The organism is Loktanella sp. S4079 (assembly GCF_000967725.1).
Taxonomy (GTDB): Bacteria; Pseudomonadota; Alphaproteobacteria; order Rhodobacterales; family Rhodobacteraceae; genus Yoonia.
The window spans coordinates 1-112,595 of sequence record NZ_JXYE01000007.1 but is presented as its reverse complement, the minus strand read 5'-3'; the positions used below and the strand labels follow the sequence as shown (position 1 = coordinate 112,595).

Annotated in this window: 119 protein-coding genes (1 of these 119 running past the window's edge); 67 read left to right on the top strand and 52 right to left on the bottom strand. The window is 54.6% G+C overall.

Annotation, left to right across the window (positions count from 1 at the left end; genetic code table 11):
* Together TW80_RS15340 and TW80_RS15335 are read right to left on the bottom strand one after the other, a co-directional pair.
* On the bottom strand, nt 1–263 hold the 5' portion of the coding sequence (locus TW80_RS15340) for a hypothetical protein (RefSeq protein ID WP_045998330.1). The gene continues 250 nt to the left of window position 1, outside the view; only the first 263 of its 513 coding nucleotides appear in the window; it begins with the start codon at nt 261–263; its stop codon lies off the left edge, out of view.
* Between the two features lie 176 nt (nt 264–439).
* On the bottom strand, nt 440–940 hold the full coding sequence (locus TW80_RS15335) for an Lrp/AsnC family transcriptional regulator (protein WP_045998329.1): 501 nt from the start codon (nt 938–940) through the stop codon (nt 440–442).
* A gap of 165 nt (nt 941–1,105) precedes the next feature.
* Between TW80_RS15335 and trxB the strand changes: the two genes are divergently transcribed.
* From trxB to TW80_RS15320, 3 genes are all read left to right on the top strand, one after another.
* Nucleotides 1,106–2,047 carry a thioredoxin-disulfide reductase gene (trxB, locus tag TW80_RS15330; protein WP_045998328.1) on the top strand — a complete coding sequence of 314 codons (942 nt, stop codon included), beginning with the start codon at nt 1,106–1,108 and terminating at the stop codon, nt 2,045–2,047.
* A 256-nt stretch (nt 2,048–2,303) separates the two neighbouring features.
* A complete protein-coding gene (locus TW80_RS15325) occupies nt 2,304–4,013 on the top strand; it encodes a bifunctional sulfate adenylyltransferase/adenylylsulfate kinase (RefSeq protein WP_045998327.1) in 1,710 nt (569 codons plus the stop codon).
* Between the two features lie 205 nt (nt 4,014–4,218).
* The gene (locus TW80_RS15320) at nt 4,219–5,058 is read left to right on the top strand and encodes a glycosyltransferase family A protein (protein WP_045998326.1); all 840 of its coding nucleotides are present in this window, start codon (nt 4,219–4,221) and stop codon (nt 5,056–5,058) included.
* A gap of 2 nt (nt 5,059–5,060) precedes the next feature.
* Here the strand turns inward: TW80_RS15320 and TW80_RS15315 are convergent, their stop codons facing one another.
* Both TW80_RS15315 and TW80_RS15310 read right to left on the bottom strand, forming a co-directional pair.
* Nucleotides 5,061–5,285 carry a DUF1150 family protein gene (locus TW80_RS15315; RefSeq protein ID WP_045998325.1) on the bottom strand — a complete coding sequence of 75 codons (225 nt, stop codon included), beginning with the start codon at nt 5,283–5,285 and terminating at the stop codon, nt 5,061–5,063.
* A gap of 5 nt (nt 5,286–5,290) precedes the next feature.
* Nucleotides 5,291–5,704 (bottom strand): Hsp20 family protein, encoded by a 414-nt coding sequence (locus TW80_RS15310; protein ID WP_045998324.1) that lies wholly within the window; start codon nt 5,702–5,704, stop codon nt 5,291–5,293.
* A 169-nt stretch (nt 5,705–5,873) separates the two neighbouring features.
* Between TW80_RS15310 and TW80_RS15305 the strand changes: the two genes are divergently transcribed.
* The 3 genes from TW80_RS15305 to TW80_RS15295 all read left to right on the top strand — a co-directional run bounded on the left by TW80_RS15305 (nt 5,874) and on the right by TW80_RS15295 (nt 7,716).
* Entirely contained in the window at nt 5,874–6,092 is a 219-nt protein-coding gene (locus TW80_RS15305; RefSeq protein WP_045998323.1) for a YdcH family protein, read from the top strand.
* Between the two features lie 69 nt (nt 6,093–6,161).
* Nucleotides 6,162–6,650, top strand: a complete 489-nt coding sequence (gene purE, locus TW80_RS15300) for a 5-(carboxyamino)imidazole ribonucleotide mutase (RefSeq protein ID WP_045998322.1) — start codon at nt 6,162–6,164, stop codon at nt 6,648–6,650.
* The gene (locus TW80_RS15295; protein WP_045998321.1) at nt 6,643–7,716 is read left to right on the top strand and encodes a 5-(carboxyamino)imidazole ribonucleotide synthase; all 1,074 of its coding nucleotides are present in this window, start codon (nt 6,643–6,645) and stop codon (nt 7,714–7,716) included. Before purE ends, TW80_RS15295 begins: the two co-directional genes overlap by 8 nt.
* Here TW80_RS15295 and TW80_RS15290 read toward each other — a convergent pair.
* The 9 genes from TW80_RS15290 to ccoG form a co-directional block, all read right to left on the bottom strand.
* Nucleotides 7,713–8,444: an esterase/lipase family protein gene (locus TW80_RS15290; RefSeq protein WP_045998320.1), complete on the bottom strand. Its 732-nt coding sequence runs from the start codon at nt 8,442–8,444 to the stop codon at nt 7,713–7,715. The two genes, TW80_RS15295 and TW80_RS15290, sit on opposite strands and share 4 nt — an antisense overlap.
* 48 nt (nt 8,445–8,492) lie before the next feature.
* Complete coding sequence (locus TW80_RS15285; RefSeq protein ID WP_045998319.1) at nt 8,493–9,323, bottom strand: DMT family transporter; 831 nt, start codon at nt 9,321–9,323, stop codon at nt 8,493–8,495.
* Nucleotides 9,320–9,817, bottom strand: coding sequence for a GNAT family N-acetyltransferase (locus tag TW80_RS18220; RefSeq protein WP_045998318.1), 498 nt, complete (start codon nt 9,815–9,817; stop codon nt 9,320–9,322). The genes TW80_RS15285 and TW80_RS18220 overlap by 4 nt, the downstream gene beginning before the upstream one ends.
* 189 nt (nt 9,818–10,006) lie before the next feature.
* Entirely contained in the window at nt 10,007–11,647 is a 1,641-nt protein-coding gene (groL, locus tag TW80_RS15275) for a chaperonin GroEL (RefSeq protein ID WP_045998398.1), read from the bottom strand.
* A gap of 73 nt (nt 11,648–11,720) precedes the next feature.
* A complete protein-coding gene (locus TW80_RS15270; RefSeq protein WP_045998317.1) occupies nt 11,721–12,005 on the bottom strand; it encodes a co-chaperone GroES in 285 nt (94 codons plus the stop codon).
* Between the two features lie 136 nt (nt 12,006–12,141).
* Complete coding sequence (gene ccoS, locus TW80_RS17795; RefSeq protein ID WP_071210184.1) at nt 12,142–12,303, bottom strand: cbb3-type cytochrome oxidase assembly protein CcoS; 162 nt, start codon at nt 12,301–12,303, stop codon at nt 12,142–12,144.
* On the bottom strand, nt 12,300–14,447 hold the full coding sequence (locus TW80_RS15265; protein ID WP_045998316.1) for a heavy metal translocating P-type ATPase: 2,148 nt from the start codon (nt 14,445–14,447) through the stop codon (nt 12,300–12,302). The genes ccoS and TW80_RS15265 overlap by 4 nt, the downstream gene beginning before the upstream one ends.
* Complete coding sequence (locus tag TW80_RS15260) at nt 14,444–14,896, bottom strand: FixH family protein (protein WP_045998315.1); 453 nt, start codon at nt 14,894–14,896, stop codon at nt 14,444–14,446. The genes TW80_RS15265 and TW80_RS15260 overlap by 4 nt, the downstream gene beginning before the upstream one ends.
* Nucleotides 14,893–16,308 carry a cytochrome c oxidase accessory protein CcoG gene (gene ccoG / locus TW80_RS15255; RefSeq protein WP_045998314.1) on the bottom strand — a complete coding sequence of 472 codons (1,416 nt, stop codon included), beginning with the start codon at nt 16,306–16,308 and terminating at the stop codon, nt 14,893–14,895. The genes TW80_RS15260 and ccoG overlap by 4 nt, the downstream gene beginning before the upstream one ends.
* A gap of 144 nt (nt 16,309–16,452) precedes the next feature.
* Here ccoG and TW80_RS15250 point away from each other — a divergent pair, with 144 nt between their 5' ends.
* Nucleotides 16,453–17,685, top strand: coding sequence for an MFS transporter (locus TW80_RS15250; protein WP_045998397.1), 1,233 nt, complete (start codon nt 16,453–16,455; stop codon nt 17,683–17,685).
* Between the two features lie 15 nt (nt 17,686–17,700).
* Here TW80_RS15250 and TW80_RS15245 read toward each other — a convergent pair whose 3' ends face one another.
* Entirely contained in the window at nt 17,701–19,098 is a 1,398-nt protein-coding gene (locus TW80_RS15245; RefSeq protein WP_084625823.1) for a peroxidase family protein, read from the bottom strand.
* Nucleotides 19,099–19,270: 172 nt separating this feature from the next.
* On the opposite strand from TW80_RS15245, the gene msrA reads away from it, so the two are divergent.
* From msrA to TW80_RS15225, 3 genes are all read left to right on the top strand, one after another.
* On the top strand, nt 19,271–19,921 hold the full coding sequence (gene msrA, locus TW80_RS15235) for a peptide-methionine (S)-S-oxide reductase MsrA (RefSeq protein ID WP_045998311.1): 651 nt from the start codon (nt 19,271–19,273) through the stop codon (nt 19,919–19,921).
* 62 nt (nt 19,922–19,983) lie between these two features.
* On the top strand, nt 19,984–20,862 hold the full coding sequence (locus TW80_RS15230) for a 50S ribosomal protein L11 methyltransferase (RefSeq protein WP_045998396.1): 879 nt from the start codon (nt 19,984–19,986) through the stop codon (nt 20,860–20,862).
* A 101-nt stretch (nt 20,863–20,963) separates the two neighbouring features.
* Nucleotides 20,964–21,308, top strand: coding sequence for a hypothetical protein (locus TW80_RS15225; protein WP_045998310.1), 345 nt, complete (start codon nt 20,964–20,966; stop codon nt 21,306–21,308).
* Nucleotides 21,309–21,389: 81 nt separating this feature from the next.
* Here the strand turns inward: TW80_RS15225 and TW80_RS15220 are convergent, their stop codons facing one another.
* Entirely contained in the window at nt 21,390–21,599 is a 210-nt protein-coding gene (locus TW80_RS15220) for a DUF1127 domain-containing protein (RefSeq protein ID WP_045998309.1), read from the bottom strand.
* Between the two features lie 309 nt (nt 21,600–21,908).
* Between TW80_RS15220 and ruvC the strand changes: the two genes are divergently transcribed.
* From ruvC to folD, 15 genes are all read left to right on the top strand, one after another.
* Nucleotides 21,909–22,415: a crossover junction endodeoxyribonuclease RuvC gene (ruvC, locus tag TW80_RS15215; RefSeq protein ID WP_045998395.1), complete on the top strand. Its 507-nt coding sequence runs from the start codon at nt 21,909–21,911 to the stop codon at nt 22,413–22,415.
* Nucleotides 22,412–23,071 (top strand): Holliday junction branch migration protein RuvA, encoded by a 660-nt coding sequence (gene ruvA / locus TW80_RS15210; RefSeq protein ID WP_045998308.1) that lies wholly within the window; start codon nt 22,412–22,414, stop codon nt 23,069–23,071. The genes ruvC and ruvA overlap by 4 nt, the downstream gene beginning before the upstream one ends.
* A gap of 9 nt (nt 23,072–23,080) precedes the next feature.
* Nucleotides 23,081–24,100 carry a Holliday junction branch migration DNA helicase RuvB gene (gene ruvB, locus TW80_RS15205; RefSeq protein ID WP_045998394.1) on the top strand — a complete coding sequence of 340 codons (1,020 nt, stop codon included), beginning with the start codon at nt 23,081–23,083 and terminating at the stop codon, nt 24,098–24,100.
* A gap of 42 nt (nt 24,101–24,142) precedes the next feature.
* Nucleotides 24,143–24,751, top strand: a complete 609-nt coding sequence (locus TW80_RS15200; protein WP_045998393.1) for a hypothetical protein — start codon at nt 24,143–24,145, stop codon at nt 24,749–24,751.
* On the top strand, nt 24,748–25,134 hold the full coding sequence (gene ybgC, locus TW80_RS15195) for a tol-pal system-associated acyl-CoA thioesterase (protein WP_045998307.1): 387 nt from the start codon (nt 24,748–24,750) through the stop codon (nt 25,132–25,134). The genes TW80_RS15200 and ybgC overlap by 4 nt, the downstream gene beginning before the upstream one ends.
* 111 nt (nt 25,135–25,245) lie before the next feature.
* Nucleotides 25,246–25,920: a protein TolQ gene (gene tolQ / locus TW80_RS15190; protein WP_045998306.1), complete on the top strand. Its 675-nt coding sequence runs from the start codon at nt 25,246–25,248 to the stop codon at nt 25,918–25,920.
* A gap of 2 nt (nt 25,921–25,922) precedes the next feature.
* A complete protein-coding gene (locus tag TW80_RS15185; RefSeq protein ID WP_045998305.1) occupies nt 25,923–26,399 on the top strand; it encodes an ExbD/TolR family protein in 477 nt (158 codons plus the stop codon).
* 3 nt (nt 26,400–26,402) lie between these two features.
* Nucleotides 26,403–27,539, top strand: coding sequence for a hypothetical protein (locus TW80_RS15180; protein ID WP_045998304.1), 1,137 nt, complete (start codon nt 26,403–26,405; stop codon nt 27,537–27,539).
* A gap of 102 nt (nt 27,540–27,641) precedes the next feature.
* Nucleotides 27,642–28,955 (top strand): Tol-Pal system beta propeller repeat protein TolB, encoded by a 1,314-nt coding sequence (tolB, locus tag TW80_RS15175; RefSeq protein WP_045998392.1) that lies wholly within the window; start codon nt 27,642–27,644, stop codon nt 28,953–28,955.
* A gap of 77 nt (nt 28,956–29,032) precedes the next feature.
* Nucleotides 29,033–29,551 (top strand): peptidoglycan-associated lipoprotein Pal, encoded by a 519-nt coding sequence (gene pal, locus TW80_RS15170; RefSeq protein ID WP_045998303.1) that lies wholly within the window; start codon nt 29,033–29,035, stop codon nt 29,549–29,551.
* Nucleotides 29,552–29,571: 20 nt separating this feature from the next.
* Complete coding sequence (gene ybgF / locus TW80_RS15165) at nt 29,572–30,390, top strand: tol-pal system protein YbgF (RefSeq protein WP_045998302.1); 819 nt, start codon at nt 29,572–29,574, stop codon at nt 30,388–30,390.
* Nucleotides 30,381–31,643: a tRNA lysidine(34) synthetase TilS gene (gene tilS / locus TW80_RS15160; RefSeq protein ID WP_052701022.1), complete on the top strand. Its 1,263-nt coding sequence runs from the start codon at nt 30,381–30,383 to the stop codon at nt 31,641–31,643. Before ybgF ends, tilS begins: the two co-directional genes overlap by 10 nt.
* 76 nt (nt 31,644–31,719) lie before the next feature.
* Entirely contained in the window at nt 31,720–33,636 is a 1,917-nt protein-coding gene (gene ftsH, locus TW80_RS15155) for an ATP-dependent zinc metalloprotease FtsH (protein ID WP_045998301.1), read from the top strand.
* A 120-nt stretch (nt 33,637–33,756) separates the two neighbouring features.
* Entirely contained in the window at nt 33,757–34,335 is a 579-nt protein-coding gene (locus TW80_RS15150) for an MOSC domain-containing protein (RefSeq protein ID WP_045998300.1), read from the top strand.
* A gap of 177 nt (nt 34,336–34,512) precedes the next feature.
* Nucleotides 34,513–35,406, top strand: a complete 894-nt coding sequence (gene folD / locus TW80_RS15145) for a bifunctional methylenetetrahydrofolate dehydrogenase/methenyltetrahydrofolate cyclohydrolase FolD (RefSeq protein WP_045998299.1) — start codon at nt 34,513–34,515, stop codon at nt 35,404–35,406.
* 21 nt (nt 35,407–35,427) lie between these two features.
* Here folD and TW80_RS15140 read toward each other — a convergent pair whose 3' ends face one another.
* The 14 genes from TW80_RS15140 to TW80_RS15075 all read right to left on the bottom strand — a co-directional run bounded on the left by TW80_RS15140 (nt 35,428) and on the right by TW80_RS15075 (nt 48,473).
* Nucleotides 35,428–36,213, bottom strand: coding sequence for an NAD(P)-dependent oxidoreductase (locus TW80_RS15140; RefSeq protein ID WP_045998298.1), 786 nt, complete (start codon nt 36,211–36,213; stop codon nt 35,428–35,430).
* A 74-nt stretch (nt 36,214–36,287) separates the two neighbouring features.
* The gene (locus TW80_RS15135; RefSeq protein ID WP_045998297.1) at nt 36,288–37,598 is read right to left on the bottom strand and encodes an ATPase; all 1,311 of its coding nucleotides are present in this window, start codon (nt 37,596–37,598) and stop codon (nt 36,288–36,290) included.
* Between the two features lie 135 nt (nt 37,599–37,733).
* Nucleotides 37,734–38,249, bottom strand: coding sequence for an A24 family peptidase (locus tag TW80_RS15130; RefSeq protein WP_045998296.1), 516 nt, complete (start codon nt 38,247–38,249; stop codon nt 37,734–37,736).
* 2 nt (nt 38,250–38,251) lie between these two features.
* Entirely contained in the window at nt 38,252–39,106 is an 855-nt protein-coding gene (locus TW80_RS15125; protein WP_045998295.1) for a tetratricopeptide repeat protein, read from the bottom strand.
* A gap of 27 nt (nt 39,107–39,133) precedes the next feature.
* A complete protein-coding gene (locus tag TW80_RS15120) occupies nt 39,134–39,649 on the bottom strand; it encodes a tetratricopeptide repeat protein (protein WP_239450567.1) in 516 nt (171 codons plus the stop codon).
* 46 nt (nt 39,650–39,695) lie between these two features.
* Nucleotides 39,696–40,658, bottom strand: a complete 963-nt coding sequence (locus tag TW80_RS15115) for a type II secretion system F family protein (RefSeq protein ID WP_045998293.1) — start codon at nt 40,656–40,658, stop codon at nt 39,696–39,698.
* Nucleotides 40,659–40,668: 10 nt separating this feature from the next.
* Entirely contained in the window at nt 40,669–41,634 is a 966-nt protein-coding gene (locus tag TW80_RS15110; RefSeq protein ID WP_045998292.1) for a type II secretion system F family protein, read from the bottom strand.
* 6 nt (nt 41,635–41,640) lie between these two features.
* Entirely contained in the window at nt 41,641–43,098 is a 1,458-nt protein-coding gene (locus tag TW80_RS15105; RefSeq protein WP_045998291.1) for a CpaF family protein, read from the bottom strand.
* 11 nt (nt 43,099–43,109) lie between these two features.
* Nucleotides 43,110–44,351 (bottom strand): AAA family ATPase, encoded by a 1,242-nt coding sequence (locus TW80_RS15100; RefSeq protein ID WP_045998290.1) that lies wholly within the window; start codon nt 44,349–44,351, stop codon nt 43,110–43,112.
* A gap of 243 nt (nt 44,352–44,594) precedes the next feature.
* Nucleotides 44,595–45,242 (bottom strand): OmpA family protein, encoded by a 648-nt coding sequence (locus TW80_RS15095; protein ID WP_045998289.1) that lies wholly within the window; start codon nt 45,240–45,242, stop codon nt 44,595–44,597.
* 16 nt (nt 45,243–45,258) lie between these two features.
* A complete protein-coding gene (locus TW80_RS15090; RefSeq protein WP_045998288.1) occupies nt 45,259–46,635 on the bottom strand; it encodes a type II and III secretion system protein family protein in 1,377 nt (458 codons plus the stop codon).
* Nucleotides 46,636–46,855: 220 nt separating this feature from the next.
* Entirely contained in the window at nt 46,856–47,686 is an 831-nt protein-coding gene (gene cpaB, locus TW80_RS15085; RefSeq protein WP_045998287.1) for a Flp pilus assembly protein CpaB, read from the bottom strand.
* 200 nt (nt 47,687–47,886) lie between these two features.
* A complete protein-coding gene (locus TW80_RS15080) occupies nt 47,887–48,078 on the bottom strand; it encodes a hypothetical protein (RefSeq protein ID WP_045998286.1) in 192 nt (63 codons plus the stop codon).
* Between the two features lie 203 nt (nt 48,079–48,281).
* Nucleotides 48,282–48,473 (bottom strand): Flp family type IVb pilin, encoded by a 192-nt coding sequence (locus TW80_RS15075; protein WP_045998285.1) that lies wholly within the window; start codon nt 48,471–48,473, stop codon nt 48,282–48,284.
* A gap of 347 nt (nt 48,474–48,820) precedes the next feature.
* On the opposite strand from TW80_RS15075, the gene TW80_RS15070 reads away from it, so the two are divergent.
* A complete protein-coding gene (locus TW80_RS15070; protein ID WP_045998284.1) occupies nt 48,821–49,654 on the top strand; it encodes a lytic transglycosylase domain-containing protein in 834 nt (277 codons plus the stop codon).
* A 33-nt stretch (nt 49,655–49,687) separates the two neighbouring features.
* Here TW80_RS15070 and TW80_RS15065 read toward each other — a convergent pair whose 3' ends face one another.
* From TW80_RS15065 to tldD, 5 genes are all read right to left on the bottom strand, one after another.
* Nucleotides 49,688–50,311, bottom strand: coding sequence for a CoA transferase subunit B (locus tag TW80_RS15065; protein WP_045998283.1), 624 nt, complete (start codon nt 50,309–50,311; stop codon nt 49,688–49,690).
* A complete protein-coding gene (locus TW80_RS15060) occupies nt 50,311–51,015 on the bottom strand; it encodes a CoA transferase subunit A (protein WP_045998282.1) in 705 nt (234 codons plus the stop codon). Before TW80_RS15060 ends, TW80_RS15065 begins: the two co-directional genes overlap by 1 nt.
* Before the next feature lie 86 nt (nt 51,016–51,101).
* Complete coding sequence (topA, locus tag TW80_RS15055; RefSeq protein ID WP_045998281.1) at nt 51,102–53,726, bottom strand: type I DNA topoisomerase; 2,625 nt, start codon at nt 53,724–53,726, stop codon at nt 51,102–51,104.
* 122 nt (nt 53,727–53,848) lie between these two features.
* On the bottom strand, nt 53,849–54,991 hold the full coding sequence (gene dprA, locus TW80_RS15050) for a DNA-processing protein DprA (protein WP_204218518.1): 1,143 nt from the start codon (nt 54,989–54,991) through the stop codon (nt 53,849–53,851).
* Between the two features lie 242 nt (nt 54,992–55,233).
* The gene (gene tldD, locus TW80_RS15045) at nt 55,234–56,655 is read right to left on the bottom strand and encodes a metalloprotease TldD (protein ID WP_045998280.1); all 1,422 of its coding nucleotides are present in this window, start codon (nt 56,653–56,655) and stop codon (nt 55,234–55,236) included.
* A 169-nt stretch (nt 56,656–56,824) separates the two neighbouring features.
* Here tldD and coxB point away from each other — a divergent pair, with 169 nt between their 5' ends.
* From coxB to TW80_RS18555, 11 genes are all read left to right on the top strand, one after another.
* Complete coding sequence (coxB, locus tag TW80_RS15040; RefSeq protein ID WP_045998279.1) at nt 56,825–57,643, top strand: cytochrome c oxidase subunit II; 819 nt, start codon at nt 56,825–56,827, stop codon at nt 57,641–57,643.
* Nucleotides 57,644–57,724: 81 nt separating this feature from the next.
* A complete protein-coding gene (cyoE, locus tag TW80_RS15035) occupies nt 57,725–58,657 on the top strand; it encodes a heme o synthase (RefSeq protein ID WP_045998278.1) in 933 nt (310 codons plus the stop codon).
* Nucleotides 58,658–58,858: a hypothetical protein gene (locus tag TW80_RS15030; protein WP_045998277.1), complete on the top strand. Its 201-nt coding sequence runs from the start codon at nt 58,658–58,660 to the stop codon at nt 58,856–58,858. It begins immediately after the preceding gene.
* The gene (locus TW80_RS15025) at nt 58,855–59,469 is read left to right on the top strand and encodes a cytochrome c oxidase assembly protein (protein ID WP_045998276.1); all 615 of its coding nucleotides are present in this window, start codon (nt 58,855–58,857) and stop codon (nt 59,467–59,469) included. Before TW80_RS15030 ends, TW80_RS15025 begins: the two co-directional genes overlap by 4 nt.
* 25 nt (nt 59,470–59,494) lie before the next feature.
* Nucleotides 59,495–60,328 carry a cytochrome c oxidase subunit 3 gene (locus TW80_RS15020; RefSeq protein WP_045998275.1) on the top strand — a complete coding sequence of 278 codons (834 nt, stop codon included), beginning with the start codon at nt 59,495–59,497 and terminating at the stop codon, nt 60,326–60,328.
* A 93-nt stretch (nt 60,329–60,421) separates the two neighbouring features.
* Nucleotides 60,422–61,102 carry an SURF1 family protein gene (locus tag TW80_RS15015; RefSeq protein WP_045998274.1) on the top strand — a complete coding sequence of 227 codons (681 nt, stop codon included), beginning with the start codon at nt 60,422–60,424 and terminating at the stop codon, nt 61,100–61,102.
* Between the two features lie 3 nt (nt 61,103–61,105).
* A complete protein-coding gene (gene thrC, locus TW80_RS15010) occupies nt 61,106–62,485 on the top strand; it encodes a threonine synthase (protein ID WP_045998273.1) in 1,380 nt (459 codons plus the stop codon).
* Between the two features lie 2 nt (nt 62,486–62,487).
* On the top strand, nt 62,488–63,756 hold the full coding sequence (locus TW80_RS15005; RefSeq protein ID WP_045998272.1) for a M16 family metallopeptidase: 1,269 nt from the start codon (nt 62,488–62,490) through the stop codon (nt 63,754–63,756).
* Nucleotides 63,756–64,340 (top strand): GNAT family N-acetyltransferase, encoded by a 585-nt coding sequence (locus tag TW80_RS15000; RefSeq protein ID WP_045998271.1) that lies wholly within the window; start codon nt 63,756–63,758, stop codon nt 64,338–64,340. Before TW80_RS15005 ends, TW80_RS15000 begins: the two co-directional genes overlap by 1 nt.
* Nucleotides 64,341–64,358: 18 nt before the next feature.
* Nucleotides 64,359–65,792 (top strand): FAD-binding oxidoreductase, encoded by a 1,434-nt coding sequence (locus tag TW80_RS14995; protein WP_045998270.1) that lies wholly within the window; start codon nt 64,359–64,361, stop codon nt 65,790–65,792.
* Between the two features lie 455 nt (nt 65,793–66,247).
* Entirely contained in the window at nt 66,248–66,541 is a 294-nt protein-coding gene (locus tag TW80_RS18555; protein WP_446720140.1) for an imm11 family protein, read from the top strand.
* Nucleotides 66,542–67,126: 585 nt separating this feature from the next.
* Here the strand turns inward: TW80_RS18555 and TW80_RS14985 are convergent.
* The 4 genes from TW80_RS14985 to TW80_RS14970 form a co-directional block, all read right to left on the bottom strand.
* Entirely contained in the window at nt 67,127–68,098 is a 972-nt protein-coding gene (locus TW80_RS14985) for a D-ribose ABC transporter substrate-binding protein (protein WP_045998268.1), read from the bottom strand.
* Between the two features lie 100 nt (nt 68,099–68,198).
* Entirely contained in the window at nt 68,199–69,236 is a 1,038-nt protein-coding gene (locus TW80_RS14980) for an ABC transporter permease (RefSeq protein ID WP_045998267.1), read from the bottom strand.
* 16 nt (nt 69,237–69,252) lie between these two features.
* Nucleotides 69,253–70,806 carry a sugar ABC transporter ATP-binding protein gene (locus TW80_RS14975; protein WP_045998266.1) on the bottom strand — a complete coding sequence of 518 codons (1,554 nt, stop codon included), beginning with the start codon at nt 70,804–70,806 and terminating at the stop codon, nt 69,253–69,255.
* Nucleotides 70,803–71,459, bottom strand: coding sequence for a DUF2291 family protein (locus TW80_RS14970; RefSeq protein WP_045998265.1), 657 nt, complete (start codon nt 71,457–71,459; stop codon nt 70,803–70,805). Before TW80_RS14970 ends, TW80_RS14975 begins: the two co-directional genes overlap by 4 nt.
* Nucleotides 71,460–71,924: 465 nt before the next feature.
* On the opposite strand from TW80_RS14970, the gene TW80_RS14965 reads away from it, so the two are divergent.
* From TW80_RS14965 to TW80_RS14950, 4 genes are all read left to right on the top strand, one after another.
* Nucleotides 71,925–73,535 (top strand): FGGY-family carbohydrate kinase, encoded by a 1,611-nt coding sequence (locus tag TW80_RS14965; RefSeq protein ID WP_045998264.1) that lies wholly within the window; start codon nt 71,925–71,927, stop codon nt 73,533–73,535.
* Nucleotides 73,532–75,043: a glycerol-3-phosphate dehydrogenase gene (locus tag TW80_RS14960; protein WP_045998263.1), complete on the top strand. Its 1,512-nt coding sequence runs from the start codon at nt 73,532–73,534 to the stop codon at nt 75,041–75,043. Before TW80_RS14965 ends, TW80_RS14960 begins: the two co-directional genes overlap by 4 nt.
* A 1-nt stretch (nt 75,044) precedes the next feature.
* Complete coding sequence (locus TW80_RS14955) at nt 75,045–75,977, top strand: TIM barrel protein (protein WP_045998262.1); 933 nt, start codon at nt 75,045–75,047, stop codon at nt 75,975–75,977.
* 378 nt (nt 75,978–76,355) lie between these two features.
* Entirely contained in the window at nt 76,356–77,312 is a 957-nt protein-coding gene (locus TW80_RS14950) for a sugar-binding transcriptional regulator (protein WP_045998261.1), read from the top strand.
* A gap of 6 nt (nt 77,313–77,318) precedes the next feature.
* Here the strand turns inward: TW80_RS14950 and fba are convergent, their stop codons facing one another.
* From fba to tkt, 3 genes are read right to left on the bottom strand one after another with little or no spacing between them, the layout of a single operon-like run.
* A complete protein-coding gene (gene fba / locus TW80_RS14945; RefSeq protein WP_045998260.1) occupies nt 77,319–78,353 on the bottom strand; it encodes a class II fructose-bisphosphate aldolase in 1,035 nt (344 codons plus the stop codon).
* A 9-nt stretch (nt 78,354–78,362) separates the two neighbouring features.
* The gene (locus tag TW80_RS14940; protein WP_045998259.1) at nt 78,363–79,370 is read right to left on the bottom strand and encodes a class 1 fructose-bisphosphatase; all 1,008 of its coding nucleotides are present in this window, start codon (nt 79,368–79,370) and stop codon (nt 78,363–78,365) included.
* A 3-nt stretch (nt 79,371–79,373) separates the two neighbouring features.
* A complete protein-coding gene (gene tkt, locus TW80_RS14935; protein ID WP_084625821.1) occupies nt 79,374–81,401 on the bottom strand; it encodes a transketolase in 2,028 nt (675 codons plus the stop codon).
* Between the two features lie 124 nt (nt 81,402–81,525).
* On the opposite strand from tkt, the gene TW80_RS14930 reads away from it, so the two are divergent.
* From TW80_RS14930 to TW80_RS14920, 3 genes are read left to right on the top strand one after another with little or no spacing between them, the layout of a single operon-like run.
* Nucleotides 81,526–82,305: a DeoR/GlpR family DNA-binding transcription regulator gene (locus tag TW80_RS14930; RefSeq protein ID WP_045998388.1), complete on the top strand. Its 780-nt coding sequence runs from the start codon at nt 81,526–81,528 to the stop codon at nt 82,303–82,305.
* Entirely contained in the window at nt 82,302–83,066 is a 765-nt protein-coding gene (locus tag TW80_RS14925) for a triose-phosphate isomerase (protein ID WP_045998258.1), read from the top strand. Before TW80_RS14930 ends, TW80_RS14925 begins: the two co-directional genes overlap by 4 nt.
* 18 nt (nt 83,067–83,084) lie before the next feature.
* Nucleotides 83,085–83,540 (top strand): RpiB/LacA/LacB family sugar-phosphate isomerase, encoded by a 456-nt coding sequence (locus TW80_RS14920; protein ID WP_045998257.1) that lies wholly within the window; start codon nt 83,085–83,087, stop codon nt 83,538–83,540.
* A 349-nt stretch (nt 83,541–83,889) separates the two neighbouring features.
* Here TW80_RS14920 and TW80_RS14915 read toward each other — a convergent pair whose 3' ends face one another.
* Genes TW80_RS14915 through TW80_RS14880 form a run of 8 tightly spaced genes read right to left on the bottom strand, consistent with a single transcriptional unit; the run spans nt 83,890 to nt 90,370 of the window.
* Nucleotides 83,890–84,684 carry an ABC transporter permease gene (locus TW80_RS14915; RefSeq protein WP_045998256.1) on the bottom strand — a complete coding sequence of 265 codons (795 nt, stop codon included), beginning with the start codon at nt 84,682–84,684 and terminating at the stop codon, nt 83,890–83,892.
* Nucleotides 84,681–85,409 carry an ABC transporter ATP-binding protein gene (locus TW80_RS14910; RefSeq protein ID WP_045998255.1) on the bottom strand — a complete coding sequence of 243 codons (729 nt, stop codon included), beginning with the start codon at nt 85,407–85,409 and terminating at the stop codon, nt 84,681–84,683. Before TW80_RS14910 ends, TW80_RS14915 begins: the two co-directional genes overlap by 4 nt.
* 3 nt (nt 85,410–85,412) lie before the next feature.
* Nucleotides 85,413–85,838 (bottom strand): hypothetical protein, encoded by a 426-nt coding sequence (locus TW80_RS14905; RefSeq protein ID WP_045998254.1) that lies wholly within the window; start codon nt 85,836–85,838, stop codon nt 85,413–85,415.
* Nucleotides 85,835–86,443, bottom strand: coding sequence for an ABC transporter ATP-binding protein (locus TW80_RS14900; RefSeq protein WP_045998253.1), 609 nt, complete (start codon nt 86,441–86,443; stop codon nt 85,835–85,837). The genes TW80_RS14905 and TW80_RS14900 overlap by 4 nt, the downstream gene beginning before the upstream one ends.
* The gene (locus TW80_RS14895; protein WP_045998387.1) at nt 86,440–87,177 is read right to left on the bottom strand and encodes an ABC transporter permease; all 738 of its coding nucleotides are present in this window, start codon (nt 87,175–87,177) and stop codon (nt 86,440–86,442) included. Before TW80_RS14895 ends, TW80_RS14900 begins: the two co-directional genes overlap by 4 nt.
* Complete coding sequence (locus TW80_RS14890; protein WP_052701020.1) at nt 87,177–88,166, bottom strand: ABC transporter substrate-binding protein; 990 nt, start codon at nt 88,164–88,166, stop codon at nt 87,177–87,179. The genes TW80_RS14895 and TW80_RS14890 overlap by 1 nt, the downstream gene beginning before the upstream one ends.
* Before the next feature lie 23 nt (nt 88,167–88,189).
* Nucleotides 88,190–89,173, bottom strand: a complete 984-nt coding sequence (locus TW80_RS14885) for a YVTN family beta-propeller repeat protein (protein ID WP_045998251.1) — start codon at nt 89,171–89,173, stop codon at nt 88,190–88,192.
* 9 nt (nt 89,174–89,182) lie between these two features.
* Nucleotides 89,183–90,370 carry an ABC transporter substrate-binding protein gene (locus TW80_RS14880; protein WP_045998250.1) on the bottom strand — a complete coding sequence of 396 codons (1,188 nt, stop codon included), beginning with the start codon at nt 90,368–90,370 and terminating at the stop codon, nt 89,183–89,185.
* Between the two features lie 203 nt (nt 90,371–90,573).
* Here TW80_RS14880 and TW80_RS14875 point away from each other — a divergent pair, with 203 nt between their 5' ends.
* From TW80_RS14875 to TW80_RS14770, 22 genes are all read left to right on the top strand, one after another.
* Nucleotides 90,574–91,107: an SRPBCC family protein gene (locus TW80_RS14875; protein ID WP_045998249.1), complete on the top strand. Its 534-nt coding sequence runs from the start codon at nt 90,574–90,576 to the stop codon at nt 91,105–91,107.
* 70 nt (nt 91,108–91,177) lie between these two features.
* Nucleotides 91,178–92,050 (top strand): YVTN family beta-propeller repeat protein, encoded by an 873-nt coding sequence (locus TW80_RS14870; RefSeq protein ID WP_239450566.1) that lies wholly within the window; start codon nt 91,178–91,180, stop codon nt 92,048–92,050.
* Nucleotides 92,051–93,631, top strand: a complete 1,581-nt coding sequence (locus TW80_RS14865) for a sensor histidine kinase (protein WP_045998247.1) — start codon at nt 92,051–92,053, stop codon at nt 93,629–93,631.
* 9 nt (nt 93,632–93,640) lie between these two features.
* Nucleotides 93,641–94,303, top strand: coding sequence for a response regulator transcription factor (locus TW80_RS14860; protein ID WP_045998246.1), 663 nt, complete (start codon nt 93,641–93,643; stop codon nt 94,301–94,303).
* A gap of 89 nt (nt 94,304–94,392) precedes the next feature.
* Nucleotides 94,393–94,494, top strand: a complete 102-nt coding sequence (pqqA, locus tag TW80_RS14855) for a pyrroloquinoline quinone precursor peptide PqqA (RefSeq protein WP_045998245.1) — start codon at nt 94,393–94,395, stop codon at nt 94,492–94,494.
* Between the two features lie 23 nt (nt 94,495–94,517).
* Nucleotides 94,518–95,414 carry a pyrroloquinoline quinone biosynthesis protein PqqB gene (gene pqqB / locus TW80_RS14850; RefSeq protein WP_045998244.1) on the top strand — a complete coding sequence of 299 codons (897 nt, stop codon included), beginning with the start codon at nt 94,518–94,520 and terminating at the stop codon, nt 95,412–95,414.
* Nucleotides 95,411–96,166 (top strand): pyrroloquinoline-quinone synthase PqqC, encoded by a 756-nt coding sequence (pqqC, locus tag TW80_RS14845; RefSeq protein WP_045998243.1) that lies wholly within the window; start codon nt 95,411–95,413, stop codon nt 96,164–96,166. Before pqqB ends, pqqC begins: the two co-directional genes overlap by 4 nt.
* Nucleotides 96,163–96,447, top strand: coding sequence for a pyrroloquinoline quinone biosynthesis peptide chaperone PqqD (gene pqqD, locus TW80_RS14840; protein ID WP_045998242.1), 285 nt, complete (start codon nt 96,163–96,165; stop codon nt 96,445–96,447). Before pqqC ends, pqqD begins: the two co-directional genes overlap by 4 nt.
* Nucleotides 96,447–97,580, top strand: a complete 1,134-nt coding sequence (gene pqqE, locus TW80_RS14835) for a pyrroloquinoline quinone biosynthesis protein PqqE (RefSeq protein WP_045998241.1) — start codon at nt 96,447–96,449, stop codon at nt 97,578–97,580. Before pqqD ends, pqqE begins: the two co-directional genes overlap by 1 nt.
* A 52-nt stretch (nt 97,581–97,632) precedes the next feature.
* Complete coding sequence (locus TW80_RS14830; protein WP_162197189.1) at nt 97,633–98,586, top strand: hypothetical protein; 954 nt, start codon at nt 97,633–97,635, stop codon at nt 98,584–98,586.
* A gap of 73 nt (nt 98,587–98,659) precedes the next feature.
* A complete protein-coding gene (locus TW80_RS14825) occupies nt 98,660–99,616 on the top strand; it encodes an AAA family ATPase (protein ID WP_045998386.1) in 957 nt (318 codons plus the stop codon).
* Nucleotides 99,613–100,482 (top strand): DUF58 domain-containing protein, encoded by an 870-nt coding sequence (locus TW80_RS14820; RefSeq protein ID WP_045998239.1) that lies wholly within the window; start codon nt 99,613–99,615, stop codon nt 100,480–100,482. Before TW80_RS14825 ends, TW80_RS14820 begins: the two co-directional genes overlap by 4 nt.
* A complete protein-coding gene (locus tag TW80_RS14815) occupies nt 100,483–100,830 on the top strand; it encodes a hypothetical protein (RefSeq protein WP_045998238.1) in 348 nt (115 codons plus the stop codon).
* Nucleotides 100,823–101,776 (top strand): VWA domain-containing protein, encoded by a 954-nt coding sequence (locus TW80_RS14810; RefSeq protein ID WP_045998237.1) that lies wholly within the window; start codon nt 100,823–100,825, stop codon nt 101,774–101,776. The genes TW80_RS14815 and TW80_RS14810 overlap by 8 nt, the downstream gene beginning before the upstream one ends.
* Nucleotides 101,773–102,690 (top strand): vWA domain-containing protein, encoded by a 918-nt coding sequence (locus TW80_RS14805; RefSeq protein WP_045998236.1) that lies wholly within the window; start codon nt 101,773–101,775, stop codon nt 102,688–102,690. Before TW80_RS14810 ends, TW80_RS14805 begins: the two co-directional genes overlap by 4 nt.
* Nucleotides 102,687–103,373, top strand: a complete 687-nt coding sequence (locus TW80_RS14800; protein ID WP_052701018.1) for a tetratricopeptide repeat protein — start codon at nt 102,687–102,689, stop codon at nt 103,371–103,373. Before TW80_RS14805 ends, TW80_RS14800 begins: the two co-directional genes overlap by 4 nt.
* Before the next feature lie 17 nt (nt 103,374–103,390).
* A complete protein-coding gene (locus TW80_RS14795; RefSeq protein WP_052701017.1) occupies nt 103,391–104,578 on the top strand; it encodes a BatD family protein in 1,188 nt (395 codons plus the stop codon).
* Nucleotides 104,579–104,662: 84 nt separating this feature from the next.
* Nucleotides 104,663–105,388, top strand: a complete 726-nt coding sequence (locus TW80_RS14790; RefSeq protein WP_045998234.1) for a response regulator — start codon at nt 104,663–104,665, stop codon at nt 105,386–105,388.
* Between the two features lie 64 nt (nt 105,389–105,452).
* Complete coding sequence (locus TW80_RS14785; protein ID WP_239450565.1) at nt 105,453–106,562, top strand: FIST N-terminal domain-containing protein; 1,110 nt, start codon at nt 105,453–105,455, stop codon at nt 106,560–106,562.
* Complete coding sequence (locus tag TW80_RS14780; RefSeq protein ID WP_045998232.1) at nt 106,559–108,817, top strand: hybrid sensor histidine kinase/response regulator; 2,259 nt, start codon at nt 106,559–106,561, stop codon at nt 108,815–108,817. The genes TW80_RS14785 and TW80_RS14780 overlap by 4 nt, the downstream gene beginning before the upstream one ends.
* A gap of 46 nt (nt 108,818–108,863) precedes the next feature.
* Nucleotides 108,864–109,499: a hypothetical protein gene (locus tag TW80_RS14775; protein WP_045998231.1), complete on the top strand. Its 636-nt coding sequence runs from the start codon at nt 108,864–108,866 to the stop codon at nt 109,497–109,499.
* On the top strand, nt 109,496–109,843 hold the full coding sequence (locus tag TW80_RS14770; protein ID WP_045998230.1) for a hypothetical protein: 348 nt from the start codon (nt 109,496–109,498) through the stop codon (nt 109,841–109,843). The genes TW80_RS14775 and TW80_RS14770 overlap by 4 nt, the downstream gene beginning before the upstream one ends.
* Here TW80_RS14770 and TW80_RS14765 read toward each other — a convergent pair.
* Entirely contained in the window at nt 109,840–110,637 is a 798-nt protein-coding gene (locus tag TW80_RS14765; RefSeq protein ID WP_045998229.1) for a quinoprotein dehydrogenase-associated SoxYZ-like carrier, read from the bottom strand. The two genes, TW80_RS14770 and TW80_RS14765, sit on opposite strands and share 4 nt — an antisense overlap.
* 120 nt (nt 110,638–110,757) lie before the next feature.
* Between TW80_RS14765 and TW80_RS14760 the strand changes: the two genes are divergently transcribed.
* A complete protein-coding gene (locus tag TW80_RS14760) occupies nt 110,758–111,801 on the top strand; it encodes a quinoprotein relay system zinc metallohydrolase 2 (RefSeq protein WP_045998228.1) in 1,044 nt (347 codons plus the stop codon).
* On the opposite strand, the gene TW80_RS14755 is transcribed toward TW80_RS14760, so the two are convergent.
* Both TW80_RS14755 and TW80_RS18320 read right to left on the bottom strand, forming a co-directional pair.
* Entirely contained in the window at nt 111,802–112,419 is a 618-nt protein-coding gene (locus tag TW80_RS14755; protein ID WP_052701016.1) for a hypothetical protein, read from the bottom strand.
* Nucleotides 112,416–112,595: hypothetical protein (locus TW80_RS18320; protein ID WP_204218517.1), on the bottom strand; the 180-nt coding region annotated here is incomplete at its 5' end. The genes TW80_RS18320 and TW80_RS14755, both read right to left, overlap by 4 nt.

Genomic DNA, 112,595 nt, shown 5'->3' with positions numbered 1-112,595 from the left:
TAGGCCCCGCATATGTAAACTTCATTGTTTTGTTCGATCACTGCATACCGATACAGGATGTTGCCAAAGCCTTCCCAGTTTCCACCGCCTCGACCGAAGTTTGCAGTTACGACAGGGGTGTCGACGACGGTCGCCTCGGCTGCCGTAGCTGTACTTTCAGGAGCCTCAACCGCAGTGCTTTGCGACGTCGTTGTTTCGACGCAGCCTGTCAGCGACAGGGCGGCAATGGCGGCGGAAATTTTTAGGGGAGTGGTCGAAAACACTATGTTTCTCCAAAATGCAAATTACAATCTAAGGTAACTTATTGCAATTAAGGGGTTTCTCCGCAACCCTTTGGCTTTATGGTAAAACGACGTCATTATCTTCATCTAAACTGGTGCTCCAAACCCTAAGACCATTGGAAGTTTTTGATACGTTCGAAGGAAGGAGTTTTGCGCAACTAAGCCTGCTGCGCCAAACGTGCCTCAAGTACATCAAATGGCACGCCGGGTTCATCCTTTGCGCCACGAATGACAAGTGATGTTTTGACTGATGCCACGTTTTCGGCGCTCGTCAGTTCCTCGGTCAGGAAGCGTTGGAATGTGCGCAAATCTGGCGCCACACATTTCAGGATAAAGTCAACTTCGCCGTTCAGCATGTGGCATTCCCGTACGAGAGGCCATCCCGCGCAGAGTTTTTCAAAAGCACTCAGATCAACCTCGGCTTGGCTCACCAAACCGACCATGGCAAAGACTTGGACTTCAAAGCTGAGCTCGCGGGCATTTACATCGGCGTGATAGCCCAAGATGTAGCCCTGCTCTTCCAATGTGCGAACCCGACGCAGACATGGCGGCGCGGATATTCCTACGCGCTTTGCGAGTTCAACGTTTGTCATGCGACCGTCGGCTTGCAGCTCTGCCAGAATCATCCGGTCGATTTCGTCAAGTTTAGTGCCCGGCATCGGGGTTCCTCTGTATTTTTCCAAATACTACGCAGTTGTGTAGCTGGGCGCAATATTATTTCAATGTTCGGCAATTAACGAACCGTGCATGCCTGCTATGCGCGGTCTTTTAACCCGGGACGTGCACCGCTATATCAAAGCGGATTCATTGAAAAGAGGCCAAACATGTCCGACACGCGTCACACTAAAGTTCTGATCATCGGCTCTGGTCCGTCCGGCTATACTGCGGGGGTTTATGCCTCTCGTGCGATGCTGGAGCCAATCCTCGTGCAAGGGATCGAACCAGGCGGTCAATTGACGACCACCACTGAGGTTGAAAACTGGCCCGGCGACACCGAGGTGCAAGGCCCTGACCTCATGGTTCGGATGGAGGCACACGCCCGCGCGATGGGATGTGAGATCGTTGGCGACATCATTACAGAGCTTGATCTGCAAAATCGTCCCTTCACCGCGAAATCAGATAGCGGCACTGTCTATACGGCCGATTCTGTCATTCTGTGCACCGGCGCGCGGGCCAAATGGCTTGGTTTGCCGACCGAAGAGAAATTTAAAGGTTTCGGTGTAAGCGCCTGTGCAACCTGTGATGGCTTCTTTTATCGCGGCCAAGAGATCGTCGTCGTGGGCGGCGGAAACACAGCGGTCGAAGAGGCATTGTTCCTAACCAACTTTGCGTCCAAAGTAACGCTGATCCACCGTCGTGACGAATTGCGTGCCGAAAAGATCCTTCAGGATCGTTTGGCTAAGAACCCCAAAATCGAAACTCTTTGGTTCCACGAAGTCGACGAAGTTTATGGTACCGACAGCCCGCTGGGTGTTGAAGGCATCAAAGTTAAACATACCAAAACGGGCGAGATTACGGATATCCCAGCCAAAGGTGTGTTTATCGCAATCGGTCACGCGCCCGCATCTGAATTGGTTAAGGACCAGTTGGAATTGCACAGCGGTGGCTATGTCAAAGTAGAGCCAGGCAGCACGCGCACGGCAATTCCCGGCGTCTTTGCCGCGGGTGATTTGACAGACCATGTTTACCGTCAGGCTGTGACTTCTGCCGGCATGGGATGTATGGCCGCGCTGGACGCAGAGCGTTTCTTGGCCGAGCAAGAGTAAATTTATCCAATAGTTTGCGGATTCGTGCCGGGTTCATCGTCCGGCACTTTCTTTTTGTTGGTAAGGGGTAGGCGCGTTTTCTGATCACAGCACAAGCACAAGACAGCCAGTCTAATCCATCCCGCGCACGGCTATCATGGTCCTTGATCAGAGGGTGATATGCGAACGGCTGTCTTTTTTGAGTTCTTGTGCTAGACATTACGCATTACGCGGGTCTATGCCGCCATTTAGATACATTCATTGTCAGAGAGTACCCATGCCACAGAACTTGGCCCCAATCCCAGAATTATATGTGTCCTACGACAGCGCGCAAAAGCTCAAAGCCGAAGCGGCCGGGCTTGTTAGCCATGATTTGACACCACGTCAGATTTGCGACCTCGAGCTGTTGATGAACGGTGGTTTTAACCCGCTTAAGGGGTTCTTGACCGAAGAAGACTACGACAGCGTCGTGGAAAACATGCGCTTGGCAGATGGTTCTTTGTGGCCGATGCCCATCACCTTGGATGTATCTGAAAAATTCGCTGAAGGGGTCGAACTGGGGCAGGATATCGCACTGCGTGACCAAGAAGGTGTCATTCTTGGGACAATGACTGTCACCGACAAATGGGTGCCAAGCAAATCCCGCGAAGCCGAAAAGGTCTTTGGCGCGGATGACGTTGCTCACCCTGCGGTGAATTATCTGCATAACCACGCGGGCGCTGTTTATCTGGGTGGACCTGTAACGGGTATCCAGCAGCCTGTGCACTACGATTTCCGTGGTCGGCGCGACACGCCAAACGAGCTGCGCGCCTATTTCCGCAAAATGGGCTGGCGCAAAGTTGTTGCGTTCCAAACACGTAACCCGCTGCACCGCGCCCACCAAGAGCTGACTTTCCGTGCCGCAAAAGAGGCGCAAGCCAACCTCTTGATTCACCCCGTTGTTGGTCTGACCAAGCCGGGCGACATTGATCACTTTACCCGCGTGCGCTGCTACGAGGCCGTATTGGACCAATACCCAGCATCCACAACGGCAATGTCTTTGCTGAACCTTGCAATGCGTATGGCTGGCCCACGCGAGGCAGTTTGGCACGGGCTGATCCGCAAGAACCACGGCTGTACCCACTTTATTGTTGGTCGTGACCACGCAGGCCCTGGCAAGAACTCTGCTGGCGAAGATTTCTATGGCCCGTATGATGCGCAGGAATTGTTCCGCGAGCACCAAGAAGAAATCGGCATCGAAATGGTTGATTTTAAGCACATGGTTTATGTGCAGGACCGTGCTCAATACGAGCCAGCGGACGAAATCAAAGACAAGGATGACGTCACCATCCTGAACATCTCGGGCACAGAATTGCGCCGTCGTCTAGCCGAGGGGCTGGAAATTCCAGAGTGGTTCAGCTTCCCGACAGTGGTCGAAGAACTGCGTAAAACACGTCCTCCACGGGCCAAGCAGGGCTTTACCGTGTTCTTCACTGGGTTCTCTGGTTCTGGCAAATCCACAATTGCAAACGCGTTGATGGTAAAGCTGATGGAAATGGGCGGTCGCCCGGTCACATTGCTGGATGGCGATATCGTTCGCAAGAACCTGTCTTCTGAGCTTGGGTTTAGCAAAGAGCACCGTGACCTGAACATTCGCCGCATTGGCTATGTCGCGTCTGAGATCACCAAAAACGGTGGTATCGCGATCTGTGCACCGATTGCACCATATGCATCAACACGCCGCGCAGTCCGCGAAGATATCGAACAGTTCGGTGCCTTTATCGAAGTACACGTTGCAACTTCGATCGAGGAATGTGAACGCCGTGACCGTAAAGGCCTGTACAAGCTAGCACGCGAAGGTAAGATCAAGGAATTCACAGGTATTTCCGATCCATACGACGTGCCAGAAAACCCAGAGCTTCGCCTAGAAACCGAAAGCGTCGAAGTTGATAACTGCGCGCATCAGGTCATTCTGAAGCTTGAGAGCATGGGGCTGATCAAGGCCTAATCGCAAAGAAACCCATGAGGGACCGGAGCGCTGAAAAGCCTCCGGTCTTTTTGCGTTCTGGGAATTGTACGCCAGTTCTTGCTGTTGGATATTGCTTCGTAAAATGATCGCTTGCGGGAGGGCGCGCATCGGCATAAGTCAGGTGAATTGTATTTGTTTATTCGTCATTTGGTTTACGCAAATTCATACGATCCAGAGAAAATAAATGAGCCTTGTCGTTTCGCTTTCTACTATTCCGCCGCGGTTTGATACGATTGATTCCATCCTGTCGTGCCTGCAAAAACAAACTGTCAAAGTTGACGAAATCCGCGTTTACATACCCAAGAAATATCGCCGCTTTCCTGATTATGATGGCTCTCTTCCTGATGTGCCGGCGGGGGTGCGTATTGTCCAACCCGAAGACGATCTAGGGCCTGCGAGCAAAGTTCTATTTGCCGCCGAAGAACTGCGCGGGACGGACACCGATATTATCTTTTGTGATGATGATCGGGTCTATACACCTGATTGGTTTGAACGCATTTTGGCTGCGCGCGTCGGCAACGAAGGTAAATGTATCGCGACAGCGACATTGGACGAGGCACTACATTTGCGCGGGCTTAGTGACATTGGAGAAACCACTCCAAACCCTCGGCCAAAGCTATTCAAGAAGGGTTTGAGCTATCGGGCCAAACGTATCGGGCAGATATCACGAGAGCTCAGGACCGGGGTTAAGGAACGAAAGCCCTTTCGACCCAAATACGTAAAGCCTGGCAACGCGTGCATCGCCGAAGGCTTTGGTGCGGTATTAGTAAAGCCGGACTTTTTTGACGATCTCGCCTACGATATCCCTGACGTATTATGGAGCGTGGACGATGTATGGCTAAGTGGCCATATGGCGCGCAAAGGTATCCCAATCTGGCAGGCCGCTGGATTTATGCATCCTGAAATCAATAAGAATAGTGAAAAGATGCCGCTCTATCAGGCTGTCCTTGATGGTGCGAACCGTGATGAGGCAAATGTATCTTGCATTAAGTACATGCAAGATACCTATGGTGTTTGGCTCTGAACTTAGTGGACCGTGACAGGCGTCATGTCGTTTTCACGGGCCAGATGGAACGCGAGTTTCCGGTTCGCAACCAAGGCGAGCTGTTCACCTTCGGCGTTGTGAACGGCGAATAGCGTTTCCAGATCACCGACCTGTTCGCGCATATCGTCGGGCAGGTCGGCGGCAAGCACGGGCTTTACGTATACGATGTCAGTCGCAAGTGCGTTCATATCGTGTTTGGTATCCATGTCCGTTATCCTTTCCGAATGTTTATTGTTTGCACGACACGATCAGGGATCGACCGCGTCAGATCGACATGCAGCAACCCGTTTTCCATGACCGCCTCGCCGACGTCGACGCCATCAGCCAAGACAAAAGAGCGTTGGAACTGCCGGGCAGCAATACCGCGATGAAGGTATACGCGCCCTTCGGCATCATCATCTTGGCGGCCACGAATAACCAGCGAGTTGTCCTCGACGGTGATCGCTAGATCGCTCTCGGCAAAGCCAGCTACAGCTAAGGTGATCCGATATGAGTTTTCCGAGGTCTGCTCGATATTGTAAGGGGGGTAACCGTCGTTTCCAGTTTTTGCTGTGCGCTCAACCAGTCTTTCTAGTTGCTCAAACCCCAAAAGGAACGGATGTGTTCCCAAAGCCAATTTCGTCATAAGACATGCCCTTCTTTAAGCGACTGTCGCGTTTGTCGGTCCCGATTTCGGCAACCTTTCTGAAAATATGGGGGGCAATCGCAATTTGATCAAGGGCAAGTATTAGGATGATTTCTGCGTTGGCTTTATCTATAGAGCATCCATGTAGAGATAACTGGGTAGTTGATCGATGAATAACTCCGCAAAAATGGAACAGGTTGATGTCTTGCGCGTCAAACTCGAAGTTTTGCGACAAGAGCATCGCGATTTAGACACGGCGATTGCGGCTTTGCATGAAAGTGGGACGACCGATATGTTGACGCTCAAGCGGCTTAAGCGGCAAAAACTGGCGCTCAAGGATCGCATTGTCGCGCTCGAAGATCGCATATTGCCAGATATTATTGCCTGATAGGGCGTTGCAGCTTTGGATGCCATGGCTATATTGCCGCTTCCTTTCCAATACGAGGATCAGAAAAGTATGACGCAACCTTTGGTCGGGATCATAATGGGCAGCCAATCGGATTGGCCCACTATGCGCGAGGCAGCTGATGTTCTAACAGAGCTGGGCGTGCCATTCGAAACCAAGATCGTTTCAGCGCATCGCACACCAGATCGGTTGTGGGATTACGGTAAGACAGCGGTCGACCGCGGTTTGCAGGTTATCATCGCAGGTGCAGGGGGTGCGGCGCATTTGCCCGGAATGATGGCATCAAAAACGCGGGTGCCCGTCATTGGCATCCCGGTTCAAACCAAGGCCCTTTCTGGTGTTGATAGTCTTTATTCAATTCTGCAAATGCCGCGCGGATTTCCTGTTGCGACGATGGCGATTGGTGCAGCTGGCGCCAAAAATGGTGGCTTGATGGCGGCTGGTATCCTTGCCCTACAAGACCCCGCGTTGGCCGCCCGTTTGGATGCGTGGCGTGTCGCACTTTCTGATTCTATTCCGGATGAACCAACTGATGACTAATCCTCTGCCCGTTGGGGCCACAATCGGTATTTTGGGCGGTGGACAGCTTGGCCGTATGCTTTCAGTTGCGGCATCGCGGTTGGGACTAAAGACCCACATATTTGAGCCGGGGGCAAACCCACCAGCGGCGGATGTGGCGCACCGTGTCACCACCGCCAGCTACGAGGACGCAGATGCGCTGACGGCCTTTGGCCAGTCCGTTGATGTGATCACCTACGAATTTGAAAATATCCCGACCAGCGCACTTGATCTGCTGGAAACGCTGGCACCCATTCATCCGGGTCGTCAGGCGCTTGCCACGAGTCAAGATCGCCTGACCGAAAAGACATTCCTGCGTGGCTTGGGGCTTCAGACGGCACCATTCGCGGATGTGGCGAATGCAGATGATCTCGCTAAGGCAATTGCGGAAATCGGTACGCCAGCGATCTTGAAAACCCGGCGTATGGGGTACGACGGCAAAGGGCAGGCACGGATCATGTCACCCGCAGATGCCGATCAGGCGCTTGCCGATATGTCCGGCGCGCCCGCAATCCTCGAAGGGTTCATCGACTTTAGTCACGAGGTGTCTGTGATTGGCGCGCGCAGTCCAGATGGTGCGGTTGCTTGCTATGATCCCGGTGAAAACGTGCATGAGGCAGGCATCTTGCGGACCACCACGGTGCCCGCAAACCTAACCCCGAGCCAGCGCACAGACGCGGTCTTGCTGACCGCGAACATTCTGAACGCACTTGATTACGTTGGCGTGATGGGAGTTGAGCTATTCGTCACGGCCAATGGTTTGATCGTGAATGAAATCGCCCCTCGCGTGCATAACTCTGGTCACTGGACACAGAATGGCTGCACGATTTGCCAATTTGAACAGCACATTCGTGCGGTTGCAGGCTGGCCCTTGGGGAGCGGAGAGCGGCATTCTGATGTGGTGATGGAAAACCTGATCGGTGACGACATGGACCGCGTGCCAGAGCTGGCTTTGACCGATGCTGCGATCCATCTTTATGGTAAGGCAGAGGTAAAGGCGGGCCGTAAAATGGGCCACATCAACCGGATCGCGAAATCCAAAGCCTAGTCGGAATGCTCCGTACCAAAGATAACATTGGTCAGGCTAAGTTGGTGATCAAAACGGCCATTTTTCAGAAATAGAACGACCTCCTCCATGACGAGGGGGTTGTTCATCATAAAGGTATGCGTGACAGGCAGCACAATCTGGTCGGTCATCCCATCCAGACGCGTTGAGGCGACCGAAACTTTGCCATCATCCGGACCTTCGATCAGCGCCGAATAAACGGGGTTTAAGGTGCGATCACCGGCGATCACCCCCACCTCGTAGGGAACATAGGCGATACTATTCGGCACGCTATCAGGTTCCGTTCCAAGCTGCAGGCCCGCAGGACCGTTGACCCACTGAAATGGTTCGAATTCGCCGAAAATATCAACCAGTTCTGACCCTGCATTCGGTGGCCCAAGCATCACCACGCGCCCCATCTGCTGCGGGCGATTATCGGTCAGCCAAAGCCGCACAAGGATGCCACCCATCGAATGGGTGACAAAGTTGATCTTTTTGTCGCCACATGCGGCCACATCTTCGGTCAGGTGCTCTTTGACCAATGTCTCGATGGGCGCTGTGGTTGAGGGGTAACCGCGGTTAACGACTTGGTAACCTTGTTCTTCAAGCACCAATTGGAGTGGGGTTAGCGACATTTCTGTCCGCGCCAACCCATGCAAAAGCACCACACATTCTTGTGCGACAACGGGGGTGCCCAATAGGCCCAGAACGGCGGCGATCAGTGTTTTCATGGCAGTATACCTATCACTGACCTGCTGCACTAAAAGGGGAAGGGTGGTTCATTTTTGCCCGTATAGCGAAATCGTGATTCCGCCTAGCACCAAGATGCCAGAGATGATCATCAAGATACTAAGTGTTTCACCCAATAGCGCGACGCCAAAAAGCACAGCAATAACTGGCACGCTAAGTTGGGCAATCCCTGCCATTGTCGTCTGAAGGCTTGGCAAAACGCGATACCATAGCGCATAGCCCATTCCAGACGTCACAGCGCCGGCGGTCACCGCACAAATGATCCCAGCGGTTGATACTGGCGTGTTGCTCCAGAACCCGAAGCTGACCAGCGGCACGCAGAGCAAAAAGTTGCTCGCGGTCGCACCGAGCGGGTCGTTCTCTGCGCGACCGAGCAATGTGTAGCCTCCCCACCCAATAGCCGCAGCGATCATTGCTACCGCGCTGAAGCTCGCGATTGGAGTGGCGTCAGAAGGCCACAGTAGAACGCATAGCCCGACAAATGCAGTCCCCATACCCAGCCAACGCAATAGCGCGATGCGCTGCCCTTCGACCAATGCCCAACCAAATATAACAACCTGCAAAGCACCAAAGAGAATGAGTGCGCCAACGCCTGCGTCCAGCCCTTGGTACGCCCAGGAAAAACCGATCATATAAATCGCGAGGGTGACAGCTCCGCCAAGACGTTTGCGTGACAATATCGTTGGCCGCTCTGACCGTCGCGAGGCAACGAGCAGCCACAGTGCACATGCACCTGCTGCAACACGGATCGCGGCAAATTGCATTGGGTCCAGCCCGTAGCGCGCCACCCCAAGCCGGTTCAGCACGGAATTCGCAGCGAACGCAATCATCGTAATCACGACGGCAAGGGCAAGTTTCATTTGTGCAGATCCGCGAATGCTTTGGGGTAGGTTAGGGCCAGTTCCTTGGGTGTTTGGGCGAGCCCGGCAAAACGGGTGTTTTCGGCCGGGTAGGGGCTGGTGAACTGCGTATCTGGAAATGTCACGAACCCTGATTGTTCGTAGATATCTGGCTCACCCAGAGCGACAACAGGGGTACCAGTAATGCGCGCCCATTCGGACAATACGCCAAGCATACGTTTCGCGTATCCACGCGGTAAGTCGGGGTGAATGGCGAGCGGGGCAAGGCAAAGCCACCCCTTTGGGCTGCGCATATACGATAGCGCGTAATAACCAACGATCTGCCCATCCATCGGCAGAACCGTTTCTCCGGCGATTGTTTTCGATTTGCGCAGGGCCGCAACCTGTTTGACCTCTTTGGTATGCCCAAAGACGTGCTGCAGTAATGCGTCGACATGTAGTTCTTCGCCACGTTTCATATCGCGGGCGAATTCAGGTGCTTGGAATAGTGTCATGCGCCAGACGGTAGCGACGCCCGTGACAGAGGTCCAGCGAGATACGAGAGTGCGACGCGCGGCCTGGCAAATAGAAAAGGCGGCCCGAAACCGGACCGCCTCTTTGTGGCTGATGCGGGGTAAGCTGTGACCGTTTCTGATGAAACGATCGCAGCTATGTGCCCGCGCCGAAACGCTAAGCGTTTCGATTTACATCATGCCGCCCATGCCGCCCATGTCGGGCATGCCGCCTGGCGCTGCGCCTTCTTTTGCTGGGATGTCAGCAACCATAGCTTCGGTTGTGATCAGTAGGCCAGCAACAGATGCTGCGTCTTGCAGGGCAGTGCGGACAACTTTTGCAGGGTCGATGACGCCGAATTTGAACATGTCACCATATTCTTCTTTCTGTGCGTTAAAGCCGAAGTTTTTGTCGTCGCTTTCGCGGATTTTGCCAGCAACAACAGAGCCGTCAACACCAGCGTTTTCAGCGATTTGACGCAGAGGTGCTTCGATCGCCTTGCGGATGATCGAGATACCAACGTCTTGGTCAGAGTTTTCGCCAGTCAGACCTTCCAGCGCTTTGCCGCCTTGGATCAGTGCAACACCACCGCCAACAACAACGCCTTCTTGAACAGCAGCGCGTGTCGCGTTCAGTGCGTCATCAACGCGGTCTTTACGCTCTTTCACTTCTACTTCGGACATGCCGCCGACACGGATCACAGCAACACCGCCAGCCAGTTTGGCAACGCGCTCTTGCAGTTTTTCACGGTCGTAATCAGAAGAAGTTTCTTCGATCTGGCCACGGATTTGGTTTACGCGTGCTTCGATTTCAGCCTTGTCGCCAGCACCGTCAACGATAGTTGTTTCGTCTTTGGTGATTGCAACGCGCTTAGCTGTGCCCAGCATGTCGATTGTCACGTTCTCAAGCTTCATGCCGAGGTCTTCGGAAATCACTTGGCCGCCAGTCAGGATAGCGATGTCTTGCAGCATAGCTTTGCGGCGATCGCCGAAGCCAGGTGCCTTAACAGCAGCAATTTTCAGGCCGCCGCGCAGTTTGTTAACTACGAGGGTTGCCAGCGCTTCGCCTTCAACGTCTTCAGCGATGATCAGCAAAGGTTTGCCAGACTGGATGACAGACTCGAGCAGTGGAACCATTGGCTGCAAAGAAGACAGTTTCTTTTCGTGCAGCAGGATGATTGCGTCTTCCAGCTCTGTTGTCATTTTCTCTGTGTTGGTCACAAAGTAAGGTGACAGGTAACCGCGGTCGAATTGCATACCTTCAACAACATCGGTTTCTGTTTCCAGACCTTTGTTTTCTTCGACGGTGATAACGCCTTCGTTGCCAACGCGCTGCATTGCGTCTGCGATCTGACGACCGATTTCAGCTTCGCCGTTTGCAGAGATTGTACCAACTTGTGCAACTTCGTCGCTGTCGTTGACAGGGCGTGCAGCTGCTTTGATCGCTTCAACGACTTTGGCTGTTGCCATGTCGATGCCGCGCTTGAGGTCCATTGGGTTCATGCCAGCAGCAACAGATTTCATGCCTTCGCGAACGATCGCTTGGGCCAGAACGGTTGCAGTAGTTGTGCCGTCACCCGCTTCGTCGTTGGTGCGCGATGCAACTTCTTTAACCATCTGCGCGCCCATGTTTTCGAACTTATCTTCCAGTTCGATCTCTTTCGCGACAGAGACACCGTCTTTGGTGATGCGTGGTGCGCCGAATGATTTATCCAGCACTACGTTGCGGCCTTTGGGGCCGAGTGTAACTTTTACAGCGTTTGCCAGAATGTTGACGCCTTTCAGCATCTTGTTCCGGGCTTCGGTATCGAACTTGACGTCCTTAGCAGCCATTTTCATGTGCTCCTTGAATAAGATATTTGCGTGACATCCGTAGGGTGGATTTCAATCCACCACACAGTTTGGGTTAAAGAATACCCAGGATGTCGCTTTCTTTCATGATCAACAGGTCTTCGCCGTCAATTTTGACTTCGGTGCCGGACCATTTGCCAAACAGCACTTTGTCGCCGGCTTTTACAGCCATTGCGATCAGTTCACCGTTGTCTTTGCGGGCGCCTTCGCCAGTGCTGACGACTTCACCTTCAGCAGGTTTTTCTTTGGCGCTGTCAGGAATGATCAGGCCGCCAACAGTCTTTTCGTCGCTTTCAATACGACGAACGAGTACGCGGTCGTGAAGTGGTGTAAATGCCATTTCAGAACTTCTCCAGTTCGTGTTTCTCCCATGTTAGCACTCACAATGTTCGAGTGATAACGCAGCGTAGTTAGGCACCGTATTCGCCCGAGTCAACAGCGCCGCCAATTAATCGCTAGGATTTATACCAATGGGTCTAATTTTTCGAAGGGTGATTGTGTTCGTCGTCACTCAGGATGCGCCAGGCGTCTCCGTCTAGATCGTCATATTGGTCGCTGCGCAGGCTCCATAGAAAGGCGATCAATCCAAGCCCCCCAAGGAGCAGAGACACGGGAATAAGGATGACGAGAACGTTCATTTTCCACCTCTTAGGCGCATCGCATTTGCGAGCACAGTTAGCGATGATACCGACATTGCAATCGCAGCCAAAAGCGGTGTCGCGTAGCCAAGCACAGCGATTGGGATGGCGATGCAATTATATGCCGCAGAGATCGCAAAATTCTCGATGATCCGGCGTTTGGCAGCACGTGCAATAAATGGCAGCGCGATGAGCGGGATCAGGCTGTCATTGAGCAATACAACGTCAGAGGCTGCGCGGGATGCATCCACCGCGCTGGCTGGCGAAACAGAGGCATGCGCAGCAGCCAGCGCTCCGGTGTCGTTCAGTCCATCACCAACCATCAAAACCTTGGCGCTGGTGTTCGCATAGCTTTGGACATAGGCGATTTTGTCGGCTGGCGATGCATTTGCTTTCCATTGCGTGATCTTCAGGATCTCGGCGATCCGGCTTGTTTCGCGGCTTTCGTCGCCGGAAACCAGATGCACTGAATAACCAGCCTTTTGCCATGCTGCGACCAGCTCTTTTGCCCCAAGACGGAGCTGCGAATTGAGCGCGATTTTCTGCGGTGGTTGATTGTCTATCTGTACATATGTGCCCGTTCCAGCACCCATCCAATTTCCAGCGCCCAGGCGGACTGGTGTATCGTTCCATTTCGCGCTGATGCCTTTGCCGGGGTGCTCACAAATTTCGTTTAACGGTGCGGGCGTGATCTGCCCAAGTGAGCGCGTGATGGCCTGCGCGATGGGGTGGCTGCTGGCTTGGGCGAGACCAAGCGCGATTGCTCTGGTTGTCAGGTCCAATTGCGCACCGTCTGCTGCCGGCATGGTGAGCGTGCCAGTTTTGTCAAAAATGACGGTATCGGTTTCCGCGATGCGTTCAAGCGCGGTGCCGTCTTTGACCAATAGGCCAGTGCGAAACAGTCGCCCGGCGGCAGTTGTTGATACCGCTGGCACCGCAAGGCCCAGCGCGCAGGGACATGTGATGATTAAAACGGCAACCGCGATATTGAGTGATAGCCGCAGGTCCCCAGCGTAAATTATCCACCCCGCAAAGGTCACGAGCGCAAGCAGATGTACCATCGGGGCGTAAATCGCGGCAGCCCGATCTGCGATGGCTGTGTAGCGGTTCTTGGTTGCTTCTGCCTTGTCGATCATCGTTGCCATACGACGCAATGTCGTATCCCCACCTACCGTGTTGGCGCGGATTACGAGCGGACCAGAAATGTTGATTTCTCCGGCGGTAACCTTTGCATTCGGGGACACCTCGGATGTGCGGCTTTCGCCCGTTAGGATCGAGCGGTCAATTTCGCTTTGTCCCGTGATCACCACACCGTCCACCGGGATACGGCCACCCGGCAGGACCTGAATATTGTCGCCGACGCGCAATTGGTCAAAGTCGATCATTTCGCGCGTTTCGCCATCAATCCGAAGCACGCGCGGAACCTCAAGTGCTGAAAGCTGGGCAGCGGCCGAGGCCGCCGCTTTGCGGCTGCGGTGATCGAGATAGCGACCAATCAATAGAAAGAACGTCAGCGAAAGTGCAGCATCAAAATAAGCCTGCGCGCCGCCGACAAAGGTTTCGAACAACGACATCCCAGCGGCCAACAAGATGGCCAGCGAAATCGGCACATCCATATTCAGTCGCCGTCTTGATAGCGCGACCCAAGCGTTGTGAAAAAACGGCTGCGCGGCATAGACGACAGCAGGCAGGGCGATCATCGCGCTGATCATATGAAATAGATGCTGTGTCGCGCCAACTGCACCGGACCAGACAGCGACCGATAGCAACATCACATTCATCATCGCAAAACCTGATACGGCAATGCGGGTCATGAGCGCGCGTCCGTAATTATCGGTTTGCGCGCCGAGCAATGTGGCGTCCAGAATACGTGCCTCGAACCCCGCCAGTTCAAGCGCTTCGATCAGGGTTTCTGGCGGTACGGGCTGGTTCAGCCCAACGGTGACCCGCTTTAGCGACAGATTTACGCGTGCAGAATCTACACCGGGAATAACGCCTAGCGCGGCCTCTACCCCGTTCATACAGGCGATACAGTGAATGCCGGGAAGCGAAAGAATGATCTGTTGGTTGCCCTGCGAAGTGGCGGTCGTTTGTGTGAACTCTGGCGTACCAACGCACGCCGGGCAAAAGGTTGCGGTGCTCATTGTGCAGTCAACTGTATGCGACGCCGAAACGCGGTACCGTCTTGTGCCTCAAGCACGATGCGTAGATTCCAGTAGCCTGCACCGGCATCGACCTTCGCAACCATTACCCCATCACGGACCTCAAATTCCGGAGTGACATCTTGGGACACATGTGTGGCCCGGCCCAATGTCGCGCTCGTGATTTTGGGGATGACGGCGGCACCATCTGCGTCCGTAATCTTAAGCGAAAGCTCTGAGTGCGTCAGATGGGTCTCGAGCGTCCAATTCAACGCGTCTTGGGCGGCGCGATCTGCTTCGAATGATTGGCTCACGACATAGGAGTTACGTGTTTCCAGCCCTGGGAAGCTGTGCACAGCGTTGTAAGCAAGGATCAGGTTCACGGTGATGATTGTGCCAAAGCCAAGAACCATGATCCCTAACATGTGCCAGCCAGTGAATTCGCGGGTCATTCGATGCTCCTTCCGTTAAAAATGGTGTCTTTGTGGGCTCTTTCATTCGTGATCTGATCAGTGACCCAGAACCGTATTGGGCTGTGTTCTGTGGTCGCGGCCTGATCTGAAGGGGGGGCAGATACATAGACGCGCTGGATCAGCGTTTCGTTGGCGGGCACGGTGACCGTGTTGCCATTTTGCCCCTCTAGGGTGATCGTCAACGCAGAGTTGGCGCTGACAGACACTTCAAATGCGCGATCCTCGCCATTCTTATTGAGCAGGCGAATGTCATAGATATTGCGCACCGTTCCGTCCGAGAGCATCACGAATGTTGGGTTGCGAACGGGCGAGACCGTCATTTCGATATCGGCACGAATGAACAGCGCAAAAACAAGCCCGATACCGATAAGCGCCCAAAGCGTGGTATAAAGAATGGTGCGTAGCCGGAACACATGTTGCCAGATGGGTTTGGCGGGCTGCCCCATTGCTTCGGCGTCTTGGTCGGAGAGCGCCAGATAATCGATCAGCCCGCGAGGTTTGCCGATCTTCGTCATCACATCATCGCAGGCATCAATACACAGCGCGCAGGTAATGCACTCCATCTGCTGCCCGTCGCGAATATCAATGCCAGCGGGACAGACGTTGACGCAGGCCATGCAATCGATGCAATCGCCCGTGGTGTTCTGATGTTTCTTGCCGCGCGGTTCTCCGCGCCAATCGCGATAGGCAACGGTCAGCGTGTCGGCGTCCATCATTGCGGCTTGGATGCGGGGCCATGGACACATGTAGTTGCAGACCTGTTCACGCATAAATCCACCAAAGACAAAGGTGGTTGCGGTTAGGATTCCGATGGTCGCCCATGCAATTGATGGTGCATTGCCGGTGATCAAATCACCTGCGAGCGTGGGCGCATCAGCAAAATAGAAAACCCATGCTCCGCCTGTAGCAAGGGCGATGAAAAACCATACAGTCCATTTGGTAAGCCGTAGCCGCCATTTGCGTGCGTCCCATTTGGATTTCCACAAACGGACGCGGGCGTTGCGGTCGCCTTCGATCCAGCGTTCGACGAGTATAAAGAGATCCGTCCAAACGGTTTGGGGGCAGGTGTATCCGCACCACACCCGACCCAAGGCAGAAGTGAACAAAAACAGACCCAAGCCCGCCATGATCAGCAATCCGGCGATGAAATAGAATTCATGCGGCCAAATTTCGATCCAAAAGAAGTAAAAGCGCCGATGCGCGAGATCAATCAGCACCGCTTGATCCGGAAGGTTAGGCCCACGATCCCAGCGCAGCCAAGGCGTCAAATAGTAAATGCCAAGCGTCACTGCCATGACCCACCATTTCAGCCTGCGGTAATAGCCCTTAACGCGACGCGGAAAGATCGGCTCGCGGGCGGCATAAAGTGATTGAGGTTCGGTAACTGACATCTTGTGACCTGCTCTGTTCGCATGGTCGTTTTTAATGCGCTGGGCGTGCCAGTCTTTGATGTGGATCAATTGTTTGATCTTGCACAGTTCGACCTGTGCATTTCGCTATCGCCAAGTCAGATAAACAGGCGTAAGGCTGAGGGCATGAAAATTATTCGCCTCGAAGATGCCCATCAGCTGCCCATTTGGCGGCGTCCCGCTGCCCTTTTGTTGCTGATGGCGATAGCCATGCCTGTGGCGTTTTCGACGTGGTCGGCGTTGCTAAACAACTTTGTGATCGATGTCGCAGATTTTGACGGCAGCGATATTGGTTGGCTGCATACGGTGCGTGAAATCCCCGGTTTCTTGGCGATCGGCGTGATCGTGATCATCATGTTCATGCGCGAACAAGTGCTTGGCATGGTTGCTTTGATCATGTTGGGCGTTGCTACCGCAATCACGGCCAAGTTCCCGACGATGGGCGGGATTTTGACGCTGACAATGTTGTCGTCGATTGGATTTCACTACTACGAAACGGTGAACCAATCACTGCAATTACAATGGATCGACAAAAAGAAAGCACCGCAAACCATTGGCTGGTTGATGGCTGCGGGGTCGGGGGCCACTTTGGTGGCTTATCTGCTAATCGTGATGACATGGCGGACTTATGATCTGAGCTATAATTTCGTCTATATGTTGTCGGGCGGGTTTACGGCGATTGTCGCTGTGTTTTGTCTGCTGGCCTATCCGCAATTTGAAGCACCGCATCCGCAGCTCAAGTCCTTTGTCTTGCGCAAGCGTTATTGGCTTTACTATGCGCTGCAATTCATGGCTGGCGCGAGGCGGCAAATCTTTGTGGTGTTTGCCGGCTTCATGATGGTCGAAAAATTCGGCTTCAAAGTGCACGAGGTCACGGCGCTTTATATGATCAACCTCGTGATCAATATCGCGGTGGCCCCGTTGATGGGTAAAATCGTATGGCGGTTCGGAGAGCGGCGGGCGCTATTGTTTGAATATTTCGGGTTGATCTGCGTCTTTTTGGCTTATGGCGGGCTTTATTTCTTTGCTTGGGGGGTGATGATTGCATCGGCGCTGTATGTGATTGACCACATGCTGTTCGCGCTGGCCCTCGCACTGAAAACCTACTTTCAAAAAATCGCCGACCCCAAGGATATTGCGCCGACTGCCGCGGTCGCCTTTACGATCAACCATATCGCGGCGGTGTTTCTACCTGCGGGGTTGGGGTATTTGTGGCTGGTGTCACCGCCTGCGGTTTTCGCCTTGGCGGCAGGGATGGCGGCCACATCATTTGTGCTTGCTCTTTTGATCCCGCGTCACCCTGCACCGGGGCACGAGACGATCTTTCAACAGCGCCTGATGGCCGCCCCGGCAGAGTAGCCGAGGCGGTATTGTTTAAGCGACAAGCGCGTCTTCGTGGTTTTCCTCGACAGTGCTCTTGCGGAGCAGGTTCACAAGCGTTCCTGCGACAATCCCGCCACCGACCGGACCAAGTTTGCCACCCAGTTTTTCTGCCTCGGCGAGGATATAGAACCACAAAGGCGTCATGCCCTTGAGGTCATTGTCTTTGATCAAATCATGGGTGTCGATCACCTGAGTCCCCATCAGATTGGCCATGTCTTCGCCGTAGGGCAGATGGAAGGTCAGCTGGCCACGTATGATATTTCTGAAAGCAAGGTTTGGTTCACCTGTCGCACCCACCACTTCTTTGGGAAGTTCATGAAGCGCCGCCGGAAGCTGCGTATCAATAGGTCGCGATTTTTGGCTATGAGGCCCAAAGAATAGCTCCATATCGAGGTTATGCTTGGCCGCCACTGGTGAGAAACCGCGTAGATCCCCGTTAAAGATGGGGAACGCGACGTTTGGATCGTTCAGTGCATAGTCTTGCCGGATCATAGAATGCCCAAAGCGGAATGCGGCTGCGGCAAATTCGATTGGCATGTCTGGGGCATGGGCCCAGTCGATATCACCTGTTTTGGGTGTTATGTCGTGATAATACCAATCCAGAAACGGTTTGAGAGTATCGCGATGCACGACCGCAGGCAGAAACTCTGTGACGATGCGGTGGTGGTATGATTTGGTCAGGGTCTCGCGCGCGGCCTCATACGACCCAAGCTGATCGACCAACAGATTATGCGCCTGAACGAATTGCCGACCGTGCACTTGGCTGACAAACACGTTCTCGTCATTGCGCGGATCACCGATCAATGCACGCCCATGACGATTGCGGGCAAGGTCGTGCTGGTTGATTTCGGTCATGCCCTCGCCAGACATGCGCCCAAACAGCAATTTGCCAGAGCTTGTCTGGTCATAGAGATGCGGGTGCACCTCTGGGCCATCACCGTAGACGCAATCAAGGTCCAGCTTTGGCGTGCGAAAGTTGCGCAGCTTTTCCACTGGCACCTTTGATGGTTTGCCAAGTTCGGTTGTCGCCTCGAGGGTGATATCGTGGTCAATAAACTGGCCGAGAAACGCAATGCCGGCGTCCGCAGGCCCATCACTGGGATTTTCGGACCTATCCATCATTCCGGCGGTAACCTTGCGGATGGCAGTTTCGTATTTCTCTGTGCTGTCAAAAGGGATTTTTTCCTGCGCGTCACAGAGCCTGCCAAACACGGATTGCAAAGACCCGTGTTCCAGATCATCACAGACATCCATGTATTTCTTGGGCTGCTCACATGCGCTCGCAAGTATGGCGAACATTTTGTTCGACCCATGCTTGATCGGGCGCTTTTCATGCGGCTTGGGTTCGGGAGACGTCAGAAAACTCTTAGCTGGTGCCGATATGTTCATCGGTTTTCTCCTGGCTGAAATAAGAAATCAAAAGTCAAAAGGCTGAAACAAAGTTGCCCCTACGTAAACATACACCATTTCTTGATTGCGCCGTTATGCGGGAAATCATGACTTTGGTTGAAGGATTGTTTGCTGCGCTATATTTAGTTTTCAACACGCAAAGGATCGCGCCATGTTTCGATTGAACGCTGACAAAACCCAAATGGTTGACGCACAAAATGCCTTGCCCGGTCGCCAGACGGCGATGCCTGTGCCGCAGGCGCACTCTGTGTTTGGCACGCCCTTGGCTGTAGATGTGCCTGCCGGAATGCAGGTCGCGATCTTTGGGATGGGCTGCTTTTGGGGGGTAGAGCGCATCTTTTGGCAAATCGACGGCGTTGTCTCGACGATGGTTGGCTATGCGGGCGGCTTCACCCCAAACCCCACCTACGAAGAAGTCTGCACTGGCAAAACCGGCCACAACGAAGTTGTCCGCGTCGTTTTTGACCCCACACGCGTAAGCTATACCCGACTGTTGCAGATGTTTTGGGAAAATCACGACCCTACCCAAGGGATGCGTCAGGGCAACGATATGGGTACGCAATATCGCTCGGGTATATATGTCGCGGATGCCGAACAAAAAACCGCAGCAGAGACATCTAAGCAAGAGTTTGCGCCGCGTTTGGCTAGCGCAGGATATGGGCAGATCACGACCGAAATCATTGATGCGCCTGCTTTCTATTATGCCGAAGAATATCACCAACAGTATTTAGCCAAGAACCCCGATGGCTATTGCGGTATCGGTGGGACTGGGGTGACTTGCCCGATTGGGCTTGCCACTTAGCGGTCGCTTGACGCCAACCAAGCGAGAGCCTAACTCGAGGCATCTTATATAGGGTGATGGCGATGACTTCTTTTACGGCTTTGACAACGATTGACGGCGAAGACGCTGCCTATGCGCTTTCTGAGGCACTTGAGGATCTGGTGCCCGAGCCCACAGGCGTCGGTGTGTTTGAGATCGAAGACGGTTCTGGCCTCTGGGAAGTCGCCGCGTATTTCGTAGACGAACCCGATGCAGCCGCGCTTGCAGTGTTTTCGGCGATCCATCATGCCAAGCCGTTCAACATCTCTAAAATTCCCGATCAGGATTGGGTGTCCAAGGTCCAACGTGAATTAGCACCAGTCGAGGCGGGCCGGTTCTATGTTTACGGCAGCCACGACGCTGACAAAGTACCAGCGGATAAGGTGCCATTGTTGATTGATGCGGCGATGGCGTTCGGTACAGGACATCACGGCACAACTTTGGGGTGTCTTGAGGCGTTTGACGCGCTGCTGGAAACTGGCTTTGACGGCGCGCGTATCGCTGATGTTGGCTGCGGTACCGCTGTTCTGGCAATGGCCGCCGCCAAAGTTCTGCCGAACGTTGTGCTCGCGGGCGATATCGATCCGGTTGCCGTTGAAGTGGCAGCAGCGAATGTTGTTGCCAACGGGCTTGAGGGCAAGGTGAATTGCGTCGTTGCAGCCGGATTTGATGCGCCAGAGATAGCAAATGCAGCGCCTTACGATTTGGTCTTTGCGAACATTCTAAAGGGTCCGTTGATTGGGCTAGCGCCCGCAATGGCCAGCAATGTTGCAACCGGAGGGTATGTGATTCTCTCGGGGATTCTGAATGAACAGGCCGATGAAGTCGTGGCTGTTTATATCGAAAATGGCTTCAATGTAGTAAAAAGAAGTAGCATTGTTGAATGGACCACGCTAACAATGAGCAAGAAAGCACCAGTTTGACGAATTAATCTTACGTTTCTTGCGAAATGTCTTGTTTATGCGTTCTCTGGTTGTGAACTTACTCGGGATTTTATTCGAGTGTTATTTTTCGGGAGTGTAATATGACTCAGGCGAACGTACCTTTTGATAAACGTCTTAAGCGCATCGTGCGTCGTCATGACCGTATGGCGAACGGCGTTGTCAAAACCATCACTGCTGATGGGCTGATCGTTGCACGCCCTCGCGTATACCGGCCAAAGTTCCCATTGAAGGGATTGATCGCTCTGGTCGTGACCGGATTTGTCTTTAAGGGATTTCTGTTCGCCGCCATCGGGCAAGAAGCCTATGCCGAGCGCGTTTCGAACCTGAATTCTGGCAGCGTGGTTGAACAAGCAGGTGCTTGGGTTATGCAGCCTGACGTTGCAACGATGTTCATTGCTGAAAAAGTTAAGGCAGTGATGCAATAACTCAAATTCTATTCCCTCGACGAAAAGGCCACGCCTGTAATACGGCGTGGCCTTTCGCATTGTGAGTGGTGGTGGGGCGTCTTAGTAGGCTTTGCGCGCGGCAACTTTTTCGATGTCGGCAAATGTCAGGCCGATATCGTCAAGTTCACGTGCGGATAGTTTCAGAAGCGCATTGCGTGTGATACGTGCGTCGTTCCATTGGGCAACAGCGTTCAGGGCGAGGTGACAGAAAGATGTTACGCGACCAGCCAAAATGCTAGAAGCGGCGAGGTTTGTATTTACGTTGGCCATTGGCTCATTCCTTAAAGCGGGTTCTGCGTTGCAGATTGAATTTGATGGGCGGCATCTAGGTTGTATTTTTAAACTGAGCTAGTGCTATTTTTGCATAGCCCGTATGAGTTTTCAGAATGCCTAATAATTAGTCAAATGTCTCAATTTGTCCTTGCAATTAAGGGGTTTGATAGACCTCTGATTCTAGGGTGTTTTTAAGCCCCGAGAACAATAGGTTTTGTTCAGTTTGCATCGGTCAGGGAAAGTCTCTTGGTCTTTGTTCGCGTTTTGTGCTACCGCAAAAAAGAAAAGAAAGTATTGAGGCAAGCAATGCGCGTATTGGGAATCGACCCGGGACTGCGGAATATGGGGTGGGGCGTGATCGAAGTTTCGGGTTCTCGTCTGTCACATATTGCAAATGGAATCTGCCATTCGGTGGGAACAGACCTTGGCGCGCGCTTGCTTTCGCTGCACGAACAGCTCACGGATGTGATCCATCGCTGGCAACCTGACGCCGCCGCCGTCGAGCAGACATTTGTAAACAAAGATGGCGTTGGCACGCTAAAGCTGGGTCAGGCACGCGGCATTGCGATGCTTGTTCCTGCGCAGGCTGGGCTGGCGATTGGTGAATATGCTCCAAACGCGGTGAAAAAGGCGGTTGTCGGCGTTGGCCATGCTGAAAAGCATCAAATCGAACATATGGTGAAGTTGCAGTTGCCCGGCGTAAAAATCGCGGGCGCGGATTCCGCAGACGCATTGGCGATTGCAATTTGCCATTCACATCATCTTCAGTCTGCTGGCACACTGGCCGCAGCACTCGAAAAGGCAGGCGCATGATTGGGAAAATCGCAGGGCGGCTTGAATACCGCAGCACAGATCACGTTTTGATAGATGTCCGTGGTGTTGGTTACATTGTTTATGTGTCTGATCGTGTCATGGCGAGTTTGCCAGCAAACGGAGAGGCCGTTGCGCTCTATACTGACCTGCTCGTGCGCGAAGATAACCTTCAGCTTTTTGGTTTTACAACGCTGGTTGAAAAAGAATGGCATCGTTTGTTGATGTCAGTGCAAGGCATTGGCGCCAAGGCATCGCTGTCAATTCTGGGTACTCTTGGAGAAGATGGCGTAAGCCGTGCAATCGCGCTAGGTGACTGGAGCGCCGTTTCCAAGGCCAAAGGCGTCGGGCCAAAGACCGCGCAAAAAGTCATTCTTGAGCTCAAGGATAAAGCGCCAAGTGTTATGGCGATGGGCGGAACAGTCGCCGAAGCCGCCGAGGTCGAGGTTGTCGAGACAGAATCTACGCCTGCGCCGCCCAAGCGCACAGTGAAACAAGTAAACCCTGCGCAGGCTGAAACCTTATCTGCCCTAGCTAATCTAGGGTATGCCCCGAGCGATGCTGCCAGCGCTGTCGCCGAGGCAATGGGGGCAGACCCCGATGCTGATACTTCGGCTTTGATCCGTGCGGCCTTGAAGCTGCTGGCCCCAAAGGGGTAGGTGATGCAGATGAACGAGCCTGACCCAACACTGCGCCCTGATCCTCAGCCAGAGGATGCCGACCGTGCGTTGCGCCCGCAAACTCTGGATGAATTTATCGGTCAGGCCGACGCTCGTGCGAACCTGAAGATTTTTATCGAGAGCGCCAGACGCCGGGGCGAGGCGATGGATCACACGTTGTTCCACGGCCCGCCGGGATTGGGGAAAACCACGCTTGCCCAGATTATGGCCCGCGAGCTGGGAGTGAATTTTCGGATGACCTCTGGGCCGGTTCTGGCCAAAGCCGGAGATCTGGCGGCGATCCTGACCAATCTAGAGGCGCGCGATGTTTTGTTCATCGACGAAATTCATCGGTTGAACCCAGCGGTCGAAGAGGTGCTGTACCCTGCGCTAGAAGATTTTGAATTGGACCTTGTGATTGGCGAAGGTCCCGCCGCACGTACAGTGCGCATTGAATTGCAGCCATTTACTTTGGTCGGTGCGACGACACGTATGGGATTGCTGACAACGCCGCTGCGTGATCGGTTTGGCATTCCGACCCGGCTGGAATTCTACACCGAAGATGAATTGGACCTGATCGTGACCCGTGGCGCGCGGATGTTGGGTGCGCCAGCCTCCGAAGGGGGTGCGCGCGAAATTGCGCGACGTGCGCGTGGGACGCCGCGTATCGCGGGAAGGTTGCTCCGAAGGGTGGTGGATTTTGCGATTGTCGAGGGTGACGGAACGGTTACCCAAGAGATCGCGGATCGCGCGCTGACCCGACTGGGGGTTGATCATCTAGGGCTGGACAATGCGGATCGCCGATACCTGCGTTTGATTGCAGAGAGCTATGGCGGCGGGCCTGTCGGTGTTGAAACGATGTCGGCCGCATTGTCCGAAAGCCGCGATAGTCTAGAGGATGTGATTGAACCCTATCTTTTGCAAAAGGGATTAATCCAGCGTACACCGCGTGGCCGGATGTTAGCGCAGGCCGCATGGACCCATCTGGGGCTGAATGCGCCTAAATCGCAAACGGATCTATTTGGTTGAGTGATGGGACGCCTCCGGCGGGGGAGTATTGAAAGCAAGATGATGGATGATGTAGCGCCTTTGTTTACCCGTTCCGATGGTGAATATGTCTTTGCCCGCTGGGGACGCCCAATTGTGCCTGTTGTCTTTGGTGTGGATGATGCGACCTTGGCTGTGTTTAAGGGGGCAATTGAAGCTGTGGTCAGTTTAGCTGGTCACAAAATGGACGAGACCGACGCCGAGCTTGGTGCCAATTTGATGATGTTCTTTTGTCAAAGTTGGGATGAGCTGTTGGAGGTGCCGCATCTGGACAAAATGTTGCCAGAGCTCGCGACGCTTGTTGGGCGTCTAAAGCAAGCTGATGCTAATCAGTATCGTATCTTTCGGTTTGATGATGCCGGTGCTGTTCAGGCGGCGTTCGTCTTTTTGCGGATGGATGACCAAATGGCGCAAGCACCAGCGGATGCCTTGGCATTGTCGCAGGCCGTGCAGGTGATTTTGTTGTGGTCTGACACAGCGTTTTCGGAAATGCCGCCACTGGCCATGATTAACGATCAGGTGACTTTGCGCCCTGAAATCGCCGATGTGATCCGCGCGGCCTATGATCCTGTCATGCCGGTGAGTGCGCATGATCCTAGTCACGCGCTGCGCATTGGGGCGCGTTTGTCATGATTCATCAGTTTCCTGTACGTGTGTATTACGAAGACACCGATCTTGCGGGCATCGTTTACTACGCGAATTATCTGAAATTCATCGAACGGGCCCGCAGCGAATGGGTCCGCGAGATGGGTATCGACCAAGTTGAGATGAAAGCAGAGGGCTTTGTCTTTGCCGTGCGGCGTGTTGAGGCCGATTACCTAGCGCCCGCGCGCTTTGACGATGAATTGCTGGTTGAAACCACCCTCTCTGAACGTACTGGTGTGCGTCTGACCCTAAAGCAAGACGTGAAACGCGGGGAAGTTTTGCTGTTTTCTGCCCTTGTGACCTTGATTTGCATGAATGAGGCTGGTGCCGTGGCCCGCCTTCCGGCGGCGATCCGCCAGTCGGTGCACTAATTCATCCAGTTTCTGCCTTGTAATACGGGTTTGATTGGATTTTGGATTCGGCTTGCGTTAAGGGTTGATTAATCAGAGCCCAAAAACGGGCCTACAGGCAGAGCAGGCACAATGGAAGCAGCAACCGACTTCACGATGTGGGCGCTATTTGCGCGCGCGACAATCACTGTAAAACTGGTCATGATCATGCTGATCGCCGCATCTGTATGGTGTTGGGCTGTGATCGTGGACAAGATCATTCAATATCGCAAAGCGCGTGCAGAGGCAGAGATTTTTGATCGGCAGTTCTGGTCGGGTGAGCCGCTTGACGGATTGTTTGACCAAATTGGGACCGACCCGGACGGCGCGAGTCAAAAGATTTTTGTTGCGGGCATGTTAGAGTGGCGCAGATCGCATCGTCAGGATGGTGGCTTGATCGCAGGTGCGACAGCCCGGATTGACCGCTCAATGGATGTTGCGATCGCCAAAGAGGCTGCCCGTCTTCAACGCGGATTGCCAGTACTCGCGACCGTGGGATCGACCGCCCCGTTTGTCGGTCTGTTTGGGACCGTTTGGGGTATTATGAACGCCTTTATCGAAATCGCGGAAGCACAAAACACAAACCTAGCCGTTGTTGCACCTGGTATCGCAGAGGCGTTGCTGGCGACGGGCTTGGGCCTGTTGGCCGCTATTCCTGCTGTGATATTCTATAACAAGCTCTCTGGGGATAGTGATCGTATCGTTGCTGGTTACGAGGCATTTGCCGATGAATTCGCGACGATCTTGAGTCGCCAGTTGGATAGCTGATCATGGGTGCGGGTGTAATGAAATCAGGTGACGGGGGCGGCAGGCGCCGTCGTCGTCGTGGCAGCCGGGTTCAGCCCATGGCTGAGATCAACATCACGCCATTTGTTGACGTGATGCTGGTTCTCTTGATCATCTTTATGGTTGCGGCCCCACTGATGACCGTTGGCGTTCCTGTGGAACTGCCAAAAACCGCAGCGGATGCCCTGCCGGGTGACGACGAAGAACCGTTGACAGTGACCATCACTGCCGAAGGCGTGGTCATGATTCAGGAAACTGAAACGGCCCCAGAGGATCTGGTCGCTAAACTTCAGGCGATTGCGGCTGAGCGGACCAGCGACCGGATATTCCTGCGCGCGGATGGTGCGAACCAGTGGCACCGCGTTGCTGAGATTATGGGTGCTTTGAACGCTGGGGGCTTTTCGAACATCGGGTTGGTTACTGATGTCGGTGGTCCCGCCTTTGCGGGGTCGGACGGTTAAGTCATGCAGACGCCGGGCACGTATATATCTGCCACAGGTCATATTCTTCTTATTGGCTGGCTGATCGTAGGGTGGGGGTTAGATTCCGAACCGCTTGAGTTTGACGCGATGGACGTGTCGGTGATTAGCGGCGAAGAATTCGCGCAATTGACGGCGGCACGCACGCCTGATCCGGGGAACGCTGAACCCACTGCGCCGGTGCAGCCTGCTATTGACGACGCGCCACCACCACCACCAGCCGAGGTCCAGCCGGCAGAGCCTGCGCCACCTCCTGACCCAGTTGATCCACCGGTCGAGGAGCTTCCGCCACCACCGCCACCTGCGCCACTGGTAACAGAGGCGACGGATGAGCCGCCCATTGCGCCAGAACTGCCTGCCGCTGCACCTGCGTCACCAAATGTGGACTTGAATGAACCGCCTGCGCCATCGCAGACGGATCGTATCGCTTCGACCCCAACTGCGCCCCCACCGCCGGATGCGCAAATTGATGAGGTCGTGCGCGAAGAGGTCGCCCCTGATGAAACGGCCCCGGCCGAGGTCGTGACTGAAGAGGTTACGCCGACAGCACCAGAAGAAACCGCCCTCGAAATCGCACTTGAGGATGAGAGACCATCGGGACTGGTTGAGAGTGCTTTGCGTCCTGTTGCGCGCCCTAGTCGCCCAACGGCCCCCGCTGTTGAACCAGAGGCACCGACCCAAACTACTGAAACTCCAGTTGAGGCACCGACACCACCTGCAAGCGATGCCAGCGATGATGCGGTTGCTGCTGCCCTCGCTGCGGCTTTGGCTGCTGAGGCGCCGTCGGCACCCGCAGTTGCAGCAGGTCCGCCATTGAGTGGTGCAGAGCGTGATAGCTTGCGCGTGGCGGTGAATCGTTGCTGGAACGTTGATCCGGGGTCTGTCGCCTCACGGGTGACTGTCGATGTCGGGTTCGAACTTGATCGGAATGGCAAAGTCGTCGGCCAGCCGCGGCTTGTCAGCGCGCAAGGAGATCAAAGCGCAACAAATACCGCATTTGAAGCGGCCCGGCGTGCAATATTGCGCTGCCAATCGGATGGTTACCAAATGCCAGCGAATAAATATGATCAATGGAAAGACGTCGTCATTACATTTGACCCGAGTGGAATGCGACTACGCTAGTAAACACGCTTAGGTGAGGTGAAATACGTTCACACACCTGCTATGACGAAACAATAAATGCAGATTAGGGTAAACCTGACCATGCGAAATGAGGCAAAGACGATGAAAAGAATTCTGACTCTCTTGGTGGCTTTGATCTTGTCAGGGCCCCTGACGGCGCAAACCGGTCCGTTGCGGCTGACCATCACCGAAGGGGTGATCGAGCCGATTACATTTGCAGCACCGGTATTTCAGGCCGAAAACGCGCAAGCAACGCAGTTTGCGAACGACTTGAACCGGCTGGTTGCGCAGGATCTGTCTGGCACAGGGCTGTTCCGCGAAATTCAGGCCAATGCGTTTATCTCGCAGGTTTCGTCTTTTGCGCAACCGATTGCCTATGCCGATTGGCGTGCCATTAATGCGCAGGCCCTGATTACGGGTGCAGTTGCCGTAAATGGCGATCAGCTTAGCGTTAAATTTCGGCTATACGACGTGTTTTCGGGCCAAGAGCTGGGTGGCGGATTGCAGTTCGCTGGAACGACAGCAGGTTGGCGGCGCATGGGCCACAAAGTCGCTGATGCGGTGTACAGCCGGATCACGGGCGAGGGGGGCTATTTCGACAGCCGCGTCGTTTACGTTGCCGAAGGTGGCCCCAAAGATAACCGCCAAATGCGCCTCGCGATCATGGATTACGATGGAGCAAATATTCAGTATTTGACCGACAGCAGTACGATTGTTTTGGCCCCCCGCTTTTCGCCGAATGGTGATCGCGTGCTTTATACGAGCTACGAAAGCGGTTTTCCCCGGATTAACGTTTTGAATGTTGCCAATGTAGGCCGTCAGCAATTGCAGACAGCGCCCGGCGAAATGGCCTTTAGCCCACGGTTTTCGCGCGATGGGGGTTCGGTGATTTACAGCCTGTCGAATGGCGGGAACACCGATATTTTTCGCTCTGACCTGTCCACCGGGCAGTACACTCGCTTGACGTCGGCCCCTTCGATTGAAACCGCGCCAAGCCTGTCACCAGACGGCAGTCAGATCGTGTTCGAGAGCGACCGTTCCGGAACCCAGCAGCTTTATATTATGTCGGCAAACGGTGGTGAAGCACGGCGGATTTCATTTGGAGAGGGGCGCTATGGCACCCCCGTTTGGTCGCCGCGCGGTGACTTGGTGGCGTTTACCAAACAGCATGGCGGGCGTTTCCATATCGGTGTAATGCGTACTGACGGCTCAGAAGAGCGTTTGCTTACCGCGTCTTTTCTTGACGAAGGTCCGACATGGTCCCCCAATGGTCGCGTGATCATGTTCAGCCGCGAAACCCAAGGCGAAACAGGTGCGAGCGCGCTATACTCCGTCGATATTTCGGGCCGGAACATAAAGGCAGTTCCGATCCAAACTGCGGGTTCTGACCCGTCTTGGGGTCCGTTGCAGCCTTAGTAGAACTTAGATTCCCAGAATGCGCCAGCCGTGCTATGCTGGTGGAAAATGAGCAGATTTAAACAGGATTTGAACCAATGAACATGATGGCAAAAGCGACAATGTTGCTGCTGGCAGTGGGCGTGTCGGCCTGCACCAACCCCGATCGTTTGGGTGGCGGAGCGGCCGGTGCAGGTGGCGTAGGTGCCGGGGCAGGCGCGCTAGCCGGATCAGCGAGCGACCCAACGAGCCCGGCCTACTTTAGTCAGGCGATCGGCGACCGCGTATTGTTTGCTGTTGATACCTCGACGTTAACGCCCGAAGGCCAGCGGATTTTGGACGGGCAAGTGCAGTGGCTGCTCACCAATGCTGACTATCGCGCTGTGATCGAAGGGCATGCCGACGAGCAAGGCACACGTGAATACAACCTTGCGCTTGGTGCGCGTCGTGCCAATGCGGTACGTGAATACCTTGTGTCACGTGGCGTGCCGTCGTCGCGGCTCGAGGTGATCAGCTATGGTAAATTACGCCCAATCGAGCTGTGTTCGAACGAAGCATGCTATGCAAAAAATCGCCGGGCGGTTACTGTTCTTTCATTCTCGGCTGCTACCAGCTAACCAAGACCTAAGGAACATCCATGTTGCACCGTATTGCTGTCGTTCTGTCACTGTTGTTGATGCCCGTATCCGCCGTCGCCCAAGAAGAGACGTTGGCAGATATCCGTCAGCAACTGACTGCGCTTTATGTTGATATTCAGCGTCTGCACCGCGAGCTAAGTACGACGGGCGGTGTCAGCAATGGGGTTAGCGGGAATACCTTGCTGGATCGGGTCAATGCGATCGAAGCAGAATTGCAGCGTTTGACCTCCAAGACAGAGCAGTTAGAGTTTCGCGTGAACCGCATCACGGTTGATGGAACAAATCGTATTGGCGATCTAGAGTTCCGCCTTTGCGAGCTGGAAGCGCAATGCGATATCGCACAATTGGGTGACACGCCATCCTTGGGTGGGGTCGACAATGGGGCTGATGTGCCGGCGCCCAATCTGCCCCCAGCCACTGGCGGGCCATCATTGGCGATTGGCGAAAAGACCGACTTTGAGCGAGCGCAGGAGGCGCTCGCTAATCGTGACTTTCGCGGCGCCGTGGACCAGCTTGAGACCTTTAACGCGTCCTACCCAGGTAGCCCGCTAGCCGCACAGGCCAGCTACATGCGTGGTGAGGCGTTAGAAGGGTTGGATCAACCAACAGCCGCGGCACGCGCATATCTCGAGTCATTTTCTGGCGACCCAGAGGGCGAGCAGGCACCTCGCGCCTTGTACAAACTCGGGGCGTCGCTGGGCACCATTGGTCAAACACAAGACGCATGTTTAACGCTCGCTGAGGTGAATGTGCGCTTTCCAACCAGCCCTGTTGTGAACGACGCTCAGCTGGCGATGCAGAATCTGGGATGCCAGTAAAGGCAGACCAGCCTGATCTGGTTCAACAATTTGCGCTGTCGCTGACGCAGACCGACATTTCTGAAAACAAAAAAATTGGGATTGCCGTATCCGGCGGCGGCGATTCCATAGCAATGATGCACCTTGCAGCAGCGGTTCTACCGCGTGAGCGATTACATGTCGTATCGGTGAACCACGGCTTGCGTCCTGAGGCCGCTGATGAATTGGCCTTGGTCAAGGAGCAAACTGAGGCGTTGGGGATTTCGCATCAGACCCTCTATTGGAAATGGACGGGCGAAGGGAATTTGCAGGCCGCTGCCCGCGATGGTCGTTGGAATGCGATCCGTGACTGGGCGGTGCAGCATTCAATTCGCTCTGTCTTGATTGGTCATACGGTGGATGATCAGGCCGAAACCGTGCTGTTGCGGCTTGCGCGCGGGTCTGGCGTGGATGGTCTGGCCGCAATGACTGCACAGGATCAGCGCGATGGTATACAGGTACTACGTCCGCTGTTGAATATGTCGCGGGCAGAGTTGCGGTTGTGGCTGACAGAAAATCAGATCGCTTGGTCCGATGACCCCAGCAATGATGACCGTAAATACGACCGGGTAAAGATCCGTAAGATGTTTGATCAGCTTGCTGAGGTTGGGCTGAGCCACAAGCGGCTCTTGCAAACAGCCGATCACATGAAGGCGGCCCATCGTTCGTTACAACGGGCAGCGCATCAATTCGCCGCGCAACATGTGGTGCAAGAAGGCGGGGATCTGATTTTATCACCTGACGCACTAGAGCTCGACAGTGAAGACACACCGCGCCGCGTGATGGCTGCGGCATTGGCATGGGTGGCGAGCCAGCCCTATAAACCACGATTTGAAAATTTGTGCGCCCGGGTCGCCCAGGCACGCGCCGGTCAAAAGGTAACTCTAGCGGGGTGTGTACTGATTCCAACGTCAGACGGCGGGCTGCGCATTGTACGCGAGCCATCAGCAACAAAACCTGTTACAATAAACGGACAACCCAACGTTAAATGGGATCACCGCTGGAAAATTTGCGGGCCAATGGTTCCGGGCACGCAGGTCAGGGCGCTGGGTGATCAATTGAGCGACTGCGAAGGTTGGCGCGCGTTGGGAATTCCGCGAGATTCGCTCCTTGGGTCGCCGTCAATTTGGCAAAACGATAGGTTGATTGCCGCGCCGATCGCTGGCGTCGCCGAGGGTTGGACGGCTCAGATTGTCGCGGATTTCCATTCTAGGGCGTTTGGCATTGAAGATTAGGGCTGAACCTCTATTTTAGATGAAACGCTTGGTGCGACTCTGTCGTGGCCATTCTCTGATTTCAAAGGAGCTCCCCTTGGGCAACGCGCGAAATATGGTCTTTTGGATCGTCTTGTTTTTGATGGTTCTTGGGCTTTTCAACATTTTCAGCGGGACACCATCCGCGACCCGTGGCAACAGCCAGAATTACACCCAATTCGTCGAAGCAGTTGAGGCAGGGCAAGTTTCTGCAGTCACCATCGACGGCGAAAATGTACGCTATGTTGCGGGTGGCACGACTTATACCACGATCAAGCCCGAGGATGCTGCGATCACCAGCCTGTTGGTGGATGCCGATATTCCGGTCACCGCAATCAGTCAGGAAACATCGCTGTTCCAGTCATTCTTGATTAGCCTGCTGCCATTCCTGTTGCTGATCGGTGTTTGGATTTATTTCATGAACCGGATGCAAGGTGGTGGCAAAGGCGGTGCGATGGGCTTTGGCAAATCGCGCGCAAAGTTGCTGACCGAAAAGCACGGTCGCGTGACCTTTGATGATGTTGCCGGGATCGATGAGGCCAAAGAAGAGCTAGAAGAGATCGTCGAATTCCTGCGCAATCCGCAAAAGTTCAGTCGCTTGGGCGGTAAAATCCCCAAAGGTGCATTGCTTGTTGGTCCTCCGGGAACTGGTAAAACGCTCTTGGCGCGTGCCATCGCGGGCGAGGCGGGTGTGCCATTCTTTACGATCTCAGGTTCTGATTTTGTTGAGATGTTCGTCGGTGTTGGTGCATCGCGGGTCCGCGATATGTTTGAACAGGCGAAAAAGAACGCGCCATGTATCGTCTTTATTGATGAAATCGATGCGGTTGGTCGTGCGCGTGGCGCTGGTCACGGTGGTGGCAACGACGAACGCGAACAGACATTGAACCAATTGCTGGTTGAGATGGACGGTTTTGAAGCAAATGAAGGCGTGATCATTGTTGCTGCGACGAACCGCCGTGACGTGCTTGACCCGGCGTTGCTGCGTCCGGGCCGATTTGACCGTCAAGTCACAGTGCCGAACCCAGATATCAAAGGTCGCGAGAAAATTCTGGGCGTGCATGCGCGTAAAATCCCTCTGGGTCCTGATGTTGATCTGCGCATTATTGCGCGCGGCTCTCCGGGCTTCTCGGGGGCGGATTTGGCAAACCTCGTGAACGAGGCCGCATTGATGGCTGCCCGAGTGGGTCGCCGTTTCGTGACAATGGTCGATTTTGAGGCGGCCAAAGATAAGGTCATGATGGGCGCAGAGCGGCGTTCGATGGTCATGACGGCTGAGCAAAAGGAAATGACCGCCTATCACGAAGCCGGTCACGCCATCGTCGGGATTTCCCTGCCGAAATGTGACCCGGTCTATAAGGCCACGATCATCCCGCGCGGTGGTGCTTTGGGCATGGTCATGAGCCTGCCAGAGATGGACCGCCTGAATATGTTCAAAGACGAATGCCACCAGCGCCTCGCGATGACGATGGCGGGCAAAGCGGCCGAGATTATCAAATACGGCGAAGATCAGGTGAGTAACGGCCCCGCCGGCGATATTCAGCAAGCAAGCCAGTTGGCTCGCGCCATGGTGTTGCGTTGGGGAATGTCGGACAAGGTCGGTAACATCGATTATGCCGAAGCCCATGAAGGCTACCAAGGTAACACAGCAGGCCTGTCTGTCTCCGCCCACACCAAAGAGTTGATCGAAGAAGAAGTTCGTCAGTTCATCCAAGATGGCTACAACCGTGCACGCGAAATTCTTCTTGATAAGAATGAAGAGTTTGAACGCCTTGCACAGGGTCTGTTGGAATACGAAACGCTGACAGGTGCGGAAATCAAACGTGTCATGGCGGGTGAACCTCCGCATGCAGATGATGAAGATGGCGATGAAAGCTCAAAGAATGAAAAGGCTTCGGTGACGGCGATCCCGAAAACCAAACCCAAAAAGCCGCAGCCCCCTGAAGGTGGGCTAGAGCCGGAACCAACCGCATAAACACAAAAAACGCCGCCCGAAGCTGGGCGGCGTTTTTGCTTGATACCAGTTAGCACAAGTGTTGAATTGAGCGGGCGATGATCGTCGCATTCTTGCGAATTTTTAGCGGAAAGATGAGCTATGCCTGCGCTTAAGCCAACGGAAATTACGGGTGAAGTTGTTTGGATCGGACATGTGCCGGATCGTGATGCTTCGCTTCGCGCCACTGCTCAGAGCGAGGCAGTGCTGACTTATGCTGGCATTCCCGGTGAAGCGCACGGTGGCCTGACCCGCCCTTCATGTTCACGCGTTGTCAGTCAATATCCACGCGGTACCGAGATTCGCAATGTGCGCCAACTGACGGTGCTATCTGCCGAGGAGTTAGATCAGATTGCAGCTGATTGTGGGCTCGACGCGCTGGACCCTGTGTATGTTGGGGCGTCAATGATCGTCAAAGGGATACCTGATTTCACACATTTGCCGCCTTCTTCGCGGTTACAATTCCCGGATGGGTCCGTTTTGGTCGTTGATATGGAAAACAGGCCCTGCAATTTGCCTGCAAAGGTGATTGAACAGGACTTTCCGGGCGCAGGGCGCAAGTTCAAAGCCGCGGCCGAAAACAAGCGCGGTGTGACCGCTTGGGTCGAACGCGAGGGGCGCGTCCAGTTAGGCGATAGCGTGCGATTGCACGTGCCGGACCAACGTGCATGGCAGCCATAGGTTTCTGATCCGAAACCTGCGTGGGTATCGCTGACGAATATAGCGAATTTTATGTCGGATATGGGCTTGGATCCGGCTGTGGGCCCAATAAATTCGGGCGCAACACGCATGGCATTTGCGCCCTGCCGCATTTGCGGATAGGGCTGCGCTAGCAACCACTGCCGGAAAGACAATAGAATGACAGCTACTGTAATTGATGGAAAAGCCTTTGCTGCCACCGTTCGTGGAAAGGTCGCAGAACATGTGACGCGGTTAAAAGAGGTCCATGGGATCACACCGGGACTGGCTGTTGTCTTGGTCGGAGAGGACCCCGCGAGCCAAGTTTACGTGCGCTCTAAGGGTAAGATGACTGTTGAGGTCGGGATGAACAGCTTTGAGCATAAGCTTGAGGCGAATACAAGCGAACAAGAGCTGCTTAACCTCATCGAAAAACTAAACAACGATCCAGCGGTCCATGGCATTTTGGTCCAACTGCCGCTGCCTGACCATCTGGACAGTGATCTTGTCATTAACAGCATTGATCCAGCTAAGGATGTGGATGGTTTCCATATTTCGAATGTCGGCCTGTTGGGAACCGGCCAAAAGAGCATGGTGCCATGCACCCCGCTGGGCTGTTTGATGATGTTGCGCGACCATCATGGATCACTGTCAGGTTTGAACGCAGTCGTTGTCGGGCGTTCGAACATCGTTGGTAAGCCGATGGCCCAATTACTCTTGGGGGATAGCTGTACGGTGACTATCGCGCATAGTCGCACCAAAGACCTGCCAGATGTTGTGCGCCAAGCGGATATTGTTGTAGCGGCCGTTGGACGCCCACAGATGATCCCCGGCGATTGGATTAAACCGGGCGCAACTGTCATTGACGTTGGTATCAACCGGATCGAAAAGCCTGAAGGCGGGAACCGCTTGGTTGGGGATGTCGAGTATGACAGCTGTGCCGCTGTTGCTGGAGCGATCACACCGGTACCGGGCGGCGTTGGTCCAATGACGATTGCTTGTCTTTTGGCGAACACGGTTACGGCCTGCTGTCGCGCCAATGGGTTAAGTGAACCCGAAGGATTGGCCGCCTAGGCGGGTGGATTGAAATCCACCCTACGGTTTTGCACGTGGTTTGAGCGCGCGAATAGCGCGTTGAACCGCCTGTGGTAGCTCTGTGTTGGTGTTCTCTGCAATATCCAGTGCCGCGCCGACATCTTTGGCGAGGATGCCTATGCTGTTGTCGTCACTGAACCCGTCACGCGCGAATTCGATTTCGTCAAAACCTGACGCCAGCCAGTTCTGGCCAGATGAGGCGTTAATCAGCGTGAGAAGCCGCTCTTCGTCGAGCCCTTGGGTATCTGCCCAATCCAATACGAGGCGCGTCATTGCCGTGTGTGAGGCGGCGAGCAAGTTATTCAAAACCTTTGCGGTCATGCCTGCGCCGAAATCCCCCATATGATGTGACCCCGCGCCCATGGCGTCAAGGAGTGGCGTGATCGACGCCATGTCGCCGCCGACCATGAAGGTCAAAGTGCCTGCTTCTGCGCGGACTTGTGCCCCCGACATCGGGGCGTCGATGAGTTGGATGTGATCTGGAATGCGTGCGCGCAGTGCCATGACGTATCGTGGGGACAGCGTTGAACTGACGACAATTGTGGACAGGTCACGGGCACGTTCAACGACGGCTTGATCGTCAAACAAGAGCGCGTCCGTCTCTGCGCTATCCCGAACAACCGTGATGAGGGTATGCAGCCCATCGCAAAAAGCTTCTATGTCAGTCATGACGCCCGCCGACGGTCGCGGATCAAATCCTCGCGCGTCAAACCCTGAGGCTTGCAGATTGCGTAACATCGGCCCACCCATCCGGCCACAGCCCGCCACACCAATGATTTCGTCCATGTGTTAACCCCCCAAAGAAAAAGACTTCCCTTTGTGGTAAAGGGAAGCCAGTTGCTTGGGAATTTAAAATGTCACTAGTGAACGATCTCTTCTTCCTTGACGAACATATTTGCCCAGGCCCGGTCAATCAGTTCTGGTGTCATCTGATTGGGGATTCCTTCGAATTCACAAATTGAGATCATCTGGTCGATCAAGAAGATGGGTTGATAGTTCGCATAGATATTGTCGATTTCAGGATAGCGCACATTCAGCAAATGGACGAGCGTATCCTCATCAAGCGGCATTTTCCGCTTGCGTGCGACCATGGCGAAAATCTTGAGGAAGTCCTCTTGGCTCGGGCCATCAATCTTGATTTTATAGAAGATACGACGCAGCGCCGCCTTATCGAAAATCGCATTGGGGTGGAAGTTGGTCGAGAAGATAACCAACGTGTCGAAGGGAACTTCGAATTTTTCACCTGATTGCAGCGCTAGAATATCTTTGTTTTCTTCGAGCGGAACAATCCAACGGTTCACGAGCGTCTGGGGTGGTTCGCTTTGGCGACCAAGGTCGTCCACGATAAAGATGCCGCCGGTCGATTTAAGCTGCAACGGAGCCTGATAGGTCCGTGCGGTCGGGTTATAGACCAGATCAAGCATATCAAGCGACAATTCACCGCCGGTAATCACGGTTGGCCGTTCGCAGCGCACGTAGCGCGTATCAAACCGGCCAGATGTCCGGCGCAAGCTATTCGGGTCGTCAACGTCATCTTCGGCTGCCGAGTGTACAATCGGGTCGTAAACCGTAATCACCTGGCCGGAGTATTCAATCGCGCGGGGAACGTAGATTTTATCGCCAAGCGCGTCGCGGATCCCATTCGAGATCGACGATTTACCGTTTCCGGGTGGTCCGTACATCAAAATAGAGCGGCCAGCGCTGACCGCCGGGCCAAGGTTCGATAGTAGATCAGGCGGCAGAACGAGGTGACCCATTGCCGTCGACAGTTGATCGCGCGTGATCTGAATATTGCGAATCGACTGGCGTTGGATTTGCTCGCGGTAGATATCGAGCGGAACGGGCATCGCGCCATAGTACTCGGACTGGGAAAGCGCATCGAGCGCGCGCGCGCGACCAGCATCAGTCAACTGGTAGCCCATCTCATTTCCGCTGTTTGCGTTCAGGGTACCCATCGCCTCGAGCAAAAGCTGCCCGCGGGCAATATCAACCAGTTCTTGCGTTACAGGCACAGGCAGACAGATCGCACGGCTGATTTGTGACACAACATCAAGGTTCATGCGGAACATAGTCTTGATCAGGATATCCCGCATCATCGACATCGGGAGTAGCATCGCATCGAGGCTACGCGGGGCCGGGGGGGCCATTACGCTAGAGGATTGCACGTTCATGTCTTTCAGGCCTATTGCAAACTATTCGTAAACCGCCAATTTCGCGATTTTATGTGATCCAAGATTACAGCTTATTGTGGCAAAATAGTGAACAAACGCGTGCCTGCAAAAGGCAATACCAGCACCACGACTGGGTTAGCGGTAGATGGCTACCAACAGAAGATAAAACGACAGCGCCCCGCCCAATGCCAATCCTTTTGGTAGGCGTGTTTTGTACCATCGTGGATCTTCCCCTGCTTCTAAGCTTTTCCAGTCAGGTGAGAGTTTTCGAAGGGGGCTAAGTTTTGCCAAGAATACGGTAAAGACCGAAGCTAGCAGGCACGATATATAGAGAACTAAGAAAAAGTACCAATCGTCTGCCGATATCATGGGCGAAGCAGCGGTCATGAATTTAACATCACCTGCACCAATACCTAGTTTAAGCCCCCAGATCAGTACGCCAACGACAAGTACAACGGGCGCGTGCAGCCACTGCCAAAGATACTGATCAAAGGGAAGTGCAAACAGACCGAGGATCGCATAGGAGCATAACAGCAGAGCGTTCACTGAATTCGGAATCTTCATGATCCGCATGTCATTCCAAGCGACATACAATGAGATTGGAATTGCCACAGGAAGAAACCAGTACGCGGCGTAGGCTGATAGTCCCATTCCTAGTTCACCGCGTTGTTTTCGATCGCTTGAAGCGCGCGAACTGCCTCTTCGAAGTGGCGGGGATGTGTTTCGATGGCGTCAGCCAAAAGCGTTTTCCCCGTTGAGACATCACGTTGCTTAATCGCGGCCAAAGCAAGCGTATACAGAAGCTGCGCACGTTCCACCTGGTTCATCTGTACCACGGGCAATGTATAGTTGCGCTGCGCCCCACGAGCGAGAACGAGGTTATTCTTGGCTGTAAAGAGGCTCGGGTCGTGACGGAGCGCGTCAGTAAATAGCCGTTCTGCCCCGCGATAGTCTCCGCGTGTCAGCTTTGAATAGCCCCAGTTATTGTAGACGTTTGCAGGACGCGTGGTCAGGCCAGCTGCCGTTTCATAAAAGCTGTCAGCCTTTTCCCATTGCTGCCGACTGTCGGCGACCATTGCCTCGAGACGGTAGCGTTTAAATGTCTCGTAGGTCGGTGGAATTGTATTTAGTTGCGCCGCCGCGTCATCCCAGCGGCTTGCCCGGATCAATGCGCCAGCCAATTCGACCGTATCTTCGTTCGAAGTCTCAGGATGTTTTTTCACGGTTTCCCAAGCGGTGATGGCGTCAGGCACGCGGTTGGCGCGGATCAGAGATTTCGCCAACCCACGTTGGAGGTCGATCCGTTCTGGGTTGTTTGTCACAGCGTTGGTGAAATAATTGACCGCCTCGTCGGGGTCACCAACGGTCAGCATCACATCGTTGAGGTTGGTTTCATCGACGACATTAATATCCTTCATCGCCTCTGCAACTTGGTCTTCGCCTGATTTTTCACAGGCGGTCAAAAGCAATGTAAACGCGCAAAGCGTCAATGTAATAGGGTGGCGCATGTTTCTGCGTCCTTTTGCTGCTCTATCTTATAGGTCCGACATCAAAACGTAATCGCCGGAACCGCGTCGGATCAGATTAAAGTTATGATCTTCTTGTAGCACATTATTGTCGGAGTTTTCCAACATTGCGAGCGCTAAGCGCAAGTTGTCGCGGATTTCATCCGAATTCCCGTTGTCGGCAGCGTAGGCGCGTCTGAAAATTTCGCTCGCTTCAGCGATATTTCCCTTTTCCATCAAGACAACCCCAAGGTTATTCCATGCCGGCGGAAAGTTGACATCTTCCTCTACAGCGAGGCGTAGCCAGTGCTCGGCCTGCCCCAAACGACCAAGGTTCAGGTTTGCTGAGCCAATCGCAGAGAGCGTATCTACGGTCAAACCATGCTGAAACGCGGCGCGGTTATAGGCCTTGAGGGCGAGTTCATATTCACCGGCGGCCATGAGACGGTGCCCAACGATAAGACCGTCAGTATTCGCCTCTCCCGCTACACCGGGGGCATAAAACCCATCTTGGACAAAGCCGCCACCAGACGGCGCACAGGCCATAAGAGCTCCTAGCGCCATGAACATAGGCACCATGCGAAGGCTCAAATTATGCCAAATTCTGTGCAATCGCATAGATTGATGGGCCGATTAGAATAGCCATCAGTGGGGGCACTGTCAGCATCATTGTCGCGAGGGTCATTTTGGTAGGAAGTTTGTTTGCCTTTTCTTCGGCACGCATGACACGCTTATCACGCATTTCAAGTGAATAGACTCTCAGGGCATCGGAAATCGATGTACCAAACTGCTGAGATTGAACGAGCACAGTTACAAAACTTGTGATGTCTTGAACGCCGCAGCGTTCGGCCATGTCTTTAAGTACGGTTGTTTTGTCTTTGCCCGCTTTGGTTTCTTGACCAACCATTTCGAACTCATCGGAGATGTCCGGAAATCCAGACCGCAGCTCTTTTGAAACACGCATGATCGCTTGGTCCATTGATTGCCCTGCTTCCACGCAGACGAGCATTAGATCAAGTGCATCAGGAAAGCCGTTTTCAATCGCTTCTTGCCGTACAGCTTGACGGCGGGTTACCCAATATTTGGGAAGCATATAGCCTGCGCCGCCCGGTCCCATAATCATCAGAACCAAATCCTGTGTGGTGACTTCCCCTTGTGACATCTTCAATACGGCGTACATACCACCAAGAGCCAGACCCAGAATGCCGAGGGCAAATTGCAAGAAGTTGTATGTGCGGACGGCGTTCTTGCCACGATAGCCGGCTTGTAGAAGCTTTAGCTTGACGGCAGAATATTCGTCTTCGTTTTGTGGCTCCAAGAAAGTCGAATATTTTTCGAGCTTGTCTTTGCTGGTAGCTGTCCGAAGTTTTTCACCCTTCGCTGTCTTCTTTTCGGCTGATCGGCTCGATGATTTCAGGCGGTCAAGGGGGTCTTCTTCTTTTTTGAGCAGCACAGGAAGTGCGACAAGCATTAGGAAGAATCCGACGAGGCCAACTAGGATCACAATTGCGTAGGGGCCCAAGTATTGCGACAGTGTATCTTGGATAGCGTCCATGGTGTTCTCCTCAGACCTTAATGTTCACAAGCGACCGCATGACGACGATGTTAAGCACCAAGAACCCCGCGATTACGAAACACGCCGGGATAAATACTGAGCTTTCCATCACCTCGTCAAAATAGTCGGGCTTAACGAGAGTAATTAGGATCAGTGCTAGAATTGGAAAGGCAGATAGTAGATTGCCTGACCATTTTGCCTCGGCTGTGATCGCGCTGACGCGCCGGAAGAGACGAAAGCGCGCACGAATAACTTTGGCAAGGCCGTCCAGAATTTCAGCGAGGTTACCTCCAGATGTTTGCTGAATGCTGACTGCGACAGCGAGAAATCGTAAATCTTGGTTGTCCAGCCGCTCTGCCATTGCCTTGAGCGTTTCTCCCATGTCGCGGCCATATGCTGCTTCATCCGAAATAAGCCCGAACTCAGTTCCGAGTGGGTCGGCGATTTCGTTTGAAACGATCTGCAATGAATTCGAAAAAGGGTGACCAACGCGGAGCGAGCGGACCATAAGTTCAACTGCCTCTGGCAGCTGCTCGCCAATCATTGTCATGCGCTTGTTCGCTTTGCGACTAATCCACACATAGACCCCACCAATACCCATCAGCACGGCTACTGCAATGCGAACGGGCCCACCAAGCTGCGTCAGAAGGGTCAGCATTAAGAACGCAAAAACACTAATTACGCCCATTAGAATCATGATTTGAGGTGGAGTGAATGCGATGTTCGCCAGTTGCGCCTTGTTCGCCAAGATCGAGTAAATTGGAATACTCTGCGAACGCATGTGCTGCGTCATTTCTTTTCGCAGCTGTTCCAGAACCTGCTCACGGCTTCCGCCTTTGTCGAGCATCTCAAGCCGGCGGTTTACCTTACCATCCATGCTGATCGACTTGCCAAAGATGACAAGATACACACCTTGTACCATCGCCACGACCGCGACGAAAATGAGGATGTAAATAATTGGTGCCGCAGAAATCATGTAGGTTTACTCCGCAACCATAGGTTCGAAAATTGCGGGCGGCAGATCATAGCCCCACAGTTTGAACCGTTCTGAGAAATGGCTCCGGACGCCCGTAGCGGTAAAGTGACCAATAATCTTGTTGTCCGGTGTCAGACCAACACGCTGATAGCGGAACACTTCTTGCATCGAGATGACCTCGCCCTCCATACCCGTGATTTCGGTGATGGACGTCATACGGCGGGAACCATCCTGCAAACGCGAAGCCTGCACGATGAGGTTAACCGCCGAAGAAATTTGGCTGCGCATCGCTTTGATCGGCATTTCGATCCCTGCCATGGCGATCATGTTTTCAAGTCGTGAGACCCCGTCGCGCGCAGAGTTCGCGTGGATCGTCGTCATTGATCCATCGTGACCAGTGTTCATGGCTTGCAGCATGTCGATAACTTCCTCACCACGCGTCTCGCCCACGATAATACGGTCAGGGCGCATCCGTAGGGCGTTTTTCAGACAATCACGCTGCGATACGCCACCTTTGCCTTCAACGTTTGGTGGACGGCTTTCCATACGGCCAACGTGCGTTTGCTGTAGTTGAAGTTCCGCCGTATCCTCAATCGTCAGAATACGCTCGGCGTCATCAATGAATGACGAAAGTGCATTGAGGGTTGTGGTTTTACCGGAGCCTGTACCGCCAGACACGATCACATTGAGGCGAGTTGCCACCGCAGCTTGGAGATAGGCGGCCATTTCTTCGGTGAAAGCGCCGAACTTCACCAAGTCTTCAATGCCAAGTTTATCTTTTTTAAACTTACGAATTGAAACGAGTGAACCGTCGACAGCGATTGGTGGGACCATCGCGTTAAAACGCGATCCGTCCGCCAAACGAGCATCAACGTAAGGGTTTGATTCGTCGACGCGCCGGCCCACGGCAGAGACGATCTTGTCGATGATACGCAGTAGGTGCTTTTCATCCTTAAAGGTGATGTCGGTAAGCTCGAGACGACCAGCACGTTCCACGAAGATTTGCTGGGGGCCGTTGACCAGAATATCGTTGACGGTGTCGTCTTTGAGCAGCGTTTCCAGTGGACCGAGACCCGTGACTTCAAAGAACAAGTCTTGGCTAAGCGTTTGGCGCTCATCGCGGTTTAGGACGATCCCCATATCCTCGAGCGTTTCGTTGGCAATCGCGTTAATCTCGTTACGCAATTCCTGCTCTGATGCCGATTCAAGTGCGGCGAGGTTCAAATTGTCGAGCAGGGCTTTGTGTAGCTCAAGCTTAATATCAGCAAGACGTTCTTTGCGCCGCTTTTCTTTGTCGGCAACACCTGGATCAGCTGCGCGTTTTTCAGGGCGCGGTTTCATAAGTGATTTGGATGGTTCTTCGACCTTCGGAGCCGCCGCAGGAGAAAGAGCAACCTTTGGTTTACTACCCGACGCTGCGGGAGGATTCTTAGGCGCGTTTGGCTTTTTGTACTTAGAAAACATTTGTTTGCCTCTTAAGCTCGGGCGTCTGCCTCAGCTTGGTTTACGTCATGCATAGACTTGGCCAGCTTAGCAATTTCTTTACGCAGGGGGTTTTTCGCAATTGTGACAGACAGCGGGGCTCCATGATCACAGGCCTGCATGATAGGTTTTCCACCATCCGGCATGAGCAAATCGATAGAAATTCCCAAACTATCCGCTAGTCGCTTCACTCGGCTCTTGCCGTTCAAGTCCGTGAACCCTGGAGCGCGATTGAGGATAAAGCGAAGTTTGTCAAAAGGGAGATCTTCGGATTGAAGGGCTCGCTTTAGACGCAGAGTATTTTGTGCAGACCTCATGTCGAGCTCGATCATGGCAAAATAGACGTGAGCCATTTCGAGGACAGTTTGTGACCACTCAACCATTGTAGAAGGCATGTCGATAACGACGTAGTCAAAGTTGACGCGCGCCATCTCGATGACCCGTCCGATATCTTCTGGAGTAATCATATCGAGTGGAATCATATCTGTCGGCGCAGTTAGAACGTGCAGCTTCTCGTCGTAGGTCAACAGCGACTGCATAAATGCCTCGGCGTCCATCGACTCAGTGTCAGTCAGCAACTCAAGAATCGCTTCACGGCGTGGTAGATCTAGGTACGTTGAAACCGATCCAAACTGAAAATCGAGGTCGATCAAACAAACCTTGGGATTTGTCTCTTTGTCGACATTCACAAATTCCCAAGCCAAGTTCACAGCCATCATAGTCGCGCCGGTTCCACCAGCGAGCCCATGGACGGGAATTACGACGCCAGAGCGATCACCGCTTGCCTTAAAGCTCTTTTCGCCATCGGTTGGCTCCGGCGTATCTTTGGCGGTGAGAACCCGTTCGATCGCGCGTGCGAGCTCGTTTTCCGGAAGCGGGTAGGGGACGAATTCGTCTCCACCTTCACGCAAAAGTTGGTGCAGCGCTGTTGGGCTAACATCTTCCGCGATAAGGATTACTTTGATACCAGCGCCCTTTGCGACACCAATGACCTCTGAGACGAGCGGCAGATTGTCTTCATCGTTTGCATCCATCGCGATAGTGACGAACTGCAGGTTACGCGCTTCTTTTTGACCCAAAAACGTGACAGCATCTTCAAAACTAAGGTCGCCCCATGCATCCCCAAGCGCTGCTTCCATATCTTCGATTAGCAGGTCGAAAATCTGTACATCTCGGCTGATGGTGCACGCAACAATTGGTGGGGCGTCGTGCTGTACGGCCGTCGTATCGGTCATTCTTAGTTGTCCTCGTCGCTCAGGTAACCCCATCCTAAACTGCCGACTGATGCCGATACCAGAACGAATGGGATGTTGGACCCGCAGATACATTGCGGATAACTCGTGTCAGCACATTATTGAGAGTAATCGTGTCGAGATTTGGACCAAAACCGCAAAACTTGACGGAATGTTGCGAGCATATGTGAAAAAATAAAAAATCACGCCGCAATTGTGGCGGCGTGATCAAAAAATTCTAGGCTATTATCCGCCTGCTGCTGTTGCTTCATCGATGACTACAGCCGCAGTCGCACGGGCAACGTATTCGCGGTATATTACCTGAGCGTATTTGCCTTCCAAGACGAGCGGATTGCTTTCGACGAATCCTGACACTTCGGTCACTGTGCGGCGATTGCGGCGTTCACGATCATTGGTCGCGATCAAAGGTTGAGTTTCGCCGAACGAAGCGACTGCCTCTAGGCGGCTGCGATCGATTCCTTGTGATGTTAGGAATGCAACGACCGCCTGTGCGCGGCGCAGGCCTAGTCGACGGTTGTAAGCTTGGCTACCGACCAGATCGGTGTGCCCGTAAACCCGGAAGTGTACCTCTGGGAATTGACGGATCCAATCTGCCTGACGTGCTAGAATTTGACGCGCATCTGCATCGAGTGCAGCCGAGTTAAATTCAAAGTTCACCGTCGAGTCGACCTCAGAGGCGAACCGGCGGGCAAGGTTCACGCGATATTCTTCTTGTGCGCTGTGCACCATGATGTTGTTCATGGTGGCGTTGCCGAACTCTCCACTGTCGATAACCGCACCAGCTTCATACTGAAGTTGAGGGAAATCATTGGTCGTTGTAGAACAACCCGCCAGAAGAGCAGCAGCCATTGCTGTTGTCATAAGAGTTTTCATTGACCTGTGCTCCAATTCATTCGTCCATTACGTAGCCGTAAGAACCTGTAAAGTCTTGACGAGCCACCTCTCCGGCGCCCCCAGGGATCTGGGTGCCAGCGGTTGTTTTGCCTAGTAGGAATAGATCAGCTTCGCTTGGAAGTCGTACGCGATCTGTTGGTAGCGACAGCGCTGCACCACGTGTAGGTGAAACCAAATGCGGAGTAACAATGATTACCAGCTCGGTTTGCTCACGCTCATATGCTGCACTCCGGAATAGTGCACCCAACACTGGGATATCGCCGACCCATGGCACTTGCTCACTTAGGTCATTGAAATCGTCTTGGATGAGGCCCGCAATAGCAAAGCTTTCTCCATCACGCATCTCTACCGTGGTTTTTGTCTCACGGCGAGTGAATGCGTTGATTGAAATTCCGTCGCCGCCTGTAAAGGCGTTCGTGGTATCAACTGCGGACACAGCCGCTGTTAGTTCCAGATTGATGACATCTCCATCCACAACTGTTGGAATGAAAATCAATTCCACACCGAATGGCTTAAACTGAACTGTGATGGTATTCTCATCTTGAGCAACTGGGATTGGATATTCACCACCGGCGAGGAAACGCGCCTCTTGGCCACTCAACGCCGTAAGGTTTGGTTCAGCCAACGTCCGGACTACACCGCGTGATTCCAGCGCCTCAATCATAAGATTGACGTTCATGCTCCCGGCACCAAAGCCAAAGGTCACTGCACCGTTGCTACCGCCGCTTGAGGTAGTCGTGCCCCCAACGATATTGGTTCCGCCCGCTGATCCTGAAATGTCGAATTGTGCACCGAGCGATTTGCGAACGGATCTCTGCATTTCGGCAAAGCGAACCTGCAGCATCACTTGCTGTGTGCCGCCAACAACCATCAGATTTGACACGCGGCCAGGAGCGTACCTCTCGGCCAACTCGATTGCGCGCTCAAGGCGTGCGATTGAGCTTACTTGGCCTGACAGCACGATGCCATCGTTCGCGGTTCGCACTTCGATATTCTCGCCAGGCAGAATTTGTGTCAGGCGTTCTTTGAATTCGGCCAAATCTGGAGCGACGTGAATTTCTACGTTCGTGATCAGTCGACCTTCGGCACCGAGCAACGTGAGCGTTGTCCGTCCTGGCTCTTTCCCCAGTACGTATATTGTTCGATCTGAAAGTGAAGAAATATCTGCGATGCCTGGGTTGGCGATTGAAAGTTCGGTAAATGGTACGTCACTTTCAACAATAACGGCCCGGTTCATCGGGACGCTCAGTGCACTGGACGCCGCGCCGCGCAAAACACGCAACGTTTCGGCCGGTGCCATGGTAGGTGCTGCCGCGGCTAGCGACAACGTCAAGCCAGTAAGTGCGGCTTTAATAAATTTGTCATACTTCATAAGTGACCTGCCTCTCCGATCACGCCTCGTTGTTAGGGTCTTTCTGCCCATGATTGTGGCACCATGGGCCAGACGCTCATTTATTGCAATAATCAATAGGTTGGACGACGAAACGAATGTGGGTTCAGAGCAACACTAGCACAGTGGACGCTCTTTGTAACGAAAAATGCGCCGCATCTGGTGCGGCGCATTTCGGGAATAACTTGATCTTTTTGTGCGATTAATTGCAGGGGATCGGGATTTGAACGCGTTCAGTTCCACGACGCTCGTAGCGGTAGCAAATCTCAGGAGCCACTTCTTCTTCGATGATGACTTCTTCGATAATTTCGCCTGTAACAGCTTGGGTATCGACGGTAATTCCGCCGCTGATCTGTGTTGTATCTCCCGAACCCACCAGCGACATCGTCAGAGAACCACTTGCTTGCGCTTGAGTCAGAATTGCTACTTCTTCTGGTGTAACTTGCAGAATGACATCTGAAATGTTCGATTGACCGCTTTCATCGGGTACCGCAATAATTTGCATGTTGGCTTTGAGCAGGTTCGTGACTTCACGACCACTGCTAAGTCGGCCTGTCCAATACAGGTCAATGCGATCATTCGGCCGAAGTGTACCAAAACTCCCTGTAGTTCGGCCACGAATCGGGAATGCCCGCATACCAGGTGCTACTAGTGCGGTCAGGCCTCTGCTCGCGCCAGGCGCAGCCAGACGGCTCTCTGTTAAGGGTTCGTTGGGAATGATTGGTAGGATTACGACGCGAGACTTTGCGGGTTCTTCAGGCGGGAAAAGTGTCTCTAGATCTCTGATGACACCCTCTGGAAGGAAGTCTTGAGCATATTTGATAACTTTTAGGTCGTCCTCTGTGAGCACCTCACCATAGGTGAAGCTTCGGTTCGGAGAGTAAACATCCACCGTGCGCACTGCACCATCGCGTTCGCGTTGAGCCCTGATTAGCTGTTGGTTTTTTTGTTCGATTTGTTGGTTGACCATGTAGACGGCAAAGCCCGCAAGCCCCATGCCGATCACCAATACCAACCCGAATACTCCGCGCATTTCTGTTTCCTCTGACTTTCCACTGCTCGCGCTAATTAGTTGCGCTCATCTACGCCATCTAAGTAAGCTCTGACATTCGCGAGAAACTAGGTCAAGCGTCACCCGTCAAACGCTCCATGATATGTTGCAAGTTTCAACTGCAATCATAGAGGAGTGGGCTTTGCCCTTTGAAGCTCGATTGGATGCGTAGTTATTCAATGCTAACTTGAAGATTGGCCTGCGTTCATCTCATCGATCGCGGTCTCGATTTCGTTAGCAAGACTTGTCGCCCCACCAGTGAATTGTGTCACCACTGTTAGACCAAGTGTTGCGATGGCCGCTGTCAAAACGACGAAATCAACAGTTACTGCACCATCATCATCTTGCAGGAGGCGTGTTACTTGTGTCTTCATTTGTTGTCTCGCTAGCAGGTCTTGGGGCTGCTGGTGGGCAGCCATGGGATGAACTCTCTGATAGCTACCACTACTGTTAGAATGTGGCCAAATTTGGCGCATCATGCAGCTATTCTGTGCTTGATTTCGTTGTGCGAAAGAGAAAGCGCGCCGAAATTCGGCGCGCTTGAGGTTAGTTTGCGATTGCGCAAATAGATCAGGGGTTAGGAAGTGGACCCACCTGCGTTCATCTCGTTGAGAGATGTTTCGATTTCGTTTGCTAGACCTTTTGCGCCGCGAGCCACTGTACCGCCAACAGCAAGTCCAAGAACAACGATTGCAGCAGTCAGAACTACGAAGTCAACTGTTACGGCACCGTCTTCGTCGTTACGGAAGTTTTTGATGAAGTTAAGCATTTTGTTCCCTCCTCAGGGTATCACTAGATTTATTTCGTTCCTCGCCGGGTCAGCAGAGCCACCGCTTTGGCTGAGCCCCCGTCTTGGATGATGTTATATAGCCCCTCGATTGGGGCGGTAGTTTGGCGCGTTTCGTTCATTTTCAGCGCGCGCCAGTATTTTTCCTAGAAAAATTCTAATATATTGAAATTACTATATAAATATTGCCCCCTTGCTTTTGATCATACAGCTTAGCGTTGCGATTAGGTCCTTAATTCGTCAAAAATGACCTAATTGTTTTCGCGATTCTAGCATTTTGGCGATTTTCTGCCATGCTCCAAATCACAAAAAATCGAGCGGAATCAAAAATGAATCGGCGACTTTGGATTATATCGAACTTTGTTTTGTTGATTTGGGCGAGTTCAGCCTACGCAGAGGTCGTGCGCTTGCAACCTGATTTTACGTTTCGGCGCGTAACCGTGCCCTCTGGTGGGGCGGGTAGTCGAATAAATGTACAGATTGATCCCAATGCGCCTCGGATCGAACCTGTGTACGCAGATGAACCTGAGCCTGAAGAGGTAAATGTACCAGTCGCCGTACCGCCAGGTTCGGCTGCGGAGTGGTTCTGGCGCGGCGTATCTGGTGGGATTGCTGGATCTTCGCCCGCGCGACTTCAAATGGCACTTCAGCAAATCAATAACGCACCTGAGGGCGAAGACGTGCGGACTCCGCGCCTACAAAGCCTGCAGAATATCGCGAGCGCTCATGGACCTGCTATCTTGAAGGAAACTGTCGGTACGAATGTTTCGCCTGCACTGGTGATCGCGGTAATCTCTGTGGAAAGCGCAGGACGAACTGACGCAGTGAGCACGGCCGGGGCGACAGGGTTGATGCAACTGATGCCCGCAACTGCCGAACGCTTTGGCGTGAGTGATCGCACAAATGCTGCAGAGAATATCAAAGGTGGGGTTGCTTACCTCGACTGGTTGCTCACTGAGTTTGGGAATGATCCGGTGCTTGTCCTGGCAGGATACAATGCTGGCGAAGGGAATGTGCAGCGATACGAAGGTGTGCCGCCATTCGCTGAAACACGAGAATATGTACCCAAAGTTCTCGCGGCTTGGCAGGTTGCGAAGGGGCTGTGTCGGACGCCGCCGGAACTGATCACTGACGGCTGCGTCTTTAATGTGAGCGGAACTTAAATGGGGCCCACCAAATGACGGGCCCCTTGAACACTATATAATAGTTGCTTCGGTTGCGTCGCGTAGTTCTTGCTCTGACACGCCGTCAGCGCATTCCACGATCTTTAGGCCACCCTCGACCACGTCTAATACGCCAAGGTTGGTGATGATGCGGTCTACCACGCCTTTCCCTGTGAGCGGCAAGGTGCATTCTTTGAGCAGTTTTGAGTCACCGTGTTTGTTGGTGTGATCCATCACAACGATCACACGCCCAACGCCCGCGACCAGATCCATAGCACCGCCCATGCCTTTGACCAGCTTGCCGGGAATCATCCAGTTCGCAAGATCGCCATTCTCGGCGACTTCCATCGCACCCAAAATGGCGGCTGCAATTTTTCCGCCGCGAATCATGCCAAAGGACGTGGCACTATCAAAATAGGCGGTCCGATTAAGTTCTGTGATAGTCTGCTTGCCTGCGTTGATCAGGTCTGGGTCCTCTTCACCTTCAAACGGAAAGGGGCCCATGCCCAGCATGCCGTTTTCCGATTGCAGGGTGATATCCTTGTCGCCAACATAGTTCGCGACCAACGTCGGGATACCAATGCCGAGGTTGACGTACATCCCGTCTTCTAGCTCTTGCGCGGCACGGGCAGCCATCTGATTACGATCCCAAGGCATTACGCGTCCTCCCGCTTGCGTGTCGTACGCTGTTCAATCCGTTTTTCATGTTCACCTTGAATAATGCGGTGCACGTAAATGCCGGGAAGGTGGATATGATCGGGATCAAGGCTTCCTGTTGGTACGATTTCTTCGACTTCGACCACGCATGTTTTTCCACACATCGCCGCTGGCGGGTTAAAGTTGCGCGCCGTCTTGCGGAAAATCAGGTTTCCGGTTTCGTCGGCTTTCCACGCTTTGACGATTGAAAGATCGGCAAAGATGCCTTCTTCCATGATGTATGTCTCGCCGTTGAAGTCTTTGTGTTCTTTACCTTCGGCAATCACCGTACCGACGCCTGTCTTGGTATAAAAGCCGGGAATCCCACAGCCGCCCGCACGCATCCGTTCAGCCAGCGTACCTTGTGGATTGAATTCAAGCTCAAGCTCGCCCGACAGATACTGACGCATAAATTCAGCATTCTCACCAACGTAAGAGCTGATCATTTTCTTGACTTGTCGCGTCTGCAGCAGAATCCCGATGCCAAAATCATCAACGCCCGCATTGTTGCTTGCAAAAGTGAGGTCTTTGGTCCCCGCAGTTTTGATCGCATCTAGCAGGAGTTCGGGGATGCCGCACAGGCCGAACCCTCCAGCGGCAATTGACATGCCATCAAACAGCAACCCATCGAGGGCCTCTGTGGCATTGGCGTAGATCTTGTTCATGAATTGTCTTCCCCCTCTTTACGATTGGTCAAAGCGTGACCCGCAAAAAGGGGAAAGTCAACGAATTCGCTGCGCTGCGGCAAGCACTATTTTTTCGCAGCGGTTTTCTTTTTTGCCGCTGGTTTCTTGACGGTTGTTTTCTTTGCAGCAGATTTTTTCGCTGGCGCTTTCTTCTTTGCGGCAGGTTTCTTTTTGCCAGATTTTGCTGCGCGCTCATCAATCAGATGGACCGCTTGGGCAAGTGTAAGGTCTGCTGGGGCGATTTCTTCGGGAATCGTGGCGTTGATTTTTTCCCATTTTACATAGGGGCCATATTTCCCGTCATAAACGTTCACGGGGCCGCCTGCCTCGGGATGCTCACCAAGCTCGTGAATCGGGACCGCCGCTTTGCCACGGTTGCCGCGGCTCGCGACTTTCTCTGCGAGTAGTTGGACGGCATGGTTCATGCCGACGGTCCATACGTCCTCGATGGTTTCAAGGTTGGCATTTGTCCCGCCTTTGAACGACGTGTTCTCGGCGTGTTTCAGATAGGGGCCATAGCGCCCAAGGTTCGCCCATACGTTCACGCCGTCTTCGGGGTGTTGGCCAATCAAGCGTGGCAATTCCAATAGGCGTAACGCATCGGGCAGACCGATTTCCTCTGGGTTCCAACCCTCGGGGACACCTTGGCGGGGTGGTTTCTTATTGTCCTCGGTCACGTCGCCGCGCTGAACGTAGGGGCCAAAGCGGCCCTTGAATACGCGGATCGTGTCGCCAGCGTCTTCGCCCAGCACTTTGCCCTCGGGCGGAATCGCGGTTGCCTCGGCTTCGGGATTTGGCGGGCCGAATGGGCGCGTATAGCGACATTCAGGATAGTTCGAGCAACCGATAAAGGCGCCACCTGACCGGGCCGTGCGCATCGAAAGCCGCCCAGCACCACAGTTCGGGCATTGGCGCGGATCGCTGCCGTCTTCGGTTGCGGGAAAGAGATGCGGTTCCAGAACCTCGTTAATCTTTTCGAGGACTTCGGTAATGCGCAAATCTGCAGTTTCCGCAATCGCGGCAGAAAAATCACGCCAAAACCGTGCGAGCACAGTTTTATAGTCGGCGCTACCGGCGCTGACCTCATCCAGTTGGTTTTCCAGATCCGCAGTAAAATCGTAACCGATGTATTTACGGAAATAGTTGGACAAGAAGGCTGTCACCAACCGCCCCTTATCTTGGGGGATCAGGCGATTCTTTTCTTTTTCGACATATCCACGATCCTGAATCGTGGTCACGATCGACGCATATGTTGACGGCCGGCCGATACCCAATTCTTCCATCCGCTTGACCAATGTGGCCTCGGTGTAGCGGGGCGGGGGCTGGGTAAAGTGCTGTTCGGGCGTCACTGTCTTCTTGTCGGCCTTCTCGCCCTCGGCGAGTTGCGGCAGACGTTTATCATCATCATCTACAACAGCGTCGTCTTTGCCTTCTTCGTAAACGGCAATAAAGCCATCGAACACCATGACCTGGCCGTTGGCACGCAAGATCACTTGTTCATCTGCGCTGGCGATATCAACCGTTGTACGTTCGAAACGAGCTGCGGACATTTGGCTGGCAAGCGTCCGTTTGTAAATCAGATCATAGAGTTTTCGCTGATCGGCATCTTTGATGTTTGCGTCATCTGTACCCAGCATCATATCCGTTGGGCGGATACATTCGTGGGCCTCTTGCGCGTTCTTGGCTTTGTTTTTGTAAACGCGGGGGGAGTCTGGCATGTATTTTTCGCCAAACTTTGCCTTGATCGCGTCGCGTGCACCGGTCACGGCTTCTGGCGCCATGTCGATCCCGTCAGTCCGCATATATGTAATCAGGCCCGCCTCATAGAGCCGCTGCGCGACGCTCATGGTTTGGCGCGCGCCCATACCAAATTTGCGGCTGGCCTCTTGCTGTAGGGTCGAGGTCATGAAGGGCGGCGAAGGATTACGCGTGCCGGGCTTTGCTTCGACGGATTTGACGGTCAGGTCGCGTGAATTAATCGCCTGTACCGCCATTTCAGCTTGGGTTTCGTTCCCAAGATCAAATTTATCGAGCTTCTTACCTGCAAGTGTCGTGAGGCGCGCCTCAAAGGTTTGTCCACGCGCGGACTGCAAGAGCGCCTTTACCGTCCAGTATTCTTTGTTGCGGAAGGCTTCGATTTCCATCTCGCGCTCGACGATCAAACGCAGGGTAACCGATTGTACGCGTCCGGCGGATTTAGCGCCGGGTAGCTTACGCCACAAAACGGGCGATAGATTAAAGCCAACCAAATAGTCCAGCGCGCGACGGGCGAGGTAGGCCTCGACCAGTGGAGCATCCACTTGGCGTGGCGATTTCATCGCATCAAGAATCGCGTTCTTGGTAATCGCGTTGAAAACCACGCGGCTAACAGGCGTGTCTTTCTTAATCGCTTTGCGCGAGGTCAAAGCCTCTGTCAGGTGCCAACTAATCGCCTCTCCTTCGCGGTCGGGGTCGGTTGCGAGGATCAGTTCGTTATCCGCCTTGAGCGCGTCAGCGATGGCCTTGATGTGCTTTTTGCTATCGCTTGCGACTTCCCACTTCATATCAAAGTCTTCGTCAGGCAGTACCGATCCGTCCTTTGGTGGCAGGTCGCGTACGTGGCCATAGGATGCAAGAACGGTGTAATCTTTCCCAAGATAACCTTCGATTTTCTTGGCTTTGGCCGGCGACTCGACAACGACAACAGGCATGAGAATCCTTTAAGCGGATGATGTGCGATATAGACGCGCAAGATGTGGGTTGTCGTATAGGATTGTCAATGCGCCCTTTCCGCACTTTGCTTTTCAGCCCAGAATCAGCCGATTAGCCAAAGTTATTTTGGTATCGTTGCCCAAAGCCCGCCGGGCTGTCTCGCGATTTTTCCATCGAGTTCCAGATCAACGAGCACTGGTGCAACCTTGGCCGCTGGGGCGGAAACATCACGCACCAGCTGGTCTTCGGCGATCGGGGCAGGCCCTAAGCGCGACAGAATCTTGTCGTGCAGCGCTGCAATCTTTTTCATCGGGCGCGGTTTCGTGCGTTCAGCGGGGGGCTGTAGATCTAACTCGGGCAGTGGTGTTTCGGAGGGTGCAAGTGCTTCGATCACGTCTTGTGCATTCCGCACCAGTGTCGCCCCATCCCGCAAAAGCATGTTGCAGCCTGCGGCGCGTGCGTCGAATGGGTGACCGGGAACAGCAAAGACGTCGCGCGCTTGATCTAACGCGTTGCGTGCTGTGATCAAACTGCCGGATTTCGCGGCGGCCTCGACCACCACAACGGCCTGTGCCATGCCGGAAATGATCCGGTTTCGTGCTGGGAAATGGCGTGCTTGCGGCTGCATGCCCATAGGCATCTCGGATAATCGCAGCCCTTTTTGCGCGATGTCGTGGGCGAGTTGCGTGTTTTCCATGGGGTATATCGTATCGACGCCACCTGCCTGAACAGCAACGGTTCCACCACTTAGCGCCGCGATATGTGCGGCGGTATCGATACCACGGGCGAGCCCAGAAACAACCACATAGCCAGCGTCAGTCAGCTCACCGGCCAGTTTTTTCGCCATTCGTGTCCCCAGTGACGATGCGTTCCGTGCACCCACAAGCGCGATCATTGGACGGGAGAGAAGGTCGAGAGCGCCAAGGGCCCACAACATAGGCGGAGCGTCTGAGATATTCAGAAGATGTGCCGGATATTGAGGGTCGTGTTCGGTGATCAACCGTGCACCGGCGGCGCGGCCAGCCTTTAGTTCGGCGAGAGCCACGCCCACCGGGCAGGTTTCATACCCTTTTTCGCCAGCTTCGCTCGCGATTTCGGGGAGCGCCTTTAGCGCGTTTTGCGGGCTGCCGTATTCTGCCAGCAGCCGCCGATATGTCGCGATCCCGACACGGCGTGATCGCAGCAGACGAAGCCGATTGACCAGATCCTCTTCCGCGGTGGGTAGGAGTGGGGGGTGATTGGAAGAATCGCGTGCTCCGGTCATCCTGTTGCTCCGTCTGTTGCACGGATAGGTGTAGGAGCGCAGGGTTAACGATGCGTGAATCGAAATGCGAAAAGGATGAGAGCGCGGCTGCCTGTCTTTAGTGTATTGAAAAATATGTGTAATATTTCACACGCTGTGGTGGGGCAGAACGCGAATGCCAAGGTGTAAGCGAGCCATATTGTGCCAACGACCTCTCCGATTCGTATCGTTCCGGAGAGATCAGTCGCCTTCGCTATCGTAATTTAGGTTGCCGCGCCGCCCACTGTCAGGCCGCCAATCATTAGGCTAGGTTGGCCGACACCAACAGGTACCCATTGGCCCGCTTTGCCGCAATTGCCGATGCCGGGGTCAAGCTGCATGTCATTGCCGATCCCGCGAATCTTTTTCAGTGCGGTTGCGCCGTCCCCGATGAGGGTCGCGCCTTTTACCGGGGCACCGACTACGCCGTTCTTTACGCGGTAGGCTTCGGTGCAGGAAAATACGAATTTACCGTTGGTGATATCGACCTGACCACCGCCGAAACCGACTGCATAAATGCCGTCCTTCAGATCAGCGACAAGGCTTTCTGGGCTAGCATCGCCTGACAACATATATGTGTTGGTCATGCGAGGCATTGGTGCGTGGGCATAGCTTTCGCGGCGACCGTTACCAGTGGGGGCAACCCCCATCAGCCGGGCGTTCTGGCGGTCTTGCATGTAGCCAACCAAAACACCGTCTTCGATGAGGGCGTTTTTCGCGCTGGGCGTGCCTTCGTCGTCAATGGTGATGGACCCGCGTCGGTCAGGAATTGTGCCATCGTCCAGAACGGTCACGCCTTTGGCGGCAATTTGTTGGCCCATAAGGCCAGCGAACGCAGAGGAACCTTTACGATTAAAATCCCCTTCGAGGCCATGGCCGATGGCTTCGTGTAATAGAATGCCGGGCCATCCCGGCCCAAGGACGACATCCATGACACCTGCTGGGGCAGGCTCGGCATCGAGGTTGACCAGTGCGATGCGTAGGGCCTCTTTTGCGACGGGTTCCCAATGTTCACGACTGATTAGGCCGATCAAACCCGCACGACCGCCGCCGCCCATTGAGCCGCTCTCGCGTTTGCCGTTCTCTTCGACGATGACGCTAATGTTTAGACGTGACATGGGTCGGGTATCGGTGACCAATGTGCCTTCGGGGCGCAGGATCAGGACCTCTTGGTGAGACGCGGCAAGCGTGGCGGAAACTTGGACAACTCGCGGATCAAGCGCGCGGGCGAATGCGTCGATTTCCCGAAGCACGTCAATTTTGGCTGGGAAAGTCGCCTGAAGCATGGGGTCGGCGTCGGAATAGAGTTTGCGGTTTGTGCCGACAGGGGGCGGGGCCATGGTGCCGCCGCCATCGCCCACGGCGAGGCGCGCTGTCGATACGGCCCGGCGCAATGCATTTTCGTCAATCGTTGTCGAATGCGCGTAGCCTGCCGTTTCACCCCGGACCGCGCGCAGTCCGAACCCTTCGGAAGCGTCGAAGCTGGCGGTTTTCACATTGCCGTCGTCAAAGGAAAGAACTTCGGATTTACGGCGTTCGAGGAAGAGTTCGCCGTCATCGGCACCGGCCGTTGCTTCGCGGAGCAAAGTTAGCGCAGTATCCTGATCGAGGTTGGTCTCAAACGGGCGGAAGGGGTCAGATGACATTTAAATTTCCTTTGTCATGCGCAAATTATCGACAAAAGCGTCTGTTTGCCGCAACAGCAGTTCTTGAGTTGTTCATCAAGATATGGGACATGAGCGGTCAGATACAACGGGATTCCTTGCGAAGCCCCGTTCCAGATGCGCCTGAGGCGCAATGAAGTTAGGGTAGAATATGCGACTGAAAACCTTTGCGACCTCACTTTGGGCTACGACTGGCCTTGTCATGGCTGGCGCTGCGGCCACCGCACAAGACGTGAATCAGGAACTGGAACTTGTCGGTTATCCGATTGACGGTGCGACCGGGTTTCAGCCTGCAGCAACAGAGCTGGCGCGTGATGTGCAGTGGTTGGACGGTATGCTGTTGGTGATCATTACGATCATTACGCTGTTTGTAACTGGGCTGCTCGCATGGGTGATCATTCGCTATAACCAAAAGCGTCAGCCTAACCCTGCTGGGTTCACCCACAACACCCCGCTTGAGATTGCGTGGACTCTGATCCCGGTTCTGATTCTGATCGTCATCGGTTCTTTCTCGTTGCCGGTGCTATTTAAACAGCAAACGATCCCTGAGGGTGACATCAACATCAAAGTGACCGGCTATCAGTGGTACTGGGGCTACGAATACGTAGACGAAGGCGTCGAGTTCGAAAGCTTCTTGCTGGCGCGTGACGAGCTGGAAGAGTTTGGTTATAGCCAAGACGAATATCTGTTGGCGACTGATACTGCTGTTGTTGTGCCAGTGAACAAAACAGTTGTTATGCAGGTCACTGCGGCTGATGTGATCCACTCTTGGACCATTCCTGCCTTTGGCGTGAAGCAAGATGCGGTGCCTGGTCGCTTGGCGCAGCTTTGGTTCTCGGCAGAGCGCGAAGGTATCTACTTTGGCCAGTGTTCAGAGCTATGCGGTAAAGATCACGCCTACATGCCAATCACAGTCAAAGTCGTAAGCCAAGAAACTTATGACGCGTGGCTTGCCGAAGCAAAATCCTAAGCGCTGGGGTGGATCAAGATCCACCCTACGCCAGATCAACGAGGTAAGGCGGTTAAATCCGCCCCTATGGAAAGGTCCAGCATGAGCGACATTAGCGTGCAAGACAGCGGCTATGAGGCCAATATGGGTGACTACTTTGCCCTGTTGAAGCCACGTGTCATGTCGCTCGTGGTGTTTACCGCTTTGGTTGGATTGCTGGTTGCACCGGTTCCTGTGCATCCATTTATCGGCTTTGTCAGTATCTTGTGTATTGCGGTCGGGGCGGGGGCCTCTGGCGCGCTGAACATGTGGTGGGATGCGGATATCGACCAATTGATGAAGCGCACAGCAACACGCCCGATCCCGTCTGGGCGTGTTGAACCCGGCGAAGCATTGGGCATTGGATTGGCGCTTTCTGGTTTTGCGGTTGTATTGCTATGGCTGGCGACGAATTGGCTCGCTGCTTTCCTGCTTGCGTTCACAATTTTCTTTTACGCTGTTGTGTATTCGATGTTCCTTAAACGAGCGACGCCTCAGAACATCGTGATTGGCGGCGCTGCGGGTGCGTTTCCACCGATGATTGGCTGGGCCGTGGCAACAGGCAGTGTCAGCATCGAGAGCATCCTGATGTTCGGCCTGATCTTTATGTGGACGCCACCGCATTTCTGGGCGCTGGCACTGTTTGTTAAGTCGGATTACGGGGACGCAGGCGTGCCCATGCTGACTGAAACGCATGGTCGTGACGCAACGCGTCGGCATGTTCTGATCTACACGCTGCTTTTGGTGCCCGTGGCCTTGGGGCTTGGTGTGACCTCAATCGGTGGGCCGGTGTATATGGCTGTGGCCGTGGTGATGAACCTTTGGTTCCTAAAAGGCGCGATTGATATTTACCGCCGTGACGACGCGGCCTGCGAAGCAGACAAGCACAAGGTTGAGATCAACGTCTTTAAGGTCTCGCTATACTATCTGTTTGCGCATTTCTGCGCGCTGTTGCTCGAGGCGGCTCTGGGCCAATACGGGCTGGGGGGCTGGTAAATGTCGATCAAGGTAGAGCACGAAGTTCACGGCCGTCGCAAAAACCGCAACTATGGCGTTCTGCTGCTGTTGCTCGGCTTTATCGGCATCGTTTTTGGCCTGACTGTTGTGAAAGTTCTGCAACTTGGTGATGCGCGCAAGTTTGAGACATTCGACCACGTCGCGCGCCCGCAGATTGTGATCGAGGAACCCGCGGAATGAAGCTGTTTTCCAGTCTTCCCGGTCCCCAGCGGACCGCGCTGATGGCGAGCACAGTGGTCGTCGTAATGGGCGGATTGGCTTATGCGTCCGTGCCTTTCTATGACTGGTTTTGTCGTGTTACCGGGTTTGGTGGCGCGACTAACGTTGCCGACGCTGGCAGCGAGGTGATTCTGGATCAAACGATCAAGGTACGTTTTGACGCGTCACTTGATCGCGGTATGCCGTGGAGCTTTGAACCCGAAGTCCGTGAGATGGAACTGCGGATCGGTGAAACGGGCCTTGCCTATTACGAGGCACATAATCCGCTTGATGTGCCAATTGCGGGGCAGGCCGCCTATAACGTGACGCCTTATGAGGCAGGCGCGTTCTTTGATAAGATTGAATGTTTTTGCTTTACAGAGCAGGTCTTGCAACCTGGCGAGACAGTGATGATGCCTGTGAGCTTTTTTGTTGACCCCGCGATTGTTGATGATCGCGAAGGAAAATACGTTCACACCATCACACTGAGCTATACGTTCTACCAAATCGACCTACCCGAGGACGAGCTGCAAGCCGCAGCTGCACCCTCGACTTTGACAACGGCGCCGCAAAGCGCCATAGAAACGAACTAACGACCAGCCGATAGGGACGCACCACATGGCGCATGCAAAAAATCACGATTACCACATCCTGCCACCTTCGATTTGGCCAATGTTTGGCGGCGTAGCTGCCTTTGTTATGCTGTTGGGGGCTGTCGGTTGGATGGCTGGTCCGATGCCAATGTTCTTTGGGGCGCTCACGGTTTCTGGCCCATACATGTTCCTGATCGGCTTGGCTGCGGTTCTCTATGTGATGTACGCTTGGTGGGCTGACGTTGTGGCCGAAAGCCGCGTTGGCGATCACACACCTGTCGTACGTATTGGTCTGCGCTATGGCTTTATCATGTTCATCATGTCCGAAGTGATGTTCTTTGCCGCTTGGTTCTGGTCTTTCTTCAAGCACGCGATGTACCCAATGGGCCCACAAAGCCCGGCTGTAGACGGTGTTTGGCCACCTGTGGGGATCGAAACATTCGATCCTTGGCACTTGCCACTGATCAACACACTGATCCTGCTATGTTCTGGTGCCGCTGCGACTTGGGCACACCACGCGCTGGTCCACGAAAACAACCGTCAGGACATGAAGTGGGGTTTGATCCTTGCCGTTGCTCTGGGTGGTATCTTTACGGTGTTCCAAGCCTACGAATATAGCCACGCGACATTCGGCTTTGGCGGCAACATCTATGGTGCCAACTTCTTTATGGCGACTGGTTTCCACGGTGCACACGTCTTTATCGGTACGATCTTCTTGCTGGTTTGCTTAATCCGTCTGCAAAAGGGTGACTTCACCCCTGAAAAGCATATCGGCTTCGAAGCGGCCGCTTGGTACTGGCACTTTGTTGACGTTGTTTGGCTGTTCCTCTTTGCAGCTGTTTACGTCTGGGGCGGCTAAACGCGGCTCCCATCCGTAGGGTGGGTCTTGACCCACCATCCCTGATTACAAACGCGCGGGGCTCTCGCGCGTTTTTCTCTTTAAGGGCGCAAGATGCTGCGTAAACTGATCTTTCCACTTCTTCTGGGTATTGCAGGCTGCGGCGTCTTGGTCAGCCTTGGCGTTTGGCAAGTCCAGCGTCTCGCGTGGAAAGAAGGGATTCTCGCGGAACTCGACAGCCGGATGACTGGTCCCGCGCAGCCCTTTGTCCAAACGCTGACCGAAGCGGCGGATGAGTACAAACGCGTCACACTGTCTGGCACCCCGACGGGTCGCGAGCTGCATGTGCTCACCTCAGGAACAGCCGCTGGAACTGGCTACCGGGTTATTTCAGAGTTTGATCTCGCTGACGGGCAATCCATTCTCGTCGATTTGGGGCTGTTGCCGCTCGATCAGAAAGAGTCAGCGCCACTTGTCTCTCCAATGGATCTGACAGGAACCCTGCTGTGGCCTGATGATCAAAATAGCAGCACGCCCGATCCGGATTTGGCCAAAAATATTTGGTTCGCTCGCAATGTTGATCTGATGGCTGACGCCTTGTCGACCGCGCCCTTCATGGTCGTCGCGAGCACGGCATCCCCACAAGATCCAAGATTGGCACCTTTGCCGGTTGAAACATCCGGCATAAAGAACGATCACCTTGAATACGCAATTACGTGGTTTTCACTGGCTGTTGTTTGGGCTGTTATGACCGCGTTTCTTATCTACCGCACGACCCGCCAAAAGGACGTCTGACTTATGCGCTATATTTCAACCCGCGGCACCGCGCCTGTGCTGACATTTGAAGAGGCTATGCTGACCGGGCTGGCTCGTGATGGCGGGCTATATGTTCCAGAAGAGGTCCCGACTCTGACCAAGGCCCAAATTGCAGGCATGGCAGGCAAATCCTACGAAGATGTCGCCTTTGAGGTTATGCGCCCATTCATCGGTGAGACATTCAGCGATACGCAGTTTCGTGAATTGATTGCCAAAGCCTATGCTGGTTTTGGTCACGCGGCCCGTGCGCCCTTGGTCCAGCTGGCACCGAACCACTTCCTTCTCGAGCTTTTCCACGGCCCAACGCTCGCGTTCAAAGATTTCGCCATGCAACTGATTGGCCAGATGTTCCAGGCAGCTTTATCGCGTTCTGGGGATCGGGTCACCATCGTTGGGGCCACATCTGGTGATACGGGGTCTGCCGCCATCGAAGCCTTTAAGGGGCTGTCAAATGTGGACGTCTTTATCTTGTTCCCACATGGTCGCGTGTCAGAGGTGCAGCGCCGCCAGATGACAACGCCATCCGAATCCAACGTGCATGCGCTGGCCGTTGATGGTGACTTTGATGACTGTCAGGCGGCGGTCAAAGATATGTTCAACGACTTCGCTTTCCGTGAAGAGGTCAAACTGGCTGGTGTGAACTCGATCAACTGGGGCCGTGTTCTGGCTCAGGTCGTTTATTATTTCACATCTGCGGTTAGCCTTGGCGCACCCCACCGCGAGGTGAGCTTTACAGTTCCGACAGGTAACTTTGGCGATATCTTTGCGGGTTACATCGCCAAGAAAATGGGCCTTCCGATTGCCGATCTGGTCGTTGCGACGAACCGTAACGACATCTTGCACCGCACGTTGGAAACTGGCGCTTATACCAAAGAGGGCGTGACCCCAACGATTAGTCCATCAATGGATATTCAGGTCAGTTCCAATTTCGAACGTGCTTTGTTCGATGCTTATGGTCGCGATGGGGCGGCTGTTGCTGGGCAGATGGACGACCTAAAGCAGGGTGGTTTCCAGATCAGTCAGGGTGCCTATCAGATGCTGAAAGATACCTTCAAATCTGGGCGCGCCTCAGAGGAAGAGACCCAAGCCGCAATCAAGTCATACCGGGCGAATACCGGCGAATTGCTGTGCCCACACACTGCTGTCGGCGTGCATGTGGCAGATGCGCATTTGGGGGCTACGCCGATGGTGACACTCGCGACTGCGCATCCAGCGAAATTTCCCGATGCCGTGAAAGAAGCCTCAGGCGTCGCGGCACCTCTTCCCCCGCGGATGGCGGACCTATATGACCGACCAGAGCGGGTCACACGTGTGGCCAATGATCTTGCAGCGTTGCAAGCGGTGATCAGGGAACGGATCTGACTTTGACAATTCAAATGCACACACTGTCTAACGGTTTTCGGATCGTGACAGAGCACATGCCAACATTGAAATCCGCAAGCGTCGGCATTTGGGTCGATGCTGGGGGACGTCACGAACGGCTTGAACAAAACGGCATCGCGCATTTCCTAGAGCATATGGCGTTCAAGGGCACTAAATCGCGTTCGGCATTACAAATCGCCGAGAGCATCGAAGACGTTGGCGGCTACATCAATGCTTACACCAGTCGCGAGGCAACGGCCTATTATGTACGCCTGCTCGAAGACGATGTGCCGCTGGGATTGGACGTCATTGCGGATATCCTGAAAGAGCCGCTCTTTACGCCCGAAGATATCGAAATCGAGCGTGGGGTCATTCTGCAAGAAATCGGCATGACCATTGATACGCCAGATGAGATGGTTTTCGACTGGCTCCAAGAGGTGTCTTATCCTGATCAGGCATTGGGCCGTACTATTCTGGGTCCGGCTGAACGGGTTAGCGCATTTCAGCAGGATGACCTACGCAAATTCGTCTCAGAGCACTACGGGCCAAATCAGATGATCCTTGCGGCAGCAGGAGCGGTGGATCACGATAAAATCGTTGCCCAAGCAGAGGCGCTGTTTGGTCATCTACCTTCTCTAGATCGCGATCCGAGCCTGTTAGAACCTGCTGCCTTTGGCGGCGGAGAGATTAGGAACCTCAAGGATCTTGAACAGGTTCACTTTGCGCTTGGCCTCGAGGGGCCGAACTATCGTGACCCGCAGATCTACACGGCGCAAATCTATAGCTCTGTCATGGGTGGTGGGGTGTCGTCGCGTTTGTTCCAAGAAATTCGCGAAAATCGCGGCCTGTGCTATTCGATTTTTGCACAAACCGGTGCGTATCAAGATTCTGGTATGACGACGATTTACGCGGGCACCAGCGCCGAACAGATCGCAGAGCTTGCCAACATTACAATCGACGAAATGAAGCGCGCCGCCGATGATATGACCGCAGCCGAAGTCGCCCGTGCACGTGCACAGATGAAAGCGGGTCTATTGATGGGGTTGGAAAGCCCCTCGAACCGCTGCGAACGGCTGGCGCGGCTCTTGGCGATCTGGGGCAGGGTGCCTGGTTTAGACGAGACCATCGCCCAGATTGATGCGGTCACAACCGGCGATGTCAAAGCCTTTGCCGAGAAAATGGCAGGTGAGGCCGCGACGGGTATGGCGCTTTATGGGCCAGCAGAATCCGCACCAACGCTAGAAGCCCTGAAAGAGCGGTTGGCCGCCTGATGTTGGGGACCAAGCGAAAGGTCCGGATTGAAACCGAACGGTTGACCTTGCGTCCACCAATTCACGGGGACTATCGCGCTTGGTCATCGCTGCGTCGTGATAGCACGAATTTTTTGACCCCGTGGGAACCCACATGGGCGGCGGATCATCTGACGCGCAAGGCGTTTACCAATCGGGTGTATTGGGCGCAGCGTTCAATCGCGAATGGCTCTGCCTTGCCGTTGTTCTTGGTCCGGCGCGAAGATCAGGCATTGGTCGGTGGCATTACACTCGACAATATTCGACGTGGCCCAGCACAGGCAGGGACCACAGGCTATTGGGTTGGCGAGCCATTTGCGCGACAAGGCTATATGCGCGAGGCACTGCAGGCCGTCGTCCATCACGCCTTTACCGTGCTCGACCTAAGCCGGCTTGAGGCTGGTTGCCTGCCTGAAAATGCACCGTCACGTCGCTTGCTCGAACAATGCGGCTATAAGTACGAAGGCGTCGCACAAAGCTATCTCCAGATTAATGGCCGTTGGCGTAACCACGTTCTTTATGCCAATTTGCGCCACGACCGACGTGGAAAGACCGACGTCGGTTAACACATAAAGGATTGGATCATGCTGAACCCTGTGACGCCAGAGTTTGAGGCCAGCCTGCGCGCGGAGCTTCCAGCCAGCACCTTCAAAGAAGATACCGCACCCTATATGTCTGAACCACGTGGGCGATGGGCCGGGCATGGTTTGGTCGTTGCGCCAGCCAGCACCCAAGAGGTTGCAACCATCGTCAAAGCCTGTTCCAAAGCGCAGGTCGGGATCATCCCCTACGGCGGCGGCACGGGATTAGTGGGTGGTCAATTGACGGACAGCGGGCCCAAACCTGTGGTGATTTCGCTCGAACGGATGAATACAATTCGTGCGGTCTACCCGACCGAGAACGTCTTGGTCTGCGATGCTGGGGTCATCTTGGCCGATGTGCAAAACGCGGCCGCAGATGTGGATCGCCTGTTTCCGCTGTCGCTGGCTTCAGAAGGCTCCGCCCGGATCGGGGGATTGCTGTCGACGAATGCTGGTGGCGTGAATGTCTTGCGTTACGGTAACGCCCGCGCGCTGTGTTTGGGGTTAGAGGTCGTGCGCCCTGATGGCAGTATCTGGAACGGCCTGACCCGCCTGCGCAAAGACAACACTGGCTACGATCTGCGCGATCTTATGATCGGTGCCGAAGGGACACTTGGGATTATCACCGCAGCCGCGCTGAAGCTTGCACCGCGCCCCGTCGGGATCGGTGCCGCGATGATGGCGGTGCCATCGCCACAAGCCGCGCTTGACCTGCTCGCGCTCGCCGGTGCGCGTATCGGTGACGGGATATCCGCCTTTGAGATTATTCACCGGCAAGGGTTGGATTTTCTCGCCGAGGTTGGTCCGGACCTGCGGCAGCCATTTACAGAAATTCCCGATTGGTCTGTGCTGATTGATGTGGGACTGCCTGCGGGTCTTAGCCCCGAAGACGCTTTGGAAGGGCTATTTGAAGCAGGGTTTGAACAGGGGCTGGTTACCGATGGCGTGATCGCGCAAAGCCGTGCACAGCGTCAAGAACTCTGGGACATTCGCGAGAACATCCCCGAAGCCAACCGCAGGATCGGTTCCGTGAGCTCGCATGATATTGCGCTGCCGCTCAGCGTAATTCCTGATTTCATCGAAAAAGGCGGAAAAGCTTTGGCCAAAGTTGGTGATTTTCGTATCAACTGTTTTGGCCACCTCGGCGATGGAAACCTGCACTATAACGTATTCCCAGCCCATGGTCGTCGTCGCGATGAATACGACGCCTTGCGCGGAGCCGTAAAGCAAACGGTGCATGACCTCGTGGCAGAAATGGAAGGGTCAGTCAGTGCAGAACACGGTATCGGTCGGTTGAAAGTCTCAGATCTAGAAAAATACGGCGACCCTGCCAAACTGGCCATGCTACGCGCAATCAAAAACGCACTGGACCCACAAGGGATCATGAACCCGGGCGCGGTACTGCGCGGTAGTCTGGATGCGGCGGAGGCGAGGTAGTGTCCAACCAAACGGCAGACAAGAGCCCAAACCCACGAATGCTGCTTGGTGTTTGAGTCACAGCTTTCAAAGGTTGTTCATTCTAGGTAACGTCAGTTCCAGCTAGTCGAACAAAGGTAGAGAAAGACGAGGTGCCATATCATATTGCAGGTGGTAGCAACGATCCACGTGTGGACCTAAAGCATTCAGAAATCCTGGAGCCGATTGACGGTGCCTATAAAAAGCTTGAGCTAATAGACAGTAGCCAAGACGGCAAATATGCTGTCACATTCAACAGCGGAAATAGTGGGCGGCCCGTTGATCCGACCCATATGCCTACGCGGCTACGACGGAAAGGAAACGAAGGGCGTCCTCTTTTCGACATTGATAATATGTGGGGTGGAGGCCTTCTTGTCACTGAGCGCTTCAAAGAGATTGTGGAAAGTTTTGAGCCAGGCGTTCACTAGTTTTTTCCTATTCAGGTTGAGCAACGCGGGAAAGTCATCGCTGAACGTTACATCTTTTATATTTGCAATCGTCTGGACACGCTTGCGAAGGATCTATGTGTGCCGCCCGTGGCCGATAGTGCAAAATATATGCCAGCCTATGACGGGAATGATCGGCGCGTATATGACTCGCACCGTATCGGGCCGCGTCACGCATGGCGCGACCGGGCCTCAATAGGTCGCATGGTCAGCAATGATCTTTTTGACGCCCTACAAAAGGCCGACTTCACAGGGCTTGGTTTCACAAAATACTACCAAATTTGATGAAACGATAAATATCTAGAAAGAATTTCTGTGTCAGCATTTTCATCTTTCGATAGGTATCACGCATTTGCTGATATTTTTTGACACAATAGGAAGCGGAAAGCTGGAAATCGATACAAGCTCTATGAATGACGGCTTTGACCCGCGCAGCACGTATTGGTTCGATAAATTGCAAGTTACCTGTCGGGAAATTGCAGGTTAGGTATCAGCGCGGTCATGAAGTACCAAAAATCAAGAGTATTTCAGCCGCAAAAAAGTGTTGCTGTACGTGTACAGCCAGACCGGTTTGGATGCTGTTAGACCTCGCATAACTTGGCCTCTTAGTCATTGGCTACCTGAGTGCCATTGGCCGAAATGATAGTGTTTTGTGTGCCTAGCTCGGCAATCAGCTCCAGGTTCTTTCGGGTGTTGCCGTCCACCACGGTCAAAATACGAAACCGGCGGCCATCGGTTAGCGCATCAGAAACGAAATACAAGCTTCATTTGTGGTTCGGCCCACAGCTTGTCCACTGGACCCTATCCTCTATGCTAAGACGCGCAAAAAGAGGCGCCCGATTGGACGCCTCTTTTCGGGAGGGATCGTGATTATTTGGACAGAACAAACGGAGCCGTGTAGTTGGATGCGTTGTCTGCCGTGATCAGTATGCAGTCAAAGAGTTGCTTTTCGTCTTCGACCATCGGGGAGCCGTTCTTGATGTAGTAATCTGCCTGACGCACAGCGGCTTCGGAAAAGACGGCCACGGGCTGTAGCACGGTGTAGGCGAGCTCGCCTGCTTTCACTGCATCAACCGCATCGGGAGAGCCGTCAAAACCGCCGACGACTACGCCGTCCAGTCTGCCTGCTTCTTTGAGGGCTGCGATTGCGCCCAGAGCCATTTCATCGTTTCCTGCGATCACAGCGTCGATGTCATCGTTCGCTTGGATGAGGGACTGCATCTTCGTGTAGCCTTGGGTGCGGTCCCAGTTGGCCACTTCTTCGGCGAGCTTGGTCATCTCTGGGTATTGCGAAATCACAGTTTCATAGCCGTTCGAGCGGGTCGCCGCATTGTTGTCGGACGGGTTGCCGAAGAACTCGACGTAGTTGGCTGCATCGGTTTCGAGATAGCGCGGGGATGTGTTGACGTAATCGATCCACTGGATCGCTCCCATAGCCGCACCTTGGGCGTTGTTTGACACAAGCTGTGCAATTGCCAGTCCTGGCTCGTTGATTTCCGCGTTCACGAGGAAGACCGGGATGCCCGCGTCGACGGCCTTGCGCACGGCACCAATAGACCCGTCAGCATTTGCAGGGTCGAGAATGATCGCAGCCGCTTTGTTCGTGATTGCAGTGTCGATCAGCGTGCTCTCGGCGTTGGTGTCCCCTTTGTGGGCAGCAACATTGGCCTCGTAGCCCAGTTCCTCTGCTGTGGCTTTGGCCACTTCGCCTTCGGTGAACCAGTAGGGGTTCGCGGGATCGTTGATGATGATCGAGATTAGCCCATCGGCCCACGCCGCGTTTGCCATCAGCGGTAGGCTTGCAACGCCGGCAATGAAAGCGCGTTTGGTGAATTTGAACATGTAGTGGTCTCCCTTGTGGATTTGATGCCCTTGGGTGGGCGGTTTTTCACCTCCGGGGTCTCCTCTGCCCAGGATGTAAAGTGAACGGATGTGCAGTGGCTCAGCTGCGACGCGTGCCACTGTATTGGATGGAGTTCAGCAGCACGGCGAGAACGATGACTGCACCAGTAAAGACGGTCTGCCAGTAGGCTGAGACGCCGATGATCACGAGGCCATCAGACAGAAAGCCAATGACGAATGCGCCAAGGACCGTTCCGAGCACCGTGCCGCGTCCGCCAGTCAGGGCTGCCCCGCCGATGACAACTGCCGCAATGGCGGTCAGCTCGTAGGTGGTGCCTGCTGTCGGGCCCGCAGAAGTGAGCTGCGAGCTGAGCACGAGGCCGGCCACGGATGCACAGACGCCTGACAGCATATAGACAATGACTTGCACGCGCTTGACGGGAACGCCCGATAGCTGGGCGGCGCGTTCGTTTCCACCCGAGGCATAGAGCCAGCGGCCGAAAGCGGAACGGGTGAGCAGAAGTGCTGTTGCCACTGCGATTACGGTAAAAATGATTACGCCGATTGGCACAGAGGCTAGGCGGTTGAAGCCAAGCCAGTCGAAGCCCGTGTTCCCGAGCGAGGGGTCGCCCGACAGGTTGTTGTAGGTCAGACCATTGGTCATCAGTAGGCCAACACCACGTGCAACATAGAGCGAGCCAAGGGTTGCAACAAAGGCGGGTACGTTGAAAAAAGCAACAAGGATGCCGTTCACCAGACCCACGGTTGCGCCCACGCAGAGCGTCAGAACAACCACGGCCCAGACTGGCGGATAGACGATGACGCTACCTACTTCGACACCCTGCATCAGCCAGCCTGCGAAGACCCCTGACAGGCCGAGCACGGAACCGACCGACAGATCGATCCCGCCGTTTAGGATGACCAGAAGCATCCCGATGGCCAAGAGGCCAAAGATCGCAACGTGGTTGGCCATGATCAGGAAGTTGCCGACCGAGGCATAGTTCGGCGACATCGACGAGAACGCGATGATAATCGCGATCAAGGCAAAGAATGCCCGCCCCTCGAGAAGGACTTTGATAAGGCTAAAGGAGCCTGATTTCTTGGCTGCGGCAGTGCCGTTTGTGCTGGTGGCCGACATGATCTCTTTCCCTGCGTTAATGGACCAGTGACTCGCCCGAGGCGGCCATGATCGCTTCTTTTGTTGTGTCGTGTGAGAACTCCGCAGAGATCTTTCCGCGCCGCATCACAATGATCCGATGGGCGATCGACAGACATTCACTGACTTCGGATGTGGTGTAGATGACCGCTAGCCCCTCGCGGGCGCGCTCGGCTAGAATTCGGAACACCTCGGCCTTGGCCCCGATGTCGATCCCGCGAGAGGGCTCGTCGAGCATTATGACTGAGGGATCAGTGACCAGCATCTTGCCGATGACGACCTTTTGCTGGTTACCGCCCGAGAGCGAGCCGATCATCGCGCTGGGACCGTCGGTCTTTACGGTCACATCGCGAATTGAATCCTCGACGATTTCCGCCTCTTGTCTGCGCGACGTGAAAAGCCCGCGGGTAAAATTCTGAATCGAGGCAAGCGATAGGTTGCGGCCCACGGTCATGGTCTGAACCAGTCCGTCGCGTTGACGGTCCTCGGGCACTAGCACCAGACCCGACTGGATACGGTCGGAAATTGTCAGCTTCGACACATTGTGCCCGTGTAATTCCACTGATCCCGCTACCGGCTTGATCCGGCCGGCAGCACATTCGAGCAATTCGGTGCGCCCCGCGCCCATAAGGCCGTATATACAAACAATCTCGCCCGCTTTCACATCGAGATCCATCGCATCAACGGCCAATTCGCCATCGGTATGCGAGGGTACGGACAGCCCCTTGATCGATAGCGCAGGTGCGCCGAAATCGTAGCCGGTAGGCGGGCTGCCGAGGTCGAAATTCTCTCCGACCATGTTGCACACGATCCATTCAAGATCGATCTCTGCGCGTGGAGCGTAGGCCGTCATCGTCCCATCCCGCAATACCACCGCGTGATCGGTAATCGTCAGGGCCTCTTCGAGGTGGTGCGAGATGTAGACGATGGACACGCCCTTCGCCTTGAGGTCGTGGATAACCTTGAACAGTACTTCGACTTCGGCAGCGGACAGCGCGGATGTTGGCTCGTCCATGATCAGGATGCGGGCGTCGACGGACAGGGCGCGGGCAATCTCGACGATCTGCTGCTGACCCAGACGCAGATCTTCGACCTTGGCGAGCGGGTCGATGTCTTCTTCCAGCTCCTCCATGAGTTTGCGGACCTGACGCTCTTCTTCAGCGAAATCGACGCCAAAGCGTCCACGGATTTCGCGCCCCATAAAGATATTGTCGCGCACCGTCAGGTTCGGAGCGAGGGATAACTCTTGGTGAATGATGCAAATCCCTAGCTCCTGCGCTTCGGTGGTGCTGCCCAATTCGACGGGTTGACTGTCGAGAATGATCTTCCCGGTGGTCGGCTTTTGAACACCCGACAGGATCTTCATCAGGGTTGATTTTCCCGCACCGTTTTCCCCGAACAGGGTTGTCACGTGCCCGCGGTGGACGTCAAAGTTCACGCCCTTGAGTGCCATCACAGGACCGAATGATTTGGTCACATGTCGCGCAGCTAAAACAATCTCAGCGACATCCGGGGTCTCGGTCGGTGTTTCTTCATAGGTAGGTGACATCATTGTGCCACCTCGAAAGCCACGGGTGTTACCAGCCAGTTGCGTGGGTTGATCAGGGTAAAGGCCCCCGTCACAGTCACCGTCTTGCCAATCAGTGTGTCGCGATCAAGCCCCTCGAGCACCTCGGACGACATGGCGCGATTGATACCCGAACCTGCATCCTGATACTCAATCTGGTTCTTGAACGCGCCGAACGCGATATCGCCTGTCACATCTCGCAAGTCAGTGCCGTTGACAGCGGGACCGGATTGAAGACGCACGCGGACGTTTTCAGGCAGACCGTCGATGCTGACGTCGAATATACCTGCTTTCACCTCACCAAGAACGCCTGTGAAGGTCACGGGCATTACGGCGCCGATGCCTGCTTTTGTGCCGAACTCGTCAATTGCGGCATCCTTGTCAGCGACCAGAGCCTCATAGAGTGCTGGGGCCGCGGGCGCCTTGCCGATTACATAGTCGCGAATCCGCGGGAAAGTATCCGTGCCAAAGCGGTCTGGATTGAAGGCCTGCTGACGAAGATCCTCTTCAGAGCCAATACGCACGACCTTGGTATCGAGCGCCATGGCCCCGAGCACAACCGCTGCACATAGAGGCAGAATCCATCTTGCCTTGGAGCGTGTCTGCTTGACTGCTTTCATCGAACTACCCGTTGCCATTGCGCTTCCTCTCGTTTCCCGCCGCTCACCCCATGAAGCTCCTTCATGGCGCAAAGGGCAGGTTGCTCCGCGCAGCAAGGAGCCGCCCGAAACAATACTGACTTCGCCCCGCGCAAGGCGCGGTTACGATAAATAATGTGGCAGACATTTCGCAGCGCCGCGTCAACGAGCGCGCAACATCTCCTCCCCTCATCTGAAAATCCACATCCCGATTCTCTTGCGAAAATCTGTGTTTTTTCAGCGCGCTGCTTGCAAATCAGGTGCCCTGACTGCCTCAGCGTCTGAAAAGACCTTAAGTGAAAAAAAATGCCGTGTCTGTAAAAAAAATCAGACACTGATATTTTTTTCTGCTAGACGTTCAGAAGATCGAACGGCTGGAGAGACTCGTATGCCGCTCGCAGATTAGCCCTTGAGGAAGGGTGTCGCCCGCTGATCACTGGGTGCAAAAAGTGGAGGAGGAACGTCGTGGGGATTTCGCGCGACATCATTGTTGGTATTGATGCAGGAACGTCTGTGATCAAAGCCGTCGCATTCGATTTTGCAGGCCGCCAACTCGCCAGTGCTGCTGTGCGCAATGCCTATACGTCTCATTCTGATGGCGGCGCGACCCAACCTTTGGGGCGCACATGGGACGATTGTGCGACCGCTCTGCGCGGGCTCGGAGAGAAAGTCGAAGGGCTGGCTGCTCGTTGTGCTGCGCTATCCGTGACGGCGCAGGGTGACGGTACATGGCTGATCGACGACAAGGGGGATCCAGTAACGGACGCCTGGCTATGGCTTGATGCGCGTGCGGCGCCCACAGTCGCCACGTTGTCGGGTTCACAACAAGATCGCGCGCGATTCGAGCGGACCGGGACCGGGCTCAATACGTGCCAGCAGGGTGCCCAACTGGCACATATGGATTGTCATCATCCCGAGATTTTGAACGGCACTGCGACTGCCTTTCACTGCAAGGACTGGCTATATTTCAAGCTGACAGGTCAGCGGGCGACTGACCCTTCAGAAGCGTCCTTTACGTTCGGCGACTTTCGCACTCGCCAATATAGCGACACGGTTATTGATGCTCTTGGGCTGGCGCACCGCCGCTCCTTATTGCCTGAAATCATAGATGGGACCGAAGTTACACATCCGTTGTCGGAAGGTGCAGCCGCCCAAACGGGGTTACTCGCCGGCACGCCGGTCTCGCTCGGTTATGTGGATATGGTGATGACTGCACTTGGCGCAGGCGTACACACGGGCGATCGGGGCGCGGCATGTTCTACCGTTGGCTCGACGGGGGTTCACATGCGTGCCGTGACTTCTGATAAGGTGGTGCTCAATGACGAAGGCACCGGCTACGTGATCTGCCTGCCTGCGCAAAATATGGTGACGCAGGTTCAGACCAATATGGCCGCGACTCTGAACCTCGATTGGGTTTTGGCCATGGCGGGCGATCTACTTGAAGAATTCGGTACGACTGTTTGCCACGCCGAGCTCGTGGCGCGGATCGATCGTTGGATGGCTGGGTCCGAGGTCGGGCAACTGGTCTATCACCCCTATATCTCAGATGCAGGCGAGCGGGGTCCGTTTGTCGATGCCACGGCTCGCGCGGGCCTCATTGGCATGACGTCACAGCACCGCTTTGGCGACATTGTGCGCGCCGTGATCGAGGGGCTCGGGATGGCGGCCCGCGATTGTTATGCAGCAATGGGGGCGATGCCATCTGAGTTACGTCTGACGGGTGGGGCCGCGCGGTCCTCGGCCCTGAGATCAGTGCTCGCAGGCGCGCTCGATACCCCCGTGCGTATATCCTTCCGTGAAGAGGCAGGAGCGGCGGGCGCTGCGATGATGGCCGCTGTCGCCATCGGTGCATACCCGACCATGGAAGACTGCGTGGCCACGTGGGTAACGCCTCTCTTGGGCGAACCTGAGGTGCCTGACGCTGCCCTCGTGCGCACCTATGGCTCTCTATTCCAATCCTATCAGTCTTCGCGCCGCGCCCTTGTGCCTGTTTGGCATGGGTTGGCCGCGCACAGAAATGGCTCAGATCCAAACAGCCGCGAGCTTGGCTCCGCGTTCAAGGAAGTAAAGAAATGAATACACCCGAACACGTCGATCTTTTTGTCATTGGTGGCGGCATCAACGGCGCAGGCTTTGCTCGTGATGCGGCCGGGCGAGGGCTTTCCGTAGTCCTGTGTGAAAAGGATGATCTGGCCGAGGGTACATCGTCGCGCTCGGGCAAGCTTGTCCATGGCGGACTGCGCTACCTTGAATATTACGAGTTCCGATTGGTGCGCGAAGCGCTGATCGAGCGCGAAGTGCTGATGAACGCCGCACCGCATATCATCTGGCCGCTGCGTTTTGTGCTGCCTCACAGCCCACAGGACCGACCTGCGTGGCTCGTCCGTCTTGGCCTGTTCCTTTATGATCATCTTGGCGGGCGCAATAAACTGCCAGGAACACGCACGCTCAACCTGCGCCGAGACCCCGAGGGTGCACCGATTATGGATCAATATAAGCGCGGATTTGAGTATTCGGACTGCTGGGTCGATGATGCCCGCCTTGTGGTACTCAATGCCGTGGATGCCGCGCACAAGGGGGCGGTCGTTTTGACCCGCTCGCCCGCCATCTCGGCGCGCCGCGAGGACGGGCAGTGGCATGTGACGACAAAGAACACGGTGACGGGCGAAACGCGTGAGTTTACCGCCAAGGTGCTCGTGAATGCTGCGGGTCCGTGGGTCACGGATGTGCTGACGCGTGTGGCGGGGGCTAATTCCGCCAGAAATGTGCGCCTAGTCAAAGGTTCGCACATCATCACCAAAAAGTTCTGGGACGGTCCGCACAGCTATTTGGTGCAAAATGACGACAAGCGCGTGATCTTCATCAATGCTTACGAGGGCGACAAAGCGCTGATCGGTACCACAGATATTTCTTATGACGGACGGGCCGAGGATGTCAGCTGCGACGATAGCGAGGTCGACTACTTGCTCGGCGCTGTGAACCGCTACTTTAAGGAAAAACTGCGCTGCGAGGACGTACTGGAAACCTTCTCAGGCGTGCGCCCGCTCTTTGATGACGGGCAAGGCAACCCCTCTGCTGTGACCCGCGATTACGTGTTTGATCTTGATGAGACTGGCGGCGCACCGCTGCTTAATATCTTTGGCGGCAAGATTACCACTTACCGCGAATTGGCCGAGCGCGGCATTCACGGACTAGACAAATTCTTTCCAAACATGGGAGGCGACTGGACCGAAACTGCTCCGCTCCCCGGTGGGGATATGGCGAATGCAGACTACGACCAGTTCCGTGATACGCTCAAGGCCCAGTTCCCGTGGATGAGCCGCGAATTACGCGAATACTACGGGCGGCGCTATGGAACGTTGACCGTACAGATCGTGGGCGAGGCCAAGAATACGAATGGTCTGGGCCAGCATTTCGGCGGGTTCCTCTATGAGGCTGAGGTTCGTTATCTGGTTGAAAATGAATGGGCACAAACCGCCGAGGACGTGATTTGGAGGCGGACCAAAAACCGCCTCATAATGACAGAGGCTGAGATCACCGCCTTTGCGACATGGTTCGACGAAAATATGGCGGAGATTGCATAAGATGGCGCTCTCCCTCTCACTCAACACCAATCCGCTGGTCAATCGCTTTGCAGAACCCGATGACCTGATCGAGGCCATCGCCCGCGATATCCGAATTCGTGATATCCAGCTAACCCATGAGTTCATCAATCCCAGTTGGCCTGCCTCTCTGATCCGCCGCCTTACCCGCGAGATGGATCGCGCGTTGGAGCGCACGGGCGCACGTGTGACCTCGGGAATGACGGGGCCATATGGGCGACTTAATCATTTCGGCCACCCCGTTACGGACGTACGGCGCTATTATGTGGACTGGTTCAAAACCTTTGCCGATATCGTCGGAGATCTCGGGGCAAAATCGGTCGGAACGCAGTTTGCGATTTTCACTTATAAGGACTTCGATGATGAGGTTCGCCGCGAAGAGCTGATCGAGATCGCGATCGACTGTTGGGCGGAGGTTGCTGAACACGCGAAGGCGGCAGGGTTAGACTATGTATTCTGGGAGCCGATGAGCGTCGGACGTGAATTCGGCGAGACAATAGCGGCTAGCATGGCGTTGCAAGACCGTCTCACCGCCGCTGATATGGCGATCCCGATGCGAATGATGGCCGATATCGATCATGGTGATGTGACCTCGAGCAATCCAGAGGACACCGATCCCTATACTTGGGCGCGGGCTGTTCCGCAAGTCAGCCCGATCATTCACATCAAACAGTCGATGATGGACAAGTCGGGCCACCGCCCCTTTACAGCCGAGTTCAACGCCAAAGGTGCGATTCAGCCCACCCCCTTGCTCGCGGCCTTTGCCGAAGGAGGGGCGGTAGACAACGAGATCTGTCTCGAACTCAGCTTTAAAGAGCGAGAGCCCAATGATCGACTGGTGATCGCGCAGATCGCCGAAAGCGTTGCGTTCTGGGCGCCGCATATCGACAGCGGAGCAGCGGATTTGAAGGTCTGATGAATGTACCGAAGGGCGCAGGCGTTTCCTGTGACCATCCGCCATAAATCTCAAGTTCGTAGCGCAGGGTGACACGCCCCTCCGGAGGTAAAAGCTGGGAGCAAATTGTGCCCTAGATGACCTGATGTAGTCGCAACTGGATACCGGTGCCTTGACCTAGCGGCCTCTGTTGACCCGCCCGATTTCCAACCGACCGAAGAGCAAATCTACGTCTATCGGGGCTATATTGTTATTAAGGGCGAAGAAACCGCAACGTGGAGCCGAACCGAAGATTTGATTTGAGCGGCAAGCGGCGACTGCTGCTTGCAAAAACTATTGTGTATGGGCGCGCAAAACTGGTTAAATGTCGCACCCGACGAGTAAAATATGAGATCCTGAATGGCCCGCGATCGCGCACACCAAGATGACGAACACTCCATGGCGATCCGCGCCGCGTGGCTCTATTACGTCGGCGGATTGCGGCAAACCGAAGTGGCCAAACGTCTTGGCGTCCCTTCGGTGAAAGCCCACCGATTGATCCAGAAAGTCGTCGCAGAAGGGGCGGTTAAGGTCAGCATCGAGGGCGATATCGTCGAATGTATCGAACTCGAAAACCAGCTGTCGGAGAGGTTCGGTCTAGAGACCTGCAATGTCGCTCCTGACCTCGAAGAAGACGGGCTACCGCTGCGCGCGCTTGGGCTTGCAGGGGCGGCTCGGATCCAGCAATGGCTCGAGGCGGACAATCAAATGATTATCGGTATTGGCCACGGCCGGACGCTCGCAGAGGCGGTGCGCACGATGCCGAGCATGACGACAAAGGGGCTGCGCTTTGTTTCGCTACTCGGTGGGTTGACCCGTAACTTTGCCGCTAACCCGCATGACGTGATGCACTTGCTCGCCGAAAAGACGGGTGCCCAGGCCTATGTCATGCCTGTGCCATTCTTTGCGAATACCTCTGATGACCGAGAGGTGCTCCTCTCGCAGAGGGGTGTTGCAGAGGTCTTCGAAATGGCAGAGGCGGCGCCGCTCAAAATTGTTGGGATCGGCACTGTTGAAACGGAAACCCAGCTTGTGACCTCGGGTATGATCGAACCTGACGAGATATCGCAAATCAGCCAGGCAGGGGCCAAAGGCGAGATGCTCGGGCACTTCTTCGACAAGGATGGTAACGCGATCGAAACCACACTGACCTCTCGCACTTTGGCGGTTACACTTGCTGGCGCGCACGAAAGCCGCATCATCGCTTTAGCTGGCGGCCCATCAAAGGTCGCGGCCATCAGTGCGGTTTTGCGCAGCGGGCGGCTCTCGGGATTGATCACCGATGAGCGAACCGCCCGCGCACTACTTAAATTGTAACGTGCGTCAGTAGCTTGCTGCCATCCTAGCGAGGGAGTTTACGCGGATCTTTTCAGCTTGTCCTGCAGTGCCGAAGGCTTCAAATTTGATCCTGCATTGTTGCTGCATGCTCGCCATGGCGGGTTTGAGGTATTTGCGCGGATCGAATTCCGATGGGTCACTGATCAGCGTCTTGCGAATGGCCGAGGTCGCCGCCAGACGTAGATCGGTGTCTACGTTGACCTTGCGCACACCGTGGCGAATGCCGCGCTGGATTTCCTCGAGCGGGACGCCCCATGTCGGCTTAATATCGCCACCGTATTCGTTGATTTGCGCGCACAAGTCCTGCGGCACCGACGACGAGCCATGCATCACAAGATGGGTGTTGGGTAGGCGCTGGTGAATCGCCTCGATCACATCCATTGCCAGCACATCACGATCGGGCTGCCGGGTGAATTTGTACGCCCCATGACTGGTGCCCATAGCAACAGCGAGCGCATCTACACCGGTCTCCGCCACAAAACGCTCGGCTTCTTCGGGATCGGTCAAAAGCTGCTCGTGCGACAGTTTCTCGGTTGCACCGTGACCGTCTTCTTGATCGCCCATGCCGGTCTCTAGTGAGCCCAGCACACCTAGCTCACCTTCGACAGATACACCCGCCGCATGAGCCATCTCGACTACTCGGCGGGTAATATCAACGTTATAGGCGAAATCGGCAGGGGTGCTCCCATCTTCCTTGAGCGAGCCGTCCATCATTACTGAGGTGAACCCATGCTGCACAGCCGTCACACAGGTGGCGAGGTTGTTGCCGTGATCAAGATGCATACACAGCGGGATATGCGGATAGATTTCGGCCAATGCATCGATCAGTTTCGCAAGTACGGTGTCATGGGCGTAGGCCCGTGCACCGCGGCTGGCTTGCAAGATCACCGGTGATCCAGTCTCGTTAGCCGCCGTCATGATGGCGAGACCCTGCTCCATGTTGGACATGTTGAATGCAGGTACTGCATAGTCGTTTTCGGCAGCATGATCGAGCAATTGGCGAAGGGTAATTCTAGCCATTAGGGTCTCCTATATTTTTGAATTCAGGTAACTTTCGAGCGTGTCCATCTCATTGACGCTGCCAAAAAATAGCGGCACGCGGGAATGGTTCTCGCTCGGGGTAAGTTGCAGGATCCGGGCGTATCCGTTGCTCGCTCGACCTCCTGCCTGCTCAATGAGATAGGCGATCGGAAAGGCCTCATAGGTGAGCCTGAGAAAGCCGTCCTGATAGCCCGGGCGCGAGTCGGCGGGATACATGAACAACCCGCCACGGCGCAGAATACGGTGCAGATCGCCCACAGCCGCGGCGATCCAACGCATGTTGAAATCACGCGTTCGCGGCCCTTCTTTGCCGTCCAGCAGATCGGCCACATAGGTTTGTAGCCCTTGTGGCCAGCGCCGTGTGTTGGAAGCATTGAAGGCGATTGTGCTTGTCTGAGGCTGGAGCGTCACGCCTTCATCCGCGATATAGAACTGCTCCGTTGCCGCATCATAGGTTGCAATCACGACGCCACTGCCGAAGCTGAACCCAAAATCGAGGCTATGGCCGAAAGACACATAGGCTGCCGCGATCATCTCCGTTCCTTGGCGTAGAAAGGTGCCACTGTTGGGAAAGACGCCGAAAAGGGCACCGAGCGGAGCTCCGATGCCGATGCTACCCGATCCGTCGATTGGGTCCATAGCCACGTCATAGAGCGCAGCGGGGTCCATGATCAGGACTTCTTCCTCCTCCTCGGAGAGCACATGCGCTACCGAGACAGTTTCAAAGGCTGTGAGGTAGTGCTCATGCGCGCCCCAATCGAGTGCCTTTTGGGCATCGCCCGAGGTGTTTTTCCCGATTTTTGCGGTGGGATCGCCTGTCAGATGTCCTTGTGCCAATCGCGCCGCAATCGGGATCGAACCTTGCGCAAAGACCATAATTAGGTCGGCCAACTCTTGTTCAACGGCGCCACGTGCCACAGCAGCATCTATGTATTCTGCAAGCGACGGCGCAGTTATCGCGCCGTCGTTTTTTAGTGGCATTGCTAAGTGGTCCATAGCTCAGCCTTGTCGCTTTGCGGCGCTATGCGCCTTGGAAACGATGGCCTCTCGCGTGATTCCGAATGTTTCATACAGTTCCTCGGCAGGGCCAGAGGCGCCGAAGCCATTCATGCCGATCACATCGTCTTCACTGTCGACATAGCGGGTCCAGCCGAACTTGCTTGCGGCCTCGACCGCGATGCGCGGTGCGGTGCCGAGCACCTCGGCACGATACTCGGGCAATTGTGCCTCGAACAATTCCCATGAGGGCATGGAGACAACGGCTACGCCAAGACCCTCTGCTGCAAGTTCCTCTGCGGCTTCGACGCAGAGGCTTACTTCGGTGCCCGTGGACAAGACTGTCACATCGCGGGTCTCGCCGAAGCTGCGGATCACATAGGCGCCCTTGGCCGACAAGTTTTCACCCGTCTCGTCAAGGCGCAGTTGTGGCACCCCTTGACGCGAGAGCGCGAGCAGCGAGGGCTTTGTCGCGGCGCGGAGTGCAATATCCCAACACTCCAGTGTTTCTACCGTATCAGCGGGGCGGAAGGTATGTAGGTTTGGAATTGCCCGAAGCGAGGCCAGGTGCTCGACTGGCTGGTGGGTCGGGCCGTCCTCGCCCAGGCCGATGGAATCGTGTGTCATAACATATATCGTTCCGACCCCCATGAGTGCCGATAGCCGGATCGCGTTGCGGGCGTAGTCGGAGAAGACGAGGAAGGTGCCGCCATATGGCTTCAAGCCGCCGTGCGTATTCATCCCGTTCATCGCTGCAGCCATGCCGAACTCGCGCACGCCATAGCCCACATATCGTCCGCCGCTTTTGGCAGAGAACTGGCTGTCGACCGCTGGCACGCGGGTCAGATTCGACCCCGTCAAGTCAGCGGAGCCGCCGATCAACTCGGGCAAGGTGGGGGCCAGCGCGTCAAGCGCCATTTGACTCGCTTTGCGGGTAGCAACCTTTTTCGGATCTGCAAAGAGAGCGGCGCGGGCAGCCTTGACCGCTGCGTCATACGCTGCCGGCAATGCGCCACTCATACGGCGCTCAAACTCGGCCTTTTGCGCGGAGGTATCCAGACGACCTTCCCACGCCGCACGTGCCTCAGCGCCTCGCGCTCCGATTTCCTTCCATTTTAAGGCAAGGTCGGAGGGTATTTCAAATGGGGCTTGCGTCCAGCCCAATGCTGCCTTGGTTGCTGCGGCCTCCTCGGTGCCGAGCGGAGAGCCGTGAGACGACGATTTGCCTGCCTTGTTAGGAGAGCCGAAGCCGATAGTGGTTTTCATAGCGATCAGCGTGGGCTTCGCGGTCTCCTGCTTACCTTGCGAAATTGCTTCAGATACGGCTGAAATGTCATGGCCATCACAGCTTACTACATGCCAACCGCATGCCTTTAGGCGCGCGGGTACATCTTCTGAAAAGGATACAGAGGTCGGACCATCAATGGTGATCTGGTTGTCATCATACAGAACGATCAGCTTGCCGAGACCGAGATGGCCAGCGAGCGAAATCGCCTCTTGTCCGATCCCCTCCTGCAGACACCCATCACCAAGGAACACATACGTGTAATGATCGACCAGTTCGTCGCCGAATTCGGCGGCCAACGCCCGTTCGGCCATAGCCATGCCGACTGCTGTGGCAATGCCTTGACCCAATGGACCTGTGGTCGTTTCGATCCCTTTAGCATGGCCGAACTCGGGGTGCCCCGCCGTTTTCGCGCCGAGTTGGCGGAAGTTACGAATCTGGTCGAGCGTCATGTCCGCATAGCCCGTCAGGTGCAGCAGTGAGTAAAGCAGCATGGAGGCGTGACCATTGGACAATACTACGCGATCACGGTCAGCCCAATCTGGGGTGGACGCGTCAAACTTCAGGTGATCGGCAAATAGTGCGACAGCAGCATCTGCCATACCCATCGGCGCTCCGGGGTGGCCGGATTTGGCCGCCTCAATGGCGTCAATCGAAAGGGCGCGTATGCAGTTGGCCAGATCAAAGCCTTGGGGATCACGGGCGCGGGCCTTGGATATCAGTGAAACACTCGAATCAATGGTCATTCTGTCCTCCTCCAGTTTGCGGTAGTGATAACGGGAGGCCTGAGTTATCACAATATAAAATCTCAAATTAACATTATTGACGAGATTTATGTGATGTGAAATGTTATGAATGAAGGAGCGCGATATGAAACGCGATGATAGGCAGCAAGCGATTATGGACCTTCTGGTCGCAGAAGGAGAGGTTGAGCTCGATAGCTTGGCGGAGCGCTTTGCTGTGTCCAAAATGACGATCCACCGTGATCTCGATGAACTTGAAAGCGAGGGTTTGCTCCGCAAAATCCGTGGTGGAGCGACGATTCAATCGGGAACCCGTTTTGAAAGCGACTTCCGTTTCCGCGAACGCCAAGGAGCCACGGAAAAGACCGCAATGGCCCACGCCGCACTCGCGCTGATCGAGCCGGGAATGACGGTGATGATCAATGACGGTTCGCTTGCTGCGATCCTTGGGAAGGCATGCACCGCGAAGCGGCCCCTGACTGTAATCACCAATAATGGTGCGGTTATCGATGCGCTCAAGGCTGAAGCGGGCATTACCCTTCTGGCGCTTGGTGGGCTCTATTCGAGCAAGTTCAACGCCTACCTGGGTAAGGTCACCGAAGATGCTCTGTCGCGTCTTCGTGCCGATATCGCCTTTATCTCGACGCCGGCGGTCTCGGGTACAAAAGTCTATCACATGGATGATGACGTTCTGCGCTCCAAACGGGCGATGATGGATCAGGCGCAGACAACTTGTTTGCTCGTGAACCACGCCCGTTTTGGCAAGGCCGCGCTGCATCAGCTCGCCGATCTGACGGAGTTCGACCACATCATCACAGATGCTACCCCCGCGTCCGAGGCCAAAGCGGCGCTTGATGCGGCGGGCATCACACTCACCATCACAAAATCACACGAGACACACACATGACACGACGCGACTTCTGGGTTGGGACCAGCTGGAAAATGAACAAGACATTGAGCGAGGCGCAGGATTTTGCCTCTGCCCTCGCTGCAACCACCAGCCCGTCGTCGCGGATCCAACGATTTGTGATTCCTTCCTTTACCGCCGTGCGCGAGGTCAAATCCCTACTCGCCGATTCTGACGTTCTTGTCGGGGCACAGAATATGCATTGGGACGACCAAGGGGCTTGGACGGGCGAAGTCTCTCCGCTCCAACTTAAAGACTGCAGTCTCGACATTATTGAATTGGGCCACTCTGAGCGCCGCGAGCATTTTGGAGAAACCGACGAGACAGTCGGCCTGAAAACCGAAGCTGCCGTGCGTCACGGTCTTATTCCGCTAATTTGTATTGGTGAGACGCTGGAAGAACGCAATGCGGGCCGCGCGGCTGAGGTGCTTGAGGCGCAGGTGCGCGGGGCGCTTGGCAAGCTGTCAGAGCCTCAGAGAGCCGCGCCGATCTTGCTCGCCTATGAACCCGTTTGGGCCATTGGCGTTAACGGCATCCCCGCAACCTCAGATTACGCTGATGCGCGGCAGGCAGAGATCATTGCGGTCGCTCAGGACGTGCTGGGGCGAAAGGTACCCTGTCTCTACGGCGGTTCGGTAAATCCCGAGAACTGCGAGGAGCTGATCCGCTGTCCGCATATCGACGGGCTGTTCATCGGGCGATCGGCTTGGGGCGTCGAGGGTTACCTCGACATCCTTAACCGCTGCGCAACCGTCATCTAACTCTAGGAAGGATAAAACATGAAAATTGCAGTCGCAGGCGATAGCGCTGGTAAAGACCTTGCCAAAGCTCTCTCAGAGTACCTTTCAACAACATATGAGGTGGAAAACCTCTCCGAAACCCCAGACGGCCCCGACGCCTTTTACGCCATTCTGTCCGATCGTGTTGGCTCGGCTGTGGTCGCGGGCGAATTCGACCGTGCCATTCTGGTTTGCGGTACGGGCATCGGCGTGTGTCTCGCTGCCAATAAGGTGCCGGGCATCCGCGCCGCCCAGTGTCACGACACCTACTCAGCGGGCAAGGCCGCTACATCTAACAACGCCCAGATCATCACCATGGGTGCGCGCGTAATCGGGGCCGAACTGGCCAAAGACATTGCTGATGCTTTCCTGACCGCCAGCTTTGACCCCGCCGGTAGTTCGACCGGGAACGTGCAAGCCATCAACGACGTGGATGCGAAATACCACGCGGTCTGAGAAGCCATCGTCAGGCACTTGCGACTTAAGTTATGGATAAGGAATGCCTGCCTTTTCCAACCGACGCTTATCATTGGTCATCTCGCGCAGCCTTCCACGTAACGACATACATGGTGCGCTCCGTGGTAGGCGCAATATGCGCACGCTCGCGTGTTTGATCATGGTCGCGGTGCAGGTAGGATCTAGCTGACTAAGCGGGTGTCAATTGTATGAAGCGTCGAACATGACGGCGGATGGTTCGATTTGATGCGCAGCCGCGTTTTCGCGTGTAGGACACGTAGCTGGCTTGAGCCAGACGTTGTGCGGGCGATGCCAATCATGGATGGTCTCAGGATAGTTGGAGGATGCCTTAGCCCCTTCTTGGCCGGCTTGCACCAAAAGCCGGGTCATAGCCGATGAGGCTGCCGCCGAGGAAGACCGCGAATGAAAGGCAGACCCAGAGCAGGGCCGTGAGGTTGAGCTGTTCGTAGAGCGCAAAGCGGATGAGTTCGACTGCGTGGCTGAATGGGTTAAGGGCGCATATATCGCGTAGCAGTGGTGAGCTTTCGGCCATTTTCCATAGTGGGTAGAGCGCGCTGGACAGAAAGAACATCGGGAAGATCACGAAATTCATGACGCCAGCGAAATTCTCGAGTTGTTTGATTGTTGATGAAATCAGCAAGCCAAGCGCGCCTAGCATTAGCCCAGTGATCACGAGCGCGGGGAGCACGTAGATATAGCCCATCAAGGGCAGGTGAATGCCAAACAGCGCAGCGATGGCCAGAAATGCATAGACTTGCAGGATGGAGACAGCAACGCCTGCCAAGAGTTTGCAAAACAGCAACCACCAACGGGGCAGGGGGCTCGTTAATAGTAGGCGCATCGACCCCATTTCACGGTCGTAAACGAGGCTAAGAGAGGACTGCATCCCATTAAATAGTTGGATCATCCCGCATAGCCCCGGAACGATATAAACCTCGTAGGTGATGTAGGTCTGGTATGGGGGGATAATCGACAAACCCAGTGCTGCTCGAAAACCGGCGGCAAAAACCAAAAGCCAAACCAACGGACGTACCAATGCGGCCAAAAAACGTGCGCGCTGGTTCACAAAGCGCATTGCTTCGCGTGCGGTAATCGCCTGTAAAGAGACAAGGTATGGCTTCATAGGCTTGGCTCTGGGGTTTGTTGGGTCATGTCCATAAAGGCATCAATCAGCGTTCCTGACCCGGCGATTGCCCTTGCGGTATCTTGTTTGCGTATTTTGCCTTGATGCAAGATGACGACATCGTCTTTGGGGTGAATTTCGTCCACGAGGTGGGTCGCCCAAAGCACCGTCATGCCGTCCGCGGCCAGATCATGGACGTGATCGGTGATTGATTTTCGGGTGGCGCTGTCCAGCCCAACAGTTGGTTCATCAAGCAAGAGAACTTGGGGTTCATGGATCAGGGCACGGGCAATCTCCATGCGGCGGCGGTGACCACCATTCAGACGGCGGACCTTTTCGGTGGCGCGTTCGCGCATCGATAGCCGATCAAGGACAGCATCAATACGGTGTTGTGCACTGCGCCCTGAAAGGCCCTGTAGCGCCGCAAAATACCGTAGATTTTGTGTCACAGACATGTCCAGATCGAGCGTTTGTTGTTGAAACACGACACCAAGCTGGGCCAGCGCGGCGCGGGGTTTACGGCTGAGGTCATGGCCCGCAATTGTGATCTGGCCCTGTTTGGTCACGAACAATCTGGTCAAAAGCGAAAACAGCGTAGATTTGCCTGCGCCATTTGGCCCAAGCAGCGCACAAAAGCGACCCGTGCTCAGCTCAAAGCTCACGTCTTTTAACGCGGCTTTGGCGCCGTAGTGATAGGATAGATTTTGTACGCTGAGGGGCTGCATAGGTTATTGGATCACGATTTGAACGCGCTGCCCTTCGCCGGTCGAGCCGGGTTGGCGAAGTTCATATGTGCCGGGTTTAATCGCAATGAATTCAATCTCCATTGTACCTGCCTCGTCGAACTCGACGCTATCGATCCCGAGCGGCCGGATCTCTAGCCCGTTGATCACGATCTCATTGATCCAAATCGCGCGAAAGAAACCAGCCCCCTCAAGAGCGAGTTCGCCGGTGCCGTCGGCCTCGATTTCGATTTCATACGCGGTGCCTGATTTCAGCATCAGGGGCGCTTCGGCGATGGGTTTCCCAACCGAAAGCGTCAGCGGTTCAAGGTCTTCTTTGTTGTTGTTGGATAGAATACCGGCAAAGCCAAAATCATGCGCAAAAGTCGGCGTAGCCAAGGCGAGGGCAGCAAGAATTGAAATGAGTTTCATTGTGGGTCTCCTCCGTTGTGTAATGTTGCAGGTTCTCCCTGCAGGGTCATGACTTGGGTGGCTAATGTGGCTGCCTCGGCCATGTTATGAGTGACGAAAATTGTCGTCGGTTCAGTCTTGTCGATGAGCCGTTTGGTCAGGCTCAGCATGTCGTCAGCGGTTGCTTGGTCCAGCGAAACGAATGGTTCGTCCAAAATCAGTAGCTCGGGTTGTCCGGCAAAGCCGCGTGCCAGTGACAATCGGCGTTGCTGCCCCAAAGAGAGCTGGCCGGGGAACATCTCGGCCTTGCCCGACAATCCGACATCGCGCAGCATGGCGTGGATCGCATCATTGGTACGGCTGGGGTGGACCAGTTTGATGTTGTCAAAAACAGACCGCCAAGGCAGCAACGTTGGCTCTTGGAAAACAATTCCGATATTTTCGGGGCGTTCAATCACACCGTCATATTTTGTATCTATGCCAGCGATGATCCGTAGCAATGTGGTTTTGCCGATCCCCGAAGCGCCCAAGATCGCGAGTGCGTCTCCGCGTTCTAGTGACAGGTGAATGTCACGTAGAACCTGTGTGTTGCCGTAGCTCTTGCTTTGCACATCGACGTTGATCATGCTTGCCTCCAGCGTCGGGCGCGGCGTTCCCATGGCTGCAAGATGACCCATTCAACCAATAGCATCACAGCGATAAACGAAAGCGCATAGACAAGAACCAAAGCCACATCGAATAGCTGAAAATAAAGGTGGATCTGAAACCCAATCCCATTTGATCTGCCCAAGAATTCAACGACGAGAACGATCTTCCAAATCACAGCGATGCCTGATCGTGCAGCGCCTGTCACAAATGGACCAAGCTGGGGTAGAATGATATGCCGCAGTATTGCGGATTTTCGCATGCCGAATACTTTGGCCATGGCTGATAGATCGGGGTTAAGCGATCTGGCACCTTCGCGAATGATCGTAGTGACATTTGGGATTTTGTTCAGCGTCACAGCCGTGATGGCCGCCGTTTCATTCAACCCGATCCATAAATAACACAGCACGATCAGGACCAATGCAGGAAGGTTCAAAAAGACCACAAGCCAAGGGTCCAGCCAGCGATCAATCGTCGGGAATAGCCCCATGACAAGCCCCAGAATGCAGCCCAGCCCCATCGCAAGCGCAAATGCCCAAACTACGCGGATCAACGTCATCCCAAGGTGATAGGGCAGCTCACCTGTCGCGATTTCTTGGCTGATCGGCGCGATGAGGTCTTGGGGCATTGGCAAGACGGTAGGGTTTGCGGCAATGGCCGCGACCGCGAACCAAAACCCCAATAATCCCAAAATCGAAATCGCCCGGACTGTCATCACTCGATGGGTACAAACAGGCCGTCCGGCAATGACGTTGCCTCTCCAACCAGCCGTTCACCGCCCAGTGCTGCCATGAGGCGTAGCATGCGATCTGCGCTTTCGATGTTCACGGCGCCCGGTTGCGGTATACCCGCACGGAAATCGGCGCGGAGCGTTTCAAATTGCGCGTCACTTTGTGCATTCATGATGGGGCGAATACGATCCCATGCGGCATCATCTGCGGCCAGCAAATCTTTGGCGTCGCGCGACGCACCGTACAAAGCGGCAGCAATACCGGGATTTTCAGTGATAAAGCTTTCTTTCATGACGTAGCCCAACAAAGGCACTTCGGGGTCGAGCCCAAGCGCGATAGAGGCGTCTTCGACTGAGATAATCTGGCGCATCCCCGCAGCCTTCATTTTTGCGAGGAAGTGCCAGAAATTAATGGCTCCGTCCGTTTCTCCGCCCAGCGCACTCTGGAAGATGAGCGGTGGCGCGCCAAAGACTTGTTCGGTCTCGGCCGCTAAGTCCATGCCATATTCTTGTTGCGCATAGGCGCGTAAGATTAGCCAGCTTTTGTCAACGGGACCGCCCGCGATACCGATACGCCCGCCAGCAAGGTCTTGTAGCGTTTCGGCGGTGCTATCAGCAGGAACGACAAGCCCGCCAACGGCTTTGGAATAGGGGATAAAGACATAGTCTTTGCCTGCTGCACGCTGTCGGGCGACCCAAATCCAATCCGCGACGGCCAGATCAGCCTCTCCCCCTTCGAGGGCGACACGCGTGGCGCCGTTATCGGCATAGGGTTGCACATCCAGAATGAACCCATTGTCTCGGTCAAATCCGTTATGCGTAATGGTGTCGAGTTCCCAATTCACCGTACCGATTTTCAAGACAGCAGCGCGGATTGTCGGCAGATCGGTTTGGGCTGCGGCCCCGAATGGCGCACAAGTTGCCGTGGCCAGTGCGAGCGCCACAAAGGCCCTGCGGCATATGTTCGTTATCATCTGTATTCCTCCCCCGATGATGCCTAGTCAGGTGTGACCGCAACGCCCCAGGGTTGCTCTCCGACTTGAATGGATTTGATGGCTTGCTGTCGATCCACGTCGATGACTGTGACGTCATTGGAATTGCCATTGGTCGTGATTAGAAACTCTTGGCCCGGTGTGAAATCCATCTGCCAGACCCGTTGGCCGACAAGAATGTAGTCAACAACCTCAAGCGTTTCGACGTCGATCACCGCGACCCGATTGGCAGGGCCCAGCGCCACGAAAAGCCATTTGTTATCGGCGGTCACGCGCATGCCGACAGGCTGAAGCCACTCTGGCTGAACGCCCGCCACTTCAAAGCTGATCTTGCTAGTCAGCTCTGGTCCGTTTGCCGCCAGCGGGTCAATAACACTGACGGTGCCACCAATTTCAGAGCTGACAAACAGTTTAGACCCGTCGTCGGTGTAGACTGCGTAGCGAGGGCGCTGATCGACCAGAATATTGTGTTTGATTTGATAGTCTGCGGTGTCGATGAAATGCGCCATATTGGTGGTTTCAGACGTGTTAATCACAAAGGCTGCATCAGGGCTGATCGCCATGCCTTCGGGTTCCACACCAACCGGGATTTCAGCCACAACCGTGCGGCTTTGGGTATCGACGACCGTCACGAGGTTATCGTCTTCGTTCGCGATATACAGATAATCCCCACTGGGATGGATCGTGAACAGCTCTGGGTCTGGCCCAGAGGGAAGGGTCCAGAGTTCCGCATAGGTTTCAGTGTCAAAAACACGCACTGTGTCGTCATCTGAGGAACAAACATACAGGAACTTGCCGTCAGGGCTGATCCCGATGCCACGCGGGCGATTACCGCCGGGGAACTCTTCGATGACCTCCCATGTATCGCTGTCGATCACCGTAATGGTATTTCCGCGTTCGTTGCTGACAAACACCTTATTAGCAAGGGCTGGACTGGCGAGCGTTGTGCAAGCAAAGCAGATTGCGGCGGCAAATGACGATTTGAACATGGTGCTATCCTATTGCGTAAAGGCGGTGCAGGCGCTCTCGGGTTGATCAAGCCCAAGCGTATCAAGCGTCGAGACCTGATGAAGGAAACCGTCTTGGGGTGAGACGCTGACAGTAAGCTTGCTATCGGTGAGCAGGACGGGTTGGCGCAATTGGCCGTTCCACGGGCGAAAGTTGACCTTGCGGCCCTTAAAGGCGGCTAATTCAAACGCATCGCTTAGAATATATTCGCGCAGCGCTGCCGGATCGGCCTGATTGATCCGAATGACCGCCTCTCCGATCACGCGCAGTGCGAGCCAGACTTCATAGTCGGCCTCTTGGACATAACGCCCTGAGTTTTCTTCAAATCGGCGCTGAAATTGGGTGGCCCCCCATGCCTCGTGGGCGGCGTGCATTGTTACTGGGCGCAGACCGCCTGACCCCATGACGGGCCGGGGTGTCCACAGGTGGTAAGGCAAATAGAGCGCGAATAGGTCAGAGTTATCCGCCGCGATAATGACGTCGTGATCCTCGGCACCTTGGGTAAAGACAGGGATTTGACGCTGCACAAGAACATGGCCCGTGTCGGTTCGACGCGATCCGCCGGTGTCCTCGAATTCGCGCTCTTCGACGATGTCAGCTCCAAATTTTGTCGCCGCCCGACGATAGGCATCACCCAATGCCTGATCCGTAGGGTTGGATCCTTGGATCAGGAACACCTCGTTCCATTGCTTCCAAATCGCGAATTGCATCACCGCATCCGCAAGCATCATTTCACTAGGCGCGACATGAAGTAAGTTGGCGCGGCATTGATCATCGCGTACCGACATGTCACGGCTGGTCGCGTTGAGCACCAAGACATCGGGCCCCGCTTGATCTGCGACTGTCAGCAGGTCCTGTGCATTTGCCATCACAACGAGCAGATCAATGCCATCACCCAGTAGCCCGCGTAGCGTTTCGTCCAATTCCTCTGGGGACGTGGCCACATAGCGGGTCGCAAACGTCATACCCATGAAGTTCCCGGTGGTCTGATTGTCCTCGTCAGCTAATACGCCACCTGCAAAGCCGATATCATCTGGCGTCAGATCAAATCGCGAGATTGGCAGTAATGACGGGTAATCCACCCGCAGTACTGCGGTGTTGATCTCAAGCGCATACGCACTGATTGCTGTGCCAATCAGGCAAGCAATCGACGTGACGAACCGTGCAAAACCCTTCATTTATTGGCGTACCCCCTTGAGAAATATTCCGGAAAAATCGGTTTATTTCAGTCCCTTTGCGGATGCTGCACTGATTCAGTTTCTAAAAAAACCGATACTTTAGGCTTATTGTCAGCATCTGTCGGGGTCCGCTACGGTCGTAGGGCTATGGTGCCTGATCTGCTTCAGGTGGCATTTACCGTTTCCTACGCAAGAGCCAGCCGATGAAAATTAACCGAAGAAGTCTTATTCTAATTGCCGCTTGTTTGCCGATTGCCGCGCATGCGCATGGGCCGACACGTCAGAAAATCACGCTCACCGCCGAGGTCGCGGCCCCGCCGTCCGAGGTCTGGGGCGTTGTCGGCGATTTCCAAGATATGAGCTGGCATCCGGCTGTTTATTCAAGCACCGGGGCAGGTGGCAACGAAATTGACGCAACGCGCCTGTTGGTGCTGGGCGAAGAGGGTGGTCCGACAATTGATGAAATCCTGTACAAATACGACGCCGAAAAAATGAGCTATTCGTACCGGATCACCGAGGTATCCGTCGACGTGTTACCTGTTACAAATTATTCCTCTCACATAACGGTTACGGCGACGGAGGGTGGTGGGTCACTGGTCGAATGGCGCGGTGCGTTTTACCGTGGCTACCCGAACAATGATCCACCGCCCGAACTGAACGACGAAGCCGCAATTGCGGCGGTTACCGCCGTTTATCAGGCTGGCTTGGATGCGCTTGTTGCCCGCTTTGGTAGCTAAGCGGCGTTTTGTCGTTTCGATTTTAACTTCCTTCGTTGCGGCGCAGGCCGTCGCGGAGGATGTTGCCTTTGTGACAAATCAAAATGGTCACACCCTGAGTATTGTTAATCTGGCGGACAATTCAGAGCAGCAAAGCATCGCGGTGCCGGGGGCACCTGCTGGGGTCGCCGTGGATCCGATGGGCGATTATGTTGTCACAGTCAGTGCTGACAGCAAGACCATCCGCAAATTCGATCCCGTGACCGGCGCGTTGCAGCAATCGATACAGCTTGATGGTGGGCCAATTGGTGTCGCTGTTCATCCTGACGGTGATCGGCTTTATGTATCTGATTGGTTTAACTCGCGGCTTTGGGTTTTGGGTGCAGCGGGGCTGAACCTGCAGGCTGAATGGCCGACCGGTACTGCGCCCGCCGGTGTCGCGGTAAGTGCTGATGGCAGGTTCGTTGCAAGCGCGGATAAAGAAGCCAATCAGGCATCTATCTTTGACGCACACACGGGCGAAGCGTTGCATCGGATTGGGGTCGGCGCGCGACCGTTTGGTATTACTTTTGGCCCAATGGGTCGGATATTCACAGCCAATGTCGGGTCGAACAGCGTTTCTGTTATAGATCCAGAGGCGGGCGCATTGGTTGCGACCATCCCGGTTGGGGAACGCCCTTATGCAATCGCCTTTGCCAATGGTCGCGGGTTTGTCACCAACCAATACGCAGACACAGTGAGCGTTTTCGACGTAGATGATCTAAAGGTGATCGCCACCATCTCGGTCGGTGAATACCCCGAAGGTATTGACGCCACCACGGATGAAACACGGGTTGTTGTGGCGAATTGGTTTTCGAATACCCTGAGCGTGATCGACACACATAAATTGACGGTCGTTTCTGAGATTGCTGTGGGTGACGGTCCACGTGCCTTTGGCACGTTCATCCGAAACGTGGGCGACTAGGTGCGTAGTCTGAGGGCGAAATTTGCGATTGCGGCTGCGGTCATCGGATTGATCGCAGTATTGTCCAGCGCGCTGACCATCCGGGCGACCTCTGTGATGTCCGAACAGGTGCAGATCGCGGTGACCGCTGAGAAACGGATGCAACGACTGTCTGACCTCGCGACCCAAGTTGGGTCGTTGATTGTTATCCTTTTTGAGGCGGCGCAAACGGGTGTTGATGCCCAAACGCGTCAGGCGCGTCTGGACGGGCTGAGCGCAGGGATACGCCAGATCTTTGCCGCCGTGCGCGCGGACCTCGGCCAAGATGTGAGCGGTGCCAATAGCGCCGATCTAAACGAACAATCACGCCGCGCTACGCGCAGTATCGGGATCGCACGGATGGAGGCACTATTTGAACGCACCATTGCTCAGTTTGTAGATCCTAAGATGGCATCGCCCGCACAGTTGCAAGGGGCGATTAACGCGTTTTCAATCGGATTTGACCCACTCCTAAACGCTGCGATGACCGAAAACCGCCGTGCGCGCGATGCCGCGATTGCGCGGGTTGATGCGCTAAAGGGGCGGTTGAGCCGCTTGGCGCTTGGGGTTGCCATTTTGGCAGTGCTTTTGGTTGCGGGGTTCTATTTTTTGCTCGTGCAACCACAGATGTCACGGTTGGATCGGTTGCAGATCGCGTCCCGCTCAATTGGGAACGAAGATTTTCGAATTGCCTTGCCCACGGACCAAGACGACGAAATCGGACAGTTGTTTCAGGCGACCAACGCAATGGCCGCGTCGCTAGGTGCACGCAAAAAGGTGGTCGAAAGCGAATGGTCACGGCTGAACCAGACCATAGCAGATCGCACCGAAGCATTGCGCAAAGCCAATGACGCCCTGTCAAAAACTGACGAGGATCGGCGTCGTTTCTTTGCTGATGTGAGCCATGAATTGCGTACCCCGCTGACGGTTATTTTGACCGAAGCAGAACTGGCCATGAAATCCGGCGAACCTGTCGATGGGCCCTTTGGGGTGATCCACGGGCGTGCCCGGCGACTTAGTCAGCGCATTGATGACCTTTTGCGGATTGCGCGTTCAGAAGGTGGAACGCTGGGGCTTGAGCAGAGCACGTTTGATCTGTCTGCCGTCTGCCGATCCGCCGCGGATGAGGTCATGAGCATTGCGCGCAACGCCGGGGTCACGCTTGCGGTGGATGAAGGTGACCCGATATCGGTGCGCGGTGATCAAAACTGGACGCGGCAGGTTATCACCGGTTTGATCGAAAACGCGCTTCGCCATGCACGCGACGGGCGTGTGGTCGAGGTACGGATATTGGCCATCGACGATCAAGCACTGGTCCGGATTATTGATAACGGCGCCGGGATTCCCGTAGGTGAATTAACGCGCGTGACGAGGCGGTTCGCTCAGTCTGACAAAGGTAAGTCCGGCGCGGCTGGGTTCGGGATTGGGCTTTCGCTTGCCCATTGGGTTGTAACCGAACAAGGCGGACAGTTGCGTATCGACAGTCCTGTGCCCGAACACCTGAAATGCGGGGACCAGCCCGGTACGATTGTCACGGTGTCTTTGCCGATTGCAGAGGAATAATATCACCACATGAATGAGCCTAAGATCCTGATTGTTGATGATGACCCGGAAATTACCGACGCGCTTTTGCGCGGGCTGAAAATGCACGGCTACGATGCGGTTGGTGCCAGTACCGCAGCGGTTGGTGCGCAGATGTTTGTAGACCGGCAGATCAGCGCCGCAATTATTGATGTGATGATTGGTACTGACAGTGGATTGGATTTGGTGCGACAGCTACGCAATGCAGGTCATAGCAAACCAATATTGATGTTATCTGCCCTGACCGAGGTTGCTGACCGGATGTCTGGTCTAGAGGCGGGCGCAGACGATTACGTCGTAAAACCATTTGCCTTTGACGAATTGGTCGCGCGGCTTGAGGTGCAGTTGGTGCGTGCCCAATCGCATTTTTGTGCATTAGACCCTGCATCGCGGACGATACGAAACGGGCAGCGCGAAGCTGTCTTGACCGAGCGCGAATTTGATCTGTTATCGATGTTGCACGAACGCGCTGGGCACATCATTTCGCGGGGCGAAATCTTTGACACGCTTTGGGCAGGCGAAGGCACTTCATCCGAGAATGTCGTGGATGTTTACATCGGATATTTGCGCAAGAAGCTCGCGCCAATGGATGATTTTAACTTTAATATCAATACCATAAGAAATCGCGGCTTTGTTCTGCAACAGGTCACCTGACGGTCATCTCTTATTTTTTCTTAGAACATAAGCTTTGACCCAAAGGCACCTCAGGCGCAGATTTAAATGACCAAGAGGAGGACATAGAAATGGCTTGGACAAAACCAGTTATCCGCGAAATCGAGTGCGGCATGGAAATTAACATGTACGGACCAGAAAACGACGATCGTAACAACGACGATCTGTTCTAGACCCGACTGCGCAGAGCACTCATATGACGTTTCGCGCAAGCATCCTTGGGGCGGCTGCCGGTGGCGGATTGCCCCAATGGAATTGCGGCTGCGAAAACTGCAATCTTGCGCGTAGTGGTGCCATACCTGAGCAAACCCAGTCTTCGGTCGCGGTGAGTGCGAACGGCGATGACTGGGCGCTGCTAAACGCTTCACCAGATATACGCCAGCAAATGGCGCGCACTTCGGTTCTTCATCCCACGGACTTGCGCGTGAGCCCGCTAAAATCGGTAGTGTTGACAAACGGCGACATAGATCATGTCGCTGGCCTGCTGACCCTGCGCGAGCAACAGCCATTCACCCTGTTTGCAACACGTGACATTCATCAGGCGATCCAAGATAACCCGATCTTTGGTGCCCTAAAGCCAGAGATCGTGGACCGCCAGATTATCGCTTTGGAAAATCCGTTTGAGTTGGTGCCGGGGCTTTGGGCGACCCTATTTCCTGTACCCGGCAAAGTCCCGCTCTATCTCGAACAGGATGTCGTACAGACAGACCTTGTCGGTGAGCAGACCGTCGGCGTTTACTTAAAGACCGCCGAGAAGAATGCCTTTTATATTCCGGGCTGTTCGGGGCTGACGCCTGATCTACGCGATCGGTTGGATGGCGCAGACATGGTAATGTTTGATGGCACGCTATGGCGCGATGACGAAATGGTCGCCGCAGGGCTGAGCCAAAAGACGGGTAACCGGATGGGGCATATGTCGATGTCAGGTGATGACGGCTCAATCGCTGCATTCGCGGACATTGAAATCGGCAAGAAAGTCTATGTGCACATGAACAATACAAACCCAGTTTTACGTCCGTCCTCTGGCGAACGCGCGATAGCCGAAGACGCGGGTTGGACGATTGCCCAAGACGGGATGGAGTTTCACCTATGACCGCCAGCAAACAAGATTTCGAAGCCCGTTTGCGCCAGATTGGTGCAGAGCGATATCATGACAAACACCCGTTTCATCACCTTTTACATGCGGGAGGGTGTAGCGCTGATCAGGTGCGTGCTTGGGTGATTAACCGTTATTACTATCAATCCCGCATCCCGATGAAAGACGCAGCATTCATGAGCCGCGTTGATGATCCCGCCTTGCGCAGGGCGTGGCGGTCACGGATCGAGGATCATGATGGCAGCGCCGAAAACGAAGGTGGGATTGAACGCTGGTTACGCCTAGCTGAGGCTGTCGGGCTTGATCGCGAATATGTGGCAAGTACCGAAGGTGTGCTACCCGCGACCCGGTTTGCAGTGGATGCCTACGTCAGATTTGTTCGCGATGAAACGTTACTCGAGGCGGTCGCAGCATCACTCACGGAACTCTTCGCCCCGAAAATCCATGCGCAGCGGATCGAAGGATTGCTTGCGAATTACGCCTTTGCGGATGATCGCAGCCTTTCGTATTTTCAGAACCGCCTAAAAGAGGCTCCAAAAGACGTGGCATTTGGGTTGGCGTGGGTTTTGGACAGGGCGGACACCGCCGAAAAGCAAGACGCAGCTGCAAATGCGCTGATCTTTAAAACTGATGTGCTCTGGTCGCAATTGGATGCTTTGCATGCTGCCTATGTGACGCCGGCACGTATTCCACCGGGGGCGTGGCAGCCCGGAACTGGCTTGATCAAGAAAGTGGCGCGCGCATCATGACGGGCGGACTATGTTCAACAGATATCCCAGTTATCCCAAGAGGTGTGCGCATCCATTGGGATCGCGTGCGCGAAAAATGGGTGCTGCTTGCGCCGGAACGGGCTGTTGCGCTTGATCCAATCGGGCATGCGATCCTGTCAGAAGTTGATGGCCAATGCAGCTTTGGCTCCATCACTTCACAATTGGCAGAGAAATATGGAGCACCGCGCGACCAGATCGCTGCCGATGCGGGTGAATTCTTGCGCGGCTTGATGAACCGCCGTTTCCTAGAGGTGGTCTGATGGACGGTGCGGATGGACTGAATTGGCGGGCCGAAGGAATAGCAAAGGGCATTCCGGCACCGATTGCGCTATTGGCTGAGCTGACGCATCGCTGTCCTTTATCGTGTCCCTATTGTTCCAATCCTGTCGCTCTCGCGCAAAAGTCCAAAGAACTGAGCACCGATTTATGGGTCAGTGTCTTTGAGCAGGCTGCCGACCTTGGGGTTCTGCAATTGCATCTGTCGGGTGGTGAACCCGCCGCGCGACGGGATTTGGTCGAGCTTGTGATCGCTGCACGCAAGGCGGGGCTATACACCAATCTGATCACATCAGGGATTGGGCTAACTGAAAAGCGTTTGGCCGAATTAGACGCGGCGGGTCTTGATCACATTCAATTATCTTTACAAGGCACGAATGCCGAGGTCGCTGATCGTATCGGCGGATACAAGGGGGGCTTTGATCGCAAGATGATGGTCGCCGGGTGGATAGGTGACATTGGGTTTCCGCTTACTTTGAATGCGGTCGTACATCGACAGAACTTGCATCAACTTCCTCGTGCCATCGAAATGGCGATCGAAATGAATGCGCGCCGCATCGAAGTTGCAATCGTGCAGTTTCACGGCTGGGCGATGGCGAACCGCGATGCCTTGATGCCCACTAAGGAACAAGCCCAAGAGGCGAGCCGTATCGTCCAAGAAGCGCGTGTCCGTCTTAAGGGGCAATTGGTCATCGACTATGTCCCGGCGGATTATCACGAGGATTACCCGAAACGCTGTATGGGTGGCTGGGGAACGACGGGCCTGAATATCGCCCCCGATGGAGAGGTCCTGCCATGCCATGCTGCGCAGACGATCCCATCGCTGCGATTTGACAATGTGCGTGACAAGAGCCTGTCAGAGATCTGGTATCGCGGGACCGCATTTAACACCTATCGCGGTGATGGCTGGATGCAGGAACCATGCCGTTCATGTGACCGCAAAAAGCTAGACTTCGGCGGATGTCGGTGTCAGGCGATGGCGCTGGCAGGTGATCCTGCTGCGACCGATCCTGTCTGTGTAAAATCGCCCCTTCATCAAGCGCTGCAAAAACGTGCGGTTGCACATTCTCAGTCGAAAGACGCAGAAATGACGTATCGTCAGCAACCTCCAGCCTGATTTTTGACAGGAACATTTGCTATTATTCTCTGATCAACCAGTAGATCGGGTCATGAGCAAAGTGCGCATATACAATAGGATCATAGCCAGTCTGATTTGTGTCTTAGGGCTATGTTCGGCTGTTAGTGCGCAGGAGGGTCTTCCGACACGTGGCGAATATCTCGCTCTGGCGAAACAAGGATGGGTTTATGATTTGCGCGGGTCACGTCGGCGGCGGGCGACAAATGCGCCCCCAATCGTGTTCAATAGTAACGAAGTAGCTCTGGGTGAAATTTGCGTCATCGGAGAACGGGCCAACCAGTCGTCGCGTGATGTCATCTTGCGGTTTGCTGATCTTCTGACTGATATCTATGGGCGGCGCTTGGCTGTGACATTTGCTGGGCGCAATATCCAAAGTTGTCCGCGTCCATCACGTGTTTACTTGCGCCTGTATTCGGGGCGGCCGCCGTCTGGGCTATTGAATGCAGATTTGCGACAAATGGATCGCGATTATGATATTCGGTTACCTGCACACTGGCGCGAGCCCGTAGCATCACCTGCCCAGACGAACGGGTATTTCGGATATCGTGGTGCAGTTGCGCATTTGCTGGTGCGTCAAGCCCCGGCGACAAACCTGTCCGATGTTGAACGCGCCTTCTATCGGTCCATCTTGATCGAAGAACTTTTTCAAGTGGTCAGTTTCGGGGCCGATGTGCTGAAGTTTGATTTGGACAGACCATTCCTGTCCAAGCTACAAGAGCACCCGGTCAATCTGCGCAACTTTTCATGGTACTCCACAGAGTTTATGGCGGGGCTATTGGCAAGTAATCCCCAAGGGTTGTGCAGCTTTGATGTGATGATGTTGCATGCGCTTGCAGGTTCGGGATTGAACAGTGTGAACTCGCCTGAACTAATCCGATTTATGGAAACAAATTTCGATGCTCTGGTGCGGGCTTCTGAAACAACAATCTCAGAGCCAAGCTATGCGATGTTGCTTGATCCAAACTGCAGTGATCTGCCAGATTAATCTACGACCTTAGTGTAACTAGATTCAGTTTGCCTTCTTGTTCAGTCTTTTCCAGCAAGGGGGAATAGCCGTGCTGGATCAAAAGTCACGTGCATGTTTTGAACAAATATCCGCGTTGCGGGAATGGCTCGAGGCTGGGCTTATCGGCAGCGAAACGCTGATTGAACGCCTGCTGATCTGTTTGCTGACCGGCGGGCATCTGTTGATCGAAGGTCCGCCTGGCCTTGCGAAAACACGTGCCGTGAAACTGTTGGCGTATGCGCTGGGCGGATCATTTGCGCGGGTCCAGTCAACGCCTGATCTGTTACCTGCGGATCTAACTGGTACTGATGTGTTCAACCCTGAAACGGGGCGGTTTACCTTTGCGCCGGGACCGGTGTTTCATAACCTTGTGTTGGTTGACGAAATCAACCGGGCACCACCCAAGACACAATCTGCCCTGCTTGAGGCGATGGCCGAGGCGCAGGTCACGAGTGGTTCAACGACCCATGCGCTGCCGAACCCGTTTTTTGTTATCGCGACGCAAAACGGTATCGAGCACGAGGGCACGTTTCCTTTGCCCGAGGCGCAGTTGGATCGGTTCTTGTTACATGTTTTGCTGTCTCAACCAGATTTAGAGACCGAGCGACGCATTCTCGATTTGGTCGAGAACGAACGCCTCGCCGGAGAACCAGAACCGCCCGAAGTTGCAATAGAAACCGTGATGCGCGCGCGTGCTGATGTGGATCAGGTTTTCCTATCGCCAGCCTTGCGCGACTACATTGTCAGGCTCGTGGTCGCGACCAGAACGCCACCGTTTGACGGGCAAATCGAACATGCTGTTTCACCACGCGGATCGCTGGCACTGGCGGCATCAGCGCGTGCGCGGGCTTATTTGTCTGGCCGCGATCACGCCACCCCTGATGATGTCACTGCGGTGGTTCATGATGCACTGGCCCATCGCCTTGTTTTGCGTTGGAGTAGCGTTGCCGAAGGTGTCACGCCAAGGGGGGTGATCAGCGATATTCATGACGCTATCGCACCGTTATGACTAAGCGATCTGGCATATCCTTGGACGCATCCGCCCTAATCGCGATCCGCAATCAGATCGTCGCGCAGCACGTCATCTCTGATGATGTGACCCGATTGCCCGGCGGTTTCCCGATCCGTAAACATGGCCAAGGACAAGAGCACGCGGGCAGTCGCCCCTATGTCACTGGCGATGACATGCGTTACATCGATAAGGGGACGACAGCCCGCACCGGGGCGCTGCATGTCCGTAGTTTCCATGAAGAACGTGATCGTGTCAGCTTTCTGGTGGCTGATTTTCGGCCAGCCATGCTTTGGGGGCTGCGGCACAGGTTGCGTTCGGTCGCGGCCGCCGAGGCGCTGGTTTGGCTGGGTTGGCAGGCCGTGATTTCTGGCGGGCGAGTTGGCGTCATGGCGATAACCGCAGAGGAACCATTTATCGTCCGCACGCGCGGTGGCACTCGGGGCATGCTGGCTGTCATCGGCGGGCTGGTCAGAGCCCATGACGCCGCTATTCGGTCATGCCAGACGCGCGGGCTAACTGACCCGCCGCTGGCAAAATTGCTGGGCGGGTTAGAACGGATCGCCCCAAAGGGTGCGGCGGTCATCATCGCGAGCGCATTTGATAAGCCCGGCGATCCATTTCGTGATGCCCTGCTCGCGCTTTCAACCCGCCGCAATCTGTCGCTATTGGTCGTCGAGGACGGAAATGACCTGGGGGCGGGGCATTATCCGATGCGTGTTCCGGGTGAAAGACGGCGGTTGGTGACGCTGGCCGGACCCGCCACGGTTGCCCCGGCAATTCCGCGTGTTCCGGGGTGTCGCATTTTGCGGATCAATAGCGGATTACCCGTTCAGTCGGCCATCGCCCGCGCCGAGGTGGCCTAAATGGCCGATACCGCAACACCAGTCGAGGTCATGCTGTCGTCGCTTCATGACATCAGGCTGCCTGAGATGGGCTGGGTCGAAATGACGGCTGACGTGTTGGTCGTGATTGGGTTGGGAATTATGGGGGCGTGGGGCTTGATGCATATTCTGGCACCGTTTCGTTCGCCAAAAATCCAGCAACCAGACCCGCCCGGCGGGAACGATATCATCGTTCTGCTGCATCAGTTGCGACGTGTCGCACCTGATCGGATGCATGCGTTGCATGATCGTCTTTACCTGCGTGGTCAGACACCCACGGCAGATGAACTTCGGTCCATTTTGCGCGAATGCGAGGCGCGAGATGTTTGAGTTCGCTGATCCTTGGTTTCTGATCCTCGTTGCGTTGCCTTTGGTCGCGTATTTTTATCTGCCACCCAGATCACCGCAAAGCGCGGTGCTCATCGTACCCGAAACGATCCAGCAACATATGTTGGCACAGTCGGCGCAGAAACGTCCCGGATGGCGACATCGCAGTGTCTTGATCCCTTCGATAATCTGGTTGCTATTGGTGGTTGCGTTGGCTGGACCACGTGTTGTTGCCCCAAATCAAGCGCTTCCGATGTCGGGGCGTGATCTTATGCTTGTGCTGGATTTGTCTGGCTCAATGGTGCGTGATGACTTTGCGGTTGATGGCAAAACAGCCACCCGGCTGGAAGTCGTCAAAACCGTCGGCGCCGAATTTATCGCGGCACGCGAAGGGGATCGGGTTGGGTTGGTCGTCTTTGGAGCCGAGGCATATGTCGCCGCCGCGCCCACATTCGATACTGCCGCTGTCGCGCAAAAAATCAGTGACATGGTCATCGGCATTTCGGGTAGAGCCACAAATATCGGCGATGGGCTTGGGCTCGCGCTCAAACGATTTGCGGCCTCAGATGCGCAGAGCAAGGTGATCATACTCTTGTCGGACGGAACCAACAATGCAGGTGCGGCGATGCCAACCCAGGTCGCCGCGCTGGCTGCCCAAATGGGCGTGCGCATACATACGATAGCCTTGGGCCCCGTGACGCGAGAAGAGGCACCCGACCAGCGCGGCGTGGTCGATGCGCAGGCGCTGAACGCGATTGCCCGGCTAAGCGGAGGACAGATGTTTCAGGTGCGCACAACGGATGATTTACGAAACGCTGCTGCGAGCCTTGATGCGCTAGAACCCACGGCACGGGCGGGATTGGCTGCGCAAACCTATCAAGACTTCTGGATATGGCCCGCTGCGCTGGCAGGGGTGTTGGCGATTGGATTGGGGGTTTCACGACTATGATGGATATCATCTGGTTACGTCCCCTCTGGATGATCGCGTTGCCCTGTGTTGCAGTGATTATGATGTGGACCCTGCGTCAGAACGAACGCCCCGGCGATTGGAACAGGCAAATTGATCCCGATCTTTTGGCGGCGATGATTTCAATGGGGCGCTTGGAACCCTCTGCGGGGCGGTTTGCGCGACTGTTACCGCATTTTGTGGCTGCGGTGATTGCCATTGCGCTGATCGGTCCCGCCGTAGAAAGGCGCAATGCCGCAACATTTCGCAATCTAAATGGGGTCGTATTCGTCATAGATGTATCAGGTTCAATGGTCCGCGATCCTAGCTGGGCCGCGACGGTGAACATGGCGCAAGGTGCTCTGGGCGTGTTGGGTAGCCGCCCTGCTGCGCTGATTGTTTACGGTGGTGACAGCTATTTGGCAGAGCCACTAACCACAGACCATTTGCAATTGGGGCAGACGATTTCGCTCATTGATCCTGATTTGATGCCTGACCGTGGCAATCGCCCGCATCTGGGGCTGGAGCATGCGTTAAGCGTAATCGAACAGGCGAATCTATTATCGAGCGACGTTATCCTTATGACGGATGGTTACGGCCTGAATGACCTGTCCATCCAAGCGGCGCAGAAGATTGCCGATGCAAATGGACAGCTATCTGTTGTTCGTTCTGTTACGCAAATCTCCGGCGCGCCCGTCGTCGTTCAAGACGTTTTTGAAACGATTGTCGATGTCGGGCGTGGACGGCTTTATGAAACGAATGACATCGTTGCATTTCGCGAAGACCTTCGAGACATGCGCGGATCGGACCTTGCGCTGCGCGATTTGCGCCTCAACCTGCGTGCTGATCTGGGGCGGTATCTCTTGCTGATTGCACTTTTTCCGGCGGTTTTGCTGTTTCAAAGGACGCGAGGATGATGCGGCCACTTACATTTGGCGTTGGCCTTGCATGCATTGCCTTGGCTCTGATGCTGAATGGGCGCGGTGCGTTTGGTCGGGTTGCGCTGGCCTTTGGCCAACCCAAGCTGGCAGCGGTGATCTTTCCCGAGCCAGCGTGGAAAGGCATCGCGCACTACCGGGCAGGGCAATTCGATCAGGCCACATCAGAATTCAGTCGCGCAGGGCGTGCGTCACTCTTCAACTTAGGAAACGCTCAGGCCCAGTTGGGTGAATATGCAAATGCGCTTGAGGCGTATGATCTGGCGACCACTGTGCAATTCGATCCGCAGGCCGCCGACAATTTCGACCGTTTGCGTGCCTATTATGCAGCAACCACACTGGATATTGATGGTGTGTTCCTGACCGAAGACCGGGACGGCTCGGTCGAAGAGGCACCGCTCGCGCGTGGTGATGCTCGCGCCCAAGGTTCGGGCGATGCGGTTACAAATACATCTGCTACGCCTGCTTTGGCCGAGATTGTCAGCCGTGGTGAGGCGCGTGTCAGGCAGGTTTTTGATGAGCAATCCATCACTGCCAATGAACGATGGCTTGCAACGCTGGCAGATGTGCCGGGCGAATTTTTGGCCGAACGCATCTATCACGAACACAAAGCACGCCGTGCTGCGAGAACCGGACAAGAACCACAGGACACACAATGGTAAGGGTGTTATTCATCCTGATGACACTGTTCACGGCACCTTGGGCCTCGGCGCAAACGCGCGCGGTGCTGCCTGATGAGCTGAGCTTGCGCGTAACAGTAGAACAATTGCCCGATCCGCTATTTCGACAAGAAATGGTGTTGCTGACAATTCATGGGATCTACCGACGGCACATCACACGCGAAGAGTTAGAGCAGCCAGATTTTGCGGGGTTCAACTGGATGCAATTGGGCCAAGATCATTGGTTCGAAAGTGTTGTCGACGGCCGCCCGGTCAAGAACATGCGGCGACGCATGGCCGTCTTTCCAGATGATACTGGGCGGCTTGAGATCGGGGCATTTCAACATCATCTGACCCTTTTGGATGAAGACAATAAATGGTTCGAACATACGATCAGCTCTGAACCTATTTCGATTGAGGTTATGTCGGAACCTGCTTCGGATGATTGGTGGTTTCCAGTTCGGCGTTTGCGTATTTCTGACGAGTGGTCGAACGCGCCTGACCAGCTTGAACCCGGACAAGGTGTCTTGCGCGTTATGCGGATTTCTGCGCTTGGGGCGAGCCCGGATATGATCCCGCCAATGCCAGACCTGGTTTCCCCTTCGGCATTGATTTTTCCGCACCCCGAGAAACGCTTGGTTGATCTGACGCCACTTGGTCCCGAGGCAATCGCGTTTTGGCGATGGACGGTGACCCCAACGAACGGGCATTCTGCGATACTCGAACCGATCACGTTTTCATATTTTGATGCAGTCGCGCGTGAAATGCGCGAGGTTTCAATTTCGCCTCAACGGGTTGCCTATGGCGCTGCGAACGTCGAAGCACATCCAACGATGGGCCTTCCGCCGCAATCCGGGCAGCTTGGGCATCTGCGATTGTGGGGCGCTTTTGGTCTGGCATTCGCGCTGGGTCTGATGGCAATGCGGGGTGGTCGGCTGTCATTCGAAACATTTCGAACTGGTGTGGGGCTGTGGTGGATTAAATTGAAATTTAGATATGCGGTTTGGCGCTCTGATCTTCCGGCGATCCGGGCTGCCGCGCGCAGGTTGGATCAACGTTATGAACCTTCGGTTGATCGTCAGGCTTTGTTAGATGAGCTTGATGAGCACATTTTCGGACGTCACAAAAACGACTCAGCCCCTGTGAAATTTGCGTTTCGATACCAAAAGACCCTTGGTTCAGCACCTTCGCACGAAAATGTGCACTAATGTGCACAGAAATATGCTGACTCGCCCAAAAGGTGCTTTGTGGAAATAAAATGTTCCGCTACGCTTGACGTGGGAGGAACTAGAATGTCGGATTTTTCAAGGGCAGAGAAGTCTTTCTCTGCCAGCCATATATTAGTGGTGGACGATCATCCGCTGTATTGTGATGCAATGGTCGCTTCTCTTTCATCGGCCTTCAAAATTCAAAAAGTAGACTCAGTTAATTCGTTAGAAGCCGCAATGAAGGCGCTTGCCGTAGGACCGCTGCCTGATCTCGTTTTGTTGGACTTGGGGCTGCCTGATGCAACCGGGCTAAGCGGATTTTTCCAGATCAAGGAACACAGCCAAGAGATGCCGATTGTCGTGATCTCTGCGGATTCATCAGATGAGACGATCCATGCAGCCATGGAGGCTGGTGCAATGGGCTTTGTTCCCAAAGATGCACCGCGCAATGTGATCGCCGATGCCTTGGCGCAAGTCCAAGAAGGTACACGGTATTTGCCACCTTGCTACACGCCCAAACCACGCGAGGCGGCGCAAGACCCGGTGAGCGTCCAAGAGGCGTCGAAGCGCATTGCACGGCTGACACCACAGCAGCGTCGGATCATGGAGCTGATTTCAGCGGGAAAACCCAATAAACTGATCGCCTACGAGCTTTCGGTCGCCGAAGGAACTGTTAAGGCGCATATCACTGCCTTGTTGCGCAGGCTGGGCGTGAGCAACCGTACCCAAGCAGCGGTGCTGGTGAATAGTGCCGTTTTGGGGCGGTCCCCGTCCATGGCTGAAACAGACGCGCGCGCGCATATAAGTTAGCCACGTTATGAATGTGGTTGATCGAGAACCAGCCGGCACGAGCATCGTGTCGGTCGGCGTTTCTATGTCGGCCGACGCGGATTCTGCAGTGGCCGAAGCAGCATCGCAATTGCCTCAGCAGGGGATCTGCTTTGTATTGGTCTTTGTGCCAGAAACCCTTGACCCGGATGCGGTGGCGTCTGGGCTGGGCAAACACTTGCCGCAAACTTTGGCGTTTGGATGCAGTACAGGGGGGCAGATCACCCCTGATGGTTACGCGGATAACGCGCTGCTGTTGGTCGCGTTTCCGCGCGAACATTTCCGTTGTTCGTCGATGCTCATGGCGCCGCTCAAGCCATTGTCGATTGAGGACACGGCGATCGCGGCCAAAACATTGGCCCATCGGTTTCAGACAACGGCGGGTTGGCGGCGTTTTGCGATTACAATCGCAGATGGGCTTTCCAAACAAGAAGATACACTGATCGCGGCACTTGAGGCGGGATTAGGTGAAATTCCGGTGTTTGGTGGATCGGCAGGCAACGGCCTGTCCTTTGACGTTACACATGTCTTGCATGGTGGGCAGTTTCACCAAAACGCCGCGCTGTTGATTATTGTTGAGACGGACCTTCTGTTTCAGGGGGTCGAATTCGATCACTTTGCCCCGACCGACCGCCAGTTGGTCGTGACAGAGGCGCGCCCTGAAGACAGGATCGTCAGCGAAATAAATGGGGCGGTCGCAGCCGAAGAATACGCCCGGCTGATCGGGTACGAGGTGGCAGATCTGTCGCCGCGTGTTTTTGCTGAAAATCCGGTTCTGGTGCGAAATCTGGACAATTGGCATGTCCGCGCGATCCAAGAGGTTTTGGACGACGGCGCGCTGACATTTCTATCGGCCATCGAAAACGGGCTGGTCCTTACGCTAGGGCAGGGGCAAGATATTATCGCGACTATGGATAGCGCTCTTGATGTAGCGGGGCCGCGCGGTGAGGTGCCGCATTTTGTTTTGGGTTTTGATTGTGTCCTGCGTCGGTTGGAAATTGAACAAAAACAATTGGGTACAGAGGCCTCCGCCGTTTTGCGGAACCGACGGGTCTTGGGGTTCAATACCTATGGCGAACAGCATGGCGGCGTGCATGTAAACCAGACTTTTGTCGGGATTGCGTTCTTTTCATCGGGGCACAGGATAGACCTATGATTGATCGTGATCTCCCGCTTGAGGTTCAAGTTGCGCAACAAGACAAGATCATCAAGGCGCTGGTTCAAAGGGCGAACCAGCGGCATGAGCTTGGCCGGTCAGCGTATTCGTTGTTTCAATCTGCAGTATCCCTACAGAGCAAAGTTTCAGAAAAGACACGCGACCTTGAAGCCGCGCTGAGCACGTTGGGGCAGACCAGTACAGATCTGGAAACTTCGGAACAGGCACGCAACCGAACAGAACAAAGCCTCACTGATGCGCTTGAGTCGATGGAAGGCGGTTTTGCCCTATTTACGGGGGGGCATCTGCGGGTTTTCAACGGCTATTTCAAAAATCTCATTCCTGATGTGCATGATGTTATTGTGCCGGGGCTATCGCTAGACGCCTATTTTGAACATCTCTCCAAGAGCGACTACCTCGCGCGGGATACGGAAGCAGAGCGGCTTGCCGGGAATGCGCCGCAATCACTGGAGGCCACTGCGCCATTCGTCTTTGAAACTAAGAACGACAGATGGTTTGTGATTAACTATCGTCAAACGAGCCATAATAATATCGTGGTTTTTCAAACCGAAATCACATCCGTTGTGCGTTCTAATCGGTTAGAAAAAGATCAGTTGATTGATGCCCAAGAGCATTTTCTAAGTGCAGCTTTCGACAATATGCCCCAAGGCGTCTGTACGTTTTCGTCAGATGGGACGCTGCTATTTTGGAATGCGCGGTTCACGCGGCTATTGTCATTACCCAATCGGCTGGCATGTGTCGGGACCTCTTATGCGCAGGTGGTCGAACATATAAACGCGCATTCGATTGTTGGTGAACTGAAACAGGAAAACTACGCCGTCGTCCTGCGCTATCTGCGCCGCAATCAAAGCCTGCACATCAAGCGTCGCCAAACCAATGCGACCGTGCTGGAGTTTGTGGTGAACCCGCTTCCTGATGGTGGCTGTATTGTGAATGTGATGGATGTCACCGTGCAGTCGCAAACCACCGAACAGCTTGAAAAGCGGGTGCGCGAACGCACCCAAGAACTGACTGACTTGAATAAAGAATTGCGCGACCAATACACCGCGTTGGCCAGCATCGAAGACGACCTGCGCCAAGCCAAAGCCGAGGTCGAGGCGGCGATGAATTCCAAGACCCGCTTTTTTGCAGCGGCATCACATGATTTGCTGCAACCTGTGAACGCGGCGAAACTGTTGATATCGTCTCTCTCGGACATGACGCTGGACAACGGCGTGCGTGACACGGTTCTGCGGATCGACCAATCCTTTCAGTCAATGGAATCCCTATTGCATGCCTTGTTGGATATTTCGCGGCTTGAATCAGTGGATATGAAATTGGCAGTAACTGATTTTGCCATCGACGGACTGATGCATAATATCGCCAATGATATGGGGCCATTGGCGGTCGAAAAGGGGCTTCGGCTCGAGGTGGTGCCGAGCCGTGCTTGGGTGCGCAGCGACCAGCGCTATCTGGCGCGATCGATCCAAAATCTCGTGAATAATGCTATCCAATACACCCCCTCTGGTCGTGTGTTGTTGGGGTGCCGTCGCCGCGGGGAACGGGTCGTCGTCGAGGTTTGGGACACAGGTGTTGGTATTTCAAAGGCGGACCAAGAGCGGGTCTTTCAAGAATTCACGCGCGTCGATGGAAGCGGCGGCATGGGGATGGGGCTGGGCCTGTCGATTGTGCAGCGCGCCTGCGCACATTTGGGACATGAGGTCGCGGTGCGCTCAAAGCCGGGTGTTGGATCAGTTTTTTCCATCGCGCTACCTATGGTAACACCGGGCGATTGCGCGCAAGCTGAAACACCTGACGCGCCGATGCCCTCTTCTGAATCGTTGGATTTGATTGTCGTTCTGATCGAAAACGATCCGGGTGTGTTATTCGCAATGACCCGGCGGCTGGAAAGCTGGGGGGCGAGCGTTTTGGCCTGCACATCATGTGAAGAGGCCATGTTGATGGTTCGTGAACTCGGGATGAACCCCGATGTCATTTTGGCGGACTATCAACTGGATCATGATGATAACGGGATAGATGGGATTACTGCCTTGCGCAGGCAGGCGGGTGCCGAATTGCCTGCCATATTGATTACAGCAAACCAAGAGGCAGCCATCAAAGATCTCTGTGCGCAGCTGCGCATTTCGGTGCTAACCAAGCCCGTGAATTTGCCGCGTCTGCGTTCGCTCATTGATTGGAAAACCCGGCAAGCCCCGCCATTGCAAGGGCAGGGGTACGACCAAAGTCTGCAATGACCTGCCGCGAATTGGGGTTATTTTTGTCTCTGAATAGGAGAGCCAGATGAAATTCTTCAGCTATGTTTCGTGCCTTGCGCTGCTTGCAACCCCTCTACCGGCCGAGGAAATCTATGACTTGATATTTAAGCAAGGTACCCTGTCTGATGTGACCACGGGGTTAACCTATGACCGCGAAACGATCGTGGCCAGCAACCCCGATTACGGAGACCGCCACAGTGGTGATATTACGCTTGGCTTTGCGCCTGATGATATGGCCGTGTTGCAGTTCAATAAGGGTGAGCAATATCGCAATCTGGGGCAATTCCCGGCGACCGTGGGCAATCCGATCATCATGTATTTTGTCGAGACCGTTCTACGGGACGTGGCTCATGAAGCTGGCGGAAGCCCGTTCTATATCCGCAATCGGATCAAAGAGGCACTGATCACGCCGGCCCCAATTTCGGACACCACCGTCGCGTATCAGGGTGATGAGTTTCCAGCCAAGCGGATTAGCTTTCTACCGTTTGAAGCGGACCCAAATCGCGAACGCATGGGGGTCTATGGCGATCTTGAGATGACCTTTATCATGTCAGAGCATGTGCCCGGCTGGTATGTCACACTTGCCGCAGTCGCCACTGACGAGGCTGGAACGCCGGGATACAGCAACGTGTTGAACTTGTTGCCAGAGGTGCAGCAATGATCCGCATTTTGGCCTGTGTCTTGGCCGTCATGGGCGGTTCACTTGCGGCGCAATCGGTGAGCGAACAGCTCAATGATTATCCAACAGTCGCACGCGCGGATTATGTTTTTGGCTGTATGGCTGTGAACGGGCAAGGGCGTGATCAGCTATCGAAATGTGCCTGCTCTATTGATCACATTGCGTCTGTTTTACCCTACGAGCGCTACGTCGAGGCCGAAACCGTGCTGTCGATGCAGTTAGCAGGTGGCGAACGGATGTCGATTTTCAGAACTTCCTCGATGACGCAAGCCATTGTTGCAGAGCTGCGCCGTGCCCAAGCCGAAGCCGAGATACTTTGTTTTTAGGCACCTTGGTCTTTGGCTAGGATTTGTTCGAAAATATTGCCCTCGGTATCACGGGCGTGCACCCGGATCGCAGGTGCGCCGTTATCACGATAGCTAAATCGGAAGACCGGGTTCTCGCTGACCGAGATACCCCCTTCGAGTTTGAACAGCAGTTCATCGCCTTGGTAGACTTCGATCTGATCAATGAAATGCGCACTGACGAATAGATGCGTAATCTGGTCCCTTTGTAGACCAGAATAGTTTGGATGGCGGATCATGATTTGCGCCTCGCGGCGTTGGCCAGACATGAGCGGCACGGCGTCAAAGTCGCGCAGACGCATTTGGCCCATCGTCGCAAGCGCCTCTTCCGCGGCGCGGGTTGCGGGGGCAGAACAGCCTCCGGACGCTTTGACGTAGCGACCGTTCATGAACATTCCAGCATCAGTTTCAGCAATGACCCGGACGTTGGAATATTGGTTCACCCGAACCCGCAGTTCAAAAACTAGCGGGGCCATTGCTTCGCCAAAGCTGAGCTCAGCGGCGAGCGGAGCAGGGTTTTCGTCAATAATAACCAAAGCTTTTTCGATGTTGGGTGCGCCATCTCTTTGGATGATCCCGATCGGGACAGTGGCGGCATCATGCGCACGAAACGGTGCTTCGACCGCGAAAATGGGTGCGCCATCAAGCGGGGTTTGTTCGCCAATAAGTGCACTGCGCAATTCGTCCCAACTTGCGCTGTCGGTCAGCGGATTATCTTGCGCGATGGCGGCTTGCGAGGCGACCATCAGTACTGTGGCGGCAAGAAAACGTTTCATGGTTTCCTCCTCATTGCTATCGGCGTTTTACCACAGATTGCCCGCAAAGCAGAGTAATCCTTAGTGTTGGTTCGCGCAGAGGTGATCGGCTGATAGGCAATTATTGAAAGGGGCAGGGTGATGTTCGAAGCGGTTGTAAACCTTTGCTTGTTGGCAGACCCTTTGTTGTGCCGCGATATTCTGTTGCCCGGATATGAGGCTGAACAGATCACCGCATGTACCGAAGCAATCGTCGCTAACCCGCCAGAGCTAAGTGTTTATTTAGCCCAGTATATCGTGGCCGCGCCTCATTGTCGCGCAGCCGTTGCCGCCCACCCTTATCTGGAAATTGCTCCGGGCATATTTGTGCAAAAAGGTGCGATAGATGATGCCACAATCGAGAACCAAGGCGATGTTGCAAATCTGGGTTTTCTGATTGGCACGCAATCGGTCGCTGTGATCGACGCGGGCGGATCATATACCGTGGCTGAAAACCTGTATCGGGCGATCCGTCGCGAAACAGACTTGCCGATTCGTTATGTTTTTCTGACCCATTCCCACCCTGACCATATATTTGGGGTATCGCTCTTTGCGCATCTCGACGCACAGATCGTGGCGCATCACAGGTTTGAAACGACCTTAGCGCACCGATACGGCAGCTATCTTGAGAATTTTGGCGTGCGTGCAGGGCGTGCGAATTTGTTGGGAACCTTTCTGCCGCATGTGGACATCACGATTGATGGTTCGCGCGCATTCGATATCGGGCAGCGGCAATTGGTCGTGCAATCGTGGGACAATGCGCATTCTGGGACAGATATCACCATTCGCGATCCTGAAACTGGCATCGTGTTTGTTGGGGATCTCATTTTTGATGAACATACCCCAACAGTCGACGCGAGCGTATTAGGCTGGCGACAGGCATTAACGACAATGCAGGCAGCGCCCTACACAACGGCAGTTCCGGGGCACGGTGGCCCCGTGTTAGACTGGTCAGATGCCGTTGACCCGGTTATGGCCTACCTTGACGTGTTGATCACCGATACCCGCGACGCGATTGCACGCGGAGATAGCCTATCAGATGCGGTAAAAACCATCGGCCAGAGCGAGGCAGACAACTGGGTGCTTTTTGATCTCTATAATCCGCGCAATGCCACCGTCGCCTACACAGAGCTAGAATGGGAATAACTAGTCAGGCACATGCTGCGCCAGGGTCTGGGCAATTGCATAGACGCGCTTTTCCAAGATGACAGGGGTTTCGCAGACGTAGAGCAGTGACTGCGCGCGGTCGCGATAAATCCGCTGGTCCCAATCGAGCTGTTCTTCCAATTGGTCCACACGATCAAAATCGGGATCGTCTTTGGCCATTTCGCTGTCCATTTCGACACGCGCGGCGTCAATACGTGCAGCCAAATCAATTTGCGAGAGCGAATACCGTCCAATGCCCGCAATAAGACGCTGGCGGTCGCGGTTTATGTTCTCGAAAATTTCTTGGAAAATAAGCGTGTACTCATCTGTAGTTAGATCAGGTTCCTCTTGGGCAAAGGTTGCGGTGATTTCGTCAACTTGATCAAGCGAAACACGACGAAGAACGACCGTATCCGCGAACCGCTGGGCGCTTGCCGATAGTGTGGCTGGTTCCGGCGTTTCGGGGACGAGGTGGGGCCACATAATACCTAAGCTTAGGTTTTCCACTTTGCGCTGGACACATGGCCATGTCGGATCAGAGTAATCTTCAGTTAGGCCTATGGCGGGGATTAGCGCAATAAAAACAGCGGTATATAGCTTGCGTCGCATGGGCATCATGTTCTCCTTTGCGACTGGATTATCGCGATTCCGACGTAGTTAATAATAGAGCGTTCTTTGGTTTCGCGCGTAACAGTGACCAAAGTCGTAATTGTCGGATTAGACTGCAGTTGACTAACTTTTCCCCAACGAAAAACGCCTTTTGGGGGATGAATAATGCGAACACGCGCTGCTGT

What these genes read in the sequence shown, in the direction of transcription:
- TW80_RS14910 (WP_045998255.1), bottom strand. Translation starts at nt 85,409, where the DNA reads ATGCAGCCCCTCAGCGTACAAAATCTATCCTATCACTACGGCGCCAAA.
- TW80_RS14875 (WP_045998249.1), top strand. Translation starts at nt 90,574, where the DNA reads ATGAAAATTAACCGAAGAAGTCTTATTCTAATTGCCGCTTGTTTGCCG.
- ruvC (WP_045998395.1), top strand. Translation starts at nt 21,909, where the DNA reads ATGCGCGTATTGGGAATCGACCCGGGACTGCGGAATATGGGGTGGGGC.
- topA (WP_045998281.1), bottom strand. Translation starts at nt 53,726, where the DNA reads ATGCCTGTTGTCGTTGTCGAGTCGCCGGCCAAAGCCAAGAAAATCGAA.
- TW80_RS14860 (WP_045998246.1), top strand. Translation starts at nt 93,641, where the DNA reads ATGAATGAGCCTAAGATCCTGATTGTTGATGATGACCCGGAAATTACC.
- tkt (WP_084625821.1), bottom strand. Translation starts at nt 81,401, where the DNA reads ATGACCATTGATTCGAGTGTTTCACTGATATCCAAGGCCCGCGCCCGT.
- TW80_RS14960 (WP_045998263.1), top strand. Translation starts at nt 73,532, where the DNA reads ATGAATACACCCGAACACGTCGATCTTTTTGTCATTGGTGGCGGCATC.
- TW80_RS15325 (WP_045998327.1), top strand. Translation starts at nt 2,304, where the DNA reads ATGCCACAGAACTTGGCCCCAATCCCAGAATTATATGTGTCCTACGAC.
- tldD (WP_045998280.1), bottom strand. Translation starts at nt 56,655, where the DNA reads ATGTCATCTGACCCCTTCCGCCCGTTTGAGACCAACCTCGATCAGGAT.
- TW80_RS14775 (WP_045998231.1), top strand. Translation starts at nt 108,864, where the DNA reads ATGAAATTCTTCAGCTATGTTTCGTGCCTTGCGCTGCTTGCAACCCCT.
- groL (WP_045998398.1), bottom strand. Translation starts at nt 11,647, where the DNA reads ATGGCTGCTAAGGACGTCAAGTTCGATACCGAAGCCCGGAACAAGATG.
- TW80_RS18220 (WP_045998318.1), bottom strand. Translation starts at nt 9,817, where the DNA reads ATGACACTATTCCAAGCACCTGAATTCGCCCGCGATATGAAACGTGGC.
- ybgC (WP_045998307.1), top strand. Translation starts at nt 24,748, where the DNA reads ATGATTCATCAGTTTCCTGTACGTGTGTATTACGAAGACACCGATCTT.
- trxB (WP_045998328.1), top strand. Translation starts at nt 1,106, where the DNA reads ATGTCCGACACGCGTCACACTAAAGTTCTGATCATCGGCTCTGGTCCG.
- fba (WP_045998260.1), bottom strand. Translation starts at nt 78,353, where the DNA reads ATGGCTAGAATTACCCTTCGCCAATTGCTCGATCATGCTGCCGAAAAC.
- TW80_RS15025 (WP_045998276.1), top strand. Translation starts at nt 58,855, where the DNA reads ATGAAGCTGTTTTCCAGTCTTCCCGGTCCCCAGCGGACCGCGCTGATG.
- TW80_RS15135 (WP_045998297.1), bottom strand. Translation starts at nt 37,598, where the DNA reads ATGAACGTGCAATCCTCTAGCGTAATGGCCCCCCCGGCCCCGCGTAGC.
- TW80_RS14920 (WP_045998257.1), top strand. Translation starts at nt 83,085, where the DNA reads ATGAAAATTGCAGTCGCAGGCGATAGCGCTGGTAAAGACCTTGCCAAA.
- TW80_RS15060 (WP_045998282.1), bottom strand. Translation starts at nt 51,015, where the DNA reads ATGAACAAGATCTACGCCAATGCCACAGAGGCCCTCGATGGGTTGCTG.
- TW80_RS14905 (WP_045998254.1), bottom strand. Translation starts at nt 85,838, where the DNA reads ATGAAACTCATTTCAATTCTTGCTGCCCTCGCCTTGGCTACGCCGACT.
- TW80_RS15125 (WP_045998295.1), bottom strand. Translation starts at nt 39,106, where the DNA reads ATGCGCCACCCTATTACATTGACGCTTTGCGCGTTTACATTGCTTTTG.
- TW80_RS15285 (WP_045998319.1), bottom strand. Translation starts at nt 9,323, where the DNA reads ATGAAACTTGCCCTTGCCGTCGTGATTACGATGATTGCGTTCGCTGCG.
- TW80_RS14900 (WP_045998253.1), bottom strand. Translation starts at nt 86,443, where the DNA reads ATGATCAACGTCGATGTGCAAAGCAAGAGCTACGGCAACACACAGGTT.
- msrA (WP_045998311.1), top strand. Translation starts at nt 19,271, where the DNA reads ATGTTTCGATTGAACGCTGACAAAACCCAAATGGTTGACGCACAAAAT.
- ybgF (WP_045998302.1), top strand. Translation starts at nt 29,572, where the DNA reads ATGTTGCACCGTATTGCTGTCGTTCTGTCACTGTTGTTGATGCCCGTA.
- TW80_RS15305 (WP_045998323.1), top strand. Translation starts at nt 5,874, where the DNA reads ATGAATAACTCCGCAAAAATGGAACAGGTTGATGTCTTGCGCGTCAAA.
- TW80_RS15075 (WP_045998285.1), bottom strand. Translation starts at nt 48,473, where the DNA reads ATGCTTAACTTCATCAAAAACTTCCGTAACGACGAAGACGGTGCCGTA.
- TW80_RS14995 (WP_045998270.1), top strand. Translation starts at nt 64,359, where the DNA reads ATGCTGAACCCTGTGACGCCAGAGTTTGAGGCCAGCCTGCGCGCGGAG.
- TW80_RS15150 (WP_045998300.1), top strand. Translation starts at nt 33,757, where the DNA reads ATGCCTGCGCTTAAGCCAACGGAAATTACGGGTGAAGTTGTTTGGATC.
- TW80_RS14830 (WP_162197189.1), top strand. Translation starts at nt 97,633, where the DNA reads ATGAGCAAAGTGCGCATATACAATAGGATCATAGCCAGTCTGATTTGT.
- pqqE (WP_045998241.1), top strand. Translation starts at nt 96,447, where the DNA reads ATGGACGGTGCGGATGGACTGAATTGGCGGGCCGAAGGAATAGCAAAG.
- TW80_RS14800 (WP_052701018.1), top strand. Translation starts at nt 102,687, where the DNA reads ATGATGCGGCCACTTACATTTGGCGTTGGCCTTGCATGCATTGCCTTG.
- TW80_RS15030 (WP_045998277.1), top strand. Translation starts at nt 58,658, where the DNA reads ATGTCGATCAAGGTAGAGCACGAAGTTCACGGCCGTCGCAAAAACCGC.
- dprA (WP_204218518.1), bottom strand. Translation starts at nt 54,991, where the DNA reads ATGACCGGAGCACGCGATTCTTCCAATCACCCCCCACTCCTACCCACC.
- TW80_RS15065 (WP_045998283.1), bottom strand. Translation starts at nt 50,311, where the DNA reads ATGCCTTGGGATCGTAATCAGATGGCTGCCCGTGCCGCGCAAGAGCTA.
- TW80_RS14940 (WP_045998259.1), bottom strand. Translation starts at nt 79,370, where the DNA reads ATGGACCACTTAGCAATGCCACTAAAAAACGACGGCGCGATAACTGCG.
- TW80_RS15110 (WP_045998292.1), bottom strand. Translation starts at nt 41,634, where the DNA reads ATGATTTCTGCGGCACCAATTATTTACATCCTCATTTTCGTCGCGGTC.
- TW80_RS14820 (WP_045998239.1), top strand. Translation starts at nt 99,613, where the DNA reads ATGACTAAGCGATCTGGCATATCCTTGGACGCATCCGCCCTAATCGCG.
- TW80_RS14760 (WP_045998228.1), top strand. Translation starts at nt 110,758, where the DNA reads ATGTTCGAAGCGGTTGTAAACCTTTGCTTGTTGGCAGACCCTTTGTTG.
- tolB (WP_045998392.1), top strand. Translation starts at nt 27,642, where the DNA reads ATGAAAAGAATTCTGACTCTCTTGGTGGCTTTGATCTTGTCAGGGCCC.
- TW80_RS14915 (WP_045998256.1), bottom strand. Translation starts at nt 84,684, where the DNA reads ATGAAGCCATACCTTGTCTCTTTACAGGCGATTACCGCACGCGAAGCA.
- TW80_RS15095 (WP_045998289.1), bottom strand. Translation starts at nt 45,242, where the DNA reads ATGAAAACTCTTATGACAACAGCAATGGCTGCTGCTCTTCTGGCGGGT.
- TW80_RS15130 (WP_045998296.1), bottom strand. Translation starts at nt 38,249, where the DNA reads ATGGGACTATCAGCCTACGCCGCGTACTGGTTTCTTCCTGTGGCAATT.
- TW80_RS14930 (WP_045998388.1), top strand. Translation starts at nt 81,526, where the DNA reads ATGAAACGCGATGATAGGCAGCAAGCGATTATGGACCTTCTGGTCGCA.
- TW80_RS14770 (WP_045998230.1), top strand. Translation starts at nt 109,496, where the DNA reads ATGATCCGCATTTTGGCCTGTGTCTTGGCCGTCATGGGCGGTTCACTT.
- tolQ (WP_045998306.1), top strand. Translation starts at nt 25,246, where the DNA reads ATGGAAGCAGCAACCGACTTCACGATGTGGGCGCTATTTGCGCGCGCG.
- pal (WP_045998303.1), top strand. Translation starts at nt 29,033, where the DNA reads ATGAACATGATGGCAAAAGCGACAATGTTGCTGCTGGCAGTGGGCGTG.
- TW80_RS14790 (WP_045998234.1), top strand. Translation starts at nt 104,663, where the DNA reads ATGTCGGATTTTTCAAGGGCAGAGAAGTCTTTCTCTGCCAGCCATATA.
- TW80_RS15320 (WP_045998326.1), top strand. Translation starts at nt 4,219, where the DNA reads ATGAGCCTTGTCGTTTCGCTTTCTACTATTCCGCCGCGGTTTGATACG.
- TW80_RS15310 (WP_045998324.1), bottom strand. Translation starts at nt 5,704, where the DNA reads ATGACGAAATTGGCTTTGGGAACACATCCGTTCCTTTTGGGGTTTGAG.
- TW80_RS14765 (WP_045998229.1), bottom strand. Translation starts at nt 110,637, where the DNA reads ATGAAACGTTTTCTTGCCGCCACAGTACTGATGGTCGCCTCGCAAGCC.
- TW80_RS15185 (WP_045998305.1), top strand. Translation starts at nt 25,923, where the DNA reads ATGGGTGCGGGTGTAATGAAATCAGGTGACGGGGGCGGCAGGCGCCGT.
- TW80_RS15070 (WP_045998284.1), top strand. Translation starts at nt 48,821, where the DNA reads ATGAATCGGCGACTTTGGATTATATCGAACTTTGTTTTGTTGATTTGG.
- ccoS (WP_071210184.1), bottom strand. Translation starts at nt 12,303, where the DNA reads ATGAACGTTCTCGTCATCCTTATTCCCGTGTCTCTGCTCCTTGGGGGG.
- TW80_RS15220 (WP_045998309.1), bottom strand. Translation starts at nt 21,599, where the DNA reads ATGGCCAACGTAAATACAAACCTCGCCGCTTCTAGCATTTTGGCTGGT.
- TW80_RS15270 (WP_045998317.1), bottom strand. Translation starts at nt 12,005, where the DNA reads ATGGCATTTACACCACTTCACGACCGCGTACTCGTTCGTCGTATTGAA.
- TW80_RS14975 (WP_045998266.1), bottom strand. Translation starts at nt 70,806, where the DNA reads ATGATGTCACCTACCTATGAAGAAACACCGACCGAGACCCCGGATGTC.
- TW80_RS15100 (WP_045998290.1), bottom strand. Translation starts at nt 44,351, where the DNA reads ATGACCGATACGACGGCCGTACAGCACGACGCCCCACCAATTGTTGCG.
- tilS (WP_052701022.1), top strand. Translation starts at nt 30,381, where the DNA reads ATGCCAGTAAAGGCAGACCAGCCTGATCTGGTTCAACAATTTGCGCTG.
- ruvA (WP_045998308.1), top strand. Translation starts at nt 22,412, where the DNA reads ATGATTGGGAAAATCGCAGGGCGGCTTGAATACCGCAGCACAGATCAC.
- pqqC (WP_045998243.1), top strand. Translation starts at nt 95,411, where the DNA reads ATGACCGCCAGCAAACAAGATTTCGAAGCCCGTTTGCGCCAGATTGGT.
- TW80_RS14755 (WP_052701016.1), bottom strand. Translation starts at nt 112,419, where the DNA reads ATGATGCCCATGCGACGCAAGCTATATACCGCTGTTTTTATTGCGCTA.
- pqqD (WP_045998242.1), top strand. Translation starts at nt 96,163, where the DNA reads ATGACGGGCGGACTATGTTCAACAGATATCCCAGTTATCCCAAGAGGT.
- TW80_RS14795 (WP_052701017.1), top strand. Translation starts at nt 103,391, where the DNA reads ATGACACTGTTCACGGCACCTTGGGCCTCGGCGCAAACGCGCGCGGTG.
- TW80_RS15295 (WP_045998321.1), top strand. Translation starts at nt 6,643, where the DNA reads ATGACTAATCCTCTGCCCGTTGGGGCCACAATCGGTATTTTGGGCGGT.
- TW80_RS15245 (WP_084625823.1), bottom strand. Translation starts at nt 19,098, where the DNA reads ATGAACATATCGGCACCAGCTAAGAGTTTTCTGACGTCTCCCGAACCC.
- folD (WP_045998299.1), top strand. Translation starts at nt 34,513, where the DNA reads ATGACAGCTACTGTAATTGATGGAAAAGCCTTTGCTGCCACCGTTCGT.
- pqqA (WP_045998245.1), top strand. Translation starts at nt 94,393, where the DNA reads ATGGCTTGGACAAAACCAGTTATCCGCGAAATCGAGTGCGGCATGGAA.
- TW80_RS14785 (WP_239450565.1), top strand. Translation starts at nt 105,453, where the DNA reads ATGTCGGCCGACGCGGATTCTGCAGTGGCCGAAGCAGCATCGCAATTG.
- TW80_RS14815 (WP_045998238.1), top strand. Translation starts at nt 100,483, where the DNA reads ATGGCCGATACCGCAACACCAGTCGAGGTCATGCTGTCGTCGCTTCAT.
- TW80_RS14805 (WP_045998236.1), top strand. Translation starts at nt 101,773, where the DNA reads ATGATGGATATCATCTGGTTACGTCCCCTCTGGATGATCGCGTTGCCC.
- ccoG (WP_045998314.1), bottom strand. Translation starts at nt 16,308, where the DNA reads ATGTCAGTTACCGAACCTCAATCACTTTATGCCGCCCGCGAGCCGATC.
- TW80_RS14885 (WP_045998251.1), bottom strand. Translation starts at nt 89,173, where the DNA reads ATGTTCAAATCGTCATTTGCCGCCGCAATCTGCTTTGCTTGCACAACG.
- TW80_RS15200 (WP_045998393.1), top strand. Translation starts at nt 24,143, where the DNA reads ATGGATGATGTAGCGCCTTTGTTTACCCGTTCCGATGGTGAATATGTC.
- TW80_RS15260 (WP_045998315.1), bottom strand. Translation starts at nt 14,896, where the DNA reads ATGACCCGCGAATTCACTGGCTGGCACATGTTAGGGATCATGGTTCTT.
- TW80_RS15250 (WP_045998397.1), top strand. Translation starts at nt 16,453, where the DNA reads ATGAAAATTATTCGCCTCGAAGATGCCCATCAGCTGCCCATTTGGCGG.
- TW80_RS14895 (WP_045998387.1), bottom strand. Translation starts at nt 87,177, where the DNA reads ATGACAGTCCGGGCGATTTCGATTTTGGGATTATTGGGGTTTTGGTTC.
- TW80_RS15115 (WP_045998293.1), bottom strand. Translation starts at nt 40,658, where the DNA reads ATGGACGCTATCCAAGATACACTGTCGCAATACTTGGGCCCCTACGCA.
- TW80_RS15315 (WP_045998325.1), bottom strand. Translation starts at nt 5,285, where the DNA reads ATGGATACCAAACACGATATGAACGCACTTGCGACTGACATCGTATAC.
- TW80_RS15335 (WP_045998329.1), bottom strand. Translation starts at nt 940, where the DNA reads ATGCCGGGCACTAAACTTGACGAAATCGACCGGATGATTCTGGCAGAG.
- cpaB (WP_045998287.1), bottom strand. Translation starts at nt 47,686, where the DNA reads ATGCGCGGAGTATTCGGGTTGGTATTGGTGATCGGCATGGGGCTTGCG.
- TW80_RS15020 (WP_045998275.1), top strand. Translation starts at nt 59,495, where the DNA reads ATGGCGCATGCAAAAAATCACGATTACCACATCCTGCCACCTTCGATT.
- TW80_RS15230 (WP_045998396.1), top strand. Translation starts at nt 19,984, where the DNA reads ATGACTTCTTTTACGGCTTTGACAACGATTGACGGCGAAGACGCTGCC.
- TW80_RS15000 (WP_045998271.1), top strand. Translation starts at nt 63,756, where the DNA reads ATGTTGGGGACCAAGCGAAAGGTCCGGATTGAAACCGAACGGTTGACC.
- ruvB (WP_045998394.1), top strand. Translation starts at nt 23,081, where the DNA reads ATGAACGAGCCTGACCCAACACTGCGCCCTGATCCTCAGCCAGAGGAT.
- TW80_RS14985 (WP_045998268.1), bottom strand. Translation starts at nt 68,098, where the DNA reads ATGTTCAAATTCACCAAACGCGCTTTCATTGCCGGCGTTGCAAGCCTA.
- TW80_RS14950 (WP_045998261.1), top strand. Translation starts at nt 76,356, where the DNA reads ATGGCCCGCGATCGCGCACACCAAGATGACGAACACTCCATGGCGATC.
- TW80_RS15105 (WP_045998291.1), bottom strand. Translation starts at nt 43,098, where the DNA reads ATGTTTTCTAAGTACAAAAAGCCAAACGCGCCTAAGAATCCTCCCGCA.
- TW80_RS14810 (WP_045998237.1), top strand. Translation starts at nt 100,823, where the DNA reads ATGTTTGAGTTCGCTGATCCTTGGTTTCTGATCCTCGTTGCGTTGCCT.
- TW80_RS15290 (WP_045998320.1), bottom strand. Translation starts at nt 8,444, where the DNA reads ATGAAAACACTGATCGCCGCCGTTCTGGGCCTATTGGGCACCCCCGTT.
- TW80_RS15015 (WP_045998274.1), top strand. Translation starts at nt 60,422, where the DNA reads ATGCTGCGTAAACTGATCTTTCCACTTCTTCTGGGTATTGCAGGCTGC.
- TW80_RS14890 (WP_052701020.1), bottom strand. Translation starts at nt 88,166, where the DNA reads ATGATAACGAACATATGCCGCAGGGCCTTTGTGGCGCTCGCACTGGCC.
- TW80_RS14970 (WP_045998265.1), bottom strand. Translation starts at nt 71,459, where the DNA reads ATGGCAACGGGTAGTTCGATGAAAGCAGTCAAGCAGACACGCTCCAAG.
- TW80_RS14980 (WP_045998267.1), bottom strand. Translation starts at nt 69,236, where the DNA reads ATGTCGGCCACCAGCACAAACGGCACTGCCGCAGCCAAGAAATCAGGC.
- TW80_RS14880 (WP_045998250.1), bottom strand. Translation starts at nt 90,370, where the DNA reads ATGAAGGGTTTTGCACGGTTCGTCACGTCGATTGCTTGCCTGATTGGC.
- TW80_RS15080 (WP_045998286.1), bottom strand. Translation starts at nt 48,078, where the DNA reads ATGAAGACACAAGTAACACGCCTCCTGCAAGATGATGATGGTGCAGTA.
- pqqB (WP_045998244.1), top strand. Translation starts at nt 94,518, where the DNA reads ATGACGTTTCGCGCAAGCATCCTTGGGGCGGCTGCCGGTGGCGGATTG.
- TW80_RS14955 (WP_045998262.1), top strand. Translation starts at nt 75,045, where the DNA reads ATGGCGCTCTCCCTCTCACTCAACACCAATCCGCTGGTCAATCGCTTT.
- TW80_RS14780 (WP_045998232.1), top strand. Translation starts at nt 106,559, where the DNA reads ATGATTGATCGTGATCTCCCGCTTGAGGTTCAAGTTGCGCAACAAGAC.
- thrC (WP_045998273.1), top strand. Translation starts at nt 61,106, where the DNA reads ATGCGCTATATTTCAACCCGCGGCACCGCGCCTGTGCTGACATTTGAA.
- TW80_RS15090 (WP_045998288.1), bottom strand. Translation starts at nt 46,635, where the DNA reads ATGAAGTATGACAAATTTATTAAAGCCGCACTTACTGGCTTGACGTTG.
- TW80_RS15265 (WP_045998316.1), bottom strand. Translation starts at nt 14,447, where the DNA reads ATGAGCACCGCAACCTTTTGCCCGGCGTGCGTTGGTACGCCAGAGTTC.
- TW80_RS15225 (WP_045998310.1), top strand. Translation starts at nt 20,964, where the DNA reads ATGACTCAGGCGAACGTACCTTTTGATAAACGTCTTAAGCGCATCGTG.
- TW80_RS14925 (WP_045998258.1), top strand. Translation starts at nt 82,302, where the DNA reads ATGACACGACGCGACTTCTGGGTTGGGACCAGCTGGAAAATGAACAAG.
- TW80_RS15120 (WP_239450567.1), bottom strand. Translation starts at nt 39,649, where the DNA reads ATGGCCTGTGCGCCGTCTGGTGGCGGCTTTGTCCAAGATGGGTTTTAT.
- TW80_RS15180 (WP_045998304.1), top strand. Translation starts at nt 26,403, where the DNA reads ATGCAGACGCCGGGCACGTATATATCTGCCACAGGTCATATTCTTCTT.
- TW80_RS15140 (WP_045998298.1), bottom strand. Translation starts at nt 36,213, where the DNA reads ATGGACGAAATCATTGGTGTGGCGGGCTGTGGCCGGATGGGTGGGCCG.
- cyoE (WP_045998278.1), top strand. Translation starts at nt 57,725, where the DNA reads ATGAGCGACATTAGCGTGCAAGACAGCGGCTATGAGGCCAATATGGGT.
- purE (WP_045998322.1), top strand. Translation starts at nt 6,162, where the DNA reads ATGACGCAACCTTTGGTCGGGATCATAATGGGCAGCCAATCGGATTGG.
- coxB (WP_045998279.1), top strand. Translation starts at nt 56,825, where the DNA reads ATGCGACTGAAAACCTTTGCGACCTCACTTTGGGCTACGACTGGCCTT.